We start from the raw sequence: 115,343 nt of genomic DNA on the forward strand, positions 1-115,343 counted from the left end.
ACTTATTGCTTTATCGATTATTGCCATAGTTGGGTTGCCGATTATTGGGTATTTAAATTTCATCGGTTATAGTTTTAGACATCATAAAATTTTAACCAAAGATGAGTTATTGCAAATTTTTACACAAGATGAGTTTGAATTTAAAGTCTATATTATAGAAAGCTACAACCAAGAAAATCATGGCAACAAATTTTACGAGTTAGATAAAAATTTGGCTATGGACGAAATGATTTTGGAAATATCCGAAATCATAAATTCTCATATAGATGATAATGGAACTTTTGATTTACTTCAAGGAATATCAAATAATTTTGATATAAAAGACATAACACAAGAAATCGTAAATATAAACGAAAAAATTCCTTACTACAAAGAAGACGCTCAAATTATCGCCGACTATAACAAAGAAAGTCACGGGAATTGGGTTTATGCGGGATTTAGCAAGATTAATTATCCTGTTGGAAAAACTGTAATATTTGACGATATAAAGAATTTTTCGATTTACCCTTCCGACGCTTTTGAGATAAAAGAGTGTGAAATACCTACTAGTTTTGTTGGTAGATTGCTTGGTAAAAGTAAGTATTGTAGAAAAAAGAAAACTTTCGTATATATCGATAAATGCTACAAAACACCAGATGGACTTGTTTGCTTAGATAGCGATTTAAAAGAAATGAAATCCGAAATAGAAAAATTTCGTGACGGACACAAAGGTGGCATTTCTAATGCTATTTGGTTTTATGAAATTCCTATAAATAACGACGGAATTAATAAAAAGCAATGGCGGTGGCAATGGATAGGCAAATAGCTTATTTCGCTCAACAAATAATTAAAATTTTTAAAGGAATAAAAAATGTCAAATACAAAACTTAAAAGAAAAAGAGTTAAATTTAGATAGCGACCAAGCTCAAAAATGTCTGCTTGACACGCAAAACATATAGGAGCTATGAGACGACCTGCGAAGATAGGCACCATTATTTTATATCGTTGTATAAAATCCGTTAATTTTCTCGTTTTAAAATTTTAGCTTCGACGATATGATAAATTTAAAGAGGGCAAATTTTAAACTGCATTTGAATAGATGGCTAAGGACACGAAATTTTGGCATGATACGCTGATAAAATTACTTAAAAATAGAGTTACTAGTCTAAATTTATACCACAAGCCAAAATCGTTTTTAAGCTATTTTGTGGATTTCAAGTCATTTAAAATTTTAACTTTCCAAAATGCTACAAATTTTGCAAAACACAAATTTTCGGGGCAGTGTTACCAAAAAATAAGGGGGCGAAATTCGCCTATTTTCTCGCCATAAAAACAGCGAAATTCGCCCATTTAAAGATAATTTCCACACTGGCAAATCCAGCATTAAGCGCGAGTGTTTTGTTCTCGCTCTCAGTGTATGGGATTAGCACATTTTCGAGCGCTTTGCGCTTTTGGGCGATTTCAAACTTCGAATAGCCTTGATTTTCTTTGTAATTTTCGTAAATTTCAATCATATTTTTGCTAAGCGTTTTATCCTCATAAACGAGCTTTTCAGCGAAAATCAAAACCCCGTTTTCGCCCAAATTTTCATAAATTTTGCGCATAAATTCCGCCCGTTTTATCGGGCGAATAAATTGCAAAGTGTAGTTTAAAATCACGGCGTCAAAGCCCTTAAAATCGCACTCTAAGATATCTTCGCACGAAAATTTTATCTGCGCGCCAAAAGCAGCGGTTTTTGCCGCGGCGATTTCTAGCATTGCCTCGGAGTTATCCACGCCAAAAAGCGCCAAATCAGGGCGCTTTTGATACAAACTAAGCAAAATCCCAGCCGTCGAGCAGCCAAGGTCTATGGCTTTGGCACCATGAGCCAAAATCCGCGCCAAAAGCTCGCAAACAAGCTCGGAGCTTTGCTTGTAAAACGGCACCGAGCGCGCGATCATATCGTCAAAGACGCTAGCGACGCTTTTGTCGAACTCGAATTGCTTTTTTATCGGCGTTTTGAAAATTTCATCTTTCATATTTGTTTCCTAAAATTTCCCTAGCAAGGGCGATATCGCTTGAAATTTGCGCTTTTAATTCGCTTAAATTTGCAAATTTTTTGTTTTCGCGGATAAATTTGATAAATTTCACGCTCGCACGCTTTGGCGTGAAATTTGCGCCAAACTCCCCTAAAATGTGCGTTTCTATGGCGAAATTGCTATCCGTGCTGACCCTGTGCCCTATAAAAGAGACGCTTTTGTAAATTTTGTTTTTTACCCTGCACAGCGTGGCATAAACGCCATGTTTTGGCATATAAAACTCGCTAGCATCTAGATTTAGCGTCGCAAACAGCTCCTTTGCGCCAAGACCTTGACCGCTGATGACTTTGCCAGAGATTTCATACTCCCTCCCCAAAAACTGCGCCGCCTTCTCGCACTCGCCAGCGTTTAAAAACTCCTTTATCAGCCTCGTATGCACGCCCACACCGTCGATTTTAAACTCGTCGATTATGAGCGTTTCGCCGGCGAAATTCGCGCGCAAAAACTCTGCGTCGCTGGCTCTATTTTTGCCAAATTTAAAATCATTTCCGACTACGATTTTTTCTAAATTTGGAAAATTTGCGTTTAAAAGTGCGATAAATTCGGCTCCGCTTAAATTTTTCACCCTAACTAAATCGCAGTAAAAAATCTCTTTTTCACAAATTTGGCTAATTAGGCTAGGTGGCGTGAGTTTGGGCGCAGTATCGGCGATGACTATGATTATGCCGCCATGCTCGCCAAGAGCGTCAAAAAGCTTTTGATGAGCTCTGTGAAATCCGTCGAAATTGCCGATAGCAAGGGCTTTAATCTCGCTTTTTTTCGCTCCATTTAAATTTAGAAATTTCTCGTTTTCGCCAAATTTGGCTAGGATTGAAATTTCACTAGACTCACTCATTTTTGCTTCGTCCATACGATTTTTTGGGTGTCATAGCCACTTTCTTTGGCTTTGTTTAGGTAGATATTTTTGATGAGTTCGGGCATGGTTTTGGTGCGCGAAAGCATATAAAGCTCGCCTGTGTTTTCGCCAAAAACGAGCGCGTAGCTGTAATCCACATCGGTTTGAGCGACGCTAAATTTGGCATTTTTTATCATGCCTTTGCGAACTAAATTTCCCTCGGATTTTTTGCCCACAAAGGCTAATTCTTCGCTAGATAATTTGATTTTTCCGCTTTGGCTTTGGGCTGATTTTAGCATATTTATCGAGCCGTTTTTATCGACGAAAATCTCATAAGCTGTGTTTTCTAACTCGCCTGTAAAGCCCTTGATATGGGCTATCTCATACCAGCCACCGCAAAATTTAGCTATGTCAAAATCCCGCGTGATAGGTGCGTTTGGCGAAATGCTTTTGGCACACGCCCCTAGGAAAAATATAGTTAAAGTTAAAATTAAAATTTGCTTAAATTTCATCTATTCTCCTTTTTTATAATGATAGAAAAACTCCTGATTTCCCTCTTTGCCTTTGATTTGACAAGGGAGTTTTTGTATCATTATAAGCCCCATTTTAGCGCAGTTTAACTCAAATTTTGCCATTGCTTGCTCTACTAGCTTTTGATTTTTTATGACGCCTTTTTTATCTCGTTTTGCGCCCACGCCGACCTCGAATTGCGGTTTGAAAAGCAAGATTATATCGCGCGAAGCAAGGCGCAAAATGCTAGGCAAAATTTTCTCAATCCCGATAAAGCTGACATCGCAGGTGATTAGCTCAAAACTCGTTTGGCTCTCAAACTCCCTGATATCGGTGTTTTCGCGCACGATTACACGCGGATCGCAGCGCAAGCTATCATCTAGCTGTGCGCTTCCCACATCAAGGGCTACAACCTCGCTTGCGCCGTATTTTAGCAAAATTTGCACAAATCCGCCCGTCGATGAGCCGATATCTAGGGCGCGCACGCCCGCGATATCAAGCGAAATTTCATCTAAAAATCCCTTTAATTTCAGTGCGCCACGGCTTACGAAAATTTCGTCTGTCGCGCTAATCTCGCCACTTGCTACTTCGGCTGAGAGCTTGTCGCAAATTTCGCCATTTAGCAAAATTTTGCCCTCTTTAATGAGATTTTGGGCTTTGTTTCGGCTGATTTTTAGAGCGTCTGCCACGAAACTATCAAATCTCACGCGCCATTTCCTCAAACTCATCTTCGCTTAGCGTGCGCACGCCAAGGGCATTTGCCTTATCTAGCTTGCTTCCAGCCTCGCTTCCATAAATCACAAAATCGGTTTTGGCTGATACTGAGCCAGAAACCTTTGCGCCCATTTGCAAAAGGCGGTTTTTGATCTCATCTCTGGGGCGCGACATGGTGCCAGTAAGCACGATAGTCTTGCCTGTAAAGGCGGTTTGCGTGGTTTCGTTCTTAGAAATTTGTGGATTTATGATATTGATTAAATTACGAATTTTTTCTCTGTTTTCGGCGCAAAATTCGCAAAAACTCTTCGCCATAGCTTCGCCAAAATTTTCTAAATTTAGCACCTCTTCAAAGCTAGCGTCTAGCCATTTCTCGCCAAAACTCTCGGCGATTTTGCGCGCTGCGACCTCGCCTATATGCTCGATACCAAGCCCGCTGATGAAGCGATAAAGCTCTGCGCCCTTGCTCGAATTTATGGCGTTTAAGAGATTTGAAATTTTTTTATCTTTAAAGCCTTCAAGCCCCGCAAAATCAGCTTCGCTAAGCGCGTAAATATCGGCGATTTCGTTAATTTTGCCAAGGCTATGAAGCAAGCTAATCGTAGCCTCGCTTAGCCCTTCGATATTCATACATTTTTTCGAGCAAAAATAGATCAGAGCCCCTACAATTCGTGCTTTGCAACTCAAATTTTGACATTTTATCAAGGCACCCTCATCGAGCAGACCACCGCCACATACAGGACACGCGCTAGGGCGAGTTATGGGCGTTTGCGAGCCGTCTCTGCGCCCAGCAAAGACGCTTGTGATTTTTGGGATCACATCGCCGCTTCGTATAATTCCCACAAAATCGTTTTTCATCAGCCCCAAACGCTCGATTTCATCGAAATTATGAAGCGTAGCGTTGCTGACATTTGCTCCGTCGATATTGACGCTTTCGACCACAGCCACAGGGGTGATTGCGCCCGTTCTGCCTACTTGCAAAACAATGTCTTTTAGCCTTGTAACCTTTTCGATAGCTGGGAATTTATACGCCACCATGAAACGCGGAAATTTCACGGTGTATCCCAGCAAATCGCACTTTGCGACATCGTTTATGCGAAGCACCATGCCGTCAAGCATCAAATCTTTTTTCTCGCGCAGGGCGTGCAAATCCTCGTAAGCCTTGCGGATTTCATTTGCACTCACGCAAATTCGCCTAAAATCGTCCCTCTTAAAGCCAAGGCTTCGCACAAACTCCATAATCTCGCTATGGCGCGTGAAATTTAATCTATGCTCGCCCACACCCCAAGGTATGAATTGAAGCTTTCGCTTCGCTACGACCGCGCTATCTAGCTGGCGAAGGCTTCCAGCTGCGGCGTTGCGCGGGTTTGAAAACAGCGCTTCGCCATTTTGTGCGCGCTCATCGTTTAGAGCGTCAAAATCGCTTTTAGCAATCAAAACTTCGCCACGAATTTCTATTTTTTCGTTATATGGGATTTGAAGCGGGATAGATTTTATCGCTCTTGCATTGGCGGTTACATTTTCGCCGATTTTGCCGTCTCCGCGCGTGGCAGCCGAGATTAAAATGCCGTCTTCGTAGGTCAAATTTAGGCTCGCTCCGTCAAATTTCGGCTCGACATAAAATTCTAAATTTGCCTTTTCGCCACGCCCAAGCCACGCCAAAAGCTCACCGTCGTTAAAAATATCCTCCATAGACCACATTTGCGCGCCGTGAGAGAGCTTTTCGAAGCCCTCGCTAAGCTCGCCACCGATACGCAAAGTAGGGGAGTATGGCAAAATTTGCTCTGGGTGAGCGCGTTCGAAGATTTCGACCTTGCTATATAGCGCGTCGTATTCTTCGTCGCTAGCGATTGGATTATCCTGCGTGTAATACGCTCTCGCCCATAAATTCAGGGTTTGGACGGCATTTTTGTATTCGTTAAAATCCATTTTATTTCCCAAAAATTTTCAGCGCTTTTTCATAATCTTCTTGCGTGTCGATTCCAACGCTGTTTGTCTCTATTTGCAACATTGCGATTTTTTTGCCAGCACTTAGGGCGCGAAGTTGTTCTAATTTCTCGGTATTTTCTAGCACGCTAGGCGGTAGGGCGCAAAACTCTCGCAAGGTTTTTGCGCTATACGCATAAATGCCAATATGCCCCAAATAGTCCTTGAATTCGGCTCTTGGATAAGGTATTGGCGCGCGTGAAAAATAAATCGCAAAGCCGTGGTTGTCCAAAATCACCTTGACTAAATTTGGATCTTGCGCGCTTTTTTCGTCGATTTTTTTGTAGCAACTAGCCATAAATGCGCCATTTTTGATCGCGCTGGTGGCAAATTCTTTAAATTTAATTAAATTTTGCGTCTCAAAAAACGGCTCGTCGGCTTGGACATTGATTAAAATTTCATCATCGTTTAAATTTGCGTTTTTCACAGCTTCGTTTATTCTATCTGTGCCGCTTTGGTGGTTTTCATCTGTCATAACGGCGCAAAATCCATAATCCTTAGCGATTTGCAGGATTTTTTCATCATCGACTGCGATTAGCACGCTATCGACTTTCGCGGCGTTTTGCGCTGTTTTGATAAACATCGGCACACCGGCAAATTCGCATAAAATTTTGTTTTTAAACCTAGTTGAGGCTAGGCGGGCAGGTATTATAATCATAGTTTTATCCAATCAATAATCGTGTTTTTAATCTCGTTTTGCTCGATTATGCTCGTGTGAATTTCAGGGCTGGCAAAAAGGCGTGAAATTTGCGCTGGAATATCGCTTTGAAACTCTTTCGAAAGCGCGATCATATCGGCCTTTTCGTCTTCGCACGGGCGAGATTTTATCGCTTTTATCATCGACGGGGTAAATTTTATCCATTTCGCCGTAGAAACGATAAGCGTCGGCGTATCGCCACCTAAAAGCTTGAAGCAATTTGCAGTGTGCGGGTCGATGAGACGGCCACTACTGCTAGCTTCTTTGATAAATTTCGAGCACTCATCATCGCTTGTGAAACCGGCCTCAAATTCGCTTTGAAGCTTAGTAAGCTCATCTTTGCTAAGGGCGTAGAATTTATCTTGCGCAAGGCTAGCCATAAGCTCTTTTGTGCGTTTATCGCCGAATAAATCAGCCAGCACGCGCTCGACATTTGAACTAATCAAAATGTCCATTGCAGGGCTAATCGTGCTAATTAACTCTCTGCCACGCAAATCATAAATTCCGGTTTTGATTAGATCAGTTAGGATATTGTTTGCGTTGGAGGCGATTTTGATTTTGCTGATACTAGCTCCCATTTTTTTGGCGAAATACGCACCAAGGGCGTTGCCGAAATTTCCGCTTGGCACGATTACATCAAATTTATCGTGTGCGCTAAATTTTGGATTTTTGCTAAATTGCACGCTAGCGTAAATGTAGTAGATGATTTGAAACAAAATTCTGCCGAAATTTACAGAATTTGCCGCACTTAGGCAAAGATTATTAGCTTTTAGCTCGTTTTTAAAATCATCATCGCTAAGTAGTGATTTTAACGCTCTTTGTGCGTCGTCAAAATTCCCTTTAATGCCTAGAATTTTTAAATTTTTGGCTGATTGTTTTACCATTTGTTGGCGCTGAATTTCACTTGTTCCGCCAGCTGGATAGAGGCAGACGACCTTGATATTTGGGTCGTTTGCAAATGTTTCAAGCGTAGCTGGGCCAGTATCGCCACTAGTAGCGCAGATTATGAGATATTTTTCATTTCTTTGCGCCGCTAGCTCGCCAAGAAGTGCGCCAAAAGGTTGCAACGCCATATCTTTAAAAGCAAGCGTCGGGCCGTGATAAAGTTCCAAAATATAGGTATTATCGTTAAATTTAGAAATTTCAAGTGGCAGGGCAGGGTTTTCGAAACTATCATATCTAGCAAGAGCGGTTTTGAAAACCTCCGGCGAAATGTCGAAATCTAGGGCTTTTATAAGCTTTAAAGCTATTTGTTTATATCCCAGCTCTTTGCACTCGCTCCAAAATTCAGGTGTAAGTTTTGGCAACTCGCGCGGTGTATAAAGTCCGCCAAATGCAGCACTTGGGCTTAGTAGTGCGTCGCTAAGTGTGGCGCTGGCGCTAAAATCTCGTGTGGAAACTAATTTCATAAATTCTCCTTATCTAATCAAACTTCCGATACCAGTATCAGTGAAAAGCTCTAATAAAAGCGAGTGTGGGATTTTGCCATTTATTATGTGAGCGGCCTTGGTGCCTGCGTTTATGCACTCCAAGCAAGCATCGATTTTAGGTATCATACCGCCACTAATCGTGCCGTCTTTTTTCAAAGCAGAAATTGAATTTTCATCGAGTTTGCTAATGAGTTTGCCCTCTTTATCTAGCACGCCGTCGATATCGCTTAGAAAAATCACTTTGTCGGCTTTTAGGTAGCTAGCGATTTTGCTAGCGCAAAGATCTGCGTTTATGTTAAAGCTGATATTTTCGTCATTTTCGCCACCGGCAAGTGGCGCGATGACTGGCAGATAGTCGCGATCTAGCAAATCATAAATGACTTTTGTATTTACATCTGTGATTTCGCCTACGAAGCCGTATTTTTCGCGGTCTAAAAATTTGGCTTTCAAAAGTCCGCCGTCCTTGCCGCTAATGCCTATGGCAGGGGCTCCGTTTTGGTTAAGAAGCGCGGTGATTTCTTTATTTACAAGTCCGCTTAGCACCATTTCGGTTACTTCGATAGCTTCTTTACTTGTTACGCGCAAACCATCGCAAAATTCGCTTTTGATATCCAGCAAATCGAGGGTTTGGTTGATTTTTTTGCCACCACCATGCACGACGATGACCTTGATACCAACCATGTGCAAAAGCGTGATATCGCGGGCGAAATTTAGCTTTAAAACCTCATCGGTTTGGGCTGCGCCGCCGTATTTGATGACGAAAATTTTATCGCGAAATTTGCGGATATAAGGTAGGGCTGAGATGATAATTTCTGCGATTTGACTTGATTTTATCATTGTTTTCTCCAAATTTAGTGGTTTAGTTTGCTAGTAATGTAGGCTTTGATTTGGTTTTTGAAATTTTCGCTAAGCGTGGTTTTAAGCTCGATTACGCTGATATTTAGCCCGAAATTTTCGAGCTTGACGAAATCTTTGGCGGTGCAAATGATATGCGTGGCGCTAAATTTATTAAGTAAATTTTGAATTTCATCTTTTGTAAAATCATAGTGATCTGGGAAATAAAAACTAGCTTTGGCGTGTTTTTCAAACTCTTTTAGGCGCCATGGCTTGGCGATTGCGCTGATTAAAATCGTATTTTCCTTGTCGGTGTGTGGATTTGGGAAATTTGAAATTTCGCTAGTGGATTTTATATCGTCCAAACTTGGGATAAAATCTGCGAATTTGTAGAAATTTGGCGGATAGCGATAGCCAGCAACCGGCAGCGGCAATGGCAAAAGTGGCGAATCGCTAGGGCGCAAAACAATTTCAAATTTTTCTATATGAAATTTAGAAAATCCATCGTCTAAAATCACGAGAGCAAAGCCGTCTTTTTTGGCCTGCATTATGGCATTTTCGCGGTTTTCGCTCACAAGAACGCTTGCGTTTTTTAGGGTTTTGGCATAGAGCATGGCTTCATCGCCACTGGTTTTTATGTCGCATAAAATTTTGCCATTTTTCGCCACATATTGTAGTCCATGGCTTTTGCGGCCGTATCCGCGCAGTATTATGCAGGTAGGAATCTCGGGGCTAAATTCTGTAAAAATCGCCCCCACAAGCGGAGTTTTACCACTTCCGCCAAGGGTTAAATTTCCCACGCTTACTACTGCTATGCCATAATCTTTGGGCTTAATTAGGGCGCGCCTAATCATCTGAATAAAGCCAAAAATGATTGAGAGTGGAAGCAGAAAAAATGAAATTATAAGCCAAATAACGCCCGGATCGTATAAATTTTTTTCGAGCCAAATTTTAAACACGGCTTCTCGCAATTTCTATAATTTTTTCGCAGATATACGCCACATCGTCATCGCTAAGCGAGGCATAAATCGGCAAAGATAAAATTTGCTGATAATTTTTTAGCGCATTTGGGAAGTCATTGACTTTGTAATTATACTTAGATTTGTAGTAGCTCAGCAGGTGCAGTGGCACATAGTGAAGCCCTACATCAATGCCCCTAGAAATCATTTCGCGCGCGAAATCATCGCGGTTTTTGTCGATTTTGATGATATATTGTGTATAAATATGCTCCGCGCTATCGGTAGGAAGCTCGATATGAGGGCAATTTTCCAAAGATTTCCTAAACATTTTTGCGATATTTTGGCGACGCTTGATAAAGGTATCTGTTTTTTCTAGTTGTGATAGTGCAAATGCCGCATTTATCGAGTTTAAATCGTATTTTTGACCGATACGATCTACATTGTAAGTAAAGCCTAAATTTCCGTCTTTATAAAACGCTTCGCCCACGATTCCGTTATTGCGTAAAATTTTGGCAGAATTTGCCAAACCTTCGTTGTTTGTGACAAAAAATCCAGCCGTAGAGATTGCGTCTTGGGCTTGTGGATTTATCTGAAAGCACGAAAACAGCGAGTTTTCAAACGAGCCGATTTTTTTGCCCTTGTATGTAGCACCTGTGGCCCTAGAAGCGTCATCTATGATAGTGATATTTTCTTTTTTAGCGATTTCGTAAATCTCGTCCATATCGGTTACGAGCCCAGCTGTATGCGAGATAAAGGCGCATTTTAGCTTTTTGTGTCTGTTTAGCTCGATAGCTTTTGAAAAGCTTTCAGGGGTGATATTAAAGGTGTTTGTATCGATATCTACAAATATCGGCTCAGCATCAAAATGCCTAATAACCGCCGCTACATGCGGAAATGAATTAACTGAGCATAAAATTCTATCTCCGCGCTTGACACCGAGTGTGCAAAGCGCAAGATGAAGCGCAGTAGTGCCACTAGTAGTGGAGATTGCGTAATTCACGCCAAAATACTCACAAATTTTGTTTTCAAAAATTTCTGAGTATTTTATTTGTGGATTGTGAAGGGCATTTAGTATAAGCGATTCTTCTTTATCATCAACCTGCGCTTTAAAAAAGGGTATTTGCCTCATGTGAAATCCTAAGCATTAGGATCTACTTGTGCTACATTTGGCATGCGTAATTTAAAGCTATTTTTTATCATTCTATTTGTGATAAATTTGCATAAATCAGCGTTGTGATTCGAATCAAGCAAGTATGCTAAATCATCTTTTATAATCTCTTTGCCGCTTCTAATTTTTTCGCGAAGTTCAGGGCGAGAGAAGATGTCTCTAAGCACGCTATCAAGGATATCATAGCTATATCCAAGCTCTCTTTCGTCGCTTTGATTTTCCCATAAATCTGCGCTCGGAGTTTTTGCGATTATATTTTCATTGATAGTAAGTGCTTCGGCAAGTTTGCTTACTTTTGTCTTTAAAATTTCGCCGATTGGGTTAAAGGCACACGCCAAATCACCATAAATCGTGCTGTATCCTAGCATTCTTTCGCTCAAATTTGTTGTTCCGACTACGACTGCGCGGTGTTTCGCGCTGTAATCATATAATAATCCCATGCGAACTCTTGTCGCAAAATTTCCAGTTCTTAGCTTGTCTGCGCCAGTATCAAGCGAAGCGAAAGCCTCCATAAATGGGGCGATTTCTTGGATTTCGTAGTTTATACCAAACATATCGCAGTGCTCGATTGCATCGCCTAAATTTGCTAAATTTGAGCTAGGCATAGGCATGATTAGGGCGTGAGTTGGGATCTCTGTTAGGGCGCATAATGCCGATACTACGGCACTATCAAGTCCTCCGCTGACTCCGACTACGAAAGCGTCTGCTCCTGTTTTTTCAAGTTCTGTGGCCAAAAAATCGGTCAAATATGGAATTAAATTTTGAGCGTTCATAGAAAACCTTTGTAAATTATAAACTAAACTTTTAATTCTACCAATATTAAACTAAAATTAAGCTTTAAAAAAGAGAGAAAAATTTGATTAAAATTTATGATTTATTTGCAAATTTTGCCAAATTTGACAAAATACGCAAAATTATTTGTAAAATTTTGCGTATTTACAGGCTGATTTTAACATAGACTCGTTTCGGGGCAGGGTAACCCTCGATAGTGAGATTTGGATTTTTTGGATCTAGGAAATTTTCCAAGCTCTGGCCGTCAATCCACTCAGTTTTTCGCTGTTCGTTAAAATCAGTTTGTTTGGTTTCTAAAATTTCAAAATTCTTAAATTTTGCCCTTTCACACCAGTTGCTAAGTGCGCCGATAGTGGGCACGAAGTAGATATTTGAGATCTTAGAATACCCGCCCTTTGGCGTAAGTGCGAAATCTCCGTCCATATCTATATACATCGTATCTAAAATCACCTCGCCACCGCTATTTAGCGCGGATTTGAGCTGTTTTAGCATAGAGATAGGATCTGAGCGATGATAAATCACGCCAAGGCAGAAAATCGTGTCGAATTTCGCCCCATAAAATGGCAAATGCTCCACGCCAAGTGGCTCGAAAATCGCCTGTGTGCGCATAAAATGTTGCAAAAACAAAAATTGTAGATAAAATAGCGCGCTAGGATCAAAGCCTGTAACGCTACGCGCGCCAAGGCCTAGCATACGATACATATAATAACCATTATTGCACCCCACATCTGCGACATTTTTGCCCGCCAAATCAATATGCCCCCTTAAAAGGTTAAATTTGATGAAGCTTTGCCACTCGCTGTCGATAAAAAGCTCATTTAGCGCGAAAGGCCCCTTGCGCCAAGGTTTTAGCGATAGTGCGATTTGCCTGATTTGCTCCATTTGCTCTTCGTTTGCGTCAAATTTCGCGCTTATAGCATCGCCAAAACTCACCTCGCAATCAAATTTTGGCAGCGCATTAATCGCGCCTAAAATTTCGGCATTTTGAGCGTTTTCTAGTTTTTTTAACATTTCATTTTTTATGCTAGCTAAATCCATTTTTTACCCTAAATTTCATAAATTTTGCGCCATTTTATCAAAGCAAATTTAAAAAAGCAATTTTAAAGCGTTAAAAGGATAAAATCTCCGCCTTTTAGAGCCAAGTTTGGTTAGATTATTCAGGAATTTTTCAAATGAAAAGACGAGATTTTTTCAAATTTAGTAGTATTTTAGGTGTCGCTAGCTTCGCTCCTAGCGTGGTTTTGGCTGATACGAGCGCCAAAGAAGCCGAGCAAAAAACGCGCAAATTTAGCGTTAGTTTAAAACACGCTATCAAAGAGGTTGGCAAAGAGAGCAGGGTGTGGGTCCCACTCGTGCTTCCAAGCGATTTTCAGCAGGTCATTTCGCACTATAAGGTCGGCTCAAACGCAGTCGAGAAATTTATCACTGAGGGCGAAATTCCGACATATTATGCGAAATTTAGCGGAAGCGAAACTCCGATACTTGATATCAGTTTCGATGTGCAAACCACTGAGCGAAATACCGATTTTTCGAAGGTAAATTTCAACGAAAACGAAAAACTAGCCCCCGAAATCGCCAAATTTTTGCAGCCAACTACGCAAATTCAAATCGACGGCGTGGTTAAACAAAAATCAGATGAAATCGTAGGAAATATCAAAGGCGATTTAGAAAAGGCTAGGGCGATTTACACCTGGGTGGCAAACACCATGGAGCGCGATAACAGCGTGCTTGGGTGTGGGCTAGGCGATGTGAAGCAAATACTTAGTAGCGGTAAATTAAGTGGCAAATGCACCGACATAAACTCAGTTTTTGTGGCTTTGGCGAGGGCTGCTGGGATACCTGCGCGCGAAATGTTTGGTATAAGGGTTGGAAAATCACGATTTTCAGGTCAAATGGGCGCAGCACCCAAAGATGACGGATTTAGCCATATTTCAGGCGGACAACATTGTCGCGCTGAGTTTTATCTCAAAGGATATGGCTGGATTCCAGTAGATCCTGCCGATGTCACCAAAGTCCGACTTGGCGAAAAACTCACAAACGACGACCAAAAAATCGCGCAAATCCGCGAATATCTCTTTGGCAACTGGGAGATGTGCTGGATAGGATTTAATTACGGCAGAGATTTCACGCTAAGTCCGCGCCCAGCGCAATTTCCGATAAACAATTTCGGCTATGTTTATGGCGAAACGGACGGACAAACGCTAAATTATTACGACCCGAAAGAATTTAGCTACGATTACAAAAGTCGCGAAATTTGAGTAAGCTAAAATTTATTGCACTGGCGATTATAAGCGCATTTATGGCGACTTTGTGCTGTTTGCCGGCGCTTTTGTTTTTGCTTTTTGGGGTGAGTTTTTCGGCACTTTCCTTTGCGGACGAGTTGGCGAGATTTCGCCCCATTTTTACGGCGATTTCCATTGTTTTTTACATTGCGAGTCTGTATTTCGTGCTATTTCGTAAAAACTCATGCGTTATCGGCGCAGGTCGCAAAAAATGGTATTTTATTTACATTTTAAGCGGAATTTTGATATTTTTACTTCTATTTTATCCTGAAATTTTAGGGAGATTTTATGCGTAAAATTTTAGTTTTATCACTCGTTTGTGGCGCGCTTTTTGCACAGCGCGAAATCGAAATCCAAGTCGGAAAAATCCATTGCAACCTATGCGCAGCTTCGATTAAATTTGCCTTGCAAAAATGCGAGGGGGTAATCAGCGTCGAGGCCAAAGAGGGCGAGAAAAAAGCGGTCGTCATCGCCGAAGATAACGCCGATACGAACGCTATGATCGAGGCTTTGAAAAACGCAAAATACGAAAAAGCCAAAATTTTAAGTATTAAACAAAAATAAGGAAATTTATGCGTAAAATTTTACTATTATTTGCCCTTGTTAGCGCGGTTTTCGCCGATAGAGAGATTGAAATTTATGTAGAGAAAATACACTGCCCGCTCTGCACGCAAATGGTGCGAAAGGCCCTAAGTGAGTGCGATGGCGTAATCAGCGCACGCGTGGAGTTAGCAACTAAAACAGCCAGCGTGCTAGCGCGCGATGATGCCGATACAAAGGCAATGCTAGAAGCTATCGCAAAGACCACTTACGAGGGCAAAATCGTAAGTGATAAGCGAAAATAAGGCGAAAAAATGAAAAAAGTTATGAATTATTTTCTCCAAATTTGCGAAATTCCACACCTTAGCTATGAAACGGAAAAACTGCGCGATTTTTTAGTAGAATTTGCAAAAAAGCACGAATTTAGCGTGGAAGTTGATAACGCAGGAAATATTTATGTCTGCAAAGGTGAGCCAAAAATTTGTCTGCAAGCGCACTATGATATGGTTGGAGTAGGACTTGCGCCGCAAATCGAGCCAGTCGAAAATGACGGATTTTTAAGCGCGAAAAACTCATCACTTGGGGCTGATAACGGAATTGGCGTAGCCATAATCATGGCGATGATGAGCGAGTTTGAGAACTTCGAAGCAGTTTTTACAAATAACGAAGAAGTGGGGCTCTGGGGCGTTAGAGAATTTGAAGGCACTATAAAAAGCAAAAAAATGCTAAATTTAGACAGCGAAGATGAAAACGAAGTCATAATCGGATGCGCAGGAAGTGCCGAAATCCGCGCTCTTTGCGACAGCGCGCGCGAGAAGACAAGTGGCTTTTGCTATGAGATTTTTATAGATGATTTTCCGGGCGGTCATAGTGGAATCGAAATTCATAAAAATTTGCCAAATGCGATTAAATTTTTAGCCGAATTTATCGCTAAAAATGGCGGTAAAATCGCCGAATTTAGTGGCGGCGAAAGGGCAAATTCAATCCCTGCAAAAGCTAGTGCGACGGCGATTTTTAAAAATGAAATTTCAAATTTTCCAAATTTTATTAAACATAAATTTTTAGGGTTTAAAGAGTGTGAAATTTATGAAAATTCGGACAATATTTTAAATCTCATTTGCGAATTTAAGCAAGGCGTTAGGGATTTTAACGATGAGTTAAATTTGCCACAAACTAGCATAAATTTATCTTTGGCTGGTGAAAAAAACGGCAAATTTGAACTTTTGTTTTACGCTAGATCGATGAGCAAAAAGGGCTTAAAAGGGGTGAAATACCAAACCAAAATGTTGGCTGAGAATTTTGGCTTGGAATGCGTTTTTGGCGAAACGAGTGAGCCTTGGCAACCACAAAATAACGAATTTAGCGAATTTATCTTAAAAAATTTGCAAAAATTTGTGCCAACTGCTAGGCTGGGAGCCGTTCATGCTGGGTTAGAGTGTGGCGTTTTTATCACAAAAGATAGCGAGATGCAGGCGGCTTCGATTGGTCCAAATATCACTTCACCACACAGCACGCATGAAAAAGTCGAGCTAAAATCAGTCGAAAAAATCCTAAATGCCGTGCGAGAAATCATTAAAAATGTAGGATAAATTTATTAAATTTTATTATTTTTAATCTTTTATTTGACACTTATGGTGGGCTAGTATGCCCACCATACTATACTCTATTGTTGATAAATCAAAATTTATCATTTTTCGTGCTTTCATTTTCTAGAATACTCCTTTGCTTTATCCATCAAACTCTCATCGCCCTCATCTTCATCGAGCCACACCCACTCTTTGACATTTGTTGTAACCCATTTTGCTTTCATTAGATACGACCAAATAAAAATTCCTAAATCAGACAAGCTTTTTTCGCCTTTTATCGCATAAAAAGTATGCCTATCGTGTTTTTGCATATTGCAAACTTGCGCCATTTCATCGATTTTTGCATACATTTCATCGAGATTATATTTGCCCTCTTGCTTGATTTTTTCCTCATCTAAAACTATTCTTGTTCCCATTAATGGGTAAGAACTATCTTCTACTCTCATAATCGCTCCTTGCGAAATTTCACAGAATTTTATCCTTACTCTTGCAAAGATGATTTAAAAAACACTCCGCACACTTTGGTTTGACGGCTTTGCAAGTGTATCGTCCAAATAGCACCAAAGCTTGGTGCAGGTAGTTTAAATCGCTTACAAATGCCTTTGTAAGGTCGTTTTCGGTTAGTTCTGGCGTTTTTGCGCTACTTAGCCCAAGCCTGTGCGAAACGCGAAAAACATGGGTATCCACGGCGATAAAATTCGCCCCACAATGCTCGATTAGCACGACATGGGCTGTCTTTTGCCCGACCCCTGCAAGGCTAAGCAAATCCTTTTCATTTAGCGGGATTTCGCCACCGAAATTTTCTACCACAGACTTTGCCATTTTGATTAAATTTTGCGCTTTGTTATTAAAAAAACTGCACGAATTTATTAGCATTTTAACCGCGCCCAAATTTGCATTTGCGAGCGAGTGTATGTCAGGAAACTCCATAAATAGCGCAGGTGTGATTAAATTTACCCGTTTATCGGTGCATTGGGCTGAGAGCATAACGCAGACAATCAATTCATAAAGGTTGTTAAATTTAAGTTCGCTTGTTGGTTTGCCAAAATTTGATAACAATAAATTTTTAATCTCTTTTATATCTTTTTTCGTTCTCATACGCCTATTTTACACTAAAATTTTTAATCATTAACCACTATTAGCTATAATTATAGGATTTTTTTTACAAGGAATTTTAATGAAAAAATTACTATTTTCAGCCCTAAGTTTAGTAGCAGCGATGAGCCTAAATGCGACAGTTTTTGCCACAGTCAATGGAGCGCAAATCACAGAAGCCGAGATTGCACCACATCTAGCAGCACTTGGCAAAGATCCAGCCAAACTAAGCAACCAAGAAAAACAAATGGTGCTTGCCAGAGCAATTGATATTGAAATTTTGGCTGCTGAGGCTAGAAAAAGTGGCGTTACAAACACACAAGAGTATAAAGACGCCCTAAAATCAGCGCAAGATAGAATCGCTATCGAAATGTATCAACACCAACTATCGCAAAAAATTCAAATTAGCGACGCAGATATCGCTAAATTTTATAACGAAAACAAAGCTGCCCTCGTCGAACCAGCTGCTCAATTACTAGCTAATATCACAGTAGAGAAAAAAGCCGACGCTGACGCTATTATCAAAGCATTAAAAGGCTTAAATGGCGACGCTTTGGTGAAAAAATTCGAAGAGTTAGCAGTAGCTAAATCAATCGTGCCTGAGGCGAAGCAAACAAAGGGTCATCTTGCATGGGTTACACAAGAGATGATGCCAAAAGAGTTTTGGGACGCTTCGAATAAGCTTAAAAGAGGTGCTATCACACAAACTCCTGTCAAAACTCAGCTTGGTTATCACATTATCCTAAAAGAGGATAGCAAGCTTAAAAAACAGCTTAGCCAAGACGAGGCTAAACCATTTATCCAAAACATACTAAGAGGGGAAAAAGCAGGTATTGCATTAGAGCAAAAACTACAAGAACTTCGCAAAAGCGCGAAGGTAGAAGTAAAATAAATTTCACTTCAATTACACTGACCCGCTCATAGATACGCGAAAATGCGTATCCTAAGGCGGGCAAAATTTTAATCATTAACCAGCTTTGGCTATAATCTTGCGATTTTTTTTACAAGGAATTCAGATGAACAAATTAGTTTTTTCAGCACTTAGTTTGGCTGTGGCCATGGGCCTAAATGCGACAGTTTTAGCGACTGCTAATGGCAAAAACATCACAGAAAACGATGTTATTCCATTTCTAGTAGCCCAAGGCATAGCTCCACAACAATTCGCTTCACTGCCAGCAAACACCAAAAAAGATATCTTAAACCGCGTTATCGCTAGAAAACTTGTCGTAGAACAAGCTAAAAAAGCAGGCGTTATGAACGACGAAGTTTATAAAAAAGAGTTAGAGTTCCAAAAAGACAACCTAGCTGTGCGCGTATGGCAATCAAAAGAGGCCAAAAAAATCAAAATCAGCGACAAAGAGGTTCAAGACTTTTACAACAAAAATAAAGCCAAATTTGTAAATCCAGAACTTGCCCAAGTTCGCCATATTTTGGTAAAAACAGACGCCGAGGCAAAGGCTGTGATTGATGAGCTAAAAGGGCTAAATGGTGGCGCACTAATCACTAAATTTAGCGAAATCGCAAAAGCCAAATCAATCGAGCCAGCCGCAAAACAATCAGGTGGCGCACTACCAGCGTTTCCAAAAGAGGGCGCTATGGTTAAACCTTTCGCGGACGCTGCATTTGCGCTAAAAAAAGGTGAAATTTCAAAAACTCCTGTTAAGACAGAATTTGGCTACCATGTAATCTTAAAAGAGGATCAAATCGCAAAACGCCAAGTCCCAGTTAGCGAGGTAAAACCTCTAATCGAAGGCTCAATCCGCCAAGAAAAAGCAGCCGCAAATTCAGAAAAATTAGCGCAAGATCTGCTTAAAAAAGCAAAAATCGAATACAAATAATCTTAAAAAAGGGGTGCAAAATGGGTGTTTTAGATGTAGTTAAAGCTGGTGTATTATTTGGCGATGATGTTAGCAAGCTCTACAAATACGCGCAGAGCGAGGGTTTTGCAATCCCTGCTGTAAATGTCGTAGGAAGCCACTCTGTAAATGCTGTCTTAGAGAGCGCCAAAAAGGCAAACTCTCCTGTGATTATCCAATTTAGCAATGGCGGAGCGAGTTATTATGCGGGCAAAGAGTGCGAAAACGGCGCGATTATGGGCGCAGTCGCAGGTGCTTTGCAGGTGCATTTGCTAGCTAGGTATTATGGCGTGCCTGTGATTTTACACACTGACCACGCAGCGCGCAAACTGCTTCCTTGGATTGATGGATTATTAGAGGCAAGCGCAGGGTATAAAAAAGCGCACGGCGTGCCACTATTTAGCTCCCACATGCTAGATCTTAGCGAAGAGAGTTTGGAAGAAAATTTAAGCACTTGCGAAGAGTATCTTAAAAAGATGAGCGAGCTAGGAATTTCCTTAGAAATCGAGCTTGGCGTAACAGGCGGCGAGGAAGATGGCGTAGATAACACAAGCGTTGATAATGCTTTATTATACACGCAACCAGAAGATGTCGCGCTTGCGTATGAAAGACTTAAAAAAATCAGCGATAATTTCTCGATTGCAGCGAGCTTTGGCAATGTGCATGGCGTGTATAAACCGGGAAATGTCGTGCTTCGCCCTGAAATTCTACGAAATTCGCAAAAATTCGTGCAAGAAAAATTTGGCTTAAATGACGCCAAACCTGTAAATTTCGTATTCCACGGCGGTAGCGGTAGCGAGATCAAAGATATCAAAGACGCTGTAAGCTATGGCGTAGTTAAGATGAATATCGACACCGATACGCAGTGGGCGTTTTGGGACGGCGTGAGAGAGTATGAGCTCAAAAACAGAGCATATTTGCAAGGTCAAATCGGCAACCCAGAAGGCGAAGATAAGCCAAACAAAAAATACTACGATCCACGCAAATGGCTAAGATGTGGCGAGGAAAGTATGGTAAAAAGATTGCTTGTCGCATTTGAAAATTTAAATTGTATAAACAAAAACTAAGGCAAATTTATGGAAAAAACAACAGAAATTTTAGATTTAACGCTTCCCGAAAATCCAGAGCGCTCACTACTTGGCGTTTATCTGAAAATCGTGTTTGTTCCTGTGGCGATTTTCGCCATATTTTTGCTAGGATTTTTGAAGGTAATCAACTTCAAAGTCGAGCTTCACTCGATCGTAATGATGGGCTTTTTGCTCATCATTGCGCTATTTTTGGCTAGGCATAATGCTGAATTTGGCTGTTTGAAATTTCAAAATAGTATCGAAAATTTCAAAACCGAACTTAAAAACTATATCGTCGAAAATCTCCTTAGCATAGGCGCTAAAAAAAAGTCCGACGCTAAATTTGAAAATTTCGTAGATGAATACTCGCACTCGCTTCGCAATGACAACTACGCCTCTGTCGCGGTGGGTGTTTTCCCAATGCTGGGCATTTTGGGCACATTTATCAGCATTGCGATTTCTATGCCAAATTTCTCATCATCAAATATCGCAAATTTAGAGACCGAAATTGCTGGGCTTCTAGGTGGCGTTGGCACGGCGTTTTATGTGTCGATTTATGGTATTTTTCTAGCGCTTTGGTGGATTTATTTCGAAAAAAAGGGAATTAGCAAATTCGAAAGATTGCTTTTAAAATATAAAAACGCTACAAAAAACTTTTTTTGGAGCAAAGAGGAAATCACGCAAAGCTACCTTAGCGAGATACTCGATCGCAACGCAGAGGTTTCGCGCTCTTTCATGGCTATGGCTTCAAATACCCTTAGCGATAGCCTAAATGTCGCAATTGATGAAAAAATGCAAACACTTCAAGGCATAATTGACGCCGAGCAGCGCGCCCTTGTGCTAACCACAAGCGAATTAGAGCGAGCCAACGAAATGATACTAAATGCCAACCTAACTCACGGCGAAATCAGCAAAAATTTCGACCAAATTCTATCGTCTTTAAAGGCCGTTACGAGCAATATGGTCGAGATCCAAAACGGCATTTCAGCGGGATATTTGAGCTTTTCGAAATCATCTGAGCAAAAAAGCGCAAATCTGCAAACCAGCGCAGACGCCCTAAATCAGGCAATCGTAAATTTTACCTTGCAGATCAAATCCCTAAACGAAAATATGCTAAGCGAGCAAATTAACGCAAGAGAGAGCTTTAAGGCAAGTTTTAAAGAGCTAAATGACGAAATCAAATCGCTTTTTGATTCTAGCTTAGGCAAAAACACAAGCTCAGAGGGTATCATCGACGAGCTACGCAAAACGCTTCAAAGCATAGACGAAAAAGAAAACCAAAATGAAGAGTAAAACCAGCGAAAAAGAGACCTTTTGGATAGCTTACGCTGATTTAATGGCGGGGCTTTTGTTTGTCTTTATTTTACTAATTGGCGGGATTATCGTTAAGTATTATTTAGTGCAAGACGACCTCAAAGCCCAAACTAGCGAGCATGAAAAGACTATGGTCGCGCTTCAATCCTCGCAGAAAAAATCCGCTGAATTAGAGGCTTTAAATAAGATTTTTTCCGAACAGCTTGAAAAGCTAAATGTCGAAAACACCGACCTTCGCAAGCAAAATTCGATCTATTTTATCCAAATCGAAGATCTAAGCGCCATGGCAGAAAAACTCAAAAAAGAGAATTTCGACATTAGCGAGCTTTTGAAAAACACTCGCACCGAAGCTACCGAAAAAGAGATAAAAATCGCGTTTTTGCTCGATCAGCTAACCCAAAAAGAGAGCGATTTCAACAAAATTTTGCACGATTTAAATGTCACCAAAAACCGAATTCGCAACCTAACCGGTCAAAAGGTCAAACTAATCGCCGAACTTAAAGAACGCTTAGGTGGCAAAATCCGCATAGATAGCGAGAGCGGGGCGATGACGCTAAATTCGTCCGTGCTTTTTGACAAGGGTTCAAGCGAGCTTAAAGAGGGTAGCAAAGAGAGTTTCAAAACCGCGCTAGAAGGGTATTTTAGCGCGCTTATGGATAATGATGAAATCAGAAATAGCCTAGATCAAATCATCATCGAGGGCCACACAGACAGCGACGGCGGGTATTTATACAACCTAGCCCTTTCGCAAGAACGCGCGCTAGCGGTCATGAATTTCATAAACGAGTGGAACAAAGACGAGAGATTGCAAAAATACCTAATCGCAAGCGGGCGCAGTTATTCTCAGCCTGTGCTAACTGACGGCGTCGAGGACAAAGACGCAAGCCGTAGAATCGAAATCAAATTTACGCTTAGCAACAAAGAGGCCATGGAAGAAATCCGCAAATTTTTGGAATTTGACGCAAATGCGACAAGATAGCTTTGGCGGGGCGCAATACTCGCGCGAGCTTACAGAGTGCGCCATAATCTCGCCTGAGTTTCAAGCCAATTTGCGCGAAGTAGAAAAGGCGCAAAAAACGGGCGAAATTTCGCTACAACCCCCAAAAATCCAAAAGATAAAAATCGAAAATTTTAGCTTTTTAATTTTGCGTGATGATTTGATTGGGATTTTTAACGGCAATAAAGCAAGGAAGCTTCAATCCCTACTCAGTGCCGATTTACAGGGCATTTCAAAGATTGTAAGCTTTGGTAGCTCGCAATCAAACGCTATGTATAACGAAAGCGTTTTTGCCCGCATAAAGGGCCTTAAATTTCAGTTTGTTATCTCGCATTTAAGCGAAAATTTAAGCGCGCGCCCGTGCGGGAATTTCGCCGCCGCACTAGAAAATGGCATGGAGATTTTCGTGGCGCAAAATCGCCGTGAGTTTGCGCTTAGCCTTTGCGATGAGAGCACGATTTTTATCGAAGAGGGGGTTGCGCAGGGCGAGGCTGAGGCTGGATTTATCGCACAGGCTAAATTTATCGAAGAGTATGCGCGCGAAAATGGGCGAGAATTTGACATTTTTTTGCCTAGTGGCACAGGCACGAGTGCGGCGTATCTAGCCAAACACAGCCGTTTTCGCGTCTTTACCACACCTTGCGTGGGCGATTGCTCGTATCTGAGAGAGCAAATACTAGCCCTAGATCCGCACTCGGGCGTGCAAATTTTGCCCTCGCCACGCAAATTTCACTTTGGCAAACCTTACGCCGAACTTTATGAAATTTGGCAGAAAGCCCGTGCGCAAACCGGCATAGAATTTGATCTTATCTACGACCCCGTGGGACTTCTTACGCTTTTAGCTAACCGCGAAAAATTCACAAACGAAGTCCTATATATCCACCAAGGCGGAATTCTCGGCAATATCTCGCAACTGCAAAGGTATGAGTATAAATTTAAAAGGAAATAAATGGCACTTTTCAAAGAAAAAATCATCAAAGAACAAAAGCAAGATGAAAAAACTTTAAACGAACGCTACGAAAATTTACTCAAATTTCAAGCTAAAATCGACGCCATAAAAGGCTACAAAGAAGAAGAGTATCAGACCGATTTTTTACACGATATTTTTGAGGCCTGCCTAGGCTACACGCTAAAAACGACAAATCCGCAAAATTTCAACCTAGCAAGAGAGAGCAAAAACGAAACTGACGCCAAAAAAGCAGACGGCGCAATCCTAGGCGCAAACAGCGAAGTCATCGGTGTTATCGAGCTAAAAGACCAAAAAACGCACGATTTGGACAAAATCGAAAATCAAGCCTTTAATTATCACAATTCAAACTCAAAAAGCCGTTATATCATCATCTCAAATTTCGATGAAATCCGCCTGTATATCGACAAAAAAACCGCTTATGAAAAATTTAGTCTTTTTACTATGACACGAGATGAATTCGAGCTTTTTCACCAAATTTTTTGCTTCGAAAATATAAATTCGTTTAAAACTATTGATTTGCGGGACAAAAGCGAGAATTCAGATAGAGAAATTTCAAAAAGACTTTACGCTGATTTTAGTGAATTTCGCCTAAAACTCTTTGAAAACGCCGTCCAAGAAAATCCGCAAATTTCGCCAAAAGAAATTTTAAGCCTAGTGCAAAAACTCTGCGACCGCATAATTTTCGTCCTTTTTGCCGAAGATTACGGACTTTTACGCTCAAATTTCGTCGCCGATATCCACGAGCAGTGGCAAAACCAAAAATTCACCGATTTTAACCTTTATGAAATTTGGCAAATTTATTTTGACGCTATCGACAAAGGCAACGACAAACTCGGCGTCCTAGCTTACAACGGCGGACTTTTCGCCACTGATGAGGCGCTAAATTCGCTAAGGCTTAGCGATGAAATTTTACAAAGCTATATCGCCAAACTCTCATCTTACGACTTTGCAAGCGATATCGGCGTGAATATCCTAGGTCATATTTTCGAGCAGAGCCTAAGCGACCTCGAAGAGCTCACTGCCCAAGTCGAAAACAAAAATTTCGACAAAAAAGATAGCAAACGCAAGAAAGACGGGATTTTCTACACGCCTGAATACATTGTGAAATTTATCATTAGCCAAACGCTAGGCGAGATTTGCGAAAACGAAAAGTCAAGGCTAAATTTGCACGAAATTTCACTTCCCAAAAACCCAAAACGCCTTAGCAAAGCAGAAACGCAAACGCTCGAAAATATCCGTGCTTACAAAGATTTTTTGCTAAATTTAAAAATCATCGACCCAGCCTGTGGCTCGGGTGCGTTTTTAAACGGGGCTTTGGATTTTCTCATTAACGAACACAAAAACCTAGATAAATTTCGCAAAATTTACGAAAACGAAGCTTTGCCGTTATACGACATAGAACCCCAAATTTTAGAAAACAACCTTTTTGGCGTGGATATTAACGCCGACGCTGTGCAAATCGCCAAACTCTCGCTTTGGCTCCGCACCGCGCAAAAGGGGCGAAAACTGACAAATTTATCAAATAATATAAAATGCGCGAATTCGCTTTTAGATTTCCCTTTTAATTTCAAATTTGACTGCGTCATCGGCAATCCACCATATGTAAATGCAAAAAATATGAATAAAAATGATAGAAAAGAAATACTTTACAAATTTCCTCTTCTAACTGGCTCTTGGGATTTATATCTGCCATTTTTGATAAAAGGTTATGAAATCTTAAAAGAAAATGGAGCTTATGGTTGGATTATCCCAAATAAGCTTTTAATTGCAGATTATGCAAAACCAACGCTTGAATTTTTAAAATCTAATTCATTAAAATCTGTTGTAATTTTTCATAAAGATTTATTAATTTTTGAAGATGTCGGTGTTGCTTCCATTATAACTATCGGTAACAAAAATTCAGCAATTACAAATCAAAAATATTATGAATTAAATAATATAAATGATTTAGAAAATTTAAGTAAATTTGAAAAGAAAGAAAATCCATTTAATAGATTTAAAAAATTAAAAGATTTTGGAATTTTGATAAATTCAGGCACAACTGGTTTTGAAGCTCAAAAAATTATTCCACTTTTAAATGAAAATAGCGATGGAATAAAATTTATAGTTAGCGGAACGATAGACCCATATATAATTTTAAATCAAAAAATTCCGTATATGAAAAAAATCTATACAAATCCATATATCAAATTTGATGAAAATATCATAGCAAAATCAAAATTTGAATTTTGGAATAAACCGAAAATTGCAATAGCTGGGTTATCTAAAAGAATTGAAGCTGTTTATAGCGACAAGCCGTTGGCATTGGGTGTAGGTTGCTATGGAATTTACGATTTTAAAAATTTTAATCCAAAATTTTTATTAGCCATTTTAAATTCTAAATTTATAACTTGCTATTTAAATATTGAATTCAAAGATAAATATTTAGCAAGCGGTTCGTTAGCTATACAAAAATCAACAATAGAGCAACTTCCGTTAGTTTTCACTGATAATCAACAACCTTTTATAGATTTAGCCGATAAATTAATAGAATTAAACTCAAATTTACAAACCACAAAAACCGAATTTTTGCGCGAGTTAAATTTAGAAAAAATACCGCAAAAACTAGCCGAATTTGAAAATTTAGAATTCGACGAATTTATCAAAGAATACACAAAAGCCAAAAAAGAAAAATTCGCCGACAAACTTGCCGAAGTGAAATTTAAAAACTACTACGAGAGTTTTTTTAGTGAATACAAATCTCGGGTGCTGTCTTTGAAATCGCAAATTTTAAGAAGCGAAAACGAACTAAATTCGCTTGTTTTTGCACTTTATGATTTAAGCGCCGACGAAATCGCCTTAATCGAAAACGCTTAATCTGTCATTGCGAGAGCCGAAAGGCTCGAAGCAATCCAGCAACGGCGAAGCCGTTTATAAAATCAAACATTGTTTAAATTTTACTAGATTGCTTCGTCGCTACGCTCCTCGCAATGACAAAAAAAGTGTCATTGCGAGAGTTTTGAAAAAACTCGAAGCAATCCAGCAACGGCGAAGCCGTTTATAAAATCAAACATTGTTTAAATTTTACTGGATTGCTTCGCTACGCTCGCAATGACAGCAAAAACACACGCTTAAATTTTTAAATTCGTAGATTGCTTCGTTCGTTTTACTCTCTCGCAATGACAATAGCGGGCAAATTTTACTCCACTTTTTGCAACAACAAAATCGGGGCAGTATTTTAAACTTGCGGTAGCGGAAATCTCGCAATGACATTAAATTCCCAAATTTATTAAATTCAAAACCAAATTATGCTATAAACTTCAAATTTTTACAATCAAAATTTTAGGATTAAATATGAAAATTTTAAAAAGCACAGATAGCAATTTCGCGCAAGAATTCGAGGCTCTGGTAAATCGTGGCAATATGGACATGCAAAAGGTAATGCCGATCGTAAGCGGTATCATCGATGATATCAAGGCGCGTGGCGATGAGGCGTTAAACGAGCAAATAGCCAAATTTGACAAATGGGAAGTTAAGGGAAATTTGGCGATTTCGCAAGATGAGATGAAAAAGGCTTTCGACGAGCTAAGCGACGAGTTAAAAACCGCGCTTAAAGTGGCGTATGATCGCATTTATGCCTATCACGAAAAGCAACTCGAAAAAAGCTGGATTGACTTCGGCGCGCACGGCGAAATTTTGGGCCAAAAAATCACACCCGTAGATCGCGCGGGGCTGTATATCCCAGGTGGCAAGGCTGCCTATCCTAGCTCGCTTTTGATGAACGCAGTGCCTGCAATCGTCGCGGGTGTCGCTGATATCACGGTCTGCACCCCTGCTGTGGGCGGAGTGGTAAATTCACTTCTCTTAGCTGCCATGCATGTGCTAGGAATCAAAAAAGCCTACAAAGTAGGCGGTGCGAGCGCAGTCGCAGCCATGGCGTATGGCACGGAAACGATAGAAAAGGTCGATGTCATCACAGGCCCCGGAAATATCTTTGTCGCCACAGCTAAAAAGCTCGTTTTTGGCGATGTAAATATCGATATGATCGCAGGTCCTAGCGAGGTGGGCGTGCTAGCAGATGCTAGTGCAAGTGCGTATCACACGGCTGTGGATTTGCTAAGCCAAGCCGAGCACGACGAGATCGCAAGTAGTATTTTGGTAAGCGCAGATGAGAAATTTGCCCTTGCCGTGAAAGATGAAATTTATAAAATTTTGCCTACATTAGAGCGCGAGAGTATCGCTAGAAAGAGCATTGATGACAAGGGCGCGATTATTATCGCGCGAGATTTCGACGAGGCGATAGATTTGATGAACGACCTAGCCGTCGAACACCTAGAAATCGCCATGGACAACGCCTACGATTACCTTGCGCGCATTAAACACGCAGGCGCGATTTTCTTGGGGCATTACACGCCTGAGGCTATGGGGGATTATTTGGCGGGGCCAAATCATACTTTGCCGACAGGTGGCAGTGCGAGATTTTTCTCGCCGCTTGGGGTTTATCACTTTATCAAACGAAGCTCGGTAATCGCGCTAAACAAGGGCGCAATCGACGCTCTGGGCGAAGCGTGCATGGCACTAGCACAGGCTGAGGGGCTCACAGCGCACAAAAAATCGGTGGAAATTCGCTATAAAAAATAATGATTAAAAAAATTTTCAAATTTTTTCTTTGGGTTTTTGGTATTGCTGGTTTTTTGCTTTTGGTTTTTGGCGTTGCTATTTATATGTTTTTACATGCTTTATTTTCGCCGCCAGCTGGGTGCGATCCGAGCGAGCCCAGCGACGCTTGCGATTTGCAAATCCCAAACTACGAGCGCCAGTTTGCAGATACAAAAGCCAACCCTTTTCCGCAAAATTTAACCCCAAAGCCTATATTTTGGGAAAATGCGATTGATGGGGCATTTCCTGATGCCATTAGTGTGCCTTATATTTACTTGCGCGATAAGCATGGCGTGTGGCTTCGCTACAACGACGGCTTGTCGTTTGATTATCTTTTGGGCGAAGATATGCCGGGGGAGCATTATTTATACATAGAAGATGATTTTTCGCCAAGCGAGGAAGTGCGAAAAAAGGAGAAATTTTTCAGGCACAAATCGTGGAATATCACCCTAAAAGAGGGCGCAAACGAAATTTACAAGCAAACGGCGCATAAAATCACTAGGCAATACATTGGCTCGTTTGATCTACACTCAAATCCAGGTAGGACGGTGTGGTTTCCTAGCAGTGCCGAGCAAAATTTCGAGGCGATTTCAAGATTGCAAATCCCGCTTGAAGCTTACGATTTCCCGCCTAAACTAAATAGAAATACCGAAATCACGCCCCAAAAATACGGCAAATTTCACGGAGATAGCGAGGTTTTGCCAGTAGATGAAAATGTCTATGAGATCAAAACCCACGAAGGGACGCAAAAAATCCGCACCTCAAATATGAGCAAATGGCCAGTAGAATACAAAAAACAAAAGGCGATTTGCGGGGATAAATTTTGTTTATTTCTTTTCACAGATACAGATAAAAAAAATAAATATTGCGAAAATATAGGCAATGAAACAGCGATAATTTTTTTAAATTTAGAGCGTAAATTCACTTCCAGATCATATACCAATAGTCCGCTAAATAGGACTACTGGCTATCATTTTGGGCTAAAAGAGGGCTACGAAATCGACGATATAGCCTCATTTGAGATGATACCTAGTGAGTTTGCGGAGTTTGAGAAAAAGCAACAACCCGATAAAATGACCTACAAAAATGTCCCCACAGGCGAAAAATTTATCGAATATGAGCTTAAAATTTACGCCAAAGACGGCACGCTCATCAATCAGTATTGCGACCACTACTATATGCACGAAAAAATAAGGGAGTTGCAGTGAAAATAGGGCAAATGGGCGGAATTTTTTATATTTTGGTTGCGTTTGTTTGTTTGGCTGGCGCAAATGAGCAGAATTTTACGCAGAATTTATCACAAAATTTTACGCAAAATTTAAGCAAGAGTATTTCTGTGGATACTGCGCCCGATACTACTTCTGATACTGCGCCGAATTTGGACGCAAATTCTAGCAATGGTGTTTTTGCAGATACTGCGCCAAATTTTGAAATTTTCCACGATGAAAACGCTACAAACGACCAAATTTCTAACGCGCTAGACGGACTTTTGGATTTTGCGCGCGCAAATGCTGAGCGCATAAATGAGGAATTTGGCGAGTATGGCGAGCGGATTTTTACGCATTTTATCTATAATTCCAAAATTTCGCGCACAGGCAAATTTGACTTCGACAAAATCACTGAAATTTTAAAATTCAGCCCGAATTTGAATTATAACGAGGGCGAATTTGACAATCCTTTAAATATCGTAAATTCCTATGGTTGCGATATCGGCGCAGGTGTGGCAAATGACGAAAATTCCACTAAATTTGACAGCGAGGAGCTGTTTGCGCTAATAGATTTGTTGGTAAGTAGTGGCGCCAAACCTAGCGAAAATGACGCAAAAATGGCTAGTGCGTGCGATAATTTCGACGCGTTTGCATATTTTTTGGCTAATGGCGCACCGCTAGGAAATGGCGTGGTCGCTGATATAACTTCGAGCGAGGCGGAGTTTATCAAAGACCAAAATATCACGCTCGATTATCTTTTAAAAACCCCGCCAAGCGATCTTAGGCGCATTGCGCAGAGTTACGATTTTTCGAAATTTCACGCCGATAAAATGCGGTTTTTCGAGGAAAGTTTGAAGTATAAAGGGATAAACGAGCTCGATAAAAAGGAGCTTGAAGGCTTTATTAAATTTTCTGCGCTTATGGATAATTCGCTTGCGGTGCAGTTTTTATTGGAGCATGGCATTTGCGAGAAAGACCGCCAAATGTGCGCTTATATGAAGGCGCAGGCGAAGTATTTCGAGGCTGAGAAAATCTCGGATATGCTTAGCTTGGAGCTGAAACATAAATTTTGAAATTCTGTGAAATTTGAAATTCTGTGAAAACAGATTTTGTGTCATTGAGAAATTTTGCAAATTTTATTTGCTTTGTCATTGCGAGACCACGCAGTGGTCGAAGCAATCCAGTAAAATTTAGAGAGAATTTAAATTTATCAAATTTATCTGAATTTCCCTGGATTGCTTCGGCAAAGCGTCTTGACGCTTTGCTTTTGCTCGCAATGACAAAAATAACAATTCGTCGCAATGCGCTTACAATGACAAAATCGGGGCAGTATTTAGGAACTTGCGGTAGCGAAAGCTCTCAATGACAAAAATAATGCTTCTTACAATGAGAAAGAATTTTCGGGCATAAAAAAAGCGCCGAAAAATTCGGCGCCGAAGTAGAAATAATAGTAAAATAACGATTATTTATCGTTAGCAATTCTTTCTTTCATAGAGCAAGCTTTTTGGTGTCCTTGCTCGCAAGCCATTGATAGTGATAGCATTGCACGATCGTGATTATGCCATTTGCCGTCTAAAACTGAGTGGAAGATACCGTCGCGGTAGCAAGCCTCAGCCCATTTAGCGATATTGCAAGTTTTGTCATAATATGTGTGAGCTTTGTCATAGTCTTTTGGCAAGCCATCTTCGCCACGGAAATATTTCATACCAAGCTCAGTGCAAGCTTGATAATCTCCTGCTTCGCATTTTGCGTCCATATCCTCTGCTATACCAGCGAATGCGCAACTCGCAAAACCAAATAGTGCTAAGAAAACTAGTTTTTTCATAACTTTCTCCTTGTAAAAATAATATGTGTTTCCTTTGGAACGCGTGATTATACACTAAAATAGTTATAATAGAGTTAAATTTTAATTAAATTTTGTGTAAATTCGATAATTTGCGCCGAATTTTATTTTATCGGCGCAGTGGTAAAAACAGAGTAAAAATAGTGATTAATTATCGTCTTTGATTCTCTCTGCCATTTTACAAGCTTTTTCGTGACCTTGATCACAAGCCATTTTCAAAGATTGCATTGCGCGATCGTGGTTGTGCTCTGCACCAACGCCTACTGAGTGGAATATTCCGTCGCGGTAGCAAGCCTCAGCGTAATTGTGTTTATTACAAGTTTCATCATAATAACTATGAGCTTTTTCGTGGTCTTGTGGCAAACCATCTTGACCGCGGTAGTATTTCATACCAAGCTCAGTGCAAGCTTGATAATCTCCTGCTTGACATTTTGCGTCCATTTCCTCAGCTATACCAGCGAATGCACAACTCGCAACACCAAACAATGTTAAGAAAACTAATTTTTTCATAACTTTGCTCCTTTTAAATAAAATATTCGTTTCCTTTAAAACGGGGCGTATTATACTCCAAAATTTTGCTAACGAAGCTAAATTTTACTTAAATTTTTAGTAAATTCGACAAATTTTATTAATTTACTAGGTTTTACGCGTCTAGTAAGTAGTAGGATATTTGCTCGTCCTTTAACATACGGATAAGATTTGTAGTCCCGCTTACACCTGTTGGATAACCTGCCGTCATGATATATGTTCCATCAAGCTTGATTGCGCCACAATCCACGCCGCTTTTGATAGCCTTTGCCATGAGCGTGTGAAGCTTGGCTTCCTCGGCGATAACTAGGCTTTGGCCTATACCCCAACAAAGCGTGAGATAGCGCGCTGTGTTTATATCGTGAGTAACGGCTAGGATATCGATATTTGGGCGATATCTCGCCATTTGCACGGCTAGTTTGCCAGAGGAGGTTAGGGCGATGATTTTATCCGCGTTTAGCTGACCTGCTAGCCTAACGGCTGATTCTGCCATGATATCGGTGCTATCGTGGTTTTCGTGCTTGAAGCGGTTGTAAGCGTAGATCTCTTGCGCTTCTAGTATTGTATGCGACATAGCGCGCACGACAGCGACTGGATTTATGCCTACTGCGCTCTCTTCGCTTAGCATTACAGCGTCTGTGCCGTCAAGCACGGCATTGGCGACATCGCTGATTTCGGCTCTGGTGGCTGTTTCGTTGCGCGTCATGCTTAGAAGCATTTGAGTGGCTGTGATGACTGGTTTGGCGGCTTCGTTTGCCTTTTTGATAATCAATTTTTGGATTGAAGGCACCTTGTAAAACGGCACCTCGATACCCAAATCGCCCCTAGCGACCATGATTCCGTCACTCTCGTCGATAATGCTATCTATGTTTTCCACAGCGTCAAATTTTTCGATTTTTGCCAAAACATGTGCGTGTGAGCCAGAAGCGCGCAAAATTTTCTTTGCTTTGATTATGTCGTTTGCGCTTTGCACAAAGCTGATTGCCACAAAATCCACGCCAAGAGTGGCGCCAAATTCCATATCGGCTCTATCTTTTGGCGTGATGACATCTATGCCAAGGACGGTATTTGGGAAATTTACACCCTTTTTCGAGCTTAGGGTGCCGTCGTTTTCGATGACGGTTTGGACGACATCGTTTCCGCTGTGAGCGACCCTAGCGCGGATTATGCCGTCGTAGAGATAGACATATTCGCCAGCTTTTAGCATAGGCAAAATTTGGGGTTGATTAATGCTAAGAGCGTAGTGGTGCGGGGCGATTTGGGTGCCGATTTGCTCTTTGGCGTAGATATCGAGGCGATCGCCGGCTTTTAGCTCGAAAGGCGTATCAAGCTCGCCAATGCGGATTTTAGGGCCGCAGATGTCTTGCAAAATCCCGATATGAAATCCGACCTTTTTCTCCACACTACGGATTTTTGCGACATTTTGCGCGTGATATTCGTGCGAGTTGTGCGAAAAATTTAGTCTAAAAACATTGACCCCAGCCCTAACCATGGCTTCCATTATCTCTTCGTTATCGCTAGCTGGGCCAAGCGTGGCTATGATTTTTGCTTTTTTCATTAAATTTTCCTTTGTGTTAAAATTTGAAATTTAAAAGTAAAATTTATGCAGAAAAATTCTGCATAAATTTAATTATTTTACAAGTTCGTTTTCGAATTTTTCAGCGTCGAATTTTTTGCCCAAAAACGAGCAGATTGAGATAGCGTCGCGCTCTGCGTTGCCAAAACAGCTTGTCGCACCTGGGCTTGGAGTCATATTGAAAATCACGCCGTTATTATCGTCGATTCTAGCCTCGCCTAGAAGCAATTCAAGCTTGTCTTGGTCGATGATTTGGGCTCTGACGCCTCCAAAACCTTTGGCGTAGTAGATATCTTCTTCTCTAATGCTAGGTATGATTTTTTTGGCATTTTTGACAAAGAGTTTTTTGCCTAAAACTGGGGCTTCAAACGCAATATTTCGCAACAAGAAATTTCTAACATCGCTATCGCCGAAATTATTCCAAAATACCTTTGCGACCTTTGGCGTGAAATTTAGTGATTGGAAAAACTCAGGCACCGAGCGACAGCCTTTGTAACGCTCTAATTTTGGCATAGTTAGCGCAGTAGGACCAAATCTCGTGCAACCATCAGCTAGCAGGTCAGGGTCTCCGTGAAGTGCGGCAAATGGGAGTTTTGGGTTTTGCACCATATAGACTTTGCCGTTTAGTAATTTTTGTTTGGTTAGATAAAAGCTTCCGGCGATACAAATCGCGCTAAGGTTTTTGCCATAGCCCATTTTGTGCGCTAGCCATAGTGAGTGCGCGCCCGCATCGACTACGACGAAATCAGCGCTGACTGAAATTTTGTTTGCAGTGCGGATATAAAATTTATCGCCTACCTTTGTGATATTTTGAACCTCAGAATTTAGGTATAAATCGCAAATTTTGCCCTTTGTTTTTTGCGCATTTTCGACTAGGGTATTTGTCATGGCGCCAAAATCAATCGTGGTATATGCGCCAGTTTGCACGCCAAGACCTGCGACATCTTCGGGGCGAGGGTTGCCATTGCTATCGAAAATGACCTTTGGCTCGATCTGTTTTAGCTTGTCTTTGTCATAAAATTCCAAATACGGATAAAGCTCTTTGAAAACCTCATAGCGATCTTTGATAAAAGCGACCTCGCTGTCGCCCACGCCGATTGCCATTTTTTGCCCTTCAAAGATAAATTTACCGATATAATCGTGCTTTTTGCAGTATTTCGCAATCATATCGGCTGCGCGTTTGACCTTTTTGGCTTTGTCGATTGTGTAGTTTGTCTCGATATCGCCACAATGGATCGTTTGTGAATTTGCCGTGCCTTTTGTATTTAGCGTGGCTAAACCCTCGTATTTTTCGATGATTGCGATGGATTTTATATCAGTGTATTGCGCCAAAGTGTATGCTAGCGCACCGCCAGAAATACCGCCGCCGACGATGACGACTTCGTAGTGTTTTTCTTGCATTTTCACCCCTTAAAAGTATGCGATATTTTGCAAAAATTTTACTTAAAAAAGTGTTAAATTTCGCCGAATTTATCGGAATTTCTCGGAGTTAAATTTAAGATTAAATTGTCATAAAATAACTAAGAATTTAAAAATTTCGCAAGGTTAAATTCCTTGCGAAATTTTATTTTTTCAAAGATTTGAAAAGCTCTACGCTATCGAGTTGCTCCCATGGGTATTTTGGGTTGCCGACTTGGCCGTAAGCAGCTACTTTTGCGTATAAAAATGTCTGGGCACTTGGTTTGTCTAGGCCGAATTTCTCAGTAATCCAGCGTGGGGTTAGGGCGAAATTTTCGAGGACAAATTTCGATAGTGTATCATCATCAATACCAGCGTTTGTGCCCATACAATCGACACTCACACTAACTGGTTTTGCTACGCCGATAGCATAGCTTAGCTGGATTATACATTTTTTCGCTAGCCCTGCTGCGACGATATTTTTAGCGATATAGCGCGCTGCGTAAAGCCCCGAGCGGTCGACTTTGGTGTAGTCTTTGCTAGATTGCGCGCCACCACCGATCGGCGAATATCCGCCAAAGCTATCGACGATGAGTTTGCGTCCAGTCAAACCGCTATCGTGAAGCGAGCTGTGATTTACATAGCGACCTGTTGGGTTGATATAAATTATGGTTTTTTCTTTTTGATAAAGCTCTTTTGGAAGGCCTGCTGTGTCGATTAAATTTTGGATTAGCTCGCGCACATATTCGATACTCATGCTCTCCACGCAAGGCGCGCTTACTACGATTGTGTGGATTGATTGTGGTTTGCAGTCTTCAAAATTTGACTTCGTGCCATAATCAAGCGTAACTTGTGTTTTAATATCCACACCAAGCTGATTTGGGTGAGTTTTGGCATACTCATAAACCTTATCGCAAAGAAGCCTTGCATAAGTAATCGCTGCTGGCATGAAATTTTGCGTCTCCGAGCTCGCAAAGCCAAACATTATGCCTTGATCTCCCGCGCCGATCTCGCCACTTTCTTGATCTACACCTTGATTGATATCTGGGCTTTGTTGGTTTAGATATACATCGACCTCGACATCTTGCGGGTGTAGGCATTGCTCGCGGGTAAAAAATGGATTGTCATTGTAGCCAATGTCGCTAAGAGCGCGTTTGACGATATGGCGATAATCATCGTGTGTAAAATCGACCTTGGCATTTACTTCGCCGCCGATTACGATATGTTTGCCCGCTACGAAAACCTCGCTAGCTACGCGTCCTTTGGGATCTTTTTTTAAAATTTCATCGACAATTGAATCTGCGATTATGTCGGCGCATTTATCTGGGTGACCAGGGCTTACGACCTCGCTCGTGAATAGATACATTTAAGCTCCTAAAATTTTGAAAATTTTGGGCGTAATTCTAGCGTTTAATATTTAATGTAAAATGAAATTTTATTAAATTTTTAAAGAATTTAAATAATGTTAAATAAAAATTTAGATATATTGCGACAAATTTTACTCATTGAAAGGGAGGCAAGATGACTTATTTAGATAAGCTAATACAAAGTTACAGCAACAAAAGCCTGATAATGCGCATTATCATCGGACTTTTGCTCGGTGCTGCGCTAGGGTATTTTGCTAGGGTCGGTGTATCTGGGCTGGATTTAGACGGCGGTGAAACAAATGCGTGGAGTAATATAGCGAATTTGGCTAGATTGTTTGGTGATTTTTTCGTAAGTGCGCTTAAAGCTGTCGCCCCAGTGCTAGTTTTTATTCTAATTTTAAGTTCGCTTGTCAATAAAACTTTTGGAAGCACGACAGGACTAAAAAGAGTTATCGTGCTTTATATCGTAGGCACGCTTTTGGCTGCTTTTGTTGGCGTTGGAGTAAGCTTTATGTTTCCGACTCCGATTGCGCTTGATGGCGTTGACGCGGCAAACTCACCTGCACCTGCAAATGTCTGGGAAGTGCTAAAAACTACATTTTTCAAAATCGTTGATAACCCTGTAAATGCCCTTTCTAGCGGTAATTATGTCGGTATTGTCGCATGGGCGGTAGGACTTGGAATCGCGCTTAAATTTTGCACGAACGAAACCAAACGCTTCATCGGCGATTTAAGCGAAGGTGTAACGAAAATAATCCAAGTCGTAATCCAGCTTGCGCCAATCGGTATTTTTGGCATTATTACCTACACTGTGTATGATTTGGGCGTGGAAGGTCTAGCAACCTATGCTAAGCTTACAGGCGTGCTTGTGCTAGCACTTATTTTAGTAGCTGTTGTGGTAAATCCGCTAATCGTATTTTTCGTAACCAAGAAAAACCCTTTCCCTATCGTCTTTACCTGCCTTAAAGAGAGCGGAATTCCAGCGTTTTTCACACGCTCATCGGCTGCGAATATCCCTGTAAATATGAACCTTTGCAAAAAACTTGGCGTTGATGATGAGTTAAGCTCTATCTCTATCCCACTAGGAGCTACCGTAAATATGGCGGGAGCCGCTGTGGTTATCGCTATTTTGGCACTTTCGACTGCATACACGCTAGGAATTCACCCAGATTTTGGCACAGCTTTGCTTCTATGCGTAGTCTCAGCCGTGGGCGCATGTGGCACAAGTGGCGTGCCTGGCGGTTCGCTTATGCTTATTCCGCTTGCTTGTGCGCTTTTTGGTATCGACAACGATATCGCATTTAAGGTCATCACCGTCGGTGTCATAATCTCTGTAATCCAAGACTCAATGGAAACAGCCCTAAATAGCTCTACCGACGCACTTTTTACAATTATCGTTTCACAAACTTCAAAACATTAAAATTTAAAAATTTAAGCGACCAAATTTTTGGTCGCTTACCACTGTATAACTCTTTTTGGCTAGAATTGCGCCAAAAATTTAAAGGAAAAGTATGAATTGGGATTTGAGTGAATTATTTCAAAACGAGGAAAAATTTGAGCTTGCCATAGAAAATACACGCACTAAGGCTAGCGAATTTGAGGCGAAATTTAGGGGAAATTTAGCGAATTTAACCTGCGATGAATTTTGCGAAGCGTTAGGCGAATACGAGCGCATAAACGCGCAAATTTCAAAGATTATGAGCTTCGTGCATTTAGATTTCGCCAGAGATACTACGCGTGGGGCAAGGCAAGCCAAAGTGGAGCAAAATCTGCAACGATATCGCCCAAAATTTGCTATTTTTCGAGCTAGAATTTAACGAGCTTAGCGAGGAGAGAGCGCAAAATTTCATCGCGGGTAGCGGGCGTTTTGCTTACTATTTAAATTTGCTTAAAAAACACAAATCGCACCAGTTAAGCCTGCTTGAAGAAAAGGTTTTGCTAAAAACGAGCGTGGTTGGCGCAGAGGCGTTTTCGAGGCTGTTTGATGAGAGTATGGCAAGGCTAAAATTTGACTTTGGGGGCGAGAAAATCAGTGAAGAGGAGCTTTTATCACACCTTTACGATAGCGATAGAAATGCACGCAAGCAGGCCGCAGTCTCGCTAAGTGCGGTCTTAGAGCAAAATTCACACCTTTTAACCTACATTTATAATATGATAAAAACTAGCCTTAAAATCAGTTGCGAGCTTCGCGGATACGCACAAGGCGAGCTAATCATGCACGAAGAAAACCAAATCGAAAAATCAAGCGTCGATGCGCTCATTAGCGCAACCGAGCGAAATTTTGATTTAGTGTGGCGCTACTATGATAAAAAGCGCGAAATTTTGGGACTTGAAAAGCTCTATGATTTTGATCGATACGCACCGCTAAATTTAAACGACGATAGCAAATTTAGCTTTGATGAGGCCAGACAAATCGTCCTTGACGCCTTTGATAAATTTAACCCTAAATTTGGGCAAATCGCAAGGGAAGCGTTTGCGAAAAACTGGATTGATGCTATGCCAAAGCCAAATAAACAAAGTGGTGCATTTTCGCACTCTGGTTCGGCTGATACACACCCGTTTGTGCTGCTAAATTTCACCGCCAAGCGTCGCGATGTATTTACCCTAGCGCACGAGTTAGGTCATGCAATCCACCAGTATCTAAGCTATGGCGTGGGATATTTTTACTCATTTACGCCACTTACCACGGCCGAGACAGCCTCTGTATTTTGCGAAATGCTAGTCTTTGACTATATGCTCTCACGCGCCGATAAAAGCGTGGCTCGTGCCATGATAGCAAACAAACTCGAAGATATTTTTGCCACACTGTATCGCCAGATAGGTTTTACGACATTTGAGCGCAGAATTCACGCTTCGCCTGATGAGCTAGCCACAGAGCAAATCAATGAAATTTGGCTAGAAGAGTCCAAAAAAATGTTTGGCGAGGCGCTAGAACTTAGAGATGAATATAAAATTTGGTGGAGTTATATACCGCACTTTATCCACACGCCGTTTTATTGCTACTCTTATGGCTTCGCGCAGTTGCTAGTTTTGGCGCTTTATGGGCTGTATAAAAGTGGCAAAATTTCAAATTTCGCCGAAATTTACACTGAATTTTTAAGCTCGGGCGGAAGTGATTCGCCTAAAAATTTAGTCGCAAAATTTGGGCTAAATTTAGACGATGATAAATTTTGGGAGATTGGAATTTCTCAAATTCGCTCCCTTGTTAGCGAGTTTGTAAAGGAGTAAAGATGATTTTAGAAAACGAAAAATTCATACAAAAAGAGATTGCGCATATAAAAGAAATTTTGGAGCTTTTTTTCGAGCTTGGCGAGAGTTTTGGCGTGGTAGCGCGCACAAGCGAGGTGAAATTCGACCCCGAACTTCCTAGCGAGATAAGTGCGGGCTTTATCAAAAAACCTGTGATTTTCTTCGAGCTAGAAAACTACACGCTTTCAAGCGCGCATATCCAAAAGGACGATTTGAAATTTGAAGCTGGTTTTGGTAGCGAGGATTTCGCAGCGGTCGTATCAATCCCGCTGTATGCTATAATGGAGATAATCCAAGCTAATACCCCAGTGGTTGTAAATTTAGCCAAAATAGATAGCGAGTGGATCAAAAAAGAGAGATCTCGCAGAATTTTCGCTAGATAGGAAAGATATGAAATTTTTAGACGAATTAAACGAGGCTCAACGCAGGGCAGCACTGCATATAGACGGGGCTATGCTGATTTTAGCGGGCGCAGGTAGTGGCAAAACTAAAACAATCACCGCGCGCCTAGCTTACCTGCTAGCAAACGGCGTGCCCGCGCAAAACACACTCACGCTAACTTTCACAAACAAAGCAGCTAGCGAAATGCGCTCTCGCGCGCTTAATCTAATCGCAAATTTAGGGCTTGAAGTGGGTGTGCCGCTGCTATGCACATTTCACAAATTTGGACTTTTGTTTTTGAAATTTTACATTAGCGAGCTTGGCCGTAAGCCAAATTTCGCCGTCATAGACACTGATGATAAGAAAAAAATCCTAAAATCGTTTGAGATAAATTTGCAAACAAGCACCATGGCAAATGAAATTTCAAAATACAAAAACGCCCTAATCAGCCCAGATGAGCTTAAAAACAATATCGCCTCGCTAAGCGATGATATCAAGCAGGCAAATGAGGGATTTTACGCCAAAATGTTAGAAGCCTACACCAGATACGAGGAGTATTTGCTAAGCAATAATTTAGTCGATTTCGATGATTTGCTCGTGCTTCCTTATAAAATTTTAGACGCAAACGAGGCGCTTTGCGATGAAGTTTCGCGCCAATACACCTACATAACCGTCGATGAGTATCAAGACACGAACGAAATTCAGTTTAAACTGTTGCAAAAGCTTTGCAAAGCGCACCAAAATTTAACCGTCGTGGGCGATGATGATCAGAGTATTTATAGCTGGCGTGGGGCTAGGGTGGAAAATATCCTAAAATTTCGCGATCAATTTGAAAATGTAAAATATGTGAAATTAGAGGAAAATTACCGCTCGACTAGCCAAATTCTCTTCGCTGCAAACGAGCTAATTTCGCACAATAAAAACCGCCTTGGCAAAAATTTAAAAAGCACATTTGGCAAGGGCGAAGATATCAAAATCCTACACTGCGAAAACGAAAGCGACGAAAGCGCGCAAGTAGCAGCGAAAATCAAAGAGCTCATAAACTCAGGTATCCACCCAGCCCAAATCGCCGTGCTTTACCGCGTAAATGCTCTTTCGCGCGCACTCGAAGAGGGGCTAAACCGCGCGAAAATCGCATATCGCATAGTAGGTGGCGTGAAATTTTACGAAAGAGCCGAGATCAAAGATATCATCGCATACCTGCGCCTAATCATCAACGAAAATGACGATTTTTCAATGCGTCGCATTATAAATGTCCCAAAAAGAGGCATTGGCAAGGTTAGCCTTGCAAGGCTCGATGAAATCGGCGCAAGGAAGCATTTAAGCCTGTTTGACGCGTTTTCAGATCAGGGTGCAAATCTAAGCGCCAAAGCAAAAGAGGCCCTAGAAAAGCTCAAACTCCACATAAACGAACTCTCGCACGAGCCAAGCGTGGAGAAAAAAATCGACGGAGTGCTGGATAAATTTGAGCTAAAAGAATACTACGAGAGCATGCCAGAGGGCGATGATAGATTGGCTAATATCAACGAATTTTGCGCTATGCTAAAAGATGAAGCCATAAATAAGCCAAATTTTGATTTGGGTGAGTTTTTAAACGATTTGGCACTTCTTAGCGATCAAGACAATATCAGCGCAGAGGCGATAAATATCATGAGCGTGCATGCTAGCAAGGGTTTGGAGTTTTCGCACCTTTTTGTCATTGGGCTTGAAGAGGGGTTTTTCCCAATCATCAGCGATACGACAGATTTAGAAGAGGAGCGCAGGCTAGCGTATGTAGCCATAACTAGGGCGAAAAAAGAGCTAACGCTTAGTTTTGCGAATTCGCGCTTTTATCGCGGGAAACGGGACTATCTATCCAAATCGCGATTTTTAGGCGAAGCAGGGTTAATCGACACCCCACTTAGCCCGCAAAGTGACGGCGAGTTTAAAAAGGGCGATTTAATCACCCACAAACTCTTTGGTATGGGCAAAGTAAGCGCGGTAAATGGCGACAAACTTACCATAAATTTCGGCGGAATCGAGCGCGTGATAATGAAAAATTTCGTGCAAAAACTAGTATGAATAGACTTTTTTTAGCAAACAAACCTGCCGGAATTTCATCAAATCAGTTTTTAGGACGCTTGAAGCGCAAATACGGTGTGAAAAAAGCCGGATTTTCTGGCACGCTAGATCCCTTTGCTAGCGGGGCTTTGGTCATTGGTTTTGGCGAATACACGCGGTTTTTTCGCTTTTTGCGTAAATCACCCAAAGTCTATATCGCCACGCTGTGGTTTGGTGCTAGTAGCGAAAGTGGCGATAACGAAAATATTTATAGCGTAGAAAATGTGCCAAAGCTTAGCATGGAGCAAATTTTGGGTGCAAGGGATAACTTGCTTGGACTTGTGCGATACACACCACCAAAATTTAGCGCAAAAAAAATCGGTGGTGTGCGTGCGTATGAACTAGCTAGAAAAGGCGAGGAAGTGGCGCTTAAAGAGCAGGTTATGAGCGTGTATGAGTGCGAAATCCTAAGCTATCGCCACCCGTTTTTGAGCTTTAAAATTTCAGTTAGTGAGGGCGGATATATCCGCTCATACGGCAAACTTTTATGCGAAAAGCTAGGCGTGTGCGGGACACTAAGCGCGCTTTGCCGAGTAAGCGAGGGCGAATTTAGCCTAGAAAATACCAAATTTGATGACGAAGCGAGTATAAATCCCAAAGATTATCTAAATTTAAAAGAAAATTTTTATAATGGCGATAAAAATGAAATTTTGCTCGGCAAAAAACTTCGCGCGCAAAATTTTAAATTTCAAAATAACGGCGAATATTTGATAAATTTGGGCGAATTTCACGCGATAATCGAAATTTGCGATGGCGAAGTAAAATATCTGTGGAATAGGATAAAGATTTGAAAAGTTTTGCTAAAATAAACATTTTTTTGAAAATTACTGGCGCAAACGGCGCATTTCACGATATCGCCTCTCGTTTTGTAATTTGCGATGAAATTTACGACGAAATCAGCTTTGAGCGTGGCGAGCGTGGCGGATTTTGCATAGAGTGCAACAAAGAAATCGCTGGTAAAAACATTATCCAAAGCGCATACGAGCGGCTGTGCGAGAGCGGTTACAAAAACGAGCTCGATGAATTTTTTGCAAAATTTTATGTAAAACTTTACAAACAAATTCCAGCAGGCGGTGGATTGGGTGGCGGTAGTAGTAACTGTGCCGCGTTTTTAAAAATGATAAATGATGAGCTAAATTTGGGAATTTCAAAGCCAAATTTAATGCAAATTGCAAATTCACTCGGAAGCGATATTTGCTTTTTTTTAACTGGCGAAAAAAGCGCAAATGTGAGTGGCAAAGGCGAAATAATCGAAGCGTTTGATGATGAAATCCCGCCACTTAGCCTTTGCCTAAAAGGGCTATTTTGCGATACTGGCGCAGTGTATAGGGAATTTAGAAAAAATCATTTTGACAAAATTGATTTAGGCTTAGCTAACAAGCTTTTAAAGCTAAAATCAAGCGAAATTTTAAGTAATTTTGACGCTGATAGCTTAAATGATTTGCTAGCCCCAGCGCGCGCACTTTATCCAGATTTGCGCCTAGAAAAGGGCGAGTTTTTAAGCGGAAGTGGCAGTTCGTGTTTCAAGGTAAATTTAAGGTAAAAAAATGATAAAAGAACTTACAAAAAACAGAAAAGCCTTCCACGACTTCGAAATTTTAGAAAATTTCGAAGCTGGCGTGGTTTTAAAGGGTAGCGAGGTCAAATCCTTGCGCGCTGGCAGGGCAAATCTCAAAGACAGCTTTTGTCGCATAATAAGAGGCGAGTTGTTTTTGCTAGGGGCGCACATAAGCTATTTGGAGCACACTAACCCGCATTTTCGCCCAGACGAAAAGGCTCCAAGAAAGCTTTTAATGCACAAAAAGCAAATCGACAAACTTCTAGGTCATGTCAGCAAGGACGGCCTTACGCTGGTCGTTACCTCGCTGTATCTAAATGACAAAAACCGCGTCAAGGCTAGGGTAGCACTAGCGCGTGGTAAAAACCTGCATGATAAAAGAGAGGCGCTAAAACGCAAGGAAGCCGACAGAGAGGCTAGAAGCGCAATGAAAAATTTTAAGTAAAAAGGAGAGATTATGAGAAAAATTTTAACGCTGATTTTTGCCGGATTGCTTCTTTGTGGTTGTAATGATGAAAGTGCACAAAATGCGCAAAATAGCGAAGTGGCGGCGAAATTTATCCCATTTAGCGTGGGCGAAAAATTTAGCTTAAAAAGCGTCGTGGGTGGCGAAGTGGTGATCGAGCGCACGAATAAGGGCTTTAAATTAGCTGGTAGCGATAAAATTTTGATGTTTGATATCTTTGGGACATACTGCGAGCCGTGCAAAATCGAGGCTCCGCACCTAATGGACTATCAGCTAAAAAACGCAGATGATTTTATGATGGTTGGATTAATACACTTCGAGGATATCACAGATGCGCAGGTCGTGGAGAATTTCACCAAAAAATACAATGCGTATTATTTCATAGCAAACGACAAGCAAAATTCCCGTATCGTGGAGCAAATTTTAACCGATATCAACTACCGCCACGCACTTTCAATCCCATTTAAGGTGGTTTTTAAGGACGGCGAGTATCAGACACTGACAGATATAAACGAGGGAGATGAGCGCGGAAAGCCGTATTATTTGGGTATGGTCTCTACTAAGGTGATAGAAAAAGATATGCTTAGGATAAAAAATGGCAACTAAAACCAGCACAAAGGTGCGAGTTAAGACCTTCAAACCTTCGCCGTATCGCGTGGTGCTACTAAATGACGATGTTACGCCAATGGATTTTGTGGTGATAATTTTAATCGAAATTTTCGCTCACACCACGCAAAACGCAGTCAAAATCATGCTAAATGTCCATAAAAACGGGCGCGGGATTTGTGGGGTATATGCCAAAGAGATCGCCAAAAGCAAGCAAGAAGCCGTTTTAGAGGCAGCCGCGAGAGAGGGCTTCCCACTAAAATGTATTATAGAGGAGGATAAATGATAGGATTTTATTTACAAAAAGATATTGATAACGCTGTGCGAAACGCCGTAAAAGGCGGGTTTGAGTATGTTAGCATAGCAAGCGTGATATATGAAATTTTCTCAGATAAAAATTTTAGAAATTTTTTTGAAAACGAGTTTTCAAATTTTGAGTATGAAAATTTCAAAACCAGCATTGGCGAGCTAATCGCTTCAATGCCAAAATCAGATGAAAAAAACCGCACCAAGGTCGCAGCGACAACCGATTTGGCGCGCATTATGGGGCTATTTGAGGAGAGCATTGACAACGAAAACGAGCTAGATTTTATATCTTATGTCCTTGCTAGCAAGGATACAGACGCGGCTAAAATTTTCGAATTTTACGGGATAAATTCTTACGATTTTGATAAATTTAGAGATAGATATTTACAATGGTTCGACAACCGCGATATGGCGCAAAACGGCGAAAATGGCGAGATGGACGAGGGGCTTTTTAATGATTTTTTAGGCGAAGATGACGAGAGCAAAAAGAAAAAAAAACCAGCTAGCGAGCTATATACGACAAATTTAAACGAAATGGCAAAAAGTGGCAAAATCGACCCTCTAATCGGACGCGAAAAAGAGATCGAAAAGACCTTGCAAACCCTTTGCCGCCGCAAAAAAAACAATCCAGTCCTTGTGGGCGAAGCAGGCGTAGGAAAGACAGCTATTATCGAGGGAATTGCCCTAAAAATCGCAAATGGCGAGGTTCCAGCAAAGCTAGCTGATAAAACGATTTTTGCCCTTGATATGGGCGCGCTCGTAGCTGGGACGACGCTAAGGGGCGAATTTGAGGAGAGATTAAAAAATGTAATCGATGAATTTAGCAAAAATGATAAAGCTATACTTTTCATCGATGAAATTCACACGATTGCTGGTGCAGGGGCAGGCTCGCGCGAGGATTTGGATATGTCAAATCTGCTAAAACCGGGCCTTGCAAACGGCACACTTAGCCTAATTGGCGCCACGACTTACGCTGAATTTCGCAATCTAAGCAAAGACAAAGCGCTTGCTAGAAGGCTATGCAAAATCGACATAAACGAGCCTAGTATCGAAGATAGCGTGGAAATTTTAAAAGGAATTGTGAAAAAATACGAAGAATTTCACAATGTCAAATTTAGCGATGAAATTTTGCGCGAGGCTGTGAATTTAGCCAAACGCTACGAAAGCGACAAATTTTTGCCAGATAGTGCGATTGATTTGATCGACGAAGTGGGCGCGAGCTACGCATTTAAAGAGCATAGCGAAGCAATAAATGTCAGCAAAGAGGATTTGGTAAATGTGCTAAGTGCTAGCGCAAATATCGCAAATTTAAGCCAAAGCGTCGATAATAAAGAGACCTTGCGAAATTTAGAGGAAAATATCAAAAAAGAAATTTTTGGTCAAGACGAGGCGGTTTCTAGCCTAAGCAAGGCACTTTTGCGCTCTTACGCGGGACTTAGGCACGAAAATTCGCCAATTGGCGTGTTTTTATTCACAGGAAGCTCAGGCGTAGGCAAAAGCGAGCTAGCCAAGGTTTTGGCTAAAAATTTAGGTGTAAATTTCGAGCGATTTGATATGAGCGAGTATATGGAAGCTCACAGCGTGAGCCGCCTAATCGGCGCGCCTCCGGGATATGTGGGGTTTGAAAATGGCGGAATTTTGACAAATCAGATCAAAAAACACCCTTACAGCGTCGTGCTTTTTGACGAAATCGAAAAGGCTCACCCTAGCATGACAAATATATTTTTGGGTATTTTTGATAACGGCGTGCTAACTGACACAAACGGCACGAGTAGCGATTTTAAAAACACCATTATCATTATGACCTCGAATTTAGGCACCAAAGAAGCGCCACAAGTGGGCTTTACCAAAGACGAAAGCTATAAAATCGATAACGCTGTGAAGAGCTTTTTCGCCCCTGAATTTCGCAATCGCATAGATAAAATCATAAATTTCAACCCGCTAAAAGGCGAAATTTTAGAAAAAATCGTTGATAAAACAGTGCGAGAAATACAATCAGGGCTCAAAAATATCGAAATTTCGCTAAGCAAAGGCGCAAAAGAGTTTTTGATAAAAAAAGGTTATAGCGCAGAATTTGGCGCAAGAAATCTCAAACGAGAGGTGCAGTTGCAAATCTCAGATGAGATTAGCTCGGAAATTTTATTTGGCGCATTACAAAATGGCGGTAGGGTTTTTGTGGATTTCGCTGATGAAAAGCTTAAATTTGACTTTGAAAGCGTGCCAATGCTGGACGCGAAGGTATCAAATACTGCTCAAATTAGCGCAGATGAGAACGGCGGTTTAACCAAAAGTCCAGACGAACCCCAAAACGCCACGGTCATAAAATAAAAATGTCGAAATTCTACGCCTTCCCAAACCCAAAAACCGCGCCAGATTTCGCCCCGTTAGCTAGCGGGGGAGATTTAAGCGCAGAGTGTTTGCTAAGCGCATACACGCAGGGGATTTTCCCGTGGTTTTGCGAGGGAGAGCCGATTTTATGGTGGTCGCCAAACCCGCGCGCGATCTTAGAGCCAAAGGCTGTGCGCACCCAAAAGTCGATAAAGCCATATTTAAAACGATATGAAGTAAAATTCGACCAAAATTTCGCTGGATTTATCACCCTTTGCAAACAAACCCGCCAAAACTCAGATGATGGGACTTGGATTAGCGATGAGATTGTAGAGGCGTATGTAAATTTAGCAAATTTAGGCGTCGCTCACAGCGTGGAAGTCTATGAAGAAGGCGTTTTAATTGGCGGATTATACGGGCTGATTTTGGGCAAGGTGTTTTGTGGCGAGAGTATGCTCAGCCTAAAAACAGGCGCGTCGAAGGTCGCTTTAATCACGCTTTGTAGGGTTTTAGAAAAATTTGACTTTTTGATTGATTGTCAGATTATGAACGAGCATTTGCGCTTTATGGGGGCGCAAGATATGCCAAGGGGCGAATTTTTAGCCAAATTTCAAATTTTGCAAAACTTACCAAGCGGATTTGAAAAATTTAAAGATTTAGAAAAGTTGATATGATTTTACGGGATAAAAACTCAAATATCGGTATTTGCGTGCTTGCGGCTGTGCTAGGGTTTTTGATGTGCGTGTTTGTGTGGATGATGTTTTACTCTGCTAGTAGCGATCGCAGGCTTCCACGCCTTGACATAAACGAAACAAACAGCGCAATCAGGGGCTCAATCATCACCAAAGACAAATATGTCGTCTCAAACTCGACCAAACTCTACAAGGTCAGCATAGACTCTCGCTCTCTTGATCCGCACAAGCTCGATTTGTTTGTCAAACTCTACTGCATTTACACAGGCGATAGCGAAAAACGGGTCAAAAAAACAATCCAAAGCTCAAAGGGCACCACGGTTTTATCCTACAAAATCGACGCCAAAACAGCCGTGCATTTAAAAGAGTTAGCCTACAAGCTAAATTTAAAGAAATTTTTCGTAGCCTTTGAGACGGCTAGCGGGCGTGTAAATCCACCAGTGCGTATGAGCGTAAGCGAAAGTGGCGAAAAGCGCACTTACAATATCCAAAACTCCCTAACCCCGCTTTTAGGCTATATCAACAAAAAAGAGGTTTCAGGGATTACCAAGGTAGTCGGCATTAAGGGCGTGGAGAAATACTATGAGTATTATCTAACCCCGCTAAAAGACGAGTTTATCACGGGCCCAAGGGATCTAAAAGGCAATATTATCCTAGAAAAAAGCACTAAAAAAACAAACAAAATCGACGGATATAATGTCCATTTAAGCGTGCCTTTGGCGCTACAAAGAGATGTTGAAAGGCTAATTGATAAAGCTAGCTTAGCTTACGATGCCAAAGAGATAGTCGTAGGCATAATGAACTCAAAAACAGGCAAAATTCTCTCCCTTGCCACAAACGCTAGGTATAATCCCGAAAATATCACAAAACAAGATGTGAAAAACCTAAATTCGACCGCTAGCGAGTATGCTTACGAGGTTGGCTCGATTATGAAGCCGATAATTTTCTCAATCGCTTATGAGGGAAATTTAGTCAAACCAACCGAGATTATAAACACCCACAACGGCGCATACAAGCTAGGTTCGCGCACTATCCGCGACACTCACCCAGCAAAATCAATGAGTGGCGAGGAAATCATTGTGCATTCATCAAATATCGGTATGATTAAAATCGCCGAGCGTATGAGTGGGCAGATGATTTATGACGGGCTTTTAAATTTCGGTATGGCGCAAAAAACCGGTATTGATTTGCCTTACGAGCAGATTGGAAATATCCCTAGCGTGCGAAGTTTGGAAGGCAAGGTTTATAAGGCTACGATTAGCTATGGTTATGGCGCGCAGATGACATTTTTGCAGATGTTAAGCGCGTATGGGGTTTTTAATAACGGCGGAGTTTGGATTAGTCCAAGGCTGGTCGAAAATTTAGAAATGAACGGTAAAATTTACCCTGTAAATGAGAGCGAAACACGCACCGTGCTAAGCCCGCAAACAGCAGATGTTATGAGAGAAATTTTAATCAAGGTAGTAGAGGGTGGCACAGGGCGCAAAGGGCGCACGAGCGGTATCGAAGTAGGGGGCAAAACAGGCACCGCTAGAATTGCCAAAGGCGGCGGATATTCTAGCGCGTATAATAGCTCGTTTTTTGGCTTTGCGAACGACGCTCACACTAGCTACACCATAGGCGTGCTGGTTAGAGAGCCTAAAAAGGGCAGTTATTACGCGGCGCAAAACGCCTTGCCTGTGTTTAAAAGCATAGTTGATTTGCTAGTCGAAAAAGGATTTTTAACCCCTAGTGGCGATAGCGACAAGATAAATCATGTAGATATTAAAGATTTAAATGAAATCAAAGATTAAAGGATAAGCGATGAAAATAGGAATTATCGGACTTGGTTATGTGGGGCTTCCCCTAGCAGCGGCATTTAGCGCAAAATACAGCGTAGTGGGCTTTGATATAATGAAATCTCGCATAGACGAGCTAAACGGGGGCCATGATAAAACCCTAGAATTAGAAGATGACAAACTTGCCACCGCGCTAAAAAATGGGCTTAAATTTACCTGCGATATAAATGATTTAAAAGATTGCAACTTTTATGTCGTTTGCGTCCCAACGCCTGTGGATAAATTCAACCGCCCAGATATCACGCCACTAATCAAAGCTAGCCAGAGTGTGGGCTCGGTGCTTAAAAAGGGCGATATCGTAGTATATGAAAGCACGGTCTATCCAGGAGCAACAGAGGAGGACTGCGTGCCTGTTTTAGAGCGCACTAGCGGGCTTAAATTTAACGAGGATTTTTTCTGCGGATACTCGCCAGAGCGCATAAATCCGGGCGATAAAATTCACACCGTAACAAAAATCAAAAAAATCGTCTCAGGTAGCAATGAGCGCACCCTCGATATCGTCGATGAAACATACTCTTCTATCCTAGAAAACGGCACTTTTCGCGCCAAAAGTATCAAGGTAGCCGAAGCCGCCAAAGTCATCGAAAATACACAACGCGACATAAATATTGGCTTTATCAACGAGCTTGCGATTTTGTTTAACAAACTAGGAATAGATACCAATGATGTCATCGACGCAGCCGCGACGAAATGGAATTTCCTAAGCTTCCGCCCAGGGCTTGTGGGAGGGCATTGTATCGGCATAGATCCATACTACCTAGCCCAAAAAGCCACAGAGGTAGGCTATCACCCGCAAATCATACTCGCAAGTCGCCGTATCAACGACAATATGGGCAAATATGTCGCCACGCAGGTCGTGCAGATGATGATAAAATTTGACAAAAAAATCAAACATAGCAAAATTTTGATTTTAGGTCTTACCTTTAAAGAAAACTGCCCAGACATACGCAATACGCGCGTTATTGATATGATTGATGAGCTTAAAAATTTCGGTTGCGCGGTCAGTGTGTATGATCCATGGGCGAGCAAGGACGACGCGAAACGCTACTACGATATCGAGCTAATCGAAAAGCCAAATTTAGGCGATTTCGACTGCGTTGTAATCGCTGTGGCGCACAATCAATTTAAAGAATTCGACTACTCTACTTCACTAGTGTATGATGTGAAAAATATCTACGAAGGCGCGCAAGGCAGGCTATAATAAGTTATAATCCGGGGCTAAATTTAGCCCTGGGTTTTTTGGGCGTGAGTGATGATAAACGAGGCAAACTCATCGCCAAAATTCGGACACTCACAAACCTCGAAATAGCTAAATTTAAGCTCTTTTGCCACATTTCTAAAATACATATCAAGCTCAAATTTCGTCTCAGAATTATCTATACAAAACGAAATCGGAAAAATCAGCGCGCGCTCATTTTGCAAATTTGCCAAATGCTCGTTTAGGTTTGGTTCTAGCCATTTTACGGGGCCTAGGCGGGATTGATAGGCGAGCGAAATATCTTTAAATTTTATGCCAGATTTTTGCAAAATTTCACTTAGAATTTTGACATGCTCATTAACCTGCGCCTCGTAAGGATCGCCAGCGGCGATGATTTTTACAGGCAGTGAGTGAGCCGAGAAAACTAAGCTTGTGCGCGAAATTTCATCAGCGCTTAAATTTTTGATTTTTTCTTTGATTAAATTTAGCAGGATTTGGTTGTAAATTTCGCTTTTGTAAAAAATATCAACTATTTTAAAATTTGAAATTTCTAAATTTGCTAGGGTTTTTTTAGCGTCATCAATGCTCGATTTCACCGTCGTTTGCGAAAAATGCGGATAAAGTGGAAAAAGCAAAATTTCATCAAATTTCGCATATTTTGCCAAAACATCACGAGCAAAAGGGGCAGTGTAATTCATAGCAAAATCGCAAACAAACTCATTTTGGTATAAATTTATCTTATCGCAAAGTCGCTTTGTAAGCCCAGCGATAGGGGATTTTCCGCCAAGTTTTTCGTAGTTTTGGCGCGCTTCTTTAACGCGCATTTTAGTAATCAAACTAGCTAAAATTTTGCGCAAAATTTTGCTTTTAACACCCAAAATATTTGGATCGCAAAACATATTTTTTAAAAATACGCTAACCTCGTCTAGGCTATTTGGACCGCCCATATTTAGGAGAATTAAGGCTTTTTTCACGAGATTAACTCTCTTAGTTTGATTGCTTCATCAGGGGTCGCAATTCCCTCGAATTTAGAATTTTCGATTAAATTTAAAAACGCTTTGTGCTGGTATCTAAGCGCGTAATCATCGCGATCTACACGCTGATTTATCCGTCCGTCGTTTGTGACTTTGAATAAATTTAGGGATTCTAAATCGCCAAAATAAACGCCAGAATTTGTGCAAATCTCCACGCCGTGGCGTTTTAGCGGGTATAAATTTGATAGCAAAATCGTGCAATTACTCATCGACTTTGTGCGAAATGCGACGCCGATGCCGTTAGAATCGCCGTTTTTGCAGATATTTTGTGATGAAATTTCAGATTTGCTAAGCAGGGCAATCAAATCCAAATCCCTAATCAGCGCATTTTGCAAGCAGTTTGCACTCTCAGAGCTAAATCCATCTACGAAATTTATCGAATAAATTTTCTCGTCCTTAGCTAACTCCCTACACAGCGAGATTATGACAGGATTATAGCGCCCAGCATATCCCACGCCAAGCTTCGCGCCGTTAATCGAAATAGAGTAATTTATCTCCCTTGCCTCAGCCAAATTCCCAGCGAGCGGGGATTCTACAAAGATATTTTTGGTAAAAGGTATGCATTTTAAAATGATTTCTTTGTGCGTAGCAGGCGGTGTAGCGATGACCACAGCGTCTGGTTTGGCGCTTTCGAACATTTTCGATAAATCATTATAAAGTGGATATCTAGGGCCAAAATCCTCGGTTTTTTCTTTGTCATAAAGCGCGACCAAATCGAAATAATCGCTTCTTCTAAGCTCTTTGAAATGTTTTGCGCCAAGCTCCCCTAAGCCTATTATGGCTATTTTTTTCTTCATTAATTAATCCTGTAAATTTTGCATATTTTTCATTATAACGAATAAGAGTAAAAATTTATATTTCTTAAAATCAAAATTTGCTAAAATGGGCGCTAAATTTTACTAAATTTAGGATAGTTAATGGATATTAGAAAAGCTTATTTAGACTTTTTTGCGTCAAAAGGACACGAGGTTATGCCAAGCTCACCGCTTGTGCCAGATGATGATAGTTTATTATTCACAAATGCCGGTATGGTGCCGTTTAAAAGCATTTTTACAGGTGCGGTACCACGCCCAACTCCACCGATTCGCACGAGTTGCCAAACCTGCATTAGAGCAGGTGGCAAACACAACGACTTAGATAATGTCGGCTACACAGCGCGCCACCACACATTTTTTGAAATGCTTGGAAATTTTAGCTTCGGCGAGTATTTCAAAACAGACGCGATAGCCTACGCATGGGAGTTTGTAACCGAAATTTTAAAACTCCCAAAAGACAAACTCTATGTCACCGTCCATGATAGCGATGATGAGGCGTTTGAAATTTGGTCGCGCCATATCGCAAAAGAGCGAATTTATCGCTTCGGCGATCACGATAATTTCTGGGCTATGGGCGATACTGGACCTTGTGGGCCATGTAGCGAGATTTTTTACGATCAAGGAAGCGAGCATTTCCATAGCGACGAGGATTATATGGGCGGAGACGGCGATCGTTTCTTAGAAATTTGGAATTTAGTCTTTATGCAATACGAGCGAAGCGCAGACGGCAAACTCTCGCCACTTCCAAAACCTTCAATTGATACTGGTATGGGTTTAGAGCGCGTCACAGCGATAAAAGAGGGAAAATTCAGCAATTATGATAGCTCGCTATTTATGCCATTAATCGGCGCAGTAGAAAAGCTATGTGGTAAAAAATACGAGTATGAAACTGGCGCGAGCTACCGCGTCATCGCAGATCATATCCGCTCTGTTACATTTTTACTAGCCCAAGGCACGAACTTTGATAGAGAGGGCAGAGGCTATGTGCTTAGAAGGATTTTACGCAGGGCGGTTAGACACGGATATTTGTTAGGTATAAAAGAGCCATTTATGTATAAGCTAGTCGATGATGTTTGCGCTAGTATGGGCTCTCACTATACATATTTAAACGAGAAAAAAGAGGCGGTAAAAGAGCTAGTAAAACTCGAAGAAGAGCGATTTTTCGCCACTTTGGCAAACGGAATCGAGCTATTTAACGAAGAATTAGCTAAAACCTCAGGCAATATTTTCTCTGGCGATGTCGCATTTAAGCTCTATGATACCTACGGATTTCCGCTCGATCTCACAGCCGATATGCTAAGAGAGAAAAATCTTAAAGTCGATGAGGCTAAATTTGATGAGCTAATGGCGGAACAAAAACGCAGAGCCAAAGCCAGTTGGAAGGGCTCAGGAGATAAAGCACAAGCCAAAGGCGATTTCGCACAACTTATCGAAAAATTTGGCAAAAATGAGTTTGTGGGGTATTCATGCCAAGAGAGTGAGGGTCGAATTTTAGCCCTTTTGGACGAGAATTTTAAAATTTGCGATAGTTTAGAGCCAGGACACACTGGCTGGGTAATGCTAGATATCACGCCGTTTTACGCTACAAGTGGTGGTCAGTGCGCAGATACCGGCACTATCGAAAAAAGCGAGGTTATCGACACGCAAAAATTCTTTGATTTAAATTTATCTCAAATCAAAGTAAAAAGCCTGCTTAAAACTGGCGATCTTGTAAAATGCGTGGTAAGCGCTGGCAAAAGAGCGATGATAGCGCGTCATCACAGCGCGACACACCTGCTTCACGCTGCGCTAAGAGAGGTTTTGGGCGATCATATCGCGCAGGCTGGATCGCTTGTAGAGGCAAACAGACTTAGATTTGACTTTTCGCACCCAAAAGCGATGAGTAGCGAAGAGCTTGCCAAAGTCGAGCAAATCGTAAATCGCTGGATTAGCGCGGGCGCGCAGAATAAAACCGAAATTTTAGATATAGATGAGGCCAAAAAATCAGGCGCGATTGCGCTTTTTGGCGAAAAATACGGCGTGAAAGTGCGTGTGGTGAGCTTCGGCGATGTAAGCAAGGAGCTTTGCGGCGGCACCCATGTCGAAAACATAAGCGAAATCGGTGCGTTTTTAATCTCAAAAGAGAGTGGCGTAAGTGCTGGTGTGCGCAGAATTGAGGCGATTTGTTCGCAAGAAGTGCTAAATTTCACGCTAAATTTAAGATCGCAAATTAACGAAATTGAAGCTGAATTTAAAGGCGCAAACCCACTAGATGGCATTAAAAAGCTAAAAGATGAAATCAAAGGCTTAAAAGAAAAATTAAAACACGCAGGCGATCAAAAGTCCCTGCCTTGCCAAGAAATCTCAGGCGTGAAGCTTTGCGTAGCAGTAGTAGAAAACGGCGAAATTAAAACCATGATTGATGAGTTTAAAAACGCGAACGAAAAGGCTGCGATTTTGCTAATGCAAGTGGGCGAAAACGATAAAATCACAGTCGCAGCCGGAGCGAAAAACGCCCCAATCAAGGCTGGCGAGTGGGTTAAGATGGCAGCTCAAATTTTAGGCGGCAACGGCGGCGGACGCGATGATTTCGCTACTGCTGGCGGAAAAGATACTAGCATGGTTTCTAGTGCGCTAGCTGGGGCACTAGAATTTGCAAAAGGTAAGCTAGGTTGAACGAATTAGAAACGAGCTTTGCCAGAAGTGATCAAATTTTGCCCCTAATTCACATTTTAGGGGCGATTTGCTTTATTTGCGCGCATGTTTGCATTATCATGTTGATTCGAATTTTCAGCGATAAAGCAGACATCACAAACTCAAATTTCGAAAAAATCAAATTTTATCTTTCGAAATTTAATCTCTTTTTTGGCTCGTTTTTTTTGATTATAATTGTGAGTGGATTTTTTCTAAGCATAGGCAACAACTTCAAATTTGCAGACCCTATGATAAATGCCGTAATCGTTACGCTGTGGGTTTTGGCGGTGTTTATTTTGATAAATTTTGGCTATGTTTATTTTAAATTTTATTCGTTTAAAAAGGCGCTTTTAGCAGGCGATAAATTCGAAGCTAGCGAGCATTTGATTATCATCGCTAGATATTTTGTCCCGCTAAATGTCGCTGTATCGGTGCTTTGCACCTATCTTTGTGTAGCGGTGGGTAGATTTTGATTTATTTGGTTTCATCTTCGCCGACAAGGGCGCAGATTTTGCGGGAAGCTGGGATAAAATTCGAGCAAATTAGCTTTGAATTTGACGAAAATGTAGGCGACATAGCCGATGCCAAAACATACGCTTACCGCGTGGCAAGTGCGAAAAAATCGCAGTTTTTAGCCAAAAACAAAAATGCAAAAAATTTGCTTTTTTGCGATAGCTCGGTTTTGGTAGGTGGCAAAATTTTAGGCAAAGCAAAGGACATTAGCCACGCAAGAGAAATGCTAAACGCCCAATCTGACGCTATTAGCGAGGTTTATACGGCGATGATTTTTGTGGGCGAGGGTTTTGAGATAAGCACGCTTTTGGTAGCTAGTTATAAATTCGCCAAATTTAGCGAGGCAGATTTAGAAGCGTATCTAAAAAGTGGCGATTGGCGCGGCAAAGCAGGGGCTATGAGTATCGAGGGGTTTAATCAAAAATATATCCAAAGCTTTCGTGGCGATACTAGCACCGCTATGGGTTTAAATGTGGAAATTTTAAAAAGGTATTTAGATGGTAAGAATTTTATTTAGTTTTATTACGGTTTGTTTTTTCGCAGGGTGCGGTGTGTTTATGTATTTTTATACGCAAATTCGCCTAGAATCGAACTCAATTATTGATTATCACCCAGAGCTAACGACCAAAATTTACGATAGAAACGGTAACTTGCTTGCCAATATTTTCAACGAACAAAACCGCCTTTATACTAGATTTGACGAGATTCCAGGCCGTATGGTAGAAGCCCTAGTAGCTATCGAGGATACCGCGTTTTTCGAGCATCAGGGCATTAATACAGAGGCTATTTTTCGCGCGATTGTAAAAGATATAAAAGCGATGAAATTTGTGGAGGGAGCCTCCACTATCACGCAACAACTTGTCAAAAATTTGGTTTTATCTAGCGAAAAAAAGATAGATAGAAAAATCAAAGAGATGATTTTATCGCTAAAAATCGAAAACACCCTAAGCAAAGAGGAAATTTTAGAAAGATATTTTAACGAAGTGTATTTCGGACACGGGTATTACGGCGTCAAAACTGCCGCGCTTGGGTATTTTAAAAAGGATTTAGCTGACCTTAGTATCAAAGAAATCGCTATATTGGTGGGTTTGCCAAAAGCCCCTAGCCAGTATGACCCTACCAAGCACCTAGATTTGGCACTTTCTCGCGCAAACAATGTAATTTACCGCATGCACGAGCTTGGCTGGATAAACAAAACCGAGTATGAAATCGCAATGGCAGAAGAGCCGTTTGTCTATGATGAAACCCTAACCCAAAATGTCGCTCCATACGCAGTCGATGAGATCGTCAAAGAGGCAGAGAGACTGCTACCAGATGTGCGCACAGGCGGATATAGAATCGAAACAAGCCTTGATTTAAAGGCACAAGAAATGGCGCAAGAGGCGCTGATTTTTGGTTACAACGAAATTTTAAAACGCAACAAAGACGCAAATGCTAGCAATGTAAATGGCGCGATTATCGTTACGCACCCGCAAAATGGCGAAATTATCGCGCTTGTAGGCGGCGTGGATTATGCGAAGTCAAATTTCAACCGCGCTAGCCAAAGCAGACGCCAAACAGGGTCAAGCTTCAAGCCATTTATCTACCAAATCGCCCTAGATAGCGGATATTCGACGATGACAGAGGTCCCTGATATCGCGCGCGAATTTGATGATGGAAGCAACAAAAGCTGGAAACCGAAAAACTATGATAGCACATACAGTGGCTATATCACGATAAAAGAGGCCTTGCAACGCTCTCGCAACCTCGCTTCGATAAATTTAATGCAATCAATCGGCATTGAGCGCACGATTCGCAAACTAAATGAATATGGGTTTAAAAATGTCCCACCAGCGCTGTCTGTGGCGATCGGAAGTTACGGCATTTCTCCGCTTGAATACTCGACTATGTATTCGATGTTTCCTGGTCTTGGCATTAGCACGAAGTCCAAATTTATCACCGCAATCACCGATAATAACGGCACTACGCACTATATCGAGCCTGAGCGCAGACGCATTTTGCGCCCAGAACAGGCGTATTTGATGACAACGCTAATGAAAAACATCGTCCAGCGAGGAACTGGCACCAGAGCGCGCGTGCAAGGCATCGAGATTGCTGGCAAAACAGGCACTTCAAACGATAGCATTGATGCGTGGTTTTGCGGATTTACGCCTGATTTGCAAATCATTGTTTGGTATGGAAACGACGATTACAAGCCTATGCGCAAGGTAGAAGGTGGCGGTAGAACTGCTGCGCCTGTGTTTGCGAAATTTTTGGAAAATTATCTTAAAGAATACCCGCAAGCTAAGCGAAATTTCAGCGTCCCAAGTGGAGTATTTACCCGTAGATACGGCGCTGGCGATGAGTATTACACCAAAATTTCCCCACTTCCAAGAAGGGTTGAAACAAACGCAGAAGACGGACTGATGTTTTAGGGCGAAATTGCTGTCATTGCGAGCTTTCACAGAAAGCGAAGCAATCTACGAGCAAAAATCACCAAAACGCAAATTCCATGTCATTGCGAGGCGTGATAACGCCGAAGCAATCCAGAAAAATTTAAAGTAAAATTCTACTTAAATTTAGCATTGAACGATTTTTTAAATTTTAAGCGAAATTTGAAATTCTCTGTAAGGGGGAGGGCGCGCTTTTTAGGAGACGCTACCCTCCCCCTTACCAACCCCCACCCCTGTAAAACCTTAGAAGTGGCTAAATTTAAAGCTTCGCTTTAAATTTAGCTGGTTTTATTTTTACGGAAATGCTTCGCATTTCTCGCAATGACAAATCAGGCGTGAATTTCGCCAAATTTCACGCTAAATTCCGCTATTTTATCACCTCTTTCATCTCTTTTATCGCATTTTCAAGCCCTACGAAAATCGCGCGCGAAATGATACTTTGACCGATATTTACGAGCGAAATTTCGCTGTTTTTCACCAGCGCAGAGACATTTTGGTAGTTCAGACCCCCACCAGCAGTTACATTCATACCCAGCCCCTTGGCATACGCGCTCATGTGGCGAAGCTTGGAGATTTCATCTTTTAACATCGATTTTAGCGTATCCAGCGGGAGATTATATGCCTTTATCGCATGTGGCGTAAAAGCCAAATTTGACCTAATCGTCGCAAACAGCACAGAGTATGTGCCGGTGCGAAGCTCGATCGAGCGGACATTAAAATCATTTGCCATGTCGATTACTTCGCGCACAGGCTCGATAAACAGCCCCACGCGCACGCCTGAGTGTTGCAAAAACTCGATATCGCTCGCAATTTGCTCAGAGTGCAGATTTAGCCCACAATCCTCGCCAGAGTGTGGCACTAGCGTGATACGATATGGCTTAGCCTTGACCAAAATCTCCAAAAGCTCGCTCCCGCCGCTACACTCGACATTTACAGGCACCTTTGAGTGGCGCACGATATCGGCTATATCATCTTCGTTGATATGGCGTCGATCCTCGTGCAAATGAAGTGTGATTTGATTTGCACCCGCGCTGATTGCGGTGTATGCCGCCATTAAGATATCAGGGTCGTTCATCGCCCTTGCCTCGCGCAGAACCGCGACATGATCGATATTTACTCCAAGTAGCATTTTAACTCCTAAGAAAATTTTCGCTATTATAACCAAAAAAGGTAAGGAGAAATTTATGGTTTTAGGCTTTGATTTGGGCTCGAATACACTGCGCGCATGCGTGATGAAGCCAGCCAAAACAGGCTTTGAGATAGTTAAATCTAGCGAGCGCATAGTCGGCTCGGCTAGGGGATTGGTGGCAAACAAACCTTTGCAAAATGACGCCAAAGAGCGCATTTGGCGGGCTTTGGGCGAAATTTTAGAAGAACTTTCGGATTTGATTTATGAGCGAAATTTAGAGATTTTGGATAATTGTGCTAAAAATTTAGAGAGCAGGAATACCTGCGCGCGAAATTTTAAAAACGCTAAATTTAGCCTACCTTACGCCGCTGTGGCGACGGAAGCCTTTCGAGTCGCCAGCGATAGCGTAGAATTTTTCGAAAAACTTTACAAAGAATTTTGCGTAAAATTTAGCATAATAGACGGCGAAACAGAGACAAATTTGACCAGGCTTGGTATCGAAAACAGACTTCAAATTTTAGGTATCAAAGCGCAAAATGCCGTCAGTATCGACCTTGGCGGAGCTAGCACAGAGATAAGCAGTGCCGAATTTGGACAAAGTTTTAAATTTGGCATTGTGAGATTTTGCAACGAAAATCCTGGAATTTTACAAAATTTTAATTACGCCAAATTTAGTCAAATCGCAAACGAGCAGACAAGAAGCGCAAGGGAGTTTTTGCGCAGTTTAGGCGCAGGAAAAATCGTGCTCACAAGCGGTGTGCCAACCACGATAAGCGCCCTTAAATTGGGGGTTTGCGCCAAAGATTACGACGCAGACAAAATCAATGGAAGCGTTTTGAGATTTAGCGATTTTGCTGGGGCAATAGGGCAAATTTTGAAATTCTCAAAGCGCGAAGCCGATGAGGCAATGGGCGAAAATAGGGCGGAGGTTATCGTGGCTGGGGCGCTACTTTTAGAGGCGATTTTGAGCGATTTTAGCGGTAGTGGCGCAGATTTTATCGTCGTTGATGATGGATTACGAGAGGGCGTGTGTATAAATTTAATGCAAAATTTGGCGATTAAGAATTAAATTTTAAATCCAAAAATAGTATCATACCCAAATTTTATCAAGGAGAAAAAATGGTAAGAGAGCAAATTTTAGAAGATATTACAAAAGATAATAAATGAAAACAAATTTTAGAGAATTAACACTTTTAACAACTATGTTTATTGCTGGTATTTTAGTTTGCTGGATAGGACTTTTAATAAAACAACAAAATAGAAATTTAGAAAATCCTTGCTATTATGAATATATTAAAAATTTACGATACGACCAAAATTATAGTGGCAGGTTTGCATATTGTGCTAATATACAAATAGATAGAATATCGGATGCCAAATCTTGGATAAAATATTATTTCAAACATTTGCCAAAAGAAGCAAATTTTACTTCCCAAGAACAAATAGTTGTAGATAAAGTAAAAAAAATTATAAACGATGAATTTCTGGAAAATACGGAACAACAATGAGTTCTTTTGTTTTTGTAGTTACTTATCTTTTACAAAAAAACATATTAGAGATAATTTTAAAAATTTTAGAATTCATTATTTTTTGCAAAATTATTTATTTTATGTTGCCAATTAAACACAAAGACAAATGATATGTTTAGTTCAATTATAGACCATTTAATATTTATTTTTGCAACTTCAACCACACTTATGAAATTTTCCATAAGTAAATGGATTGCAACATTATTGATTTGCGGTAGAATACTTTACTGGCTAGTGCCTTTAACAGTCTATAATTATAAAAGAAACGAATTAATGAAAAGCAAACTTTTATTTATGTATTTTGGAATATTCATTTGGTTGATTTATCTTTGCATATACGACACAGATGACTGGTTAATTTATCCTTGTATTGCTACCATTATTTCGTTGATAACGATAAGTTATTTGGCGTTTAAATCAGAAAAAATATCAGTAAAAATTGAACGACAACCACAACCCAAAAAGCCAAAAAAACAAAAAACGCAAAAGCCTAAATTTGATAAAAGCAAAAATTCGCTAAATTTTACAAATGTAAAATTAAAAAATAAAAAAGGCGATAGTAGTAATGAAACAAAATAAATTCATCAATATATTCATCGCCGTAATTTTTGGATTTTCTGCTACGCTAAACGCTTCAATACTCCCAAATTTCCAAATTCTACAATCAAATTTAAATTCGGTCAGTATCGAAAATCCACGCTGTATTTCAAAATCAAACTATAACCGAGAAGCCACAAACCAAACTACACAAAGTATAAAAGCAAAAGATTATGAAGCCATCATCTCAGCTACCGTGCAAAACGAATACGCCGAGATTGGCTCAAATTCGGCGCTAGTGTCGATGGCAAACGCCTAAGCGAAGCGGTAAAATCGGCTTTAAACTAAAATTTAAAATTCGCAATTTAGGCTAAAATTTAAGCAAAATTTTAGCCTAAAACTATTGACAAAAAATCAAATTTTGCATATAATCTAGCACTCAAAGATACAGAGTGACAACTTTTAGAAAATCAAAACTAATTTAGAAAGGACGAAAATGAATTTTCAACCACTTGGAAAACGCGTTTTAATCGAGCGCGAGGAAGAGACCAAAACCACAGCTAGCGGTATCATTATCCCAGATAACGCTTCAAAAGAGAAGCCATCAACTGGCAAAATCGTGGCTGTCGGCACAGAGTGTGATAGCGTAAAACTTGGCGATGTTGTAGCGTTCGCAAAATACGCTGGCGCGGATATCACAATAGATGATAAGAAATATCTTATCTTAAATTTAGAAGATGTTTTAGGAATACTTAAATAAAAGGAATCAAAATGGCAAAAGAAATTTTTTTCTCAGACGAAGCTAGAAACAAACTTTACTCAGGCGTAAAAAAACTAAACGACGCAGTTAAGGTCACAATGGGACCAAGAGGTAGAAATGTGCTTATCCAAAAAAGCTTTGGCGCACCCGCTATCACAAAAGACGGCGTAAGCGTAGCAAAAGAGATCGAGCTTAAAGACACTCTTGAAAATATGGGCGCAAGCTTGGTTAGAGAGGTAGCAAGCAAAACAAACGACGAGGCAGGTGATGGCACAACTACTGCGACCGTGCTAGCTCACGCGATTTTCAAAGAGGGCTTACGCAATGTAACAGCTGGCGCAAATCCTATCGAAGTAAAACGCGGTATGGATAAATTTAGCGCAGCCGTAATCGAAGAGCTAAAAAAATCTGCAAAAGCAGTAAGTGGCAAAAAAGAGATCGCCCAAGTCGCTACAATCTCAGCTAACAACGATGAGAGCGTGGGTGATTTGATTTCTGAGGCTATGGAAAAGGTCGGCAAAGACGGCGTAATCACAGTCGAAGAAGCAAAATCAATCAACGACGAGCTAAATGTGGTCGAGGGTATGCAGTTTGACAGAGGCTATCTAAGCCCATATTTCATCACAAACCCTGAAAAAATGCTAGTAGAGCTTAGCTCACCGCTAATTTTACTTTTCGATAAAAAAATTACAAATTTAAAAGATTTGCTTCCGGTTTTAGAGCAAGTGCAAAAAACAGGCAAACCACTTCTAATCATCGCAGAGGATATCGAGGGCGAAGCTCTTGCGACTTTGGTCGTAAATAAACTTCGTGGTGTGTTAAACATTTCAGCTGTAAAAGCCCCTGGATTTGGCGATAGAAGAAAGGCAATGCTAGAAGATATCGCTATCCTTACAGGCGGAACAGTCGTAAGCGAAGAGCTAGGCAGAACGCTAGAAAGCGCAAATATGGCTGATCTTGGTCAGGCTGAGCGTATCGTAATCGACAAAGACAACACTACAATCGTAAATGGCGTAGGCGAAAAAAGTGCAATCGACGCTAGAATTGCACAAATCAAAGCTCAAATTTTAGAGACAACAAGCGATTATGATAAAGAAAAATTGCAAGAACGCCTTGCAAAACTAAGCGGTGGCGTAGCCGTAATCAAAGTAGGCGCAGCAACCGAAACAGAGATGAAAGAGAAAAAAGATCGCGTCGATGACGCGCTAAATGCGACAAAAGCAGCTGTCGAGGAAGGTATCGTAATCGGCGGCGGCGCTGCGCTAATCAAAGCTAGCAAAAATGTCAGTCTAGATCTAAGTGGCGATCAAAAAATCGGCGCAGATATCGTCAAACGCGCACTTTACGCTCCACTTCGCCAAATCGTAGAAAACGCAGGATATGACGCAGGCGTAATCGCAAATGCAGTCGAAAACGCAAACGATGAGGCGCAAGGCTTCAACGCTGCAAGTGGCGAATTTACAAATATGTATAGCGCTGGAATCATCGATCCGCTAAAAGTAGAGCGCGTAGCTTTGCAAAATGCGGTTTCAGTCGCTAGCATGCTACTAACCACAGAAGCGACAGTCAGCGAAATCAAAGAGGACAAACCAGCTCTTCCTCCAATGCCAGATATGGGTGGCATGGGCGGTATGGGCGGTATGATGTAAGCTTGCCTAGCGCAAATTTAAGAGGCAAATTTAAGAGGGGCAATTCCCTCTTAAATTTGCAAAAATTTATTCTATTTCTCGCTATAATCTTATTAAATTTTTAATTCTTTTTTTGTAAAATCAAGGCTTTTTAAAAGGAGAAAATATGAGAAGTCAAATTTTAAATTCCTTTGTTATTTTTGCCGTTTGTTTAGGGTTAGCAGGGTGTGTCCAAAACAAGCCAAAACCGCGCGTGGAGCCATATCCGATAGTCAAAGACAGCTCCAAACAACCGCCTAAAAAAACAAAAAGAATTAAGAAAAAACAAAACGCCTCTAAACAAGATAGCACGAAAAAACCTATCGCGCAAAATTCAGAGAAGCGTTGGGTTGTGGATATCGACTCTCTAAAAAGAGAAGAACCGCCAGCTACGGAAAAAAAGCCAAAGGTGGATAATGGCACTCCTCGCAAATACACTGTCCCGGTAGAGTAAATTTAGGCTAAGCGATGAAACGAGTTGAGCGAGTAGAGCAGATGAGCGAGATTTTAGTAAAAGTGCAAAAGTGCCTAGACGCATTTGAACTTGCCCTTGACGAGTATAAAAATTCGCAAAAACTTATCAAAAAACTTAGCAGATATTATTCTAGTAAATTTTGGCTAAGTGATTACGAGGCCGATGAGAGCGGTAAAATACCGCGAGAAATAGGTGAAGGGAAAAGCCTTCGTGCGATCAATCGCGGTGCGCTAAGCGAGGATGGAATTTACAACGCTATTTGGCTAAACAAACGCCTAGCGCGCGATATGAAAAAATTATCAAATTTGATTTGTAAGGAATAAAAATGAACAAAAAATATGTTTTTATCTTGGTTTTACTAGCGCTCTGCGCTGTGGGAGCGCTTTTAGGCGTGGCTAAAAAAGATGAGCTTAAATGCTACGCAAAAGATGCTCAAAGCTGCCTAAATGTCGGTATGAAATACTTCGAAAACAGCCACGACCCAGTAGCGCAAAAGTATTTCAAAAAATCTTGTGATTTAAAAAGCGCGTATGCGTGCTACAATCTAGGCGTTATGTTTGACAACGGCTTTGGCGTGGCTAAAATGGAGCCAGAGGCGATTAGGTATTATACCAAGGCCTGCGATAGTGGCTACGCCCCAGCATGTGTAAATTTAAGCTACATTTACTACGACAGCTCAGTTTATAGCAACACAACCCAAGCTATCGAATTAGCCAAAAAAGCCTGCGATTTAGGCGAGGGAAGTGGGTGCTATAATCTAGGGTTTTATTATCTAAAAGGCAACGCATACCGCCAAAACATACCAGAGGCCATAGCTAGCTACGAAAAAGCCTGCGATCTAAACTACTCCCCAGCGTGCGGACTAATCGGAAATATGTTTGCCAAAGGCGAGTATTTGCAACAAAACAATCAAAAAGCCATAGCTTTTCACCAAAAAGCCTGCTCTCTTGGCAACGAAAAAAGCTGCGCGCTCTTTAAAAAGCAATAAATTTATCTAAATTTCAATGGCGTTAAATTTGCAAATTTAACGCCAAATTTATCTTTTAAATTTCACTACTTCGCTTAAATTTTCATTGAGTTTGATTGTATTTTGCATGCCGAAATTTGATGATTTTATCGCGTCAATGCGCTTTTGCAAAAGCGGGTGCGATTCAAAAAGATTGATAAAGGTATCGCTATCACCAAGCTTTTTTGCGCTAGCGAAAAACTCATCTGCACCGCCAATGTGCCCATAAGCGCAGTTTAAAATCCTAAGCGCCTCGCTATCGGCGGCGGCTTCTTGCGAGCGCGAATATTTGCCAGCAATCGCTCCGCCTAAAATTTGGCTTAGTCTCTCATCGCTAAAACCGAACAAAATCGCCATTACAGCGCCATTTCCTAGACCTTTTATGTGATCTCGGTGCTTAAAATGCGCTAATTCATGCGCTAAAACAAAGGCTAGCCCATTTTCGCTTTTAATATGCGAAAAAAGCCCAGTATTGACCGTGAGTGCGCCATTTAGAGCTGCGCTTGCGTTTGGGATTTTGCTTTCGTTTATCACGATAAAATATTCGTTTTTGACCTTGGCGCATGAATTTAGCCGTGAGGTTAGGGTGCGGATTTGCTCGGCGAGCCTCTCGTGTTTTGGCTCGATTGCACGCTCGCTTTCACTGGCTTTGAAAATTTTATACTCTTTGCCCTCTGGGATAAATTTCACAGCCACGCCCACGAAAATATTTAGCGCGAAAAACGCGCACGCGATAACTGCGACAAGCCCCACGCCAAGGGCTAGGAAATTTATAGCATGATTTTCTTTGGAATAATTTTGTTCGCCCTCGTTTTGCGAGGGAATAAATTTAGCCATTGAAATTCGCCTGTTTTGGCTCTTTGGCATAATAAATCGCCGTAGCGTAAGCTAGGATTTCCACGCTTCCGACATTTTTCGTGGTTTGATTTATCGAGCTTGTTTCTATGCGTAAATTTATAATCTCGTCCGCACCCAAGGCCTTTTCTTTTAGCCTAATCACAGCCTCGCGTCTAGCGCGGTCTAGCAGGCTTTCATACGGCACGACATCGCCACCGAAAAAATTTATCACGCTAGCGTAAATTCGCTTGAAATAATCAATACTTATAACCACATTTCCGCTTACAAATCTCACTCTTTCGATTTTGTCCGAATTTAGCAATGGGTGTTTTGAGTTTGTGGTGGGTATGTGTAAAAACAGAGCCTCTTTTTTGCGAATTCTAGCGAAATGGCGCACCTCAGCTTGCTTGCCAAAGATATATCCAACCCCAAGCAAAATGAGAAATATTATAATATCGCTCATAGCTTACCTTGCCAAAACTGCCGTGCCATAGACATAAATTTCACTCGCACCAGCCGCAACCGAACTAGTGGAAAATCGCAAATTTACAATCGCATTTGCACCCATGGCTCTGGCCTGCGCGCACATACGCTCGATTGCTTGTTCGCGCGATTCTTCGAGTAGCTCGGTGTATCCTACTAGCTCGCCACCTACGATATTTTTCAGGCTCGCCATGATATCGCGTCCGAAGTGTTTGGCTCTGACTGTGCTTCCACTCACCACGCCGAAAACCTGCTCGATCTCACGCCCCGGGATTGTCTCTGTATTCACCAAAGTCATCATAAGTGAATTTTTAAAATTTGCCATATTTTCTCCCAAATTTTACAAAATTTGCGAAATTTTAAATTTCGCAAATTTAGCTTATTTATAGTTTTTCACAAATTCTGCTATGCGCGCGATTCCCTCTTTTATCTCGTCCATTGAGCAAGCATAACTAATCCTAAAATGCTCGTCCATACCAAATCCCACGCCCGGCACGGTCGCTACAAGTGCCTCATCTAGCAGTTTTGTGCAAAATTTCATGCTATCTTTTTCTACTTTGGCGCAGTTGATAAATAGATAAAACGCACCGTCAGGTTTGACTACGCTAAGACCCTCTATCGCATTTATAGCATCTACGGCGTAATCACGGCGTTTTTGATACTCTTTATTCATCATAGCGATATATTCATCAGCCTTGCCTTCTAGCACAGCCACGGCACCTGCTTGGACTATGCTTGAAATATTGCTCGTGCTTTGGCTTTGAAGTTTTTTCATAGCTTTGTTTAGCTCGTCGTTCGCACACGCTGTATAGCCAAATCTCCACCCAGGCATTGCGCCACATTTGCTAAGGCCATTTACGGTGATAGTGCGATTAAACATATCCTCGCTGATACTTGCACAAGCGACAAATTCTTTATCAAAAATGATTTTTTCGTAAATTTCATCTGCGATTACGGCGATATCTGTGCCTTTTAGCACCTCGGCAATCGCTACTAACTCATCTTTGCTATACACAGCTCCTGCTGGATTTGACGGAGAGCAAAGGCTAAGCGCTTTCGTGCGTGGCGTGATAGCTGCTTTTAATTCATCTGCTGTGATTTTGTATTTATTTTCTGGTTTTGTGTCGATTATGACAGGTTTGCCACCGCAAAATTTAACAATCTCAGGATATGTTACCCAAAATGGCGCTGGCACGATAACCTCATCGCCATCATCTATCAAACATGAAAAAATATTAAAAAGCGAGTGTTTAGCCCCTACATTTGTGATGATTTGGCTAGGTTTGTAATCCAGGCCATTATCTCGTTTTAGTTTTAGTGCGACTGCGTTTAAAATTTCAGCTGTGCCTGGGATTGGTGTGTATTTGCCACAGCCCTTAGCCATAGCCTCTATCACGGCATCTTTCGCCGCCTCGGCAGTATCGAAATCAGGCTCGCCTGCGCTAAAAATAATCACATCTTTTCCGCTAGCTTTAAGCTCTTTTGCGCGTGTGCTAATGGCGATTGTTAGGCTTTCGCTTAGTCTGTTTATGCGTGAAGCAAGTTTCATTTTTTCTCCTTTTGGTGTGTTTTTAAACAATCATAAATCATCTCTTTGACGCTGAAAGTTTCGTCTTTGCCTTCATAGTTTGCGGTATTATAAATATCGCTTATCTTGCAATCATCTTCACCGCACTCTAATTTATAGATTATTTTTTGACTCTCTGGCGTCCAGCCTTTGCAAATTTGCTCTACCTCTACATCTCCAAATTTTGAAATTTCAAATTTATATTCTGGGTTATCGCAAACATCTTGCCCAGAGATTGTAGGAGCATAATCTAGACAACCAATCTCTCCGTTTGCGAATTCCTCATCTTTCAAAAATGCGATTTTTAAAGAATTTGTGCAAATTTCGCCACAAATTTTATCAAAATTTTCTTGATTTTGATATATTTTTTTAACTGTTTCTATTTTAAGATTATCAAATTCCCCAGCGTTTAACGCACCGCAAATTCCAAGCAAAATCAAAATTTTTCTCATTATTCCCCCTGTTATTTGAGTGATTTTAGATAGTTTTCATACTCTTGGTTGATCTCTTTTTCTTTGTCGCAGAGATTTTTATCGCCATTTTGTATGCAATCTTCTAAAATTTCAATTCGTTTGATTAGATATTTCATCAGCTCTTTGTTGATATCTGGGAGTTTGTTATGCGCTAGCGGATCGCTATCGCACTCGCCTAAAATCCTAGCTGGCACGCCCACGGCTGTGGAGTTTGCGGGGACATCTTTTATCACGACAGAATTTGCGCCGATTTTAGAGTGCGCTCCGATTGTGATATTGCCTAAAATTTTCGCCCCAGCTCCTACGACTACGCCATTTTCTAGGGTAGGGTGTCGTTTGCCCTTTTCCAAGCTAACGCCACCTAGGGTTACATTTTGATAAATCAAACAATTATCGCCGACAATCGCCGTCTCGCCGATGACCAAACCAGCCGCATGGTCGAAAAATACGCCGCTGCCGATTTTCGCCCCTGGGTTGATATCCACAGCAGTGATTAAGCGCGTAATGCCAGAGATTATGCGCGCGATAAGGCGGAATTTGCGCTCATAAAACCAGTGCGCGAAACGATAATTGATCAGCGCCCACACACCTGGATAGCAAAAAATCACCTCAAATACGCTATTGCACGCCGGATCTTGGCGAGATGGCTCGGTAAAATCGTGTTTTATAGTTTGCCAAAAAGTCATAATCCTGCCTTATTGGATAGTTTTTAAATAGCTATTATCATTTAGGAACAAATACAGCTCGCCTAGGACATGCTTTTTCTCTTTTTCTGAAAGCAGTGGCGAGTTTGCGATTCGTTCATTTAGGCTCTCTCTGATATCGACTACATCATAATCCATATCATCTAAGATATCAATGACAGATTGCGACTCGATAAAATCCGTAATCTCAAATCCGCCGTCTTTTAAAATTACGGTTGCCTCATTTGGGTGAGCGAAGAGGTTGTGATTCATACCAAGCACCTCTTGATACGCCCCGACTAAGAAAAATCCGAGGAAATACTCTTCCTCTTCTGGGTCGATATCGTGCAAAAACAAAGGATTATGCTCTTTATCAAATGTAATCTCGCCGTCGCTATCGCAGGTGATATCCCACAGCGTCGCAGAAAGCGTAGCGCGCTCGTCGAGGTGTTCGAGTGGCATGACTGGGAAATGCTGTTTAATGCCCCAAAAATCAGGTAAGGATTGGAAAAGCGAGAAATTTACCAAATACCGCTCTTGCGCATTTCCTAGCGAATTTAAGAAATTTCCATACTCTTGCTTATTTCCCAAAAGCGCATAAGCCTTGCGCACGACTAGATGCACCAAAATTTCGCCATTTGAGCGATCTGTGAGATCCACATAGCCCAAATCAAAGAGCGTCAGCACGCTCTCCATGTGCGCCATAGCGTCATGCAGGTATTCTAGGGCGTTTGAGGGCTTTAACGAAGTATAAAGATCGTAAAGCTCGGCAATGACTGGCGGATTTTCCTTTTTCAAAGCCAGTTTGGCCTCTGTATATTCTTGGGTAAAAAGCTCCAAAACAGGCGCGACCAGCACAGCGTGGCTAGCTGCGACATAACGGCCACTTTCTATGAAAATATTTGGCTCGACCTCGTTTTTATCCTGCGCGATTGATTTTAAAAGGAAAACGACATCGTTTGCGTATTCTTTGAGGGTGTAATTTCTGCTGAAATTTTCCTTCACTTGCGAATATTCTATCGCCAAACCACCGCCTAAATTTATCGAATTTAGATTTTTCGCGCCCATTTTGCGAAGTTCAGCATAGATGTTTCCAGCCTCGACTAACGCCTTTTTGAGCGGGTGAATTTCGGTGATTTGCGAACCGATATGGAAATGAATCATCGTAAATTGCTCGATTAGATTATTTTTTTTGAGCAAATTTACAGCCTCAATTAACTCGGTCGAAGTAAGGCCAAATTTGGAGTTTATTCCGCCACTTTTGACCCAAATTCCGCTACCTGAATTATGAAGTCGTATGCGAAGCCCGATAAATGGCTTTGGCGCAAAGCGCTCTTTGGCGGTTTCGATTATGGTTTTTAGCTCGTTTAGACCCTCGATTGTAAGCGTGATATTGTGTCCCATCTCAGCGGCGATAAAGCCGATATTGATAAGCTCTTTGTCCTTAAAGCCATTTACGGTGATTGGCGCGTTGTCGTTGTTATACGCCATGGCTAAAAGCAGTTCTGGCTTAGATCCAGCCTCCAAGCCATACCCGTAAGGCTTGCCGATTTCGACCAAATTTTTCACAAATCCCGGGAATTGATTTACTTTGAGCGGATAGACGGCGTTGAATTTGCCCTTGTAGTCAAATTCTTTTATCGCGCGGTTGAAATTCGAGTAAATTTCGACAATTTGTTTTTTGATAAGGTGCGGAAAACGAAGCAAAATAGGGCCTCTAATGCCATCAGCCCTGATTTCTTTAACCATATCGACAAGTGGTTGTTTGAAGTCAGAATTCACGCACAACTTGCCAGAATCAATGACAAAATTTGAATTTCCCCAAATATTTAGTCCATAATCGTTCATACTCTATCCTTAAAAAAGTCTTCGATTTCGTTAAATTTAACCATGTCTTGGCTTTTATCCTCTAAATTTTTGCACCATACGCTAGCGTTTTTAAACTCATCTTCGCCGATACATAGGCAAAATTTAGCCATTTTTGAATCTGCGCTTTTTAGGTGTTTTTGTAAATTTTTTGGCTCGTATGCGATATGAGTTTTGGTGATTGCGCGCAGTTTTTGTCCGATAGCAAACGCACAAGGCACGATTGCCTCGTCCATTGCGCCGATGTAAATTCCATTGCGAGAGCTAGGAGCTTCTTTTAATTTTAAAATTTCGATTAGCCTTTCAATTCCTATCGCAAAACCCACGCCAAATGTGCTTTTGCCACCCAAAAACTCTACTAGTCTATCGTATCTGCCACCACCGCCAACAGCGCTTTGTGCGCCAAGCTCACTGCTGACGAACTCAAATGCAGTTTTGCAGTAATAATCAAGCCCTCTAACCAATCGTTTGTCGATTTCGAAATTTAGCCCATTTGCAAGCAAAATTTCTTGCAATTTTTCAAATTCGCCTTTGCACTCATCGCTTAGATTATCGGTGATTAGTGGAGCGTTTGAAAGCTCGCTTTGGCAGGCTTCGTTTTTGCAATCAAGCACACGGATTGGGTTTGTGATAATGCGCCTTTTGCAATCCTCGCAAAGCCTATCCTCGCGCTCATTTAAAAATTTGATTAGTTTGTTTTTATACTCTGGCATACACGAGCTATCGCCTAGGGAGTTTAGTTTGAGCGTAGTTTTCACGCCTAGTTTGCGCAAAATTTCGGCTAGTAACAAAATCACGCTCGCGTCCTCATACACGCTTCCCTCGCCAAAACACTCTACGCCAAATTGGTGAAATTCGCGTAGTCTGCCTCGTTGCGGGCGCTCGTAGCGAAACATCGAGCCGGTGTAGTAAAATTTGCGCACGCCACCAGCCTTGTCAAATTTATTCTCGATAAATGAGCGAACGACCCCAGCCGTGCCCTCTGGGCGCAAGCAGACGCTATCGCCACTTTTGTCATCAAACTCATACATTTCTTTGCCGACTATATCGCTACTCTCGCCCACGCTTCGGCGAAATAGGGCGGTTTGTTCTAGTTTTGGGGTTTCAATTAGCTCAAATCCATAATTTCTTGCGCTTTGTTCGCATACACTTACAATTTTTGCAAAAAGTTCGGCCTCTGGGCCCATTAGGTCGTTCATACCACGCAGTGCTTTAATCATCTATAAATTCCTTTATTTTTTTTGTTATTTTATCAATATCATCGTTTGCATTTACGATTAAAAAATTTAATTTTAGCTTTTGTAAGGTAAATTTTATCTTTTCTTGCACTCTAAGCAGATACTCCGCGCCACGAAGCTCGATTTTATCGTATCCCGCGCGAGTATTTAGCCTAGCTATCAAATCATCTTTACTAATCTCAAAAAATACAAATTTACCATAAATTTCACCACCAAGCGCGATTTTATTTAGCATTACAAGCTCGTCAAATTTAGCGTTTTCATCGTTGGCTAGGGCGTAGGCGATACCTGAGATGAAACTTCTATCACTTAGGATTAGATTGTGCGAATTTGGCAAAACAACCTTCTCGTGGTGCTCAGCGCGATCAGATAAAAACAAAAACATCTCAGCAGTTTTTGAGATACTTCCGCAAATTTGACCTAAATTTATGTGGTTGTCGCCGTTAAATTTGAAATTTTCGTTTAAAATTATACTACGCAAAATTTCGCCAAACCTCGTAGCGCCCGGTTCTTTGGTAACTATCGCGCCAGGATAAATTTCAGCTAGGCGCGATATTTGCGTGCTTTTGCCAACTCCGTCAATTCCCTCAAAGGCTACAAACATCAATTTTCCTTTTTAAGCAGTGGCAAAATTTGCTTTGGCACAAACTGCGAAACATCGCCGTCGTGGCGCAGTATCGTGCGAACCATAGAGCTCGAAATAAAGGCGTTTTTCAGGCTTGGCATCAAAAACACACTCTCAAATTTATCCCATAGCGATGTGTTTGTGTAGCTAAGCTGTAATTCGTATTCGAAATCGCTCACCGCGCGCAGTCCCCTAATACAAAAATTCGTGCCATGGGATTTGGCGAAATCGACTAGCAGGTTCGAAAACGGCTCGACTTTGACATTTTTTAGATCGCTAAGGGCAAGCCTTGTCATCTCTAAGCGCTTTTCTAGCGAAAAACAAGGGCTTTTGCTCTCGCTAAGTGCGATTGCGACGACGACCTCGTCAAAAAGCCCAAGGGCGCGTTTGATTACATCTAAATGACCATTTGTGATAGGATCAAAAGTCCCAGGATAGATACATTTTCTCATTTTTGCCACCTTTTAAAGAGATTGTTTGCCACGCCCATAGCGTCGCACCATTTGCCGATTATGAAATTTTGCATATCTTCTAAATTCTTCGCACCGCTGTATCCGCCGATAATGGGCGGAGCGATGATGACGCCGAGATTTGCTAACTCGCTCATTGAACGAAGCGAAATAGGCGAAAAGGGCATTTCGCGCACGCCAAGGATTAGTTTTTTGCGCTCTTTTAGCGCGACGGCTGCTGCGCGAGTGCTAAGAGTATCGGCGATACCTGCGTGAATTTTCGCTAGTGAATTGATAGAGCAGGGGGCAAAAATCGTAGCGTCTATACCAAACGAACCAGACGCCACACTCGCGCCAATATCGCTATCATCGAAGAATTTCACAGCTTGATTTTCGCTAATGAAATTTGCAAAATTTATATTATTTTCGGATTTTAAGACGATTTTTGCATTTTCGCTTATGATTGCGTAAATTTCGTTTGGTGTGGTCGATAAAAATTTGATTAAATTTAACCCAATTTCGCAAAAACTAGCACCGCTTACACAAACTAGGATTTTCATAAGCAAACTTTTTGATTTGGATTTAAAAAAGTGGAGCGGGAAACGAGAGTCGAACTCGCGACATCAACCATGGCAAGGTTGCGCTCTACCACTGAGCTATTCCCGCACGAAGTAAAAAAGAACTTGGATTTTAGCAAAAAATTTTTCATTTGTCAATACTTTCTAAAAAATCTAAGCATTATAGGGCTATCATCGCCAATATCGCTTAGTGCAATAGAGTTAAATTTCAATAAAGGCATTATCATAAACGAGCCGAATTTATCGCATTTTGCCTCAAATTTGCCACCTGCAAAATCGCCGAAAATTACATTTTCTCGTTTTGGATTGCATTTTATTTGCTCTTCCAAAAAAGCTTCAAAGCCTTCACTCATACAATCAAATTTTCCGCCTAAATAGCGCAAAATAGGGAGCATAAAAAGTAGCGATACAATGTAGGCTGCCATTGGATTTCCAGGTAGGACGAAAAAGAACTTCTCACCTTTTTTAAAGCATTTTGTAGGCTTTCCGCCGGGTTTTAAATTTATCCCGTTTAGGATATTTTCAAATCCAAGCCCGGTTAAGACCTTTTCCATAAAATCAGCCTCCCCGACGCTAGCTCCGCCACTTGTGATAACCACATCGTAACTTTCATAAGCTTTCTTCAAAGTATCCAAAACCACATTATAATCATCTTTTATAATGCCCAAATTTTCGCACTCAAAGCCATTTTGCAAAAGCAAAGCGCAAATTCCTGCCGAGTTCGCATCATAAATGCTAAAATCATCCGCCCTCTCGCCAATTCTCAAAAGCTCGTCTCCGCTCGAAAATAGGGCGATTTTTGGCCTTGCAAACACTTCAATCTCGCCCACGCCTTGGCTAGCTAAAAGCATAATCTCAGGCGGGGTTAGGGCTTTGCCTTTTTTTATTAGCACTTCGCCCACGCTAAATTCTTCGCCCGCTTTTCTATGTCCGTCGCCAAATTTAGGATTTTTTGGCATTTGTAGTTTTTCACCCACAAACTGGGCGTCTTCTAGGCGGATTACGGAATTTGCGCCCTTTGGGAAGGGTGCGCCTGTCATTATTTTTTGCGCTTGATTAGCTTTGATTTCATAAATTTGCTTAGCCCCTGCAAAAATAACAGGCTCTACGATTTCTAAACTCTCTCCCTCAAATTTGGCATTATAAGCATATCCGTCAAGCGCAGAATTATCAAAAAGCGGCGAATTTCGCAAAGCTTTAAAATCCATAGCCAAAATTCGCCCTAATGCAAAATTTAAGCTAACAAACTCACTTTTTAAATTTAAATCAATGCTAGAAATTACCGAATTTATCGCTTCATTTAGGCTTTTCACTCTTCAAGCCTTTTTATTTTTGCGCCAAGTTTTGCGAATTTTTCCTCTAATTTCTCATATCCGCGGTCTAGGTGATATATGCGATGCACGCGCGTAGTGCCACTTGCTGCAAGAGCCGCTAAAACAAGAGCCGAGCTAGCGCGCAAATCTGTCGCCATGACATCAGCGCCTGCGAGTTTGCCACCCTTGATTGTAGCGATATTGCCGTTTAGTTTGATATCTGCGCCCATGCGGTTTAGTTCGCTCACATGCATAAAGCGGTTTTCAAACAGCCTTTCCTCGACCGTGCTAGTGCCCTGCGCGACGCAGGTTAGCGCCATAAACTGCGCTTGCATGTCGGTCGGAAAGCCCGGATATTCGGTAGTGATGATTTTGGTTGCTTTGATTTCGTCTGTTGGCAAAATGGTGATTTTAGAGTCGTTGCCGCTTCCTAAAATTTCAAATTTAAATCCCATATCCTCAAATTTCGCTAACACAGCGCCCAAATGCGCAGGATTTACGCTTGTAACGCTGATTTTAGAATTTGTTATCGCCCCGGCGCATAGATATGTCCCAGCCTCGATACGATCGGGGATTACGGTGATTTCGTTGATATTTAAAAGTTCGCCCGCTGTGCCTGTGATTTTAAGCTCGTCAGTGCCGATTCCTTCGATTTTTACGCCAGCACTAGCTAGGGCTTCGCACACAGCCACGACCTCTGGTTCTTTGGCGGCATTTATTATGCAAGTCTCCCCGCTAGCAAGCGCAGCCGCCATTACGACATTTTCGGTGCCTGTAACGGTGATTTTATCAAACGAAATATTCGCACCCTTTAATGCGCCCTCGCACACGACATAGCCTTCTTCGATTTTGACCTGCGCGCCCATTTTTTCGACTGCCCTTAGGTGCAAATCAATCGGCCTTGCCCCTATCGCGCATCCGCCTGGCATGCTAACTTCTGCCTTGCCAAAACGCGCTAGCAATGGACCAAGAACTAAAATCGAAGCGCGCATTTTGCGCACGATGTCATAAACTGCCTTAGTTGAGTTTATCCCTCTTGGATCAATTACGGCGGTGTGAGCGTCTAGATACTCGCATTTTGCGCCTAAATTTGCCAAAAGCTGGATTAGGGTTTTGATATCTGAAACATCTGGTAAATTTTTAATTGTAACTGAGTTTTTGGATAGTATAATTAGCGCGATTAGCGGTAGTGCCGCGTTTTTGGCGCCTGAGATTTTTATTTCGCCACTAAGCTTAGCTTCGCCTTTGATTTGTAAATAGTGCATTTTCTCTCCATTTTGATTGCAAAAATTTCGCCGTGATTATACATAAATTTGCTTTAAAATTACTATTTTATTACATTTGGTTGCTAAAATGAAAACACATTTTGTATTTTTTAAGGTAGTTTATGAAAAAAATTTTTGCTTTATTTTTAGGGGCGTTTTTGATGAGTGGCTGCTCGTGGCTAGCTCCGTTTTCATCGCCTGCAAACCCCACTACGCAAGCAGACTATGAGGTTTATGAGGATAACTCTGGCTCATCACAAATCCCAGGAAATACCTACAACACAACACTCATTTCATGGGTCGATAAATACACCGGAACTAGGGTAGGCGGGGATTGTAGCGGGTTTATCACAGCGCTAAATTCTAAAAACAAAGAGATTTTTTTCAACTCAAAAGAGCTACCTAAATACTTCACAAACGGCAGAAAATCACAAGCGATTTATAATTATTACAAAAAACGCGACCTAATCGCGCACAAAAACCCGCGAGTAGGGGATTTAATATTTTTCCAAAACACCCTTCAATCAAATAAAAAACGCATAAACAACGAAATCAGCCATATCGGCGTGATCCGCGAAATTTACGCAGATGGCAGGATAAAATTCGTGCATAATTCGCGCGGTAGAAACAAGGTCGATTTTGTAAATTTAAACAAAAAAAATACTCACAAAAACGGCAAAAAAATCGAAAATAGCTATATCGTGCGCTGCGGAAGCAACAAGATTTCTTGCCTAGCTTCAAATCGCTTCGCAGGATATGGTCGCGTAAAACAATAAATTTTAGGAAATTTATGCAAATGGCAAATTTCGGACAGGTCGGCAAGGTCACGCTAGCTATCATCATCGCAAACTGCGTGCTTTTTGTCCTAGCGAATTTAATCCCAAATTTGGGCGCGTATTTGGGGCTAAATTTGCTATTTTTTGACGGATTTTTTTGGCAAATTTTATCATCATTTTTCATGCACGCTGGAATTGCGCATTTGGCGATGAATATGGCTGTGTTGTATCAATTCGGTTCTATTTTAGAGCGATTTTTCGGTAGCGTTAAATTTACGATTTTGTATTTTGGGCTTGGAATTTTTACAAATTTAATCTGCCTGATTTACATTTTTTGCGCTTACAAATTTATGGGACAAAATATAAATTTAATCGGCGCGAGTGGCGTAATCTGCGCGCTTTTGGGCGTGATTTTGTGCTATGAGAGGCAAAATTTAAAAAGCGTTTTGGCTATGGTTGCGCTTATTAGCTTTGCTCCGCTTTTGCTAGCTTCAAATGTGGCGTGGTATGCGCATTTGATAGGGTTTGGGGCAGGGTTTGGATTCGGCAAGATACAGCAAAAATTTAAAATTTTGTAAAATTTTGCGTAAAATTATACGAAAAGGAAATTTATGAAACAAATTTATTTTATCAGACACGCCAAAGCCGAGGCTTTCGCACAGACAGATTTCGAGCGCAAACTAAGCCAAAAGGGCGAAGATGACGCAGGCAGGCTAGGGGAGCTTTTGGCAAAAGAGGGGATAGCGCCTGATATCATCATCACTAGCCCTGCCAAACGCGCACTAAAAACCGCCAAAATCATAGCCAAAAATATTGGCGCCAAAGATATTTTAAAAGAAAAAAAAGAGCTTTACGACATCAGCACGCGAGAGCTAGCGGAGTTTGTGCGCATGCTCGATGAAAAATACAAAGTAGTTTTCATAGTAGGCCACAACCCCACAATCGGCGCAGTGTGCGAGTATTTCAGCAACTCAGTAATCGAAAAATTCCCAACTTGTGCGATTTTCGGATTAGAATTTGAAGCGGAAAATTTCGCTGAGATTAGCGAGCATAGCGGGAAAGTTTTGCTTTTTGATTATCCAAATTTGCATTTACAATAGATTTTGCAAGGGAAATTTTAAAGTATTTTGCAAAATTTAAACGCCAAAACGGCGTTTAAATTTATAAATTTTATCTCGCAACGCAGATTATTCCGCTGCGCCGAGCGTTCGCTCTCTTTTGTCGATACTTATCTGTCCGGCGTAGAGATTGCGGTATTGCGCGTGCAGGTTGTATCCGTCGAAATCGTCGTCCTTATAGACGGCCTTGTAAAGATCGATCGCCTTTTTTATCCTGAAATGTAGGCTGTCGCGCGGATACTTGACATCTTTGCTATACATTTTGTTGAAAATATAATTCAGCAAGATAAACGCCTCTTTTCGCGTTAAATTTTGCTTGTTTTTGAAAAACTCTTTTTCGTCGAAAATCAGCACGAAACCATAGTTAGAATCGGTGTTTGTTTCGGTTTCGTTATAGTCAAATTTGACATAAATTTTCTCTTTGATTTGCACGAATTTCATTTCGTTGAAATCGAATTGAAAATAGTTCGGAACACCCCTGAAATTCGAACGCCCACCAAATTGCTTTAAATATAAATTTTTATTATCGCCGATTATTACAACATCGAAAAGCATATCAAACCTTTATCATATATATAATTCATAATTTTAATAAATTTGGGTAAAAACTCGGTAAATTTGTAAGCCAAATTTCACAATTTTCAATGAAATTTAAACGAAATTTTGCGCCAAATTTTCGCGATGATCGATACTCAAACACCCCACAAACACATTGCGATACTGCGCGTGCATATTGAATTTATGGTCTTTTTCTTTGGTGAAATTATAAATTTTGTTTAAAAACTCAATCGTTTTTTTTATTTTTGCGTGCAGGCTGTCGCGCGGGTATTTTACATTTTTGTCATAAATTTTATCAAAAAGATAGCTTAGCATATAAAAAATCTCTTTTTTAGAAAGGTGAGTTTTGTTGTTTATAAAAAATTTATTGTCCTCGAAAACGAGGTAAAATCCGTAGTCCAAATCAGATTTGCAACCTGTGGATTTGATAGAAAGTTTGTTGTTTAGCTTGACAAAAGACATCGCAGAAAAGTCGAATTTCAGGTAGTGCGGGACGCCGTTTAGGTTCGAGCGACCAAACCGCTTTAAATATAAATTTTTCGTATCGCCAATTAAACTGATATCAAAAAGCATGTCAAACCTTTCTCATCTGATTGGTCTAGGCATTATAGCGCAATAAATTTAATATAAAATTAGAAGCATGATTACATTTTAGGTTTATGTATTTTTAAATTTTATTTTTAGTATTGAAAACTGCAATTTTCATTTTTACTTTTATATCCAATCCTACTATTTTAAAGTTCATCTTTTTCAATAATTACTTGTAAAATCATAGTTCGTATCCTCTCGATTTCACTTTTGCGAATATCATTTCGTAGATAAATTTTAGTAAATTTTAAATTTTTTTTAAATTTCTCTGGATTGCTTCGTCGCCTTGCTCCTCGCAATGACACGGATTATAGCGTTTGGTTTTTTAACTCGTAGATTGCCACGCTCGATACACTCGCTCGCAATGACAAATCAGGGGAAATTTTCCGCTGTCGTTCGCTCGCAATGACAATGGAAAGCGTAAAATTTCAAATTTAAATCCACTTTGCCATGCGAGCAATGCTCGCTCGCAATGACAAACAATGAGAAATAACTAAATTTGGATTATTTAAATTCAGTCGTGATTGTATCTGCGATGAATTTCGCGTGTTTTATGAAAAAAAAGTGATCCCCATCAAGCGGGTAAAATTTGCTATTTTTGATGAGCGAGTGGATTTTCTCTCCGCTACTTAGAGCAGTGGCTGTATCGCTAATACCCCAAAAAATCAGCGTTTTTTCTGGTTTAATCTCGGCAAAAATCGGCTCGAAATCCTCGCGAATCACATTTTTTAGCGTCCCAAACATCTCTTCGCTCATACCAGAAGCGTCTTTGCTGGCAAAAAATCGCCAAAATTTCGCAAGCCCAATATATTTTAGGCACTTAAAAACCGCGATTTTCGCCCTCACCTTCAAAGGCTTTGGCTCGATTATCCCAGCCGAGCTTAGCAAAATCAGCCTTTTTGGCGCAAGCAGAGTGGCGACCTTGCCACCAAAACTATGCCCCATAATGGCCTCTGGTGCGCCTCCAAGCGCAGTGATAAACTCTCTTATTATCCCGGCATAATCCTCGCTTGTAAGCGCGAATTTTGGTTGCGAGCTAGCGCCAAATCCGGGCAAATCCACGAAAACTAGCCTATAATTTGGGAAAAATTTCGCCTCGAAAACCCTCTGCATAAGCTCTTTTTTCGCGCCCCAGCCGTGCAAAACCAAAATATACGGCTCGACGCTTAAATTTTCGATTTCGTAGCTGATTTTGTATTCATTGCCACCAAATTTTATGGTTTTACTAGCCATCTTGACCCTTTTTACCATAAATCGCTTTGAGTAGCTCGACTGCCTTTTCTAGGCGCTCGTATTCGCTCATGCTAAGCATTACAGCCTCAAATTTATTATTTTTGACAATCATAGCCTTTTTAATCTCTTGGCTATTTAGTTTTTTTAAAATTGAGCTAAAATTTCTCGCCATTTCCGTCGCTGTGTAAATTTCGTCTTTATTTAACATAAACAATCCTTATGTAAAATTTTACGCAAAATTTAGCGTAAAATTTTTAAATTTAGCTTATTTATTCGCTGAAATTTTTGTTATCAAATCATACGAAATCGGAATTTCCTTAGTCGCAGGAAGCGAAGTAGCTAGCTTGCCCAAAACCTCCGCAAAGTCGCTAAATAGGTAGTTTGCCATACTTCCTGGATTTGGATTTATCTCGTTTAGATAGATTTCGTTATTTTGCACGAAAAAGTCGCACCTAATCAACGCCCCCTCAAATCCACCGACATTATAAAGCTTAGCAAACGCGTCTTTCATCTTATCCTCGACTGACATACCGATTTGCGCCTCTTCGACCACGCCAGTGCGCGAAAAGTCAAGGTATTTTCTACCAAAATCCAAATATCCCTCTTTTTTCGGCTCTTCGATGAAGGAATACTCGATTTTGCCGTCGATTTTAGCCCCTGCTAGGTTGTATTCTTTGATATTTTCCATATATGGCTCGACGATTGCGCTATCATCTAGCTCATAGACCTTATCCATGCAGTAGTCAAACTCTTTTTCTGATTTTGCTATGCCAATACCGATACTAGAACCCAAATGAGCGGGTTTGATGATGACTGGGAAGTTGAAATTCGGCAAGCTGTTGCGATTGACGATTTCAAATGGCACGGTTTTTACACCTGCAATTTGCGCTAGGTATTTGGTTAAAATTTTGTTGTAGCTTAGCACGCTAGCCTCGATTCTAGGGCCGATATAAGGGATTGAGAAAAACTCAAAAAGGCTTGCGAATTTTCCGTCCTCGCCGTCGCAACCATGGATCAAATTCACATAAACGCTCACTTCAAGCATGCTTTTTTTGCCAAACATACCACCGCTCATATAAAATCCGCCGTTTGAGATATTTAGCTCTTTTGATTTTGTGTATTCGCCGTTTTTGAAATACACTGCGCGCATATTTTTCTCTTCGATTAAGAAAAATCTCCTATCTTTGTCACAAAAAACAAACGCCAAATTCTCGCCCTTTAACGCGTCTTTGACCGCGATTGCAGAGATTATACTAATCTCGTGTTCGTAACTTTGACCACCAAAAACTATACCGTATTTCATTATTTCTCCTTGTAAATTTTAAATTTATGCTAGTTTTTTCAATGCCTCTTTGATCAAATCAGCCGTATTTGTGCTGACACAATCAAGCAAAATTTTACTGATTCTATCGCGTTTGAAGCCTAGACTTTCAAGCGCGCTCATCGCCTCTGATTTATACACTTCGCTCTCGCCAAACTCCATAAGTTTGGCGTCCCCTAGTTCGGCGATTATGCGCCTAGCTGTCTTTGGGCCGATCCCTGGCACGCTCGTTAGTAGCGCGCTATCGCCTGTGATAATCGCGCGAGAAAAGCTCTCTGCGCTAAGCGATGAGCACACAGCCATTGCCGTGCTAGCCCCTATTCCGCTTAGTTTGATTAGCATTTCAAACATATTTTTCTCTTTTGGCTCCAAAAATCCATAGAGCAAATTTGCGTCTTCTCTGATAATCTGAGTTATCAAAAACTCCACCTTTTCGCCCCGCTCTACCCTAGCGCCACACCCTAGCGAAATCGCCACAGCATAACTTACGCCACTAGCGCACTTTATCACGCATTTAGTGGGCTCTTTGTGCGTGATGATTCCTTCTAATCCTACTATCATTGAATTGCCTTTAAAATTTCATCAATTGCCAAATTTAACGCCGAATTTGTCGCATTATAAATGCTTTGCGAGCTTGGATCTGGCACGAAAACTCGCTTTGTAATCACGCCAGATTTTATGCTTTGCACAGCGTTTAAAAACTCGTATCCAATCGTGATTTTAGCGTGATCGCCATCGACTTGAAGCGTGATAAGCGTGGTTTTTAGCCGCAAATCTCTCTCTTGTGGCACAAAAATCGGATTTAGCGCGCATGTAGAAAACGCCGCGTCGATTAGGGCTTTATAAAGCATTTCGCTTGGCATTGTGATATATTTAGCGTCGCTAGCGTATCTCGTGCGAGATTTCCAATCCACGATTAAAATATCGCGTCTATCGACCAAATTTGTCGCAGTTACACTCTCGATATAGATATTTTTGCGTGAATTTGACTTCGCGGCGCAGTGTTTTTGGTCGTATTTAAGCTCGTAATAAGTATATGGCTTAGCACTCTTTGCCAAACAGCCTCCCAGCAAAGCTCCTGCCAAAACTGCGCTAAATGCGCATAAAATTTTTCTCATTTTCAGTCCTTTTTGGTATCTCTAAAAAAGAATTCATACGGATTTTCTTCTAGCCTAAACATCGCGCCTTGAAATTCTCGCAAAGCCTTGTTAAACTCGCTTAGCGTGGTTTTGGCCTCGTTTAGGGTAGGATCTAGTATGGCTTTGAGATTGTATTCGCCCCGCTCTACGCGCTTTGCCATAATCTGACTTGTTTTTTCAAGCGAATTTGAAAGGCGCGTCGCACTGCTGGCAAAAGCATTAAATTTATCCAAAATTTCGTCTAATTCGTGCTCTCTTTCGTTTAAATTCGTCATTAGGGTGTTGAAATTCGCCATTAATGCGTTTAGTTCGTTAAATTTCTTCTCATCGCTAAGTTCGGCGCTAAATTTGTTAAGCGAAGTTAAAATTTCATCGACTTTTTTCATATTATCTTGCGATAAAAGCGAGTTGATTTTAAATATCATCTGCCCTACACTATCTGTGATAACTTCTGCTTTGGAGCCGATTTTATCGAGCAGGGTTTTATCTAGCTCGATGATTGGCTTTTCTTCATTTTCGCTAAATAGCTCGCCACTTCCCTTTGTGATATTTAAAAACGAAATTCCACTAATGCCTTGCGTTTCGACCTTGGCGATACTATCTCGCGAGATAGGGAGTTTGCTTTTAAGCGATACTTCGATTTCGATTATTGCATTTTCGATATCGACAAAATCTATTTTTTTGATGATTCCAGCATTTACGCCGATAAATTTGACATCTGAATTCTCGCGAATTCCAGTCGGAAGCTCCTTAGTATGGATATAATACGATCTGTAAGTCTCCCTAGTATCGGTGCGAGTTAGCATCCACCACACGAAAGCTGTAAGCGCAAACACACACGCCATAACAAATGCGCCCACGATTGTATATGAGGTTCTATTTTCCAAATTTTGCTCCTATTTCGCTCTCATTTTAAATAGCTCTTCAAGCGGGTTGTTTTCTAGCTTTTCGATTTCGCTCAAAGCCCCTTCAAAGATGATTTTTTTATTATCGACTATCAAAAATCTATCAAGTATATCAAAAATACTATCCACATCGTGCGTTACCATTACTACGGTTACGCCAAGATTATCTCTTAGCTCACACACTAGCCTATCAAGGGCGCGCGAGCTAAGCGGATCTAGCCCTGAGTTTGGCTCGTCTAAAAATAAAATCTCAGGGCTTAACGCCAATGCCCTAGCAAGGGCGACACGCTTTTTCATACCGCCACTTAGCTCGTTTGGATTTAGCATTGCGCTCTCTTTTTTAAGGCCTACCTTTTGTATCCAAAACATAGCAAGCTCGTTAATCTCTTTGTCGCTAAAATTTGAGTATTCGCGCAGTAGCACGCCTACATTTTCTAGCACATTCATCGAGCTATACAGCGCGCCGAATTGAAACATCACACCGCATTTTAAGCGAATTTCATTGCGCCTATCCTCACCCACGCTCCAAATATCCTCGCCAAAAATTTTAATCTCGCCGCTTTTTGGCTGGTTTAGGTAAATCAGCGTTTTCATTAGAGTGGTTTTTCCACTTCCACTTCCGCCCAAAAAGCCGTAAATTTCAGCCTTTTTCACGCTAAAACTCACATTATCGTGCATTATGCGCGTCCCATACGCTGTGGTTACATTTTTTGCGCTTATTATCTCGCTCACAGCCCAATCTCCGAGAAGAGTATCGCAAAAATCGCGTCTATGGCGATGACCCAAAATATTGCATTTACCACGCTGATTGTGGTGTATTCGCCGATACTTTGTGTATTTCCCTTGACCTCAAATCCTCTCATACAGCCAATTATTGCTATAAATGCGCCAAAAAACGGAGCCTTTATCATACCGGCGAAAAAGTGGCGAATTTCGACATTTGATTTAAATCTATCCAAATAATCCAAAAATCCTATCTCTAAATACGCCTCGCAAACTATCATTTGAGCGAAAATACATATTGAATTTGCGATAAAAATGATAAATGGCATACAAATCACCATAGCCAAAATTCGTGGCATTGAGAGGAAATAAAACGGATCAAAGCCCATTGTTTTCATCGCGTCGATCTCTTCTGTGATTTTCATAACGCCAATTTGCGCTGTAAAACTCGACGCAGAACGCCCAGCAATGACAATCGCTGCGATTAACGGGGCAATCTCGCGCATGGTTAGAGCGCCCATAATATCGATGATATAAATACTAGCCCCAAACTGCGATAGCATATCTGCGCCAATGTAAGCTAGCACCACACCGATTAAAAACGCGGTCAAAGCCACGATAAAAAGCGAGTCAATGCCGTTGTCTTTGATAAAATTTACGGTCTCTTTGAGGCGAAATTTGCGCGGGTGCAAAAATAGCGAAAATACCTTGCAAAAAAACTCGCCCAAAAATGTGGCTAGATTTACAATCCCAGCCCAGCCTGCGCAAAAATACAGCCCTATTTGAGCCAAAATCCCCATGCCATGCACTTTTGGCATAAAATTATGGTCTATGCTCTCATCGCTAATAAATTCGAAAATTTTCTCTATTTTTGGATTTTGGCTCCTAAATTCCACGCTTTTGCCACGCATTAAATTTTTAATGCTATAAGCCATGAAATAATCCAGCTTTTCGACATTTGTAAAATCTGCTACGAAATTGTCTAAATTTGATAGTGTTTTTTTAAGTAAATCAAGCTGTTTTTTTCCGCTTCGATATGTCCAGCTACCCTCAAATTTTAGGGTTTTGATGAAGTTTTGCGTATCGAGCGAAAATGGCAAATTTTGCAAAATATCCTCTTTCAAAATCAAAAAATAGGCGAAATTATATTATAATCTATCTTTTTATTTTATAAAATTTAACGAGGAATTATGTTTAGAGGGTTTTTTACAAACAGCGTCGGAACGCTAGCTTCTCGCATTTTGGGCTTTGTGCGCGATTTGCTGACGGCTTCGATTTTGGGCGCTGGTGTGTATAGCGATATATTTTTTGTGGCGTTTAAACTGCCAAATTTATTTAGACGACTTTTTGGCGAGGGTGCCTTTACGCAGGCGTTTTTGCCAAATTTTACCGCTTCGAAAAAAAAGGGGATTTTCGCAGCTTCCGTGCTGATTAGATTTTTTCTTTTTATTTTGTTTTTAACTGCGGTTGTGTGGGTGTTCGCGCCGTTTTTTACTAAAATTTTAGCTTATGGTTTTTCGGACGAGCAAATCACGCTAGCAACACCATTTGTGCGTATAAATTTCATATATCTAGCTTTTATTTTTATCGTTACGCTTTTTGCCTCTATGCTTCAATACCGCGATCATTTCGCCACTACGGCGTTTTCGACCGCTTTATTAAATTTAGCTATGATTGCTGCCTTGCTTTTGGCTCGTGGCAAAGATGAGCGAAGTATCGTTTTGTATCTATCTTGTGGCGTCGTAGCGGGCGGATTTTTGCAGTTTTTGGTGCATGTGTATGCGCTGAAATTTACCGGTATGCTAAGAGTGCTTCTTGGCGGATTTGCTAGACTAAAAAATGGCGCAAAAGCGCAAACCAAAGGCTTTTATAATAACTTTTTTGCCGGGGTTGTAGGGGCTAGCGCTTTGCAACTTAGCTCATTTATAGATACATTTTTCGCTAGCTTTTTAGCCAGCGGAAGTATCAGCTATCTATACTACGCAAACCGCATTTTTCAGCTTCCGCTCGCACTTTTTGCAATCGCGCTTAGCACGGCGATTTTCCCGCGACTAACTAAACAAATCAAAACAAACAACCAAAAAGAGGCGCTAAATTTAATCGAGCGCGGATTTTACATGCTTTTGGCGCTTTTAGCACTCTCCACAATCGGCGGAATCATGCTCTCGCACGAGATTACCAAAATTTTATTTGAGCGCGGAAATTTCACCGCCACTAACACAGCCCAGTGTGCGGCTGTTTTGGCAGCGTATATGGTAGGACTGCTACCCTTTGGGCTATCGCGCATTTTTTCGCACTGGCTGTATGCGCACATGAAACAAAAGCTAAGTGCGAAAATTTCGCTTTGGTGCGTGTTTATAAATGTGATTTTGTGCGCTATATTTTTTAAACCATTTGGGGCTGTGGGTTTGGCGCTTGCTAGCTCGATTACAGGGGGATTTTTGTTTGTTTTCAATCTCTATTTTTTTGGATTTAATAACTTTTTGGCTATAATCAAGGCTAAAAAAATCCTTCTAATTCTAGGGCTTTGCGCACTTGAAATAGGAATTTTATATGTTTTAAAAGGTTTATATTATGGTAATTTATGATACTGCAAGTAAAAAAAAGGTCGAATTTATTCCGCTTAACGAAGATGAGATTAAAATTTATGTCTGCGGGCCGACTGTGTATGATGACGCGCATTTGGGGCATGCTAAAAGCGCGATTAGCTTTGATTTGCTTAGGCGTGCGCTAGAAGCGCAGGGCAAAAATGTGAAATTTGCTAGAAATTTCACCGATATCGACGATAAAATTTTAAAAAAAATGAGCGAGAGTGGAAAAACTCTAAGCGAGATTACAGAATTTTACACCAAACGATATTTGGACGATATGAGCGCGCTAAATGTCCGTGACGCCGACATTTCGCCCAAAGCGACAGAAAATATTAATGAAATTTGCGCCCTTGTTTCAAATTTGCTAAATTTGGGCTATGCGTATGAAATACCAGGCGATGGGATATACTTTGATACCACCAAAGATAGCGATTATTTAAGCCTTAGTGGCAAAAAAGCAGAGGATCAAAACAGCGAGTTTGCGCGCGTGGTTTCAAACGAGCAGAAAAAAAATGAAAAAGATTTCGCGCTGTGGAAATTCGATGAGGCGTGGTTTGAGGCGCCATTTGGGCGTGGCAGACCCGGCTGGCATAGCGAGTGTGTGGCGATGATTTTAGCCCATTTAGATAGCCGTGACGCCGAATTTTGCATTGATATCCACGCTGGCGGAGCTGATTTGCTCTTCCCGCACCACGAAAATGAGGCTGCGCAGTGCAGATGTAGCGAGCATAGAGCTTTGGCTAAATACTGGATGCACAATGGCTTCGTGCAGGTAAATAACGAAAAAATGAGCAAAAGTCTAGGCAATAGCTTTTTTGTCAAAGACGCCCTAGCCCTCGTGCCTGGCGAGGCTTTAAGGTTTTATTTGATGAGTTCGCATTATAGGGCAAATTTTAACTACACAATCGATGATTTACTAGCCTCTAAAAAACGCCTTGATAAAATTTACCGCCTTAAAAAAAGGGTAAATATGGCGCAAAATTTACCTTGCGTTGAAGCTAAATTTAGGGGCAAAATTTTAGAGTTTTTAAATGATGATTTAAACACATCTGGCGCGCTTGCCTGTGTCGATGAAATGGTGTCTTGCGCAAATGAAGCACTCGATAAAAACCCAAAAGATAAGGCTTTTAAAGCGCAAATTTTAGCAAATTTAGAATTTGTCAAAAATACCCTTGGCGTGCTTTATATGGACGAGGTTAGCTATTTTCAATTTGGCGTAAGCGATGATGAAAGAGCCGAAATTTTGCGTCTAATCGAGCAAAGAAGCGAAGCTAAAAAGCAGAAAAATTTCGCCCTAGCCGATGAAATTCGCGCCAAACTTACAGCGATGAAAATCGAGATTATGGATACGCCAAGTGGCACGATTTGGGAAAAAAGCGCGCAATAAGTAAATTTAAGGAAGAGTTTTGAACGATTTTAAGACAATTTTAAAAAGATTTAAACCATTTTTGATTGATTATAAAATCCAGTTTGCGCTGGCATTTTTGGGTATGATTATGACCTCGCTTGCGACATCTGCGAGCGCGTATTTGGTAAAACCGGTGCTTGATTATATCTTTGTCGAGAAAAACACACTCTATCTCTACCCGCTTGCGTTTGCGATTATAGCCGTGTTTGCGATGAAAAGTGCCGGCACATTTATCCAGACATACTACACTTCATTTATCGGGCAAGATACCGTGCGCAGACTGCGCGATTTGCTCGTTTCAAAGCTAATTAGGCTAGATTTGAAATTTTTCAACACACACAGCACTGGCGAGCTGATTTCTAGGACGATGAACGATATCGAGCGAATCCGCACGGTGGTTTCAAACATGATACCTGATTTTGTGACGCAAATCATCACCATTTTTGGGCTTCTTGGCGTGGTGATTTACAATAGCCCTAAGCTTTCGTTTTTTGCGCTCGTGGTCTTTCCGGCTGCGATTTATCCGCTATCGCGCCTAGCCAAACGCATGAAAAAGGTCTCGCGCCAATCGCTAGAAAAGACCTCTGATATCACATCGGCTCTAAATCAAATTTTTACAAATATCGAAATCGTAAAGGCTAGCAACGCCCAAAATTTCGAGGTAAAACACTTCGAGGAAGAAAACTCAAAATTTTTCAAGCTAAATTTAAAGGCAATAATTACAAACTCGCTCGTAAGCCCCGTAATGGAGATGCTTGGCGCACTTGGCGTGGCTGTGGTTATCATCGTAGGTGGCAAAGAGGTCATCGAGGGCAAGATGAGCATAGGAAGCTTTTTTAGCTTTTTGACCGCGCTTTTTATGGTCTATACGCCGATAAAAAAGGTCTCATCACTGCATAATAAAATGCAAGACGCCACGGCTGCTACTGAGCGGACTTTCGAGTTAATTGATTTAGAGCCAGCCATAATCGGCGGAAGCCTAAAAATGGGCGATATATCCACACTGACTTTCGAAAATGTCTCGCTTAGCTATGATGAAAAAATCGCGCTAAAAGATATAAATTTTAGCGTTAAAAAGGGGCAAATTTTAGCCCTTGTGGGAAATAGCGGCGGCGGCAAAAGCTCGGTGGTAAATCTCATAATGCGCTACTACGACGCCAAAAGCGGAAATATACTTTTTGACGGCAATGAGATTAGCGAATTTGACATCGCAAGCCTGAGGGATAATATCGGCTTTGTGAGCCAACGAATTTACATTTTTAACGATACAATCGCTGCAAATGTCAGCTACGGCGCCGAATTTGACGAAGAGCGCGTCATAAACGCACTGCGCCTTGCCAATGCTTATGAATTTGTCGCCAAGATGGAAGACGGCATAAACACGCTTTTAAGCGAGTTTGGCGCAAATCTCTCAGGCGGACAGCGCCAGCGTATAGCGATTGCGCGCGCGCTGTATAAAAACCCGCAAATTCTCATTTTCGACGAAGCCACGAGCGCGCTAGATAACGCCAGCGAAAAGGAAATCTCATCTGTCATAGAAAAGATAAAGGCCGATAAAATCGTAATTGTCATCGCTCACCGCCTATCCACTATCAAAAACGCTAGCCAAATCGCCGTGGTCAAAAACGGCGAGATTATCGCAATGGGCGATGATGAAACACTGAGCGCGAATTGCGATGAATACAGGATTTTAAAGGGTCTAGCAAAGGATTAAATTTCGCAAAATTTGTCCAAATTTTGCGCCCAATTTGTCATTGCGAGAATTTAAAATTCCTTGCGATAAATTCGCTGTCATTGCAAGAATTTTGCGCCCAATTTGTCATTGCGAGAATTTTGCGTTAGCAAAATTCGTGGCAATCTACGACTTTAAAATTTAAGGTCAGTATTTTTGCAAATTTATTGTTTATAAATTTCAAACTCGTAGATTGCTTCGAATTTGCGTAGCAAATTCTCGCAATGACAGATTATGCAAATTTTTCCTCAAATTTGTCATTGCAAAAATTTTGCTCTCACTTACCATACTAAAACAATCGCAAATTTTGCAAATTTAACCTTGAATTTTTCAAATTTCGAGTAAAATACCAGCTTGAATTTCAATTTTTAGGATATTTATGTTTAAAAGCCTGCGTGCGGCAAGGACGCTAAGTGCGCTATTTCTAGCGATTTTTTTTATGTTTATCGGGGACGCGCTAGCCCTATCATCAGCCGGTGTCATACTCAAAATGCGCGGCCAAAGCGACCTAATCATCGGCATTATCTCATCGTTTTTCTTCTTAGGCGCCATTTCTAGCGTATTTTTCACGCCTACGATCATCGGCTACTTCGCCCATGTGCGCTCGTATTATATTTTTAGCGTGGTTTTTGCGCTGTGCGCCCTAGCCCACGATATCAGCGCAAATTTGGCGTTTTGGGCGATACTTCGCTTCGGGCTTGGGTTTTGTTATTACGCGCTTTTAATGATAATCGAAAGCTGGATCAACTCCAAAATCACAAACTCTATTCGCTCACGCGTCCTAGCCGTGTATGAGATTGTATTTTACGGCGCATTTACCGTGGGTGTGGGGATAATCGCGCTAAATTTAAGTGCGAATTTAATCTTTTTTCTAAGCGGATTTTTCATACTTTTTGGGCTAGTGCCTTTGAAATTTATGCGTTTTAACCCGCCCGCAAAAGCGCAAAAAGCCACAATCTGCATGCCAAAAATCTCGGTTCTACCGCCACTTGCGCTTGCGACGGCAGTTTGCGGCGGGATTTTGATAAACGGATTTTTTTCAATGGCGAGCGTGTATGTGCTTGGAAGTGGAAATGTCAGCCAAGTGGGCTGGTTTATGGGGCTAGCCATGGTCGGGGGCTTCATTTCGCAGATTTTTGCTAGCCCCGTGTCTGATTTTTTCGGCAGGCGCAAGGCGATAATGCTAGTGTGCGCAATCGGCGCATGCTCGGCACTGGGGCTGTTTGCCACTGGGAATTTCGAGGTCAAATGCGCCCTAGCCTTTTTGCTAGGATTTGGCGTTTTTCCGCTATACTCGCTCGCAATCGCGCGCGCGAACGATTCCTTTACAAACAGCTCCTCAATCTCGCGCGTGCAAATCTCAGCCTCGCTTTTGTTTTCGTATTCGCTCTCATCGTTTTTCTCGCCCATAATCATAGGCGGGGCGATGAGAGTTTTCGGCGCAGATGGGTTTAGCGCGGTGTTTTTCGTAGCAATGGTGTTTTTGCTCGTTTTCGCATACTTCCGCCCCGAAATCGCCCCGAAGATTTGAAAAATTCCAATCGAGAGAAATGCGAAGCATTTCCATAAAAATAAAACCAGCTAAATTTTAAAAAGCAACGCTTTTTAAAATTTAGCCACTTCTAGCGTTTTACAGGGGAAATTCGCACGGAGCAAAAGGCGCGAACAGCGCTTTTGCGTGCGAATTAAATGTAAAGGGGAGGGTAGCGTATTCAAAACAAGCGAAGCGCTCGGCGTTAGCCGATGTTTCCTTGAAAACTAGCATAGCGGTGCGAGGCGGAAGCCGAAGCAGAGCAAACAAGCGCGCCCTCCCCCTTACGGAGAATTTCACGGCGCAGGTTAAATTCCTAAAATCGTTCAATGCTAAATTTAAGTAGAATTTTGAATTTAATTTTTTCTGGATTGCTTCGCTACGCTCGCAACGACAAATCATCAAACCTCACTCCTTGCTTAGATACCTATCATACACGATAAATTTATAATACACCGCAGCGATTATAAACATAAATCCCATTAGAAATGTTATCTGCCACAGCGCCAGCCCTAGCGAATACAGCGCACCGATAACCGCTGAGGTCAGAGTTGCGACGATGAAATACGCCATATCATTATACGCAATCACCCGCCCGAAAAACTCCCTATCGACATGGCTTTGGAGTTGCGTGAAAGAATACGACCACACCGTCGTGATAAAAAATCCAGCCATCACGATACCGATAAACGAAAGCCAGTAATTAAACTCCAACGCCGCCCAGAGCATGATTCCCCCGCCCTGCCCTAGCAAAATCCAAAAATACCGCTTCAAATTTACGATACGCGTCAGCCACATCTGCCCAAAAAACGCCGCGGCTGAGCGCGCCATATTCATCAGCCCAATCACCAACGACGCGCTTAGGATTTCTTTATACTCAAATTTCGCTAGTAGCGCGATGAGATTATCATAAGTCGTAACCGCCACAAAGGCGTGAATTACGATTAAATGCACCACCAAAGGGCGCGAGCGTATGTAAGTAAAGCCCTCTTTTAGCATTTTTATCGCGCTTTGCGTGCTACTTCCTGCAATATCTTTAAAATTTAGGCGAATTAGGATAAAAAATGAAAAAACATACAAGCAAAAATCCAAAATAAACGCCGCTCTAACCCCAAAATAGTGTATAAACACCCCAGCTAGCGCCATACCAAGGGTATAAGTAATCGTCCAGCTAATGCTAGTTAGCTCATTTGCTAGCTTCAAATACGGCTTTGGTAGAAATTTCGGCAGGGTCGAAGACTCGGTTTGATAAAAGAGCGTCCCAGCCACGCTTCGCACCACGACGATACCCAAAAGTAGCCACAAATACGCCAAATCATTGATAAAAATCAGCATGAAAATCGTCACAATCTCTATGGCGAACATGCTCACCATTAGGGGCTTTGGGCGAAATTTATCCACGATAATGCCATTAATCGGGGCTAAAAATATATTTGGTATAAACGACACCACACCCACAGCGGTGATCGCCCACACAGGCGCGCCCAGCTCGATTAGTAGCGTAGCGATACCTACGATCGAAAACCACACGCCAAACATGCAGATAAATCCCGCGCTAAATAGCAAGCGATAGTTGCGAAAATTGCGAAGTAAAATATAATATCTAACCATTTTTGCCTTTCAAAAAACCTCGCATTTTAGCCAAATTTGGCTTAATTATGTGTTTTGGGTTTGGCTAAATTTGCTCGCTATTGTCATTGCAAATACTGCCCCGAAATGCGCGTTGATTTGTCATTGCGAGGAGCTGTGAAACAGCGACGAAGCAATCTGCGAGTTAAAAATTTAAAGCGTGTGTTTTTGCTGTCATTGTGAGCGTAGCGAAGCAATCTAGGGAAATTCAGATAAATTTTGATAAATTGAAATTCTCTCTAAATTTTACTGGATTGCTTCGAGCCTTTCGGCTCTCGCAATGACATATTTTTTTGTCATTGCGAGATTTCGTAGAAAGCGAAGCAATCTACGAGTATAAAATTCTTTGCGGTGAATTTGCAAAAATACCGACCTTAAATTTTTCACTCGTAGATTGCCACGAAACAGCTTGCGCCGTTTCTCGCAATGACAAATTAGAGATTAAAGAATTTTTCTGAATTGCCTCAAAAACTTAGTTTTCTCGCAACGACAGATTGGATAGATAAAATTTTCAGCCATAAAAAAAGGCGCCTTAAAAAAGGCGCCCAAGTATAGTATCAAAAAGCACTAATTATAGCAATGCTTCATAAATATCATCTAGAACGAACATTTTCTCTTCTAGCTCACCACGATAGAATAGCTCGAAAGTTTGCTCATACATATCAGCAAAGAAGCCTTCTTGTGATAGAGATAGGATTTTGCTATCCACGATTTCCATTAAATCGCGGTTGCCTTTTTGAGTGCCTACGCAGTTGAAAGCGATAGCTCCTATGCGTTTGATAGCAAGCTCAAATCTATCATCAACAAAAGGAATAGTAGCGATTGCTGTGATTTTTCTAGCATAGCCGTCAGCTTCGCCAGCTCTTAGCTTATCCAAACACTCTTTTGATGTAGAGCAAGGAACTTGTTGGATTTGTGGTTCTTTGTTAAGAGCGACTTCAGCTGATGTGCCTGGGACAACTAGAACTCTTCTACCTCTTAAATCGCTTAGTCTTTGGACGCCTAAATCTTTTTTAGTAACAACAGCATCCGTTGTTGAAAGATAAGGCATAGAAAAGTCCATTGATTTCTCGCGCTCAGGCGTTCTTGAATAATTGTGGATTAGCAAATCAACTCTGTTTTGAGTTACTGCGTCCATACGCTCAGCATCTTTAACAGCGACGAATTCTACCTTACCACCGTCTCCTAAAATGGCTTTTGCTAGTTCTTTCGCCAATTCAATTTCAAAACCTTGAAATTTGCCACTTTTTGAAATAGAACTCATTGGAGCATCGTGCTCACCTACACCAATTCTTAGCGTATTGCTCGCTTTGATTTGTTCTAGTGTGTTAGCACCAGAAAAAGTCACTGCGCCTGCTAATGCCAAAAGACCTAAAAACTTTTTCATTTTAACTCCTTAAAAATAAAACCGAAAAATACCTAAAAAAAGTAAATAGAAAGATAACACGCGCCCATTTACCATAAATTTTAGATAAATTTGCAAATTTTACTTCAAAAATTTCAAGTAATTTTAATGTAAAAAAACTTAAATTTTAAGAAAAATAATCAAAATTTGCATATTTCAAAAAAAAATTAAATTACACATTAAACCTAAAATGCATTACATCGCCATCATTTACTACATAATCCTTGCCTTCTAGACGCATTTTTCCTGCCTCTTTTGCCCTACTTTCACCACCGCACGCCACGAAATCATCGTAGCTAATCACCTCTGCACGGATAAAACCACGCTCGAAATCATTATGTATCACGCTAGCCGCCTTTGGCGCTTTCCAGCCTTTGGTTATCGTCCATGCGCGCACTTCCATAACCCCAGCGGTAAAATAGCTTATCAAATTTAGCTTCGCAAAAGATCTTCTGATGATATTATCTAGTCCGCTTTCTTCCGCGCCTAGGCTTTGAAGCATTTCGTGCGCTTCATCATCACCTAGACCGATTAATTCCTCTTCGATTTTAGCGCAAAGCTTGATAACTTCGGCATTTCGCGCATTTGCATACTCTTTTACGGCTTTTACATACTCATTATCCTGCGCTATGCCGTCCTCATCGACATTTGCGCCATAAATCACCTCTTTTGCAGAAAGCAGGCGCAACTCTTTGTTTAAGCTCGCGAAGACTTCGCTGTCTTTGTCTGCGAAATTTGAAGCAGGTTTGCCTAAATTTAAATGTTCTAAAAGCTTATTTGCGAGTGCCAAGGCCTCTTTGGCGCCTTTGGCGTTTGCTTTGGCCTCTTTGTTTAGCCGCTCGATTTTTCTGCCCAACTGCTCGATATCGGCTAAAACAAGCTCGGTTTCAATGATTTCGATATCGCGGATCGGATCGATACTGCCCTCGACATGCGTGATATTGCCGTCTTCGAAGCAACGCACGATATGCAAAATAATCTCGGCTTCACGGATATTTGAGAGAAATTTATTTCCCAAACCCTCGCCCTTGCTAGCACCCTTTACAAGTCCAGCGATATCGACAAATTCGATCGTGGAGTGCATTATGCGCTCTGGATTTACAATTTTGGCTAGCTCATCAAGCCTAGTATCAGGCACCGGCACGATAGCCTTGTTTGGCTCGATTGTGCAAAACGGATAGTTTTGCGCCTGGGCATTTTGCGCCTTTGTTAGCGCATTAAAAGTGGTAGATTTGCCCACATTTGGCAAACCTACGATTCCAACAGAAAGCCCCATTAGCCCCTCTTTTCTAGCTCTTTTTGCAGAGCCATTAGATAGTATAGATTTGCTCTAACTGCCGCACCTGTCGCGCCGAATTGGTTATATCCCCACGCTTTTTCGACATAGGCTGGGCCTGCGATATCGAGGTGGAGCCATTTGTCTTTAAATTCAGGTTTGATAAATTTATCAAGGAAAAGTCCCGCTGTGGTCGTGCCACCGTATCTGCTAGACGCTGTATTTGCGACATCTGCAATATTTGATTTGATAAGTTCTCGCAAATAATCATTAAATTCCAAAATCGTAAAAAGCTCGCCACTAGCTTTGGTTAAATTTTTAAATTTTAATTTTAGCTCTTCATTATTTCCTAAAAGTCCGCTTGTGTATTCGCCAAGTCCCACTACGCAAGCCCCTGTAAGTGTCGCCATATCAATTAACAAATCAGGGTTTAAATCCTGAGCGTAACTTAGACAATCAGCTAGCACCAACCTACCCTCTGCGTCTGTGTTTCGCACCTCGATACTCACGCCAGAGCGAGAGATTAGCACATCGTCTGGTTTGTAGGCGTTGCCACCTATCATGTTTTCGGTAGCACCGATGATAGCGTGGATTTCAAAAGGCAAATCAAGCTCGGCAGCGCCTTTGATAATCGCCATAGCTGCAAGCGCACCACTTTTGTCAGCTTTCATTGTCAGCATATAATCGCTCGGTTTTAGGCTAAGTCCGCCACTATCATAGGTCAAACCCTTGCCCACGAAAACGACCTTTTGAAGGCATTTTTCAGGTTTGTAGGTAAGGTGAATTAGGCGTGGGCGATGAGCTGAGGCGCGATTGACAGCCAAAAACGCGTTCATTTTCTCTTCTTCTAAAAATCTCTCATCATACACAGCTACGCTGACATCATCGTAGTTTGAAGCCAAAATTTCAGCCTCATCTGCCATTTTGTGCGGAGTGTAAATTTCAGGGATTTCATTGACGCCGTTTTTGGCGAAATTCGCTGCGTCCGCCATAATAGTGCCAAATTTCACGCCACGACCAGCTTTATCGGCTTCTAGCGTAGAGCCTGTGTATGTGTCGCTAGCGATAAAAATTTCATTTAGAGTGTAGGATTTTTTTTCGCTTTTGTATTTGTTAAACTCATACGCGCCCAGCACTGCGCCCTCAGCCATAGCCATTGCGCTTTTTTTCGTGCAACCGCAATCATAAAATGCGATTTTAAAATTTGAAATTTTAAGATTTTTTAGCGTGTTGTATGCCTGCGCTACGCCCACTCTCACGCGGTCGTATTCTAAGGCTTTTATGCCTATATATAGCCTTTTTTGCTCGCTTAAAAGCAAATTTCCCTCGCCTTTGTAATCAAAAAAATCAAATTTATCGCCGTCTTTGACAAAGCGGTGAGCTGTGTCACCACCGACGATAAAAATCACCTCAAAATCCGCATTTATCGCGTCAAAATTTTGATTCAATAATGTTACTTTCATCTCTATCCTTTCTTAAATTTATAAAATGATTTTCTAATCTTGCAAAAATTTTATAAAACCCAAAGACAATTCCGGCAATCAGCGGTATCGCAAAATACCAGTATTGCTCGATCAAATTTATCGCTTGCCAAATTTGCTTGCCGAAATACCACGCAGGTATCATCGTCATACTCGCCCATGCAATCGCGCTTATGAAATTTATAAATGCAAATTTTTTGGCACTATAACGGGTAATGCCGATACTCATCGGAATTATCATGCGCAAACCATACATATATCGCTGGATAAATATCAAAATCCAACCCCAACGCTGTAAAAGCAGGTGCGCGATAGCAAATTTGCGGCGTTGGGTGGCTAATTTTTTGCTAATGTAGTTTTTATTATACCTGCCGATATAAAAATAAAATTGATCGCCCGCAAATGCCCCACACGCCGCGACAAAAATACCAAGTGGTAAATTTATATGCCCCTCGTGCGCCAAAATCCCGCCCAAAACTAGCGCGATTTCGCCCTCTAATGCGCACCACACAAAAAGCACGATATAAGCGTATTGATGATACTGGGTTAGAATTTCTTTGAGCGTTTCTTCCAAACTAAGCCTCTAAAACGCAATAAACTTTCGTTCTTGCTTCAAATTCGCCCAGATCGTTTAATGCACGCAAATTTAGCAAAAAGCACGCTTCCACGCAATCGGCGTTTGTTTGCGCGATCAAATCAAGCGCGGCTTTGGCAGTGCCACCAGTAGCGATTAAATCGTCGATTAAAAGCACTCTGGCTTTGCGATTTTGCGCGTTTGCGACTGCGTCAAAGGCATCGACATGCATTTCAACCTGATCGAAGCCGTATTCGAGAGAGTATTTTTGCGAAATGGTGATATATGGAAGTTTTTTTGGTTTGCGAATCGGCACGAAAGCCAAATTTAGCCTAGCCGCAAGTGCCGCACCAAAGATAAATCCCCTGCTCTCAATCCCTACGATATAATCAAGCTCGTAATCCTTGTAGCGATCTACGAGATGATCTAGCAAAAAGCTAAATGCCTTTTTATCGCCCAAAAGTGTCGTTACATCGTAAAACAAAATCCCGGGTTTAGGGAAATCCTCGATAGTCCTTAATGATTTAAAAAGATAAGCTTTATCATCATTGCTTAAAGTTTTCATCCTCTATCCTTTAATAATTTTGCATTTTGCAATCTTAAATTTAACTTTTCTGCTTCGTCGCTTTGCAAGGCCTGTATGCTAAGCTCCAACGCAGATTTTAGCTTTTCTTGATTTTCTTTTAATTTTGAAATTTCATCTTCGCATTTTGCCAGTTTATCGTAAATTTTAATATTTTTACGGATCGAAAGCACCAACAATACAGCCAAAACAAAGCTTAAAATTTCAAAAACTACTATCATATCTCGCCCTATTTTGCGCTCACATCGCAGGCAATCACACCTAGCTTATTCACGCGTCTTTCGTGTCTGCCGCCACTAAAATTTGTGCTAAAAAATGTCTTTATCATATCCTCGATCTCTGCGATTCCTAGCACTCTTGCGCCAAATGCAAGCACATTTGCGTTATTATGCTCCCTGCAAAGCCTAGCAGTTAAGCTATCGTGGCAAAGCGCGCAACGAATATGTGCGTGGCGGTTTGCCGCAATCGAAATCCCAATGCCTGTGCCACAAATTAAAATTCCATAAATTCCAAATTTTGTGCTATCTTCGCTGTTTTGCTCGCCGTTTGCGCTGGCTAAATTTTTGCTTTCAACCAAAATTTTATCAGCCAAAATTTTCGCGAAATCAGGATAATCCACGCTGATATTTTCGTCATTTGTGCCTAAATCTTCGAACTCATAGCCCAAATTTGCGATTATTTTTTTGACCTCTTCCTTCACAGCCGGCGAAGCGTGATCACCCGCAATAAAAACCTTTTTTACCTGCATTTTTTCCCTTTATTTTTGCTCATAAATCAAGCTCTCATCGCTTTGAAGCGTGTCGATGAAGCGCCCTATTCTCTCCCAGCGGATTTTTTTATCAGGATCGATACTAAAATAAGTAAACCATGGCTTGCCTACGATTAGGCGATACGGCACGGTGCCCCAATACCTGCTATCGCCCGAGTTATTGCGGTTATCGCCAATCATAAAAAACTCATCTTGCGGAACTTTGATATAAAATGCGTTAAATTTCACACCGCCGTATTCATATACCTTCTCGCTCTCAGCCACCATTATAGGGCGCATTGCTAGGCTTTTGCGCTCTAAATTTCCAAGCATGCTTGCCCGCATGGCGTTTCTAAAATGCGGATTGTAATTTATGCCTTTAAATTTATACGGTTCTTTTACATATTTTTGTCCGTTTAAGATGACAATATCGCTTTTATCGTAGTTTTGCTCTATAAATTCATCGCCCTCGTTTGGTCTGAGGTAGAAATTATCTAAATCAAAAATCACTTCATCTCCACCAACGGCAAAATTTCGCTTGACATAGTGAATTTTCTCATCTTTTGGATAGCGAAATACCACGATATCACCACGCTGTGGGCGTTTGCCTTGGATTAAATGTCCGTCTCCGTCGCTATCAGGGGCTACTGGAACCTCGATAAATGGGATATGAGGAGTTGGTATTCCGTAGCTAAATTTTTTCACAAACAAAAAATCGCCCTCTAAAAGCGTAACTCTCATCGATCCGCTTGGAATCACAAAAGCTTGCGCCACAAAAAGTATGATAAAAAGCACAATGCAAATCGTGCCAACCCAGCTAGATGAAAAGCGATAAAGCGAACCTAGAAATTTCATTTATTTGCTTCTTTTTAGGCGGTTGCGCGCCGATGTGATTGTGTTTTGAAGTAGCATTGCGATTGTCATAGGACCCACGCCACCAGGAACTGGCGTGATAAACGAGCATTTAGGCGCGACTGCGTCGAAATCCACATCGCCGGTTAGTTTGCCGTTTTCTAGGCGGTTTATGCCTACATCAATGACCACTGCGCCATCTTTTACCATATCAGCACTTACAAAATTTGGCTTTCCAATCGCTGCGACTAAGATATCAGCCTGCGAGCAAATTTTGGCTAAATTTTTGGTGCGAGAGTGTGTGATAGTAACGGTAGAATTCGCGTTTAAAAGCAAATTTGCCATAGGTTTGCCGACTATATTGCTTCTGCCAATTACCACAGCGTTTGCGCCGTTTGTTTCTATGCTGTATTCAGCCAAAAGTCGCATAATGCCAAGTGGCGTGCATGGCACAAAAGCCTCTAATCCGCTAACTAGCCTGCCGACATTTACAGCGTGAAATCCATCGACATCTTTGCTAGGATCGATTTTTTCTAAAATTTTATTTGTATCAATGTGTTTTGGAAGTGGAAGTTGGACAAGTATGCCATCGACATTTTCATCAGCATTAAGCTCAGAAATTAGCTCTAATAGCGCAGTTTCGGTAGTTTGCGCGCTTAGATGATATGGGTAAGAATTTATACCGCACGCTACGCACGCCTTTTCTTTGCTAGCCACATAGGTAGCACTAGCCTTGTCCTCGCCCACTAAAATCACCGCAAGCCCCGGAGTGACGCCCTTCGCACTAAGCCCTGCGGCTGCGATTTTTACCTCTTCTTTGACCTTTGCGCTTATCGCTTTTCCGTCGATTAAAGTCATAAAAAACCTTTAAATAAAAATTTAAGCTTCAATTTTACCTTAAATTTAATAAAAATCAGATTTATTTTTGGGCTAAATTTGGGAATTTTAAGTGGAAATGGTAGTTAAAAAACTACCATTGAAATTTATCTTTTTATATTTTTGTTTGCTTCTTGGGCTTTGATTACGGCGTCCATGCAGCCTGTGGTGCAACCAGCGCTATTTTGGTTGAAATTTGGCTCGATTTTTTTCTGCTCGATTGGCGCGCTCTCGCTCACGCCCGGCTCTTTCGTGCCACCGCAACCGATAAAAAACCCAGCCACTAGGGCGCATAAAATTAACTTTTTCATAAATTCTCCTTTATTAAATTTAAATTATTCATTACGCAAAGTTTGCAAAACATCGACTTCGGTGGCCTTTTTGGCTGGATACCATGATGAGAGTGCTACTATTATCACAGCTCCTACTACGGTAGAAATCAAATCGCTAAATGATAGCTCCATAGGCAGTTTGCTGCTTCCATAAACATCGGCTGGCAGGTCGATGATATCGAAATTTCCAAGCAACCAAACCCCAAAAAGCCCCAAAATAAGGCCAAAGATTATTCCGCTTCCGCCAATCGTCGCCCCAAGCGAGAAAAATGTCTTTTTCACCTCTTTTTTGCTCGCCCCAAGGCTAAGCAAAAGCGCGATTTCTTGGCGACGATTCATCACGGTCATCAAAAGCGAACTAACGATATTTAAGCTAGCCACTAAGATTATTAGCAAAAGCACCAAAAAAAGCGCCCGTTTTTCAAGCGCAAGGGCTGAGAAAAAGTTGCCGTTTTGTTGCCACCAGCCAACAGCGCGCGCGCTCGGCGGGAGATTTTCTTTTATGATTTCTAAATCCTTAAATGGATCGTCTGAGAAAACATGCACCCCGTCATATCGCCCCTCGTCATAGCCCAAAATTTTCGCCAAATCGCCCACGCTCGCGTAAGAATATGCCTTATCATAAGCGATTAAGCCAGAATCAAAGCTAGCGCGCACCTCAAATCGCTTCATTTTTGGAATCAGCGCAAATCCGCCTGGGTCGTTTTTGGTAAAAATCATTGTGATTTTATCGCCCATATCCAGCATAAATTCGTCCTTTATGCCCTTACCGACCATAATGCCAAATTCGCTCAAATTCGCGTCTTTCGCCCCATCTGCGACGACTGAGTTTATTTGAATTTCATCGGCCAAATTTACGCCAAAGATTATCCCACCCTCTAATCTATCGCCATTTTTAGCGATGACTTGCGAGCTGATATATGGGCTAAATTTTAAATTTGGGAAATCACCCTTTAAAATTTCGACATCATCGTTTGTGATACCACCGCGAAACTGGCTGTGTATCGTGATAGGATAGTTCATCGTAAAGAGTTTGCGTTGAAATTCTTTATCGAAACCGTTCATTATCGCCATTGCGATGATTAGCACCATTAGTCCGATACTCACGCCCAAAAACGCCAAAATCGCGGAAAGCGTGATAAATGGCTGGGATTTGTCGAAACGCAAATATTTAAAAAGTAGATATTTTATCAAAGTCTGCCCTGTGAATTTTAAAATTAGGCGTTTGCAAGTTACCTTGCAAAACCGCCTTTTTTAGGGCCACCTTTTCCGTGGCAGTCTTTGTATTTTTTACCGCTTCCGCATGGACACGGGTCATTTCGTTTAGGTTTTTTCGCGCCTAGCGAAAATTCGCTATTTTCTGTGCTTTGATTTTCACTCGATTTTAAATTTTCGCTTGAATTTGAAATTTCATCTTCATTTGTGTTAGCTTCGTTTATTTCGTCCTGCGCTTCGCTACGCATTTGCTCTTGCATAGCCTCTCTTTCGGCGTCGATTTCTTCTTGGGTTTTGAAGCGAATTAGTTGCAAGGTGCGGATACTATCGCTTTTTAGGCGCAAAACAAGCTCCATAAAGAGATTGTAGCTTTCTTTTTTATACTCAGTTAGCGGGTCTTTGTGATTGTATCCCCTTAGTCCAATGCCCGTTTTTAGGGTATCCATTTGGTATAAATGCTCACGCCAGTCGCGATCAACGATTTGCAAATAAAGCATTTTTTCGATCTCTTTGCGCTGAGCCTGATCGATTTGGCTCATTTTTTCCTCGTAAGAGTTTTGAAGTTGCTCTACAATCACGCTTTTTAACTCGCCATAATCATTAGCATTTTTCAAATTCGCCTCATTTAGCATCTCGCCAGTATCGTTTAAAATGCGGTTTATTATCGCCTCATAATCGAATTTTTCCTTCTCATCTCCGTCGAAAATCTCCAAATCATCTAGCACACTTGCGATATACTCTTCGCGGTTTTGCAAAATTTTGTCTTTTAGATCAAATTCTTTATCCAAAAGCTCGTTTCGGTATTTATAAATCGTCTTTCTCTGCTCGTTTGCGACATCGTCGTATTCTAGGATATGTTTTCTAGCCTCGAAATGCAGGCTCTCGACCTTTTTTTGCGCATTTTCTACGGCACGAGAGACCATTTTCGACTCGATATGTTCGCCGTCTTGCAAACCCAAACGCTCCATAATATTTTTAATCTTATCGCTACCAAAAATTCGAAGCAAATTATCCTCTAAACTCAGATAAAATCTACTCTCGCCCGGATCTCCCTGACGGCCTGAGCGACCGCGGAGCTGGTTGTCGATACGGCGGCTTTCATGGCGTTCTGTGCCTAGGATATAAAGCCCGCCAAGCTCCCTGACTTCATCATTTATGCGGATATCAACGCCACGACCCGCCATATTTGTAGCGATTGTTACAGCGCCCTTCGCACCGGCTTCGGCGATGATTTGTGCCTCTTTTTCGTGGTTTTTAGCATTTAGCACAGAGTGAGCGATTTTTTCTTTAACCAAAAGCTCGTGCAAAAGCTCTGATTTTTCAATCGACGCGGTGCCCACTAAGACTGGCTGACCTTTTTTGTTTAGCCTTTTTACTTCTTCGATTACGGCGTTAAATTTCTCGCGCTCTGTTTTGTAAATCAAATCGTTTTGATCTAGTCTTTGCACTGGGATATTTGTAGGGATTGAAACGACCTCTAATTTATAAATTTGAGAAAACTCAGTCGCCTCAGTTTGGGCTGTGCCGGTCATGCCTGCTAGTTTTTCATACATTCTAAAATAGTTTTGAAATGTAATATCAGCTAGGGTTTGGCTCTCTTCTTGGATTTGCACGCCCTCTTTGGCTTCTAGTGCTTGGTGTAAGCCCTCGCTAAAACGACGCCCCTCGCTTAGTCTGCCTGTAAATTCATCGACGATGACGATCTGCCCCTCACGCACGACATAATTGACATCTTTTTTAAATATATAATTTGCTTTTAATGCTTGGTCTAAATAGTGGCTCAAAACGGCGTTTTCAAGCTTGTATAGGTTATCTACGCCAAAGAGTTTTTCGGCCTTTGCAATACCTGCTTCGGTAATTAGCACGCTTTTGTTTTTTTCATCTAGGATAAAATCGCCAGTTGGCTTCTCTTTTGGATCGTCTGGCGCCTGGCCTTGCACCATTTGTTTGGCTACTTCGTTTGCTTTGACATAGCCATCAAGTGTGCGGTTTGTAGGGCCTGAGATGATTAGTGGAGTTCTAGCCTCGTCGATTAAAATACTATCGACTTCATCGACGATTACGAAATGATGACCTCTTTGCACTTTATCTTCGCTGCTAAATTTCATATTATCACGCAAATAATCAAAGCCAAATTCGTTGTTTGTGCCGTAAGTTATGTCGCAAGCGTAAGCCTCTTTGCGCTTAGTATCGTTATACTCGCCACCGACTACTACGCCAACGCTAAGTCCTAAGAAATTATACAAAACGCCCATTTGCTCGGCGTCGCGTTTGGCTAGGTAGTCATTGACCGTAACGACATGCACGCCCTTGCCACTCATCGCGTTTAAAACTACTGGCAAAGTTGCGACCAGTGTCTTTCCCTCGCCTGTTTTCATCTCAGCTATCGCGCCGTCATTTAAAACCATACCGCCGATTAGCTGGACATCGAAATGGCGCATATTTAGCACCCTTTTTGAGGCCTCTCTAACGATAGCAAAAACATCATACAAAATTTTATCAGTTGTTGTTTCGCCCTTTTGGATTTGCTCTTTAAGTGCGTTAAATTCGCCCTTTAACGCCTCATCATCGAGTGCTTCGTATTTTTTTTCTAGCGCGTTTATCTCTTTTGCGCGTTTTGCGTATTGTTTGACCACACGATTGTTTTTCGTGCCAAAAATCCCTCTAACTACTCTTTTAAACATTTCAAACCTTCATTTTAAAATTTTAACCGAACATATTACCATATTTTTAGTTTTTATTTAATTAAACTTAATAAAAACAGCTATAATAACGCAAAATTTTAAATTTAAAGAGGTTTGAGATATGAAAAAATCTGTTTTTGCATTGGCGTTTTGTGCTTCGTTTTCGCTCGCAAATCCGCTCGAATTCGACACTCTAAGCGCAAATTTCACCCAAAGCGTCCAAAGCGAAGACGCCAAAATCAACTACACAGGCGATTTTAGCGCGACCAAAGAGCATGCCGTGTGGCACTACACAAGCCCTACGAAAAAAAATATATTTTTTAGCTTCACAAAGGTTACGGTCATAGAGCCTGATTTAGAGCAAGCTATCATCACAAATATCAAAGAAACGCCGAATTTAGTGGCGATTTTATCTGGCGCGAAACAAAACAAATCTGGCGCTTACGAAGCCGAGCTTGACGGCGTGAAATACTTCATCACCACCCAAAACGACGCCCCTAACCAAATCTCATACACCGACAAACTCGATAACAAAGTCGTGATAAATCTGCAAAGCGTGCGCAAAAACGAGAAAATAGACGAGAAAATTTTCGCGCCAAATATCCCTAATCACTACGACATAATCACGCAATAAAGGGCAGAAATGAGAATTTTATTCGTTTGCCACGGAAATATTTGTCGCTCGCCAATGGCGCAGGCTATCATGGAAAATTTAGTAAAAATTCGCGGTTTGCAGGATAAAATTCATTGCGATTCCAAAGCCACTCACACCGATGAAATCGGCTCTGCGCCCTACTACGAAACCAAGCGAGTATTGCGCGAAAAGGCCGTGCCTCTCATGGCTCATGTTGCCACACAAATCACAAAAGCTGATCTTGAAAAATTTGATTTGATTTTGTGTATGGACGAAGAAAACATGCACTCATTAGCCCGAATTTTTGGGCTAAATTCGCCAAAAGTAAAATTCTTGCTCGAATTTGCGGTAGGCCAAAACGCGCCAAAATCGCAAAAAATCATCGCAGATCCATACTACACGCGCGATTTTGAGAGCTGTTATGACGATATCGCCAAATCGTGCGAAGCGCTAATGCAAAAAATAGAAAATTTAGAAAGCTTTTGATAAAATTGGCGCTTTAAATTTCAGCAAGGATAGAAATGTTTAGGTTTTTGATACTTCCGTATTTGGTGCTAGAAATGATAATCACATACTATTTTTTGCACGCAAACGGATTTGTGATTTTTGTCATCGAAGTCCTTGCCAGCACGATTTTGGGGCTATTTTTGATGACAAAACGCCCAATGGTAAATTTGGCAAATTTCGCCCGTATCACGCCAAAATATATTTTGAGTGAATTTGGCTTTGTCGCGGCTGGTTTTGCGCTATGTGTGCCACTCATACTTAGCGATATTTTGGGCATTTGCTTGCTTGTAGCGGCGGTGATTTTATACCTGAAAAACCCCGCTTCCAAAAACGACACATTTTATCGAAACAGCAGCGATTATAGCGCACAAAACAGCGCCCATTACAGACCCAAAAACCACGCAAACGACGATATAATCGACGCTGAAATCATCGAAGAGAAAAAAGGAGAATAAATGCAAAATCTAATCATAGCCACCCGCGGAAGCGTGCTAGCTCTGTGGCAAAGCGAACACATAAAATCGCTAATCGAGCAAAAACACGGAATTAAGGTCGAGCTAAAAAGCATGAAAACCAAGGGCGATAAAATTTTAGACACACCGCTTGCAAAAATCGGCGGCAAGGGACTATTTACCAAAGAACTCGAAGAGTGTATGCTCCGAGGCGAAGCCCACCTAGCCGTGCATAGCCTAAAAGATGTGCCAGTTGTCTTTCCCGAGGGTCTAGTTTTGGCTGCAATCGGCGCTAGGGAGGACGAAAGGGACGCGATGATTAGCGAAAAATACGCTAAATTTAGCGACCTGCCAAATGGCGCCAAAATCGGCACCACGAGCCTTCGCCGCAAAATGCAACTTCTAAAAATGCGCCCTGATTTAGAGATTATTTCGCTTCGTGGAAATGTCCAAACACGCCTCAAAAAGCTAAAAGACGGCGAATTTGACGCGATAATTTTGGCAATGGCTGGGATAAATAGGCTAAATTTAAGGGCCGAAGTGGCGTATATTTATACCTTCGAGCTCGATGAAATGGTGCCTGCAATGGGTCAAGGAGCACTAGGGATTGAGTGTGCCGACAAAAAAGAGTTGCTCGAAATTTTAAATTTCATAAACGACGAAAACAGCGTGCTTGCGACAAATTTAGAAAGGGCGTTTGTGGCGAGATTGGAGGGCGGTTGCCAAGTGCCAATCGGCGTAAATGCGCAAATCTCAGATGATAGCGTGATCGTGCGCGCGGTCGTAGGACTGCCTGATGGAAGCGAGTTTATCGAGGATAAACTCTGCCTTGCACGCGCAGGACTCGATGCGAAAATGGCGCAAAAAATCGGCGCAGATTTTGGCGATAAATTTATCGCCAAAGGGGCAAAAGAGCTTCTAGCCCGCGCCGAAGCTATGGCGTAAATTTGCCTTTTATGCCTTGCGGTGGCGTAAATTCGCCATTGCAGGGCATTAATCTACAAAATTTTAAAATTTCAAATTCCACGAAACGCTAAGCTTGAATTTTATTTTTGGATTATTTAAAAACAACCCACGAGAGCGAGAGCTTAACGCATAGTGGGGTTAAAAATCCGTATCATACTCGCCACCAAAAAGGGCTAAAAACAGCGCAAAAACCAAAGAGCCATATTTTTTATCAAAAGAAATAAGATGATAGAAATTCCGAAGAAATTTATCTAAAAATCAAAGGTAAAAACGCTAAATTTACGCCAAAATTTAGCGCAAATTTTGATATTAATGTGTAAATTTTGGTTAATCAGCGCAGTGTTTTGGCAAAAATTCATAAAATTTTAAAATTCTGCGAATTTAGCTAAATTTGCGCTTTAAATTTTTAGTGAATTTTTTATTCGCGCACAGATAGACGCCGTATCCTAGGAAAATGCAAATCGCCATTACCACAGCTAGCGAAAATGGGTGATTTGCGCCGGCAGCTCCCACGATTGCGGCGATTAGCCCAGCTACCGCCATTTGCACCGCGCCTAGCACGGCTGAGGCAGAGCCTGATTTGCCCTTAAAGCGCGCCATGGCAAGCACCACGGCATTTGGGATTATGAGCCCCTTCATACCCAGCGTGAAAAAAAGGCAAACCTCAAACGCCCAAAATCCAAGCCCCAAAAGCCCGCACCCAAGCAAACACAAGGCCCCCACAATCATCGCTAAAAAGGCAAATTGCAAAATCACAAAAGGCGATATTTTTTGCACGATTTTGGCGTTTATCGCCGAAAAAATCGTCATTGACAGCGCATTTACGCCAAAAATCAGCCCAAATTCCTTGCTACTTAGCCCAAAATGCTCCTTAAAAACAAACGCAGAGCCCGTGATATAGGCAAACATCGCCGCCATTGTAAGCGCAGACGAAAGCGTAAAAATGAAAAATTTGCGATTTTGCAAAATTCTAGCGTAGTTTATAAAAACGGGCTTGAAGCCCAGTTTTAGGCTCTTGTCGATAATCGCGCTCTCCCTAAGCCCTAAAAATATCATACAAAATAAAATTATTCCAAGCACAAAAAGCGTGCCAAATATCACTCTCCACCCGCCAAAATCTAGTATAAACGCTCCAAATGTGGGCGCTAGCATAGGCGCTATGGAGCCTACTATCATCATCAGCGCCAAAACTGATGCGCCCTGGGCGGTGTCAAATTTATCATTTATCACAGCGCGCGCAATCACCACGCCAGCGCACCCGCCAAGGGCTTGGACAAATCTAAAAAATATAAAAGCGTAGATATTTTGGGTATTGGCGCATAAAATACTCGCCACGATAAATAGCGCAACGCCCGCTAGCAGGGGCTTTCTGCGACCATAAATGTCGCTTAGTGGGCCATAAATCAGCTGACCTAGCGCAAATGCCACAAAAAACGCGCTGATTGAGAGTTGAGTGTAAAACTCGCTCGTCTCAAAGCTGGTTTGGACATTTTTGAGCGCTGGCAGATACATATCCGTCGAAAGTGGCGCCACAGCCGACATATAGGCCAAAACTATGATTAAATATGGTTTTGCGATTTTAGGCGAATTTAAAAATTCGCCGATTTTTTCAAACATCAAATTCCTTAAATTTCAAAATTTAGCTAAATTTTGCCCCTAAATATCCACAGGGTTTTCGTCGTTTTCACTCGCATTTTCATCGCCAAAAAGCTCTTCGCCTTGACTTTGATTTTGCGTATATGCGCCCTGTTTTAGGACATTTGCCATATTTGTATCAGGGATTGCGAAGCTTTCGATATCTACGCTTTGGCTTGGCACATCTACGCTTTGCATAATCTCATCTGCCCCAGTTTCGATAAATTCCCCGCTCTCGCTTTCTTGCGCAAAATTTGACGCAGTATCTCCCACGCCCTGATTTGCAAAATTTGGCGCAAATTCCGGCGCAGTATTTGGCGCACCTGCCCCATTTTCTAGTGAAATTTCGCCCACCATTGGCATTGCTTCGGCAAAATCCGGCGTCATATCAGGCGTCATTTCAAACTCGCTACTCTCCATTGGCGCACCACCGAAGCTCACCAAATCCACAAAACGCGTATAAGGCCCCTGAAATGCGACCTCTATCGTGCGCCCTGCTTCGCCTGAGCGGTTTTTGCCGATGATGATTTCCGCCTTTTCTTCTAGCTCATTTCGCTTAAATTCCTCGATCTCGCTCGGATCTTTGCCTGCCATTTCCAGCGCAGCTCTTTTCTCGCGATACGCCCTTTCTTTATAGACCTCATCGCGATAAACAAAAAGTATAATATCCGCGTCCTGCTCGATCGCCCCACTCTCGCGCAAATCCGCCATTTGCGGGCGTTTATCTGATCTAAGCTCCACGCCACGATTGAGCTGCGAAAGCGCGATAATCGGTATATTTAGCTCGCGCGCAAGTAGCTTTAATCCGCGCGAAATTTCAGCGATTTGCAAATGCCTCTCGCTAAAATTACTCGTGCTTGTCATAAGTCCTATATAATCCACCACGCAAAGCTCGATATTTTCGTGCGCGGCTTTGAGTTTGCGCATTTGGGTGCGCACCTGCTGGATATTGACATGACCGCTATCATAGACGAAAAGTGGCAAATCCATCATACGCTCACACTCGGCATTAAACCTGCTCCAATCATCATCGCTTAGTGTCGCACTTAAAATCGAATTTAGTGGCACAGAGCTTCCGATACTTAGCATTCTATACATAATCTGCACGGCTGGCATTTCGAGTGAAAAAAACACCACGCCCTTGCCCTTTTCGAGCGTTTTTAGCATGGAGTTTAGCACGAAGGCTGTCTTTCCCATACCTGGGCGCGCAGCGATGATGATAAGCTCGCCCGGTTTGTAGCCTTTGGTGAATTTATTGAGGTATGTAAAGCCCGTATCAAGCCCCACTAGCTCAGAGCCTGCTTGCTCTTTTTGTTTGCGTAGCTCGCTGACGACTTCGGTAATGATTTCGGGGCTGGTTTTGACCCCGCCGTGCTTTTCCTCGTCGATTAGTTTGTAGATTTCTGCGCTGATTTTATCGGCGGCTTCTTTGGCTTTTTGGGTTTCATTTACGATAGTAGGCGTCCTGTGCGCGATAGAATTTAGCCCGCGTTTTATGGATTTTTCTTTTAGCTCGTTTGCGTATTTTCGCGCGTCGATTAGTCCGCTCGTGGCTAAAATTTCGGCGAAAATTTGCTCATTATACCTGCCTTCTAACCATTTTTTGATAAAACTAGGCGCGATAGGCTCATCATGCGCCACGCACTTCGTGATAGCCTCATAAACATCAGCGTGTGGTTTGAAATAAAAGTCCCCCACGCCAATCATATCGCCGATTTCGCTGTATGCCTCGTCGTCTTGTATGAGCGCGCTTAAAATCGCTCTTTCCATATCCAAATCGTATAAATTTGCAGCTACTTCCATAAATTTGCCTTGATTAAATTTGATTAAATTTCATTAAATTTGCCAAAATTTAGCGCTCTTCGTAGCGCTTCACTTCGTCCTCTACTTCGCTTAAAAATCTCTCCACTAACTCGCTCTCTTTTAGCTTTGCTACTATTTCGCCGTGTCTGATAACTAGCCCGTTTCCCTTGCCAAAGGCGATTGCGACATCTGCGCCTTTGGCTTCGCCAAGTGCATTTACCACGCAGCCCATGACAGAGATGTTTAAAGGTGCTTTTATGTGTTTTGTTCGCTCTTCTACGATTTTAATCGCACTTACTAAATCGCTTTGCAAACGCCCACAAGTAGGACACGAGATGATATTTATGCCACTTTTTTGCACTCCGGCGTCTTGAAGTATCGCTTTGGCGACTTTGATTTCTTCTTCGAGTTCGCCTGTGATCGAAACTCTCATCGTATCGCCGATACCCTCTAAAAGAAGCGTTCCAAGTGCGATTGCACTTTTTATCGTCGCGTGGAAGGTCGTCCCGGCCTCTGTAACGCCTAAATGAAACGGATACTCGCAAAGCGGACGAAGTGTGCGGTAGGCTTCAACCGTGCGAGGCACATCGGAGCTTTTTAGCGAAATCGCAATGTCGGTAAAATCGAAGTCTTCGAGCAATTTGAAATTATAAAGCGCACTTTGGATCATGCCTTGTGGCGTTCTACCAAATTTAGCTTCAAACTGCTCTTCTAATGAGCCGGAATTTACACCTATGCGAATCGGCAAATTCCGCTCTTTGCACGCTTTTACCACTTCTTTTATGCGCTCACTTCCGCCGATATTGCCCGGATTTATGCGAATCGCATCGACAAAAGGGGCGACTTCAAGCGCCAAGCGATAGTTAAAATGAATATCCGCGACTATCGGCAAGGGCGAATTTTTTTTGATTTCACATAGTGCCTTTGCGTCGTCGTGATCCAGCACGGCACATCGCACCAAATCAGCCCCCGCAAAATAAAGGCGATTGATTTGCGCAAGTGTGCCATTTATATCTTTTGTCTTCGAAAATGTCATCGACTGCACCGAAATCGGCGCGTCCCCGCCGATAGCAAGGGAGCCCACTTTTATCTGTTTTGTTTTGTATCTCATTTTTTTACCTTAATTTATTTTGTTGTAACAATATATAAATGTTCCAATGTTTTATCGCCACATTGCTTATAATGTCTTTTTTCATTATCTTTTTCTGTTCTGAAACGACGATATTCGGTTGTAAATTCTACAAGATTTCCACTATTTTTCAAAATACTAATTATATCATCTCTATTTATTATGCCTTCATTGTTATAACTTAAAATAATATATTTAGCCGAAATATTGTCTATTAAATCATAAAAAGCCAATGCCGCATTAGATTTTTGAGAATATTTTGATTTTTTATCTTCATAGTCTCTCTGACCAGTTTTTCCTTTTAAATTTTGTTTATCCCAAACAGCAAGAGTTTCTAAGACATGAAAATTTGGTGCGTATTGTCTTTCATTGTATGGTGGATCTATATAAACAATATCTGCGACAATTTTTCTAACTAAATCATTTGCATTTTCCTGAAATACTAAATTTTCCATATTATTATTAGTAATATTTGGCTCTAATAATTGAATCTTTTTTAGAGCCATTGAACGCCAAATTTTCAAATATGCTCCATATGTGCCAGATATATTTGCAACAAAATCTGCCGCATTTATTAACGAAAATAATAATACATAATACTCGTCTAAATTTATTTTATTGTCTAATTTCCATTTTTGAATTTGCTCTCTTATAGCGTCAATCTTCATAGCATTGTCGTCTGAAAAATATTGTCTTTTAAATTTACCACTAGGTGCAAAATTTTCAAAAAAATATCCTTTAAACGGACTAATAGAATTTAATATTTGCAAAACTTCTTCAATGCCGTTTTGCGAAATTTTTTCAAATTTAGGCACTTCATTGATTTTAAGTAAAACATATTGAGCAACATAGGAATAAGTCATAAAATCATTAGAAATTATTCTATATCCTTTATCTTTAAAGTATTTACCGACAGAAGCGGTTCCGCTAAATAAATCCATAAAAGTCCCATTTTTTGGTAGATTTAGACTATTCATAGAATTTTCTATAAAGTTTAAAAGTCTCGTTTTATTGCCTATATATTTCATAAAAATTCTTTTATTAATTGATTTTTTAAATTTATATTGAAATTTTCTGAAAATATTAATGCAAATTTTGTCTCGTTATTTGGAGACAAATAAACTATAATTACCACAAAATTTTCGTTATTAGCAATATCTTTAAAGTGATTTCTTTCTATGCTACCCTTTATTTTATTGATTTCACAATCTAAAAAATAATATGGGTCTTTTTCTATTGGCGGCAAGTCTAAATTAAATATAAAAGTATCAAATTTTATATTACTTTTTTTATACATTACATCTATTAATTTACTCATATCTATAAAAGCTTTTTTTATTTTTTTGTCTTTTAAAAATTCAACGAATTTATTCTTTCCTTCCGCTAACATAAAATTATTATTCTGTTGCATTATTAAATCTAATTTGGTTGAAATTCGATGAATTTTTTCTTGCTTATTTTCTATTGCAATTTGTTGCCAAGACGAATGGTGCGTATGAATAAAGCATAATTTCCAATCGGATTTTATAGTTGATTGATTAAGATAAGTTGATACGATAGCCACTTCTTCTGTTTTGTCATTAGGAAATACTACTTTTACGCTTGATGGAAAAAAATTATTTTGTTGATTTTTTTCCTTATCAAACGAAGTTATAATAGTCTTACCATTAAAAATCAAAATATCTACATAATTACTTATTGCTTTATAAAGTTTCGAGCCTTTTTTACTTTCAAAGTCAAAATCATTTGGTGTTTCTACATAACAATAACCTATTATCGGTCTTATTTTATTTCCGTATATATCGTAGGCAAACAATTCACTAAAAGCAACTATTTCTCCACTTTCTGGGTCTGGCGAAAATGTTAATTTGCCATTTGAAATTTTATGAATGCGAAGTGGAAAAATTATAGCTTCATTATGCGCGCTTATGTCTAATGCTGATTTAATACTATTTTTTTTTCGGCTAAATTTATCTGTTAAAAATTTTAAACAATCGGTTGCATTTGCAATGCCTATTTTCGC

The 115,343-nt window shown here is 41.3% G+C and carries 116 protein-coding genes, 1 tRNA gene and 2 pseudogenes (2 of these 119 cut by a window edge); 55 read left to right on the forward strand and 64 right to left on the reverse strand.

Annotated elements, in window-relative coordinates; genetic code table 11:
* Positions 1-805, forward strand: the 3' portion of a protein-coding gene (locus tag OFO10_RS04600) for a hypothetical protein (protein WP_270866263.1). 29 nt of this gene lie to the left of the window's left edge; 805 of the gene's 834 nt are visible here — the last part of the coding sequence; its start codon lies beyond the left edge, outside the window; its stop codon occupies positions 803-805.
* A 487-nt stretch (positions 806-1,292) separates the two neighbouring features.
* On the opposite strand, the gene cmoA is transcribed toward OFO10_RS04600, so the two are convergent.
* From cmoA to cmoB, 12 genes are all read right to left on the reverse strand, one after another.
* Entirely contained in the window at positions 1,293-1,997 is a 705-nt protein-coding gene (gene cmoA / locus OFO10_RS04605; RefSeq protein ID WP_270866264.1) for a carboxy-S-adenosyl-L-methionine synthase CmoA, read from the reverse strand.
* A complete protein-coding gene (locus OFO10_RS04610) occupies positions 1,987-2,892 on the reverse strand; it encodes a bifunctional riboflavin kinase/FAD synthetase (RefSeq protein ID WP_270866265.1) in 906 nt (301 codons plus the stop codon). Before OFO10_RS04610 ends, cmoA begins: the two co-directional genes overlap by 11 nt.
* Positions 2,889-3,404 (reverse strand): lipocalin family protein, encoded by a 516-nt coding sequence (locus OFO10_RS04615; protein WP_270858934.1) that lies wholly within the window; start codon positions 3,402-3,404, stop codon positions 2,889-2,891. Before OFO10_RS04615 ends, OFO10_RS04610 begins: the two co-directional genes overlap by 4 nt.
* Positions 3,405-4,109, reverse strand: coding sequence for a 23S rRNA (cytidine-2'-O)-methyltransferase TlyA (tlyA, locus tag OFO10_RS04620; protein WP_270866266.1), 705 nt, complete (start codon positions 4,107-4,109; stop codon positions 3,405-3,407).
* Positions 4,099-6,045, reverse strand: a complete 1,947-nt coding sequence (gene ligA, locus OFO10_RS04625) for an NAD-dependent DNA ligase LigA (protein WP_270866267.1) — start codon at positions 6,043-6,045, stop codon at positions 4,099-4,101. Before ligA ends, tlyA begins: the two co-directional genes overlap by 11 nt.
* A gap of 1 nt (position 6,046) precedes the next feature.
* Positions 6,047-6,760 (reverse strand): 3-deoxy-manno-octulosonate cytidylyltransferase, encoded by a 714-nt coding sequence (kdsB, locus tag OFO10_RS04630; RefSeq protein WP_270866268.1) that lies wholly within the window; start codon positions 6,758-6,760, stop codon positions 6,047-6,049.
* Positions 6,757-8,208 carry a threonine synthase gene (thrC, locus tag OFO10_RS04635; protein WP_270866269.1) on the reverse strand — a complete coding sequence of 484 codons (1,452 nt, stop codon included), beginning with the start codon at positions 8,206-8,208 and terminating at the stop codon, positions 6,757-6,759. Before thrC ends, kdsB begins: the two co-directional genes overlap by 4 nt.
* Positions 8,209-8,217: 9 nt before the next feature.
* Positions 8,218-9,066, reverse strand: coding sequence for an acetylglutamate kinase (gene argB, locus OFO10_RS04640; protein ID WP_270866270.1), 849 nt, complete (start codon positions 9,064-9,066; stop codon positions 8,218-8,220).
* 14 nt (positions 9,067-9,080) lie between these two features.
* A complete protein-coding gene (locus OFO10_RS04645; protein WP_270866271.1) occupies positions 9,081-10,022 on the reverse strand; it encodes a tetraacyldisaccharide 4'-kinase in 942 nt (313 codons plus the stop codon).
* A complete protein-coding gene (locus tag OFO10_RS04650) occupies positions 10,015-11,151 on the reverse strand; it encodes a DegT/DnrJ/EryC1/StrS family aminotransferase (RefSeq protein ID WP_270866272.1) in 1,137 nt (378 codons plus the stop codon). The genes OFO10_RS04645 and OFO10_RS04650 overlap by 8 nt, the downstream gene beginning before the upstream one ends.
* Positions 11,152-11,159: 8 nt before the next feature.
* A complete protein-coding gene (nadE, locus tag OFO10_RS04655) occupies positions 11,160-11,963 on the reverse strand; it encodes an NAD(+) synthase (RefSeq protein WP_270866273.1) in 804 nt (267 codons plus the stop codon).
* Positions 11,964-12,126: 163 nt separating this feature from the next.
* Complete coding sequence (gene cmoB, locus OFO10_RS04660; RefSeq protein WP_442867988.1) at positions 12,127-13,020, reverse strand: tRNA 5-methoxyuridine(34)/uridine 5-oxyacetic acid(34) synthase CmoB; 894 nt, start codon at positions 13,018-13,020, stop codon at positions 12,127-12,129.
* Between the two features lie 134 nt (positions 13,021-13,154).
* Between cmoB and OFO10_RS04665 the strand changes: the two genes are divergently transcribed.
* Genes OFO10_RS04665 through OFO10_RS04685 form a run of 5 tightly spaced genes read left to right on the forward strand, consistent with a single transcriptional unit; the run spans position 13,155 to position 16,393 of the window.
* Positions 13,155-14,240, forward strand: coding sequence for a transglutaminase-like domain-containing protein (locus OFO10_RS04665; protein ID WP_270866274.1), 1,086 nt, complete (start codon positions 13,155-13,157; stop codon positions 14,238-14,240).
* A complete protein-coding gene (locus OFO10_RS04670; RefSeq protein WP_270866275.1) occupies positions 14,237-14,560 on the forward strand; it encodes an aryl sulfotransferase in 324 nt (107 codons plus the stop codon). Before OFO10_RS04665 ends, OFO10_RS04670 begins: the two co-directional genes overlap by 4 nt.
* On the forward strand, positions 14,553-14,828 hold the full coding sequence (locus OFO10_RS04675) for a heavy-metal-associated domain-containing protein (RefSeq protein ID WP_270866276.1): 276 nt from the start codon (positions 14,553-14,555) through the stop codon (positions 14,826-14,828). Before OFO10_RS04670 ends, OFO10_RS04675 begins: the two co-directional genes overlap by 8 nt.
* An 8-nt stretch (positions 14,829-14,836) precedes the next feature.
* Positions 14,837-15,109 carry a cation transporter gene (locus tag OFO10_RS04680; protein WP_270861746.1) on the forward strand — a complete coding sequence of 91 codons (273 nt, stop codon included), beginning with the start codon at positions 14,837-14,839 and terminating at the stop codon, positions 15,107-15,109.
* A gap of 9 nt (positions 15,110-15,118) precedes the next feature.
* The gene (locus OFO10_RS04685; protein ID WP_270866277.1) at positions 15,119-16,393 is read left to right on the forward strand and encodes a M20/M25/M40 family metallo-hydrolase; all 1,275 of its coding nucleotides are present in this window, start codon (positions 15,119-15,121) and stop codon (positions 16,391-16,393) included.
* 113 nt (positions 16,394-16,506) lie between these two features.
* On the opposite strand, the gene OFO10_RS04690 is transcribed toward OFO10_RS04685, so the two are convergent.
* Positions 16,507-16,836, reverse strand: a complete 330-nt coding sequence (locus OFO10_RS04690) for a hypothetical protein (protein WP_270866278.1) — start codon at positions 16,834-16,836, stop codon at positions 16,507-16,509.
* 19 nt (positions 16,837-16,855) lie between these two features.
* Complete coding sequence (nth, locus tag OFO10_RS04695) at positions 16,856-17,488, reverse strand: endonuclease III (protein ID WP_270866279.1); 633 nt, start codon at positions 17,486-17,488, stop codon at positions 16,856-16,858.
* 79 nt (positions 17,489-17,567) lie between these two features.
* On the opposite strand from nth, the gene OFO10_RS04700 reads away from it, so the two are divergent.
* The 10 genes from OFO10_RS04700 to OFO10_RS04745 all read left to right on the forward strand — a co-directional run bounded on the left by OFO10_RS04700 (position 17,568) and on the right by OFO10_RS04745 (position 30,608).
* Entirely contained in the window at positions 17,568-18,377 is an 810-nt protein-coding gene (locus OFO10_RS04700; protein WP_270866280.1) for a peptidylprolyl isomerase, read from the forward strand.
* A 124-nt stretch (positions 18,378-18,501) separates the two neighbouring features.
* On the forward strand, positions 18,502-19,323 hold the full coding sequence (locus tag OFO10_RS04705) for a peptidylprolyl isomerase (protein WP_270858917.1): 822 nt from the start codon (positions 18,502-18,504) through the stop codon (positions 19,321-19,323).
* A gap of 20 nt (positions 19,324-19,343) precedes the next feature.
* Positions 19,344-20,408 (forward strand): class II fructose-bisphosphate aldolase, encoded by a 1,065-nt coding sequence (fbaA, locus tag OFO10_RS04710; protein WP_270866281.1) that lies wholly within the window; start codon positions 19,344-19,346, stop codon positions 20,406-20,408.
* A 9-nt stretch (positions 20,409-20,417) separates the two neighbouring features.
* The gene (locus OFO10_RS04715) at positions 20,418-21,701 is read left to right on the forward strand and encodes a MotA/TolQ/ExbB proton channel family protein (RefSeq protein ID WP_270866282.1); all 1,284 of its coding nucleotides are present in this window, start codon (positions 20,418-20,420) and stop codon (positions 21,699-21,701) included.
* Entirely contained in the window at positions 21,691-22,701 is a 1,011-nt protein-coding gene (locus OFO10_RS04720) for an OmpA family protein (protein ID WP_270861740.1), read from the forward strand. Before OFO10_RS04715 ends, OFO10_RS04720 begins: the two co-directional genes overlap by 11 nt.
* Entirely contained in the window at positions 22,688-23,668 is a 981-nt protein-coding gene (locus OFO10_RS04725) for a 1-aminocyclopropane-1-carboxylate deaminase (RefSeq protein WP_270866283.1), read from the forward strand. Before OFO10_RS04720 ends, OFO10_RS04725 begins: the two co-directional genes overlap by 14 nt.
* A complete protein-coding gene (locus tag OFO10_RS04730) occupies positions 23,669-26,545 on the forward strand; it encodes an Eco57I restriction-modification methylase domain-containing protein (protein ID WP_270866284.1) in 2,877 nt (958 codons plus the stop codon).
* Between the two features lie 477 nt (positions 26,546-27,022).
* Positions 27,023-28,309 carry a histidinol dehydrogenase gene (hisD, locus tag OFO10_RS04735; protein WP_270866285.1) on the forward strand — a complete coding sequence of 429 codons (1,287 nt, stop codon included), beginning with the start codon at positions 27,023-27,025 and terminating at the stop codon, positions 28,307-28,309.
* Positions 28,309-29,535 (forward strand): hypothetical protein, encoded by a 1,227-nt coding sequence (locus tag OFO10_RS04740; protein ID WP_270866286.1) that lies wholly within the window; start codon positions 28,309-28,311, stop codon positions 29,533-29,535. Before hisD ends, OFO10_RS04740 begins: the two co-directional genes overlap by 1 nt.
* Entirely contained in the window at positions 29,532-30,608 is a 1,077-nt protein-coding gene (locus tag OFO10_RS04745; protein ID WP_270866287.1) for a hypothetical protein, read from the forward strand. The genes OFO10_RS04740 and OFO10_RS04745 overlap by 4 nt, the downstream gene beginning before the upstream one ends.
* 389 nt (positions 30,609-30,997) lie before the next feature.
* On the opposite strand, the gene OFO10_RS04750 is transcribed toward OFO10_RS04745, so the two are convergent.
* From OFO10_RS04750 to metK, 5 genes are all read right to left on the reverse strand, one after another.
* The gene (locus OFO10_RS04750; protein ID WP_270866288.1) at positions 30,998-31,360 is read right to left on the reverse strand and encodes a hypothetical protein; all 363 of its coding nucleotides are present in this window, start codon (positions 31,358-31,360) and stop codon (positions 30,998-31,000) included.
* Between the two features lie 165 nt (positions 31,361-31,525).
* Entirely contained in the window at positions 31,526-31,819 is a 294-nt protein-coding gene (locus OFO10_RS04755; protein WP_270866289.1) for a tetratricopeptide repeat protein, read from the reverse strand.
* A gap of 202 nt (positions 31,820-32,021) precedes the next feature.
* On the reverse strand, positions 32,022-33,464 hold the full coding sequence (gene pyk, locus OFO10_RS04760) for a pyruvate kinase (protein ID WP_270858905.1): 1,443 nt from the start codon (positions 33,462-33,464) through the stop codon (positions 32,022-32,024).
* A gap of 72 nt (positions 33,465-33,536) precedes the next feature.
* Positions 33,537-34,883 carry an FAD-dependent oxidoreductase gene (locus tag OFO10_RS04765; protein WP_270861732.1) on the reverse strand — a complete coding sequence of 449 codons (1,347 nt, stop codon included), beginning with the start codon at positions 34,881-34,883 and terminating at the stop codon, positions 33,537-33,539.
* A 163-nt stretch (positions 34,884-35,046) separates the two neighbouring features.
* Positions 35,047-36,246, reverse strand: a complete 1,200-nt coding sequence (gene metK, locus OFO10_RS04770) for a methionine adenosyltransferase (protein ID WP_270858903.1) — start codon at positions 36,244-36,246, stop codon at positions 35,047-35,049.
* 155 nt (positions 36,247-36,401) lie between these two features.
* On the opposite strand from metK, the gene sstT reads away from it, so the two are divergent.
* The 13 genes and pseudogenes from sstT (at position 36,402) to OFO10_RS04835 (ending at position 50,972) form a co-directional block, all read left to right on the forward strand.
* Positions 36,402-37,667: a serine/threonine transporter SstT gene (gene sstT / locus OFO10_RS04775; protein WP_270861731.1), complete on the forward strand. Its 1,266-nt coding sequence runs from the start codon at positions 36,402-36,404 to the stop codon at positions 37,665-37,667.
* A 91-nt stretch (positions 37,668-37,758) separates the two neighbouring features.
* Positions 37,759-39,475, forward strand: a pseudogene (locus tag OFO10_RS04780) (M3 family oligoendopeptidase).
* A gap of 2 nt (positions 39,476-39,477) precedes the next feature.
* Positions 39,478-39,879, forward strand: a complete 402-nt coding sequence (locus tag OFO10_RS04785; RefSeq protein ID WP_270866290.1) for a hypothetical protein — start codon at positions 39,478-39,480, stop codon at positions 39,877-39,879.
* A 7-nt stretch (positions 39,880-39,886) separates the two neighbouring features.
* Complete coding sequence (locus OFO10_RS04790; RefSeq protein WP_270866291.1) at positions 39,887-41,938, forward strand: ATP-dependent helicase; 2,052 nt, start codon at positions 39,887-39,889, stop codon at positions 41,936-41,938.
* Positions 41,935-42,768, forward strand: coding sequence for a tRNA pseudouridine(55) synthase TruB (gene truB, locus OFO10_RS04795; RefSeq protein ID WP_270866292.1), 834 nt, complete (start codon positions 41,935-41,937; stop codon positions 42,766-42,768). The genes OFO10_RS04790 and truB overlap by 4 nt, the downstream gene beginning before the upstream one ends.
* A complete protein-coding gene (locus tag OFO10_RS04800) occupies positions 42,765-43,520 on the forward strand; it encodes a 4-(cytidine 5'-diphospho)-2-C-methyl-D-erythritol kinase (RefSeq protein ID WP_270866293.1) in 756 nt (251 codons plus the stop codon). Before truB ends, OFO10_RS04800 begins: the two co-directional genes overlap by 4 nt.
* A 4-nt stretch (positions 43,521-43,524) precedes the next feature.
* Positions 43,525-43,980, forward strand: a complete 456-nt coding sequence (gene smpB, locus OFO10_RS04805; protein ID WP_270861725.1) for an SsrA-binding protein SmpB — start codon at positions 43,525-43,527, stop codon at positions 43,978-43,980.
* A 12-nt stretch (positions 43,981-43,992) separates the two neighbouring features.
* A complete protein-coding gene (locus OFO10_RS04810; RefSeq protein WP_270866294.1) occupies positions 43,993-44,607 on the forward strand; it encodes a TlpA family protein disulfide reductase in 615 nt (204 codons plus the stop codon).
* Positions 44,597-44,893, forward strand: coding sequence for an ATP-dependent Clp protease adaptor ClpS (locus tag OFO10_RS04815; RefSeq protein WP_270865010.1), 297 nt, complete (start codon positions 44,597-44,599; stop codon positions 44,891-44,893). Before OFO10_RS04810 ends, OFO10_RS04815 begins: the two co-directional genes overlap by 11 nt.
* Positions 44,890-47,241, forward strand: coding sequence for an AAA family ATPase (locus OFO10_RS04820; RefSeq protein WP_270866295.1), 2,352 nt, complete (start codon positions 44,890-44,892; stop codon positions 47,239-47,241). Before OFO10_RS04815 ends, OFO10_RS04820 begins: the two co-directional genes overlap by 4 nt.
* A 2-nt stretch (positions 47,242-47,243) precedes the next feature.
* A complete protein-coding gene (gene aat / locus OFO10_RS04825) occupies positions 47,244-47,915 on the forward strand; it encodes a leucyl/phenylalanyl-tRNA--protein transferase (protein WP_270866296.1) in 672 nt (223 codons plus the stop codon).
* Positions 47,912-49,726 (forward strand): peptidoglycan D,D-transpeptidase FtsI family protein, encoded by a 1,815-nt coding sequence (locus tag OFO10_RS04830; protein ID WP_270865013.1) that lies wholly within the window; start codon positions 47,912-47,914, stop codon positions 49,724-49,726. Before aat ends, OFO10_RS04830 begins: the two co-directional genes overlap by 4 nt.
* A gap of 10 nt (positions 49,727-49,736) precedes the next feature.
* A complete protein-coding gene (locus OFO10_RS04835) occupies positions 49,737-50,972 on the forward strand; it encodes a nucleotide sugar dehydrogenase (protein WP_270866297.1) in 1,236 nt (411 codons plus the stop codon).
* A 23-nt stretch (positions 50,973-50,995) separates the two neighbouring features.
* On the opposite strand, the gene hemH is transcribed toward OFO10_RS04835, so the two are convergent.
* Positions 50,996-51,943 (reverse strand): ferrochelatase, encoded by a 948-nt coding sequence (hemH, locus tag OFO10_RS04840; protein WP_270866298.1) that lies wholly within the window; start codon positions 51,941-51,943, stop codon positions 50,996-50,998.
* Entirely contained in the window at positions 51,940-52,800 is an 861-nt protein-coding gene (locus OFO10_RS04845; RefSeq protein ID WP_270858888.1) for a Gfo/Idh/MocA family protein, read from the reverse strand. Before OFO10_RS04845 ends, hemH begins: the two co-directional genes overlap by 4 nt.
* Before the next feature lie 120 nt (positions 52,801-52,920).
* On the opposite strand from OFO10_RS04845, the gene alaS reads away from it, so the two are divergent.
* From alaS to OFO10_RS04865, 4 genes are read left to right on the forward strand one after another with little or no spacing between them, the layout of a single operon-like run.
* Entirely contained in the window at positions 52,921-55,473 is a 2,553-nt protein-coding gene (gene alaS / locus OFO10_RS04850) for an alanine--tRNA ligase (protein ID WP_270866299.1), read from the forward strand.
* Complete coding sequence (locus tag OFO10_RS04855) at positions 55,470-55,964, forward strand: hypothetical protein (RefSeq protein WP_270866300.1); 495 nt, start codon at positions 55,470-55,472, stop codon at positions 55,962-55,964. The genes alaS and OFO10_RS04855 overlap by 4 nt, the downstream gene beginning before the upstream one ends.
* A complete protein-coding gene (gene maf / locus OFO10_RS04860) occupies positions 55,961-56,521 on the forward strand; it encodes a septum formation inhibitor Maf (protein ID WP_270866301.1) in 561 nt (186 codons plus the stop codon). The genes OFO10_RS04855 and maf overlap by 4 nt, the downstream gene beginning before the upstream one ends.
* Entirely contained in the window at positions 56,502-58,418 is a 1,917-nt protein-coding gene (locus OFO10_RS04865) for a transglycosylase domain-containing protein (RefSeq protein ID WP_270865019.1), read from the forward strand. The genes maf and OFO10_RS04865 overlap by 20 nt, the downstream gene beginning before the upstream one ends.
* A gap of 385 nt (positions 58,419-58,803) precedes the next feature.
* On the opposite strand, the gene OFO10_RS04870 is transcribed toward OFO10_RS04865, so the two are convergent.
* A complete protein-coding gene (locus OFO10_RS04870; RefSeq protein WP_270866302.1) occupies positions 58,804-59,565 on the reverse strand; it encodes a pyridoxine 5'-phosphate synthase in 762 nt (253 codons plus the stop codon).
* A 55-nt stretch (positions 59,566-59,620) separates the two neighbouring features.
* Between OFO10_RS04870 and OFO10_RS04875 the strand changes: the two genes are divergently transcribed.
* The 9 genes from OFO10_RS04875 to OFO10_RS04915 all read left to right on the forward strand — a co-directional run bounded on the left by OFO10_RS04875 (position 59,621) and on the right by OFO10_RS04915 (position 65,521).
* Positions 59,621-60,634, forward strand: a complete 1,014-nt coding sequence (locus tag OFO10_RS04875) for a Ppx/GppA phosphatase family protein (protein WP_270866303.1) — start codon at positions 59,621-59,623, stop codon at positions 60,632-60,634.
* A 94-nt stretch (positions 60,635-60,728) separates the two neighbouring features.
* A complete protein-coding gene (locus tag OFO10_RS04880; RefSeq protein WP_270866304.1) occupies positions 60,729-61,073 on the forward strand; it encodes a hypothetical protein in 345 nt (114 codons plus the stop codon).
* Between the two features lie 132 nt (positions 61,074-61,205).
* Positions 61,206-61,673 (forward strand): hypothetical protein, encoded by a 468-nt coding sequence (locus OFO10_RS04885; RefSeq protein WP_270866305.1) that lies wholly within the window; start codon positions 61,206-61,208, stop codon positions 61,671-61,673.
* Positions 61,660-61,950 carry a hypothetical protein gene (locus OFO10_RS04890; protein WP_270866306.1) on the forward strand — a complete coding sequence of 97 codons (291 nt, stop codon included), beginning with the start codon at positions 61,660-61,662 and terminating at the stop codon, positions 61,948-61,950. The genes OFO10_RS04885 and OFO10_RS04890 overlap by 14 nt, the downstream gene beginning before the upstream one ends.
* Before the next feature lie 177 nt (positions 61,951-62,127).
* Entirely contained in the window at positions 62,128-62,391 is a 264-nt protein-coding gene (groES, locus tag OFO10_RS04895) for a co-chaperone GroES (RefSeq protein WP_270858878.1), read from the forward strand.
* 11 nt (positions 62,392-62,402) lie between these two features.
* Entirely contained in the window at positions 62,403-64,040 is a 1,638-nt protein-coding gene (gene groL / locus OFO10_RS04900) for a chaperonin GroEL (protein ID WP_270866307.1), read from the forward strand.
* A 145-nt stretch (positions 64,041-64,185) separates the two neighbouring features.
* A complete protein-coding gene (locus OFO10_RS04905) occupies positions 64,186-64,512 on the forward strand; it encodes a hypothetical protein (protein WP_270858876.1) in 327 nt (108 codons plus the stop codon).
* A 14-nt stretch (positions 64,513-64,526) separates the two neighbouring features.
* On the forward strand, positions 64,527-64,856 hold the full coding sequence (locus tag OFO10_RS04910; protein ID WP_270866308.1) for a DUF4298 domain-containing protein: 330 nt from the start codon (positions 64,527-64,529) through the stop codon (positions 64,854-64,856).
* Positions 64,857-64,858: 2 nt separating this feature from the next.
* On the forward strand, positions 64,859-65,521 hold the full coding sequence (locus OFO10_RS04915; RefSeq protein WP_270866309.1) for a tetratricopeptide repeat protein: 663 nt from the start codon (positions 64,859-64,861) through the stop codon (positions 65,519-65,521).
* Between the two features lie 48 nt (positions 65,522-65,569).
* Here OFO10_RS04915 and OFO10_RS04920 read toward each other — a convergent pair whose 3' ends face one another.
* The 14 genes from OFO10_RS04920 to murA form a co-directional block, all read right to left on the reverse strand.
* Positions 65,570-66,376, reverse strand: a complete 807-nt coding sequence (locus tag OFO10_RS04920; RefSeq protein ID WP_270866310.1) for a M48 family metallopeptidase — start codon at positions 66,374-66,376, stop codon at positions 65,570-65,572.
* On the reverse strand, positions 66,369-66,839 hold the full coding sequence (locus tag OFO10_RS04925) for a YbjQ family protein (RefSeq protein ID WP_270866311.1): 471 nt from the start codon (positions 66,837-66,839) through the stop codon (positions 66,369-66,371). The genes OFO10_RS04920 and OFO10_RS04925 overlap by 8 nt, the downstream gene beginning before the upstream one ends.
* A 3-nt stretch (positions 66,840-66,842) precedes the next feature.
* Positions 66,843-67,184 carry a YbjQ family protein gene (locus tag OFO10_RS04930; RefSeq protein ID WP_270858871.1) on the reverse strand — a complete coding sequence of 114 codons (342 nt, stop codon included), beginning with the start codon at positions 67,182-67,184 and terminating at the stop codon, positions 66,843-66,845.
* A 54-nt stretch (positions 67,185-67,238) separates the two neighbouring features.
* Complete coding sequence (locus OFO10_RS04935) at positions 67,239-68,408, reverse strand: pyridoxal phosphate-dependent aminotransferase (protein ID WP_270866312.1); 1,170 nt, start codon at positions 68,406-68,408, stop codon at positions 67,239-67,241.
* Positions 68,405-68,878 (reverse strand): hypothetical protein, encoded by a 474-nt coding sequence (locus tag OFO10_RS04940; protein ID WP_270866313.1) that lies wholly within the window; start codon positions 68,876-68,878, stop codon positions 68,405-68,407. The genes OFO10_RS04935 and OFO10_RS04940 overlap by 4 nt, the downstream gene beginning before the upstream one ends.
* A gap of 11 nt (positions 68,879-68,889) precedes the next feature.
* Positions 68,890-69,585, reverse strand: coding sequence for a serine O-acetyltransferase (gene cysE / locus OFO10_RS04945; protein WP_270858868.1), 696 nt, complete (start codon positions 69,583-69,585; stop codon positions 68,890-68,892).
* Positions 69,586-69,594: 9 nt separating this feature from the next.
* A complete protein-coding gene (gene speA / locus OFO10_RS04950; protein ID WP_270858867.1) occupies positions 69,595-71,430 on the reverse strand; it encodes a biosynthetic arginine decarboxylase in 1,836 nt (611 codons plus the stop codon).
* Complete coding sequence (gene hisS / locus OFO10_RS04955) at positions 71,427-72,668, reverse strand: histidine--tRNA ligase (RefSeq protein WP_270866314.1); 1,242 nt, start codon at positions 72,666-72,668, stop codon at positions 71,427-71,429. The genes speA and hisS overlap by 4 nt, the downstream gene beginning before the upstream one ends.
* The gene (gene tmk, locus OFO10_RS04960) at positions 72,661-73,290 is read right to left on the reverse strand and encodes a dTMP kinase (RefSeq protein WP_270866315.1); all 630 of its coding nucleotides are present in this window, start codon (positions 73,288-73,290) and stop codon (positions 72,661-72,663) included. Before tmk ends, hisS begins: the two co-directional genes overlap by 8 nt.
* Positions 73,290-73,763: a pantetheine-phosphate adenylyltransferase gene (gene coaD / locus OFO10_RS04965; RefSeq protein ID WP_270858864.1), complete on the reverse strand. Its 474-nt coding sequence runs from the start codon at positions 73,761-73,763 to the stop codon at positions 73,290-73,292. Before coaD ends, tmk begins: the two co-directional genes overlap by 1 nt.
* Complete coding sequence (locus tag OFO10_RS04970) at positions 73,760-74,320, reverse strand: UbiX family flavin prenyltransferase (RefSeq protein WP_270865034.1); 561 nt, start codon at positions 74,318-74,320, stop codon at positions 73,760-73,762. Before OFO10_RS04970 ends, coaD begins: the two co-directional genes overlap by 4 nt.
* Positions 74,321-74,351: 31 nt before the next feature.
* A tRNA-Gly gene (locus tag OFO10_RS04975) sits at positions 74,352-74,426 on the reverse strand.
* A gap of 46 nt (positions 74,427-74,472) precedes the next feature.
* Entirely contained in the window at positions 74,473-75,651 is a 1,179-nt protein-coding gene (locus tag OFO10_RS04980; RefSeq protein WP_270865035.1) for a molybdopterin molybdotransferase MoeA, read from the reverse strand.
* Complete coding sequence (murA, locus tag OFO10_RS04985; RefSeq protein WP_270865036.1) at positions 75,648-76,916, reverse strand: UDP-N-acetylglucosamine 1-carboxyvinyltransferase; 1,269 nt, start codon at positions 76,914-76,916, stop codon at positions 75,648-75,650. Before murA ends, OFO10_RS04980 begins: the two co-directional genes overlap by 4 nt.
* A 122-nt stretch (positions 76,917-77,038) precedes the next feature.
* Here murA and OFO10_RS04990 point away from each other — a divergent pair, with 122 nt between their 5' ends.
* From OFO10_RS04990 to OFO10_RS05000, 3 genes are read left to right on the forward strand one after another with little or no spacing between them, the layout of a single operon-like run.
* On the forward strand, positions 77,039-77,692 hold the full coding sequence (locus OFO10_RS04990; protein WP_270865037.1) for an NlpC/P60 family protein: 654 nt from the start codon (positions 77,039-77,041) through the stop codon (positions 77,690-77,692).
* A gap of 20 nt (positions 77,693-77,712) precedes the next feature.
* Entirely contained in the window at positions 77,713-78,270 is a 558-nt protein-coding gene (locus OFO10_RS04995) for a rhomboid family intramembrane serine protease (RefSeq protein ID WP_270865038.1), read from the forward strand.
* A gap of 33 nt (positions 78,271-78,303) precedes the next feature.
* The gene (locus tag OFO10_RS05000) at positions 78,304-78,792 is read left to right on the forward strand and encodes a SixA phosphatase family protein (protein WP_270865039.1); all 489 of its coding nucleotides are present in this window, start codon (positions 78,304-78,306) and stop codon (positions 78,790-78,792) included.
* Positions 78,793-78,879: 87 nt separating this feature from the next.
* Here OFO10_RS05000 and OFO10_RS05005 read toward each other — a convergent pair whose 3' ends face one another.
* The 10 genes from OFO10_RS05005 to OFO10_RS05050 form a co-directional block, all read right to left on the reverse strand.
* A complete protein-coding gene (locus tag OFO10_RS05005; protein ID WP_270865040.1) occupies positions 78,880-79,365 on the reverse strand; it encodes a hypothetical protein in 486 nt (161 codons plus the stop codon).
* Between the two features lie 96 nt (positions 79,366-79,461).
* On the reverse strand, positions 79,462-79,941 hold the full coding sequence (locus OFO10_RS05010) for a hypothetical protein (protein WP_270865041.1): 480 nt from the start codon (positions 79,939-79,941) through the stop codon (positions 79,462-79,464).
* Between the two features lie 519 nt (positions 79,942-80,460).
* Positions 80,461-81,189, reverse strand: coding sequence for an alpha/beta fold hydrolase (locus OFO10_RS05015; RefSeq protein ID WP_270866316.1), 729 nt, complete (start codon positions 81,187-81,189; stop codon positions 80,461-80,463).
* Positions 81,182-81,403, reverse strand: a complete 222-nt coding sequence (locus tag OFO10_RS05020) for a prevent-host-death protein (RefSeq protein ID WP_442867875.1) — start codon at positions 81,401-81,403, stop codon at positions 81,182-81,184. The genes OFO10_RS05015 and OFO10_RS05020 overlap by 8 nt, the downstream gene beginning before the upstream one ends.
* A 51-nt stretch (positions 81,404-81,454) precedes the next feature.
* The gene (locus OFO10_RS05025; protein WP_270866318.1) at positions 81,455-82,492 is read right to left on the reverse strand and encodes a D-alanine--D-alanine ligase; all 1,038 of its coding nucleotides are present in this window, start codon (positions 82,490-82,492) and stop codon (positions 81,455-81,457) included.
* A 24-nt stretch (positions 82,493-82,516) separates the two neighbouring features.
* The gene (gene ruvA / locus OFO10_RS05030; protein ID WP_270861682.1) at positions 82,517-83,071 is read right to left on the reverse strand and encodes a Holliday junction branch migration protein RuvA; all 555 of its coding nucleotides are present in this window, start codon (positions 83,069-83,071) and stop codon (positions 82,517-82,519) included.
* On the reverse strand, positions 83,068-83,628 hold the full coding sequence (locus OFO10_RS05035) for a hypothetical protein (protein ID WP_270858846.1): 561 nt from the start codon (positions 83,626-83,628) through the stop codon (positions 83,068-83,070). Before OFO10_RS05035 ends, ruvA begins: the two co-directional genes overlap by 4 nt.
* A 2-nt stretch (positions 83,629-83,630) precedes the next feature.
* On the reverse strand, positions 83,631-84,536 hold the full coding sequence (locus tag OFO10_RS05040) for an MlaD family protein (protein ID WP_270866319.1): 906 nt from the start codon (positions 84,534-84,536) through the stop codon (positions 83,631-83,633).
* Between the two features lie 9 nt (positions 84,537-84,545).
* The gene (locus OFO10_RS05045; protein ID WP_270866320.1) at positions 84,546-85,286 is read right to left on the reverse strand and encodes an ABC transporter ATP-binding protein; all 741 of its coding nucleotides are present in this window, start codon (positions 85,284-85,286) and stop codon (positions 84,546-84,548) included.
* The gene (locus tag OFO10_RS05050; RefSeq protein ID WP_270866321.1) at positions 85,283-86,386 is read right to left on the reverse strand and encodes an MlaE family ABC transporter permease; all 1,104 of its coding nucleotides are present in this window, start codon (positions 86,384-86,386) and stop codon (positions 85,283-85,285) included. Before OFO10_RS05050 ends, OFO10_RS05045 begins: the two co-directional genes overlap by 4 nt.
* An 81-nt stretch (positions 86,387-86,467) precedes the next feature.
* Here OFO10_RS05050 and murJ point away from each other — a divergent pair, with 81 nt between their 5' ends.
* The 4 genes from murJ to OFO10_RS05070 all read left to right on the forward strand — a co-directional run bounded on the left by murJ (position 86,468) and on the right by OFO10_RS05070 (position 92,539).
* On the forward strand, positions 86,468-87,865 hold the full coding sequence (gene murJ / locus OFO10_RS05055; RefSeq protein WP_442867991.1) for a murein biosynthesis integral membrane protein MurJ: 1,398 nt from the start codon (positions 86,468-86,470) through the stop codon (positions 87,863-87,865).
* Positions 87,852-89,255, forward strand: coding sequence for a cysteine--tRNA ligase (gene cysS, locus OFO10_RS05060; RefSeq protein ID WP_270866322.1), 1,404 nt, complete (start codon positions 87,852-87,854; stop codon positions 89,253-89,255). Before murJ ends, cysS begins: the two co-directional genes overlap by 14 nt.
* A 19-nt stretch (positions 89,256-89,274) precedes the next feature.
* Positions 89,275-90,990: an ABC transporter ATP-binding protein gene (locus OFO10_RS05065; protein ID WP_270866323.1), complete on the forward strand. Its 1,716-nt coding sequence runs from the start codon at positions 89,275-89,277 to the stop codon at positions 90,988-90,990.
* A gap of 397 nt (positions 90,991-91,387) precedes the next feature.
* Positions 91,388-92,539, forward strand: coding sequence for an MFS transporter (locus OFO10_RS05070; RefSeq protein ID WP_270866324.1), 1,152 nt, complete (start codon positions 91,388-91,390; stop codon positions 92,537-92,539).
* Between the two features lie 408 nt (positions 92,540-92,947).
* On the opposite strand, the gene OFO10_RS05075 is transcribed toward OFO10_RS05070, so the two are convergent.
* Positions 92,948-94,150 carry an MFS transporter gene (locus tag OFO10_RS05075; protein ID WP_270866325.1) on the reverse strand — a complete coding sequence of 401 codons (1,203 nt, stop codon included), beginning with the start codon at positions 94,148-94,150 and terminating at the stop codon, positions 92,948-92,950.
* A gap of 311 nt (positions 94,151-94,461) precedes the next feature.
* Between OFO10_RS05075 and OFO10_RS05080 the strand changes: the two genes are divergently transcribed.
* The gene (locus OFO10_RS05080; RefSeq protein WP_270866326.1) at positions 94,462-94,626 is read left to right on the forward strand and encodes a hypothetical protein; all 165 of its coding nucleotides are present in this window, start codon (positions 94,462-94,464) and stop codon (positions 94,624-94,626) included.
* Positions 94,627-94,739: 113 nt separating this feature from the next.
* Here OFO10_RS05080 and OFO10_RS05085 read toward each other — a convergent pair whose 3' ends face one another.
* The 12 genes from OFO10_RS05085 to secA form a co-directional block, all read right to left on the reverse strand.
* Positions 94,740-95,516, reverse strand: coding sequence for a transporter substrate-binding domain-containing protein (locus OFO10_RS05085; RefSeq protein ID WP_270866327.1), 777 nt, complete (start codon positions 95,514-95,516; stop codon positions 94,740-94,742).
* A 229-nt stretch (positions 95,517-95,745) separates the two neighbouring features.
* Positions 95,746-96,849, reverse strand: coding sequence for a redox-regulated ATPase YchF (ychF, locus tag OFO10_RS05090; protein ID WP_270866328.1), 1,104 nt, complete (start codon positions 96,847-96,849; stop codon positions 95,746-95,748).
* Complete coding sequence (locus OFO10_RS05095; RefSeq protein ID WP_270866329.1) at positions 96,849-98,312, reverse strand: leucyl aminopeptidase; 1,464 nt, start codon at positions 98,310-98,312, stop codon at positions 96,849-96,851. The genes ychF and OFO10_RS05095 overlap by 1 nt, the downstream gene beginning before the upstream one ends.
* On the reverse strand, positions 98,281-98,904 hold the full coding sequence (locus tag OFO10_RS05100) for a DedA family protein (RefSeq protein WP_270866330.1): 624 nt from the start codon (positions 98,902-98,904) through the stop codon (positions 98,281-98,283). Before OFO10_RS05100 ends, OFO10_RS05095 begins: the two co-directional genes overlap by 32 nt.
* Position 98,905: 1 nt before the next feature.
* Positions 98,906-99,469, reverse strand: coding sequence for an adenine phosphoribosyltransferase (gene apt / locus OFO10_RS05105; RefSeq protein WP_270864995.1), 564 nt, complete (start codon positions 99,467-99,469; stop codon positions 98,906-98,908).
* Positions 99,466-99,708 carry a hypothetical protein gene (locus tag OFO10_RS05110; RefSeq protein WP_270866331.1) on the reverse strand — a complete coding sequence of 81 codons (243 nt, stop codon included), beginning with the start codon at positions 99,706-99,708 and terminating at the stop codon, positions 99,466-99,468. The genes apt and OFO10_RS05110 overlap by 4 nt, the downstream gene beginning before the upstream one ends.
* A gap of 8 nt (positions 99,709-99,716) precedes the next feature.
* Entirely contained in the window at positions 99,717-100,235 is a 519-nt protein-coding gene (locus OFO10_RS05115) for an RpiB/LacA/LacB family sugar-phosphate isomerase (protein WP_270866332.1), read from the reverse strand.
* Between the two features lie 9 nt (positions 100,236-100,244).
* Positions 100,245-101,090 (reverse strand): signal peptidase I, encoded by an 846-nt coding sequence (gene lepB, locus OFO10_RS05120; protein WP_270864993.1) that lies wholly within the window; start codon positions 101,088-101,090, stop codon positions 100,245-100,247.
* Entirely contained in the window at positions 101,091-101,945 is an 855-nt protein-coding gene (folD, locus tag OFO10_RS05125) for a bifunctional methylenetetrahydrofolate dehydrogenase/methenyltetrahydrofolate cyclohydrolase FolD (protein ID WP_270866333.1), read from the reverse strand.
* A 125-nt stretch (positions 101,946-102,070) separates the two neighbouring features.
* Positions 102,071-102,274: a hypothetical protein gene (locus OFO10_RS05130; RefSeq protein ID WP_270866334.1), complete on the reverse strand. Its 204-nt coding sequence runs from the start codon at positions 102,272-102,274 to the stop codon at positions 102,071-102,073.
* A gap of 24 nt (positions 102,275-102,298) precedes the next feature.
* Positions 102,299-103,489, reverse strand: coding sequence for an ABC transporter permease (locus tag OFO10_RS05135; RefSeq protein ID WP_270866335.1), 1,191 nt, complete (start codon positions 103,487-103,489; stop codon positions 102,299-102,301).
* Positions 103,490-103,527: 38 nt separating this feature from the next.
* Positions 103,528-106,194 carry a preprotein translocase subunit SecA gene (gene secA / locus OFO10_RS05140; protein WP_270866336.1) on the reverse strand — a complete coding sequence of 889 codons (2,667 nt, stop codon included), beginning with the start codon at positions 106,192-106,194 and terminating at the stop codon, positions 103,528-103,530.
* Positions 106,195-106,315: 121 nt separating this feature from the next.
* Between secA and lolA the strand changes: the two genes are divergently transcribed.
* From lolA to OFO10_RS05165, 5 genes are all read left to right on the forward strand, one after another.
* The gene (lolA, locus tag OFO10_RS05145; protein WP_270866337.1) at positions 106,316-106,828 is read left to right on the forward strand and encodes a LolA-like outer membrane lipoprotein chaperone; all 513 of its coding nucleotides are present in this window, start codon (positions 106,316-106,318) and stop codon (positions 106,826-106,828) included.
* Between the two features lie 9 nt (positions 106,829-106,837).
* Complete coding sequence (locus OFO10_RS05150) at positions 106,838-107,314, forward strand: low molecular weight protein-tyrosine-phosphatase (RefSeq protein ID WP_270866338.1); 477 nt, start codon at positions 106,838-106,840, stop codon at positions 107,312-107,314.
* A gap of 35 nt (positions 107,315-107,349) precedes the next feature.
* Positions 107,350-107,790, forward strand: a complete 441-nt coding sequence (locus OFO10_RS05155; protein ID WP_270866339.1) for an FxsA family protein — start codon at positions 107,350-107,352, stop codon at positions 107,788-107,790.
* Positions 107,791-108,732 carry a hydroxymethylbilane synthase gene (hemC, locus tag OFO10_RS05160; RefSeq protein WP_270866340.1) on the forward strand — a complete coding sequence of 314 codons (942 nt, stop codon included), beginning with the start codon at positions 107,791-107,793 and terminating at the stop codon, positions 108,730-108,732.
* 107 nt (positions 108,733-108,839) lie between these two features.
* On the forward strand, positions 108,840-108,977 hold the full coding sequence (locus OFO10_RS05165) for a hypothetical protein (protein WP_270866341.1): 138 nt from the start codon (positions 108,840-108,842) through the stop codon (positions 108,975-108,977).
* 157 nt (positions 108,978-109,134) lie between these two features.
* Here OFO10_RS05165 and OFO10_RS05170 read toward each other — a convergent pair whose 3' ends face one another.
* The 5 genes and pseudogenes from OFO10_RS05170 to OFO10_RS05190 form a co-directional block, all read right to left on the reverse strand.
* Positions 109,135-110,370 (reverse strand): multidrug effflux MFS transporter, encoded by a 1,236-nt coding sequence (locus tag OFO10_RS05170; RefSeq protein WP_270866342.1) that lies wholly within the window; start codon positions 110,368-110,370, stop codon positions 109,135-109,137.
* Positions 110,371-110,832: 462 nt separating this feature from the next.
* Positions 110,833-112,191: pseudogene (locus OFO10_RS05175) on the reverse strand (replicative DNA helicase); the annotation flags it as partial.
* A gap of 49 nt (positions 112,192-112,240) precedes the next feature.
* Positions 112,241-113,302 carry a flavodoxin-dependent (E)-4-hydroxy-3-methylbut-2-enyl-diphosphate synthase gene (gene ispG / locus OFO10_RS05180; RefSeq protein ID WP_270866344.1) on the reverse strand — a complete coding sequence of 354 codons (1,062 nt, stop codon included), beginning with the start codon at positions 113,300-113,302 and terminating at the stop codon, positions 112,241-112,243.
* A 14-nt stretch (positions 113,303-113,316) separates the two neighbouring features.
* Positions 113,317-114,348 (reverse strand): DNA adenine methylase, encoded by a 1,032-nt coding sequence (locus OFO10_RS05185; RefSeq protein WP_270866345.1) that lies wholly within the window; start codon positions 114,346-114,348, stop codon positions 113,317-113,319.
* Positions 114,345-115,343: the 3' end of a hypothetical protein gene (locus OFO10_RS05190; RefSeq protein WP_270866346.1), read on the reverse strand. Its footprint extends 1,032 nt past the window's final position; the window shows 999 of its 2,031 coding nt (coding positions 1,033-2,031); the start codon falls outside the window, past its right edge; its stop codon occupies positions 114,345-114,347. The genes OFO10_RS05185 and OFO10_RS05190 overlap by 4 nt, the downstream gene beginning before the upstream one ends.

The organism is Campylobacter sp. VBCF_06 NA8, from assembly GCF_027737825.1.
Classification (GTDB): Bacteria; Campylobacterota; Campylobacteria; order Campylobacterales; family Campylobacteraceae; genus Campylobacter_B.

Bases quoted from the DNA above. Each gene is read 5' to 3' on its own strand.
- OFO10_RS04925 (WP_270866311.1), bottom strand. From the start codon at position 66,839: ATGAGCGATATTATAATATTTCTCATTTTGCTTGGGGTTGGATATATC.
- OFO10_RS04870 (WP_270866302.1), bottom strand. From the start codon at position 59,565: ATGCTACTTGGAGTAAATATCGATCATGTCGCGGTTCTGCGCGAGGCA.
- ychF (WP_270866328.1), bottom strand. From the start codon at position 96,849: ATGGGGCTTTCTGTTGGAATCGTAGGTTTGCCAAATGTGGGCAAATCT.
- sstT (WP_270861731.1), top strand. From the start codon at position 36,402: ATGACTTATTTAGATAAGCTAATACAAAGTTACAGCAACAAAAGCCTG.
- OFO10_RS04675 (WP_270866276.1), top strand. From the start codon at position 14,553: ATGCGTAAAATTTTAGTTTTATCACTCGTTTGTGGCGCGCTTTTTGCA.
- folD (WP_270866333.1), bottom strand. From the start codon at position 101,945: ATGACTTTAATCGACGGAAAAGCGATAAGCGCAAAGGTCAAAGAAGAG.
- apt (WP_270864995.1), bottom strand. From the start codon at position 99,469: ATGAAAACTTTAAGCAATGATGATAAAGCTTATCTTTTTAAATCATTA.
- murJ (WP_442867991.1), top strand. From the start codon at position 86,468: ATGTTTAGAGGGTTTTTTACAAACAGCGTCGGAACGCTAGCTTCTCGC.
- hisS (WP_270866314.1), bottom strand. From the start codon at position 72,668: ATGATTAAAGCACTGCGTGGTATGAACGACCTAATGGGCCCAGAGGCC.
- ruvA (WP_270861682.1), bottom strand. From the start codon at position 83,071: ATGATAGTAGGATTAGAAGGAATCATCACGCACAAAGAGCCCACTAAA.
- OFO10_RS05010 (WP_270865041.1), bottom strand. From the start codon at position 79,941: ATGCTTTTTGATATCAGTTTAATTGGCGATACGAAAAATTTATATTTA.
- truB (WP_270866292.1), top strand. From the start codon at position 41,935: ATGAATAGACTTTTTTTAGCAAACAAACCTGCCGGAATTTCATCAAAT.
- OFO10_RS04835 (WP_270866297.1), top strand. From the start codon at position 49,737: ATGAAAATAGGAATTATCGGACTTGGTTATGTGGGGCTTCCCCTAGCA.
- OFO10_RS04615 (WP_270858934.1), bottom strand. From the start codon at position 3,404: ATGAAATTTAAGCAAATTTTAATTTTAACTTTAACTATATTTTTCCTA.
- OFO10_RS05070 (WP_270866324.1), top strand. From the start codon at position 91,388: ATGTTTAAAAGCCTGCGTGCGGCAAGGACGCTAAGTGCGCTATTTCTA.
- OFO10_RS04765 (WP_270861732.1), bottom strand. From the start codon at position 34,883: ATGCAAGAAAAACACTACGAAGTCGTCATCGTCGGCGGCGGTATTTCT.
- OFO10_RS04720 (WP_270861740.1), top strand. From the start codon at position 21,691: ATGAAGAGTAAAACCAGCGAAAAAGAGACCTTTTGGATAGCTTACGCT.
- OFO10_RS04830 (WP_270865013.1), top strand. From the start codon at position 47,912: ATGATTTTACGGGATAAAAACTCAAATATCGGTATTTGCGTGCTTGCG.
- OFO10_RS04935 (WP_270866312.1), bottom strand. From the start codon at position 68,408: ATGAAACTTGCTTCACGCATAAACAGACTAAGCGAAAGCCTAACAATC.
- OFO10_RS05000 (WP_270865039.1), top strand. From the start codon at position 78,304: ATGAAACAAATTTATTTTATCAGACACGCCAAAGCCGAGGCTTTCGCA.
- OFO10_RS04705 (WP_270858917.1), top strand. From the start codon at position 18,502: ATGAACAAATTAGTTTTTTCAGCACTTAGTTTGGCTGTGGCCATGGGC.
- OFO10_RS05185 (WP_270866345.1), bottom strand. From the start codon at position 114,348: ATGAAATATATAGGCAATAAAACGAGACTTTTAAACTTTATAGAAAAT.
- cysE (WP_270858868.1), bottom strand. From the start codon at position 69,585: ATGACTTTTTGGCAAACTATAAAACACGATTTTACCGAGCCATCTCGC.
- OFO10_RS04940 (WP_270866313.1), bottom strand. From the start codon at position 68,878: ATGAGAAAAATTTTGATTTTGCTTGGAATTTGCGGTGCGTTAAACGCT.
- OFO10_RS04970 (WP_270865034.1), bottom strand. From the start codon at position 74,320: ATGAAAATCCTAGTTTGTGTAAGCGGTGCTAGTTTTTGCGAAATTGGG.
- OFO10_RS05095 (WP_270866329.1), bottom strand. From the start codon at position 98,312: ATGAAAGTAACATTATTGAATCAAAATTTTGACGCGATAAATGCGGAT.
- OFO10_RS04865 (WP_270865019.1), top strand. From the start codon at position 56,502: ATGGTAAGAATTTTATTTAGTTTTATTACGGTTTGTTTTTTCGCAGGG.
- cmoB (WP_442867988.1), bottom strand. From the start codon at position 13,020: ATGGATTTAGCTAGCATAAAAAATGAAATGTTAAAAAAACTAGAAAAC.
- hisD (WP_270866285.1), top strand. From the start codon at position 27,023: ATGAAAATTTTAAAAAGCACAGATAGCAATTTCGCGCAAGAATTCGAG.
- OFO10_RS04785 (WP_270866290.1), top strand. From the start codon at position 39,478: ATGATTTTAGAAAACGAAAAATTCATACAAAAAGAGATTGCGCATATA.
- OFO10_RS04930 (WP_270858871.1), bottom strand. From the start codon at position 67,184: ATGGCAAATTTTAAAAATTCACTTATGATGACTTTGGTGAATACAGAG.
- cysS (WP_270866322.1), top strand. From the start codon at position 87,852: ATGGTAATTTATGATACTGCAAGTAAAAAAAAGGTCGAATTTATTCCG.
- OFO10_RS04755 (WP_270866289.1), bottom strand. From the start codon at position 31,819: ATGGACGCAAAATGTCAAGCAGGAGATTATCAAGCTTGCACTGAGCTT.
- hemC (WP_270866340.1), top strand. From the start codon at position 107,791: ATGCAAAATCTAATCATAGCCACCCGCGGAAGCGTGCTAGCTCTGTGG.
- OFO10_RS05110 (WP_270866331.1), bottom strand. From the start codon at position 99,708: ATGATAGTAGTTTTTGAAATTTTAAGCTTTGTTTTGGCTGTATTGTTG.
- OFO10_RS05170 (WP_270866342.1), bottom strand. From the start codon at position 110,370: ATGTTTGAAAAAATCGGCGAATTTTTAAATTCGCCTAAAATCGCAAAA.
- OFO10_RS04715 (WP_270866282.1), top strand. From the start codon at position 20,418: ATGGAAAAAACAACAGAAATTTTAGATTTAACGCTTCCCGAAAATCCA.
- fbaA (WP_270866281.1), top strand. From the start codon at position 19,344: ATGGGTGTTTTAGATGTAGTTAAAGCTGGTGTATTATTTGGCGATGAT.
- OFO10_RS04610 (WP_270866265.1), bottom strand. From the start codon at position 2,892: ATGAGTGAGTCTAGTGAAATTTCAATCCTAGCCAAATTTGGCGAAAAC.
- OFO10_RS05115 (WP_270866332.1), bottom strand. From the start codon at position 100,235: ATGCAGGTAAAAAAGGTTTTTATTGCGGGTGATCACGCTTCGCCGGCT.
- OFO10_RS04815 (WP_270865010.1), top strand. From the start codon at position 44,597: ATGGCAACTAAAACCAGCACAAAGGTGCGAGTTAAGACCTTCAAACCT.
- OFO10_RS04915 (WP_270866309.1), top strand. From the start codon at position 64,859: ATGAACAAAAAATATGTTTTTATCTTGGTTTTACTAGCGCTCTGCGCT.
- tmk (WP_270866315.1), bottom strand. From the start codon at position 73,290: ATGTTTGTAGCCTTTGAGGGAATTGACGGAGTTGGCAAAAGCACGCAA.
- OFO10_RS04665 (WP_270866274.1), top strand. From the start codon at position 13,155: ATGAAAAGACGAGATTTTTTCAAATTTAGTAGTATTTTAGGTGTCGCT.
- aat (WP_270866296.1), top strand. From the start codon at position 47,244: ATGTCGAAATTCTACGCCTTCCCAAACCCAAAAACCGCGCCAGATTTC.
- thrC (WP_270866269.1), bottom strand. From the start codon at position 8,208: ATGAAATTAGTTTCCACACGAGATTTTAGCGCCAGCGCCACACTTAGC.
- OFO10_RS04725 (WP_270866283.1), top strand. From the start codon at position 22,688: ATGCGACAAGATAGCTTTGGCGGGGCGCAATACTCGCGCGAGCTTACA.
- OFO10_RS04995 (WP_270865038.1), top strand. From the start codon at position 77,713: ATGGCAAATTTCGGACAGGTCGGCAAGGTCACGCTAGCTATCATCATC.
- groL (WP_270866307.1), top strand. From the start codon at position 62,403: ATGGCAAAAGAAATTTTTTTCTCAGACGAAGCTAGAAACAAACTTTAC.
- OFO10_RS04820 (WP_270866295.1), top strand. From the start codon at position 44,890: ATGATAGGATTTTATTTACAAAAAGATATTGATAACGCTGTGCGAAAC.
- OFO10_RS04790 (WP_270866291.1), top strand. From the start codon at position 39,887: ATGAAATTTTTAGACGAATTAAACGAGGCTCAACGCAGGGCAGCACTG.
- OFO10_RS04685 (WP_270866277.1), top strand. From the start codon at position 15,119: ATGAAAAAAGTTATGAATTATTTTCTCCAAATTTGCGAAATTCCACAC.
- OFO10_RS05130 (WP_270866334.1), bottom strand. From the start codon at position 102,274: ATGAAAAAGTTAATTTTATGCGCCCTAGTGGCTGGGTTTTTTATCGGT.
- groES (WP_270858878.1), top strand. From the start codon at position 62,128: ATGAATTTTCAACCACTTGGAAAACGCGTTTTAATCGAGCGCGAGGAA.
- nadE (WP_270866273.1), bottom strand. From the start codon at position 11,963: ATGAACGCTCAAAATTTAATTCCATATTTGACCGATTTTTTGGCCACA.
- OFO10_RS05025 (WP_270866318.1), bottom strand. From the start codon at position 82,492: ATGAAATACGGTATAGTTTTTGGTGGTCAAAGTTACGAACACGAGATT.
- OFO10_RS04730 (WP_270866284.1), top strand. From the start codon at position 23,669: ATGGCACTTTTCAAAGAAAAAATCATCAAAGAACAAAAGCAAGATGAA.
- secA (WP_270866336.1), bottom strand. From the start codon at position 106,194: ATGTTTAAAAGAGTAGTTAGAGGGATTTTTGGCACGAAAAACAATCGT.
- OFO10_RS04875 (WP_270866303.1), top strand. From the start codon at position 59,621: ATGGTTTTAGGCTTTGATTTGGGCTCGAATACACTGCGCGCATGCGTG.
- ligA (WP_270866267.1), bottom strand. From the start codon at position 6,045: ATGGATTTTAACGAATACAAAAATGCCGTCCAAACCCTGAATTTATGG.
- ispG (WP_270866344.1), bottom strand. From the start codon at position 113,302: ATGAGATACAAAACAAAACAGATAAAAGTGGGCTCCCTTGCTATCGGC.
- OFO10_RS05015 (WP_270866316.1), bottom strand. From the start codon at position 81,189: ATGGCTAGTAAAACCATAAAATTTGGTGGCAATGAATACAAAATCAGC.
- OFO10_RS05005 (WP_270865040.1), bottom strand. From the start codon at position 79,365: ATGCTTTTCGATGTTGTAATAATCGGCGATAATAAAAATTTATATTTA.
- OFO10_RS04750 (WP_270866288.1), bottom strand. From the start codon at position 31,360: ATGAAAAAACTAGTTTTCTTAGCACTATTTGGTTTTGCGAGTTGCGCA.
- cmoA (WP_270866264.1), bottom strand. From the start codon at position 1,997: ATGAAAGATGAAATTTTCAAAACGCCGATAAAAAAGCAATTCGAGTTC.
- speA (WP_270858867.1), bottom strand. From the start codon at position 71,430: ATGAACGATTATGGACTAAATATTTGGGGAAATTCAAATTTTGTCATT.
- OFO10_RS05150 (WP_270866338.1), top strand. From the start codon at position 106,838: ATGAGAATTTTATTCGTTTGCCACGGAAATATTTGTCGCTCGCCAATG.
- pyk (WP_270858905.1), bottom strand. From the start codon at position 33,464: ATGAAAAAAGCAAAAATCATAGCCACGCTTGGCCCAGCTAGCGATAAC.
- OFO10_RS04880 (WP_270866304.1), top strand. From the start codon at position 60,729: ATGAAAACAAATTTTAGAGAATTAACACTTTTAACAACTATGTTTATT.
- OFO10_RS04690 (WP_270866278.1), bottom strand. From the start codon at position 16,836: ATGAGAGTAGAAGATAGTTCTTACCCATTAATGGGAACAAGAATAGTT.
- OFO10_RS04845 (WP_270858888.1), bottom strand. From the start codon at position 52,800: ATGAAGAAAAAAATAGCCATAATAGGCTTAGGGGAGCTTGGCGCAAAA.
- nth (WP_270866279.1), bottom strand. From the start codon at position 17,488: ATGAGAACGAAAAAAGATATAAAAGAGATTAAAAATTTATTGTTATCA.
- OFO10_RS04905 (WP_270858876.1), top strand. From the start codon at position 64,186: ATGAGAAGTCAAATTTTAAATTCCTTTGTTATTTTTGCCGTTTGTTTA.
- metK (WP_270858903.1), bottom strand. From the start codon at position 36,246: ATGTATCTATTCACGAGCGAGGTCGTAAGCCCTGGTCACCCAGATAAA.
- OFO10_RS05035 (WP_270858846.1), bottom strand. From the start codon at position 83,628: ATGAGAAAAATTTTATGCGCATTTAGCGCAGTTTTGGCAGGAGCTTTG.
- OFO10_RS04680 (WP_270861746.1), top strand. From the start codon at position 14,837: ATGCGTAAAATTTTACTATTATTTGCCCTTGTTAGCGCGGTTTTCGCC.
- OFO10_RS04890 (WP_270866306.1), top strand. From the start codon at position 61,660: ATGAAACAAAATAAATTCATCAATATATTCATCGCCGTAATTTTTGGA.
- kdsB (WP_270866268.1), bottom strand. From the start codon at position 6,760: ATGATTATAATACCTGCCCGCCTAGCCTCAACTAGGTTTAAAAACAAA.
- lepB (WP_270864993.1), bottom strand. From the start codon at position 101,090: ATGAAATTTCTAGGTTCGCTTTATCGCTTTTCATCTAGCTGGGTTGGC.
- OFO10_RS04740 (WP_270866286.1), top strand. From the start codon at position 28,309: ATGATTAAAAAAATTTTCAAATTTTTTCTTTGGGTTTTTGGTATTGCT.
- OFO10_RS04910 (WP_270866308.1), top strand. From the start codon at position 64,527: ATGAAACGAGTTGAGCGAGTAGAGCAGATGAGCGAGATTTTAGTAAAA.
- OFO10_RS04885 (WP_270866305.1), top strand. From the start codon at position 61,206: ATGTTTAGTTCAATTATAGACCATTTAATATTTATTTTTGCAACTTCA.
- lolA (WP_270866337.1), top strand. From the start codon at position 106,316: ATGAAAAAATCTGTTTTTGCATTGGCGTTTTGTGCTTCGTTTTCGCTC.
- OFO10_RS04990 (WP_270865037.1), top strand. From the start codon at position 77,039: ATGAAAAAAATTTTTGCTTTATTTTTAGGGGCGTTTTTGATGAGTGGC.
- smpB (WP_270861725.1), top strand. From the start codon at position 43,525: ATGATAAAAGAACTTACAAAAAACAGAAAAGCCTTCCACGACTTCGAA.
- OFO10_RS04650 (WP_270866272.1), bottom strand. From the start codon at position 11,151: ATGAGGCAAATACCCTTTTTTAAAGCGCAGGTTGATGATAAAGAAGAA.
- OFO10_RS04700 (WP_270866280.1), top strand. From the start codon at position 17,568: ATGAAAAAATTACTATTTTCAGCCCTAAGTTTAGTAGCAGCGATGAGC.
- murA (WP_270865036.1), bottom strand. From the start codon at position 76,916: ATGCACTATTTACAAATCAAAGGCGAAGCTAAGCTTAGTGGCGAAATA.
- alaS (WP_270866299.1), top strand. From the start codon at position 52,921: ATGGATATTAGAAAAGCTTATTTAGACTTTTTTGCGTCAAAAGGACAC.
- OFO10_RS05075 (WP_270866325.1), bottom strand. From the start codon at position 94,150: ATGGTTAGATATTATATTTTACTTCGCAATTTTCGCAACTATCGCTTG.
- OFO10_RS04810 (WP_270866294.1), top strand. From the start codon at position 43,993: ATGAGAAAAATTTTAACGCTGATTTTTGCCGGATTGCTTCTTTGTGGT.
- argB (WP_270866270.1), bottom strand. From the start codon at position 9,066: ATGATAAAATCAAGTCAAATCGCAGAAATTATCATCTCAGCCCTACCT.
- coaD (WP_270858864.1), bottom strand. From the start codon at position 73,763: ATGAGAAAATGTATCTATCCTGGGACTTTTGATCCTATCACAAATGGT.
- OFO10_RS05155 (WP_270866339.1), top strand. From the start codon at position 107,350: ATGTTTAGGTTTTTGATACTTCCGTATTTGGTGCTAGAAATGATAATC.
- OFO10_RS04920 (WP_270866310.1), bottom strand. From the start codon at position 66,376: ATGGCTAAATTTATTCCCTCGCAAAACGAGGGCGAACAAAATTATTCC.